Origin of the sequence: Acinetobacter qingfengensis (assembly GCF_008693185.1) — a bacterium.
Taxonomy (GTDB): domain Bacteria; phylum Pseudomonadota; class Gammaproteobacteria; order Pseudomonadales; family Moraxellaceae; genus Acinetobacter; species Acinetobacter qingfengensis.
Map to the genome: position 1 here is coordinate 57,672 of NZ_VXKN01000004.1, position 115,343 is coordinate 173,014.

General features: G+C 38.7%; 102 protein-coding genes and 3 tRNA genes (1 of these 105 only partly in view). 57 read left to right on the forward strand and 48 right to left on the reverse strand.

What is annotated here, in order from left to right:
- Positions 1-12 precede the first annotated feature (12 nt).
- The 4 genes from F4V57_RS06605 (at position 13) to F4V57_RS06620 (ending at position 3,580) form a co-directional block, all read left to right on the forward strand.
- Entirely contained in the window at positions 13-678 is a 666-nt protein-coding gene (locus F4V57_RS06605) for a CDP-alcohol phosphatidyltransferase family protein (protein ID WP_070069050.1), read from the forward strand.
- Positions 679-712: 34 nt separating this feature from the next.
- The gene (locus tag F4V57_RS06610) at positions 713-1,369 is read left to right on the forward strand and encodes a lysophospholipid acyltransferase family protein (RefSeq protein ID WP_070069049.1); all 657 of its coding nucleotides are present in this window, start codon (positions 713-715) and stop codon (positions 1,367-1,369) included.
- A complete protein-coding gene (locus tag F4V57_RS06615) occupies positions 1,366-2,307 on the forward strand; it encodes a phosphatidate cytidylyltransferase (protein ID WP_070069048.1) in 942 nt (313 codons plus the stop codon). Before F4V57_RS06610 ends, F4V57_RS06615 begins: the two co-directional genes overlap by 4 nt.
- Before the next feature lie 280 nt (positions 2,308-2,587).
- Complete coding sequence (locus tag F4V57_RS06620) at positions 2,588-3,580, forward strand: aliphatic sulfonate ABC transporter substrate-binding protein (protein ID WP_070069047.1); 993 nt, start codon at positions 2,588-2,590, stop codon at positions 3,578-3,580.
- Between the two features lie 131 nt (positions 3,581-3,711).
- On the opposite strand, the gene F4V57_RS06625 is transcribed toward F4V57_RS06620, so the two are convergent.
- From F4V57_RS06625 to F4V57_RS06645, 5 genes are all read right to left on the reverse strand, one after another.
- Positions 3,712-4,800 carry a patatin-like phospholipase family protein gene (locus F4V57_RS06625; RefSeq protein ID WP_070069046.1) on the reverse strand — a complete coding sequence of 363 codons (1,089 nt, stop codon included), beginning with the start codon at positions 4,798-4,800 and terminating at the stop codon, positions 3,712-3,714.
- Between the two features lie 206 nt (positions 4,801-5,006).
- On the reverse strand, positions 5,007-6,632 hold the full coding sequence (locus F4V57_RS06630) for an ABC1 kinase family protein (RefSeq protein ID WP_070069045.1): 1,626 nt from the start codon (positions 6,630-6,632) through the stop codon (positions 5,007-5,009).
- Positions 6,633-6,644: 12 nt separating this feature from the next.
- Complete coding sequence (locus F4V57_RS06635) at positions 6,645-7,316, reverse strand: ubiquinone biosynthesis accessory factor UbiJ (protein ID WP_070069102.1); 672 nt, start codon at positions 7,314-7,316, stop codon at positions 6,645-6,647.
- A gap of 27 nt (positions 7,317-7,343) precedes the next feature.
- Positions 7,344-8,279: a bifunctional demethylmenaquinone methyltransferase/2-methoxy-6-polyprenyl-1,4-benzoquinol methylase UbiE gene (ubiE, locus tag F4V57_RS06640; RefSeq protein WP_070069044.1), complete on the reverse strand. Its 936-nt coding sequence runs from the start codon at positions 8,277-8,279 to the stop codon at positions 7,344-7,346.
- Positions 8,280-8,398: 119 nt separating this feature from the next.
- A complete protein-coding gene (locus tag F4V57_RS06645) occupies positions 8,399-9,106 on the reverse strand; it encodes an FFLEELY motif protein (RefSeq protein ID WP_070069043.1) in 708 nt (235 codons plus the stop codon).
- 387 nt (positions 9,107-9,493) lie between these two features.
- On the opposite strand from F4V57_RS06645, the gene pap reads away from it, so the two are divergent.
- Entirely contained in the window at positions 9,494-10,924 is a 1,431-nt protein-coding gene (gene pap, locus F4V57_RS06650; protein ID WP_070069042.1) for a polyphosphate:AMP phosphotransferase, read from the forward strand.
- 115 nt (positions 10,925-11,039) lie between these two features.
- Here pap and F4V57_RS06655 read toward each other — a convergent pair whose 3' ends face one another.
- Positions 11,040-12,053: an ABC transporter substrate-binding protein gene (locus F4V57_RS06655; RefSeq protein ID WP_081409157.1), complete on the reverse strand. Its 1,014-nt coding sequence runs from the start codon at positions 12,051-12,053 to the stop codon at positions 11,040-11,042.
- Between the two features lie 411 nt (positions 12,054-12,464).
- Between F4V57_RS06655 and F4V57_RS06660 the strand changes: the two genes are divergently transcribed.
- Complete coding sequence (locus tag F4V57_RS06660; RefSeq protein WP_070070318.1) at positions 12,465-15,026, forward strand: TonB-dependent receptor plug domain-containing protein; 2,562 nt, start codon at positions 12,465-12,467, stop codon at positions 15,024-15,026.
- Positions 15,027-15,111: 85 nt separating this feature from the next.
- On the opposite strand, the gene F4V57_RS06665 is transcribed toward F4V57_RS06660, so the two are convergent.
- The 10 genes from F4V57_RS06665 to F4V57_RS06710 all read right to left on the reverse strand — a co-directional run bounded on the left by F4V57_RS06665 (position 15,112) and on the right by F4V57_RS06710 (position 24,625).
- On the reverse strand, positions 15,112-16,161 hold the full coding sequence (locus F4V57_RS06665) for an LLM class flavin-dependent oxidoreductase (RefSeq protein ID WP_070070317.1): 1,050 nt from the start codon (positions 16,159-16,161) through the stop codon (positions 15,112-15,114).
- Positions 16,162-16,202: 41 nt separating this feature from the next.
- Positions 16,203-17,384, reverse strand: coding sequence for an aminotransferase class V-fold PLP-dependent enzyme (locus F4V57_RS06670; RefSeq protein WP_070070316.1), 1,182 nt, complete (start codon positions 17,382-17,384; stop codon positions 16,203-16,205).
- Positions 17,385-17,650: 266 nt separating this feature from the next.
- Entirely contained in the window at positions 17,651-18,439 is a 789-nt protein-coding gene (locus F4V57_RS06675; RefSeq protein WP_070070315.1) for an amino acid ABC transporter ATP-binding protein, read from the reverse strand.
- The gene (locus tag F4V57_RS06680) at positions 18,429-19,346 is read right to left on the reverse strand and encodes an amino acid ABC transporter permease (RefSeq protein ID WP_070070314.1); all 918 of its coding nucleotides are present in this window, start codon (positions 19,344-19,346) and stop codon (positions 18,429-18,431) included. Before F4V57_RS06680 ends, F4V57_RS06675 begins: the two co-directional genes overlap by 11 nt.
- Entirely contained in the window at positions 19,343-19,891 is a 549-nt protein-coding gene (locus F4V57_RS06685; protein WP_070070313.1) for a GNAT family N-acetyltransferase, read from the reverse strand. Before F4V57_RS06685 ends, F4V57_RS06680 begins: the two co-directional genes overlap by 4 nt.
- Positions 19,892-19,893: 2 nt before the next feature.
- Positions 19,894-20,130, reverse strand: a complete 237-nt coding sequence (locus F4V57_RS06690; RefSeq protein ID WP_070070312.1) for a hypothetical protein — start codon at positions 20,128-20,130, stop codon at positions 19,894-19,896.
- Entirely contained in the window at positions 20,123-21,124 is a 1,002-nt protein-coding gene (locus F4V57_RS06695) for an ABC transporter substrate-binding protein (protein ID WP_081409237.1), read from the reverse strand. Before F4V57_RS06695 ends, F4V57_RS06690 begins: the two co-directional genes overlap by 8 nt.
- Positions 21,111-22,454, reverse strand: coding sequence for an LLM class flavin-dependent oxidoreductase (locus tag F4V57_RS06700; RefSeq protein WP_070070311.1), 1,344 nt, complete (start codon positions 22,452-22,454; stop codon positions 21,111-21,113). The genes F4V57_RS06695 and F4V57_RS06700 overlap by 14 nt, the downstream gene beginning before the upstream one ends.
- A gap of 16 nt (positions 22,455-22,470) precedes the next feature.
- Positions 22,471-23,607, reverse strand: a complete 1,137-nt coding sequence (locus F4V57_RS06705) for an amidohydrolase (protein ID WP_070070310.1) — start codon at positions 23,605-23,607, stop codon at positions 22,471-22,473.
- A 13-nt stretch (positions 23,608-23,620) separates the two neighbouring features.
- A complete protein-coding gene (locus tag F4V57_RS06710; RefSeq protein WP_070070319.1) occupies positions 23,621-24,625 on the reverse strand; it encodes an MsnO8 family LLM class oxidoreductase in 1,005 nt (334 codons plus the stop codon).
- Between the two features lie 763 nt (positions 24,626-25,388).
- Between F4V57_RS06710 and F4V57_RS06715 the strand changes: the two genes are divergently transcribed.
- Entirely contained in the window at positions 25,389-27,926 is a 2,538-nt protein-coding gene (locus tag F4V57_RS06715; protein ID WP_070070309.1) for a TonB-dependent receptor plug domain-containing protein, read from the forward strand.
- A 155-nt stretch (positions 27,927-28,081) separates the two neighbouring features.
- On the forward strand, positions 28,082-28,702 hold the full coding sequence (locus F4V57_RS06720) for a glutathione S-transferase family protein (protein WP_070070308.1): 621 nt from the start codon (positions 28,082-28,084) through the stop codon (positions 28,700-28,702).
- 94 nt (positions 28,703-28,796) lie between these two features.
- On the opposite strand, the gene F4V57_RS06725 is transcribed toward F4V57_RS06720, so the two are convergent.
- The gene (locus F4V57_RS06725; RefSeq protein WP_070070307.1) at positions 28,797-29,003 is read right to left on the reverse strand and encodes a hypothetical protein; all 207 of its coding nucleotides are present in this window, start codon (positions 29,001-29,003) and stop codon (positions 28,797-28,799) included.
- A gap of 230 nt (positions 29,004-29,233) precedes the next feature.
- Positions 29,234-29,929, reverse strand: coding sequence for a GntR family transcriptional regulator (locus F4V57_RS06730; protein WP_070070554.1), 696 nt, complete (start codon positions 29,927-29,929; stop codon positions 29,234-29,236).
- A gap of 183 nt (positions 29,930-30,112) precedes the next feature.
- On the opposite strand from F4V57_RS06730, the gene F4V57_RS06735 reads away from it, so the two are divergent.
- The 6 genes from F4V57_RS06735 to F4V57_RS06760 are packed head-to-tail and all read left to right on the forward strand — an operon-like array spanning position 30,113 to position 36,690.
- Positions 30,113-31,042, forward strand: a complete 930-nt coding sequence (locus tag F4V57_RS06735) for an ABC transporter substrate-binding protein (protein WP_070070553.1) — start codon at positions 30,113-30,115, stop codon at positions 31,040-31,042.
- Positions 31,029-32,186, forward strand: coding sequence for a phosphotransferase enzyme family protein (locus F4V57_RS06740; protein ID WP_070070552.1), 1,158 nt, complete (start codon positions 31,029-31,031; stop codon positions 32,184-32,186). The genes F4V57_RS06735 and F4V57_RS06740 overlap by 14 nt, the downstream gene beginning before the upstream one ends.
- Positions 32,179-33,060 (forward strand): sulfurtransferase, encoded by an 882-nt coding sequence (locus F4V57_RS06745; protein WP_081409253.1) that lies wholly within the window; start codon positions 32,179-32,181, stop codon positions 33,058-33,060. The genes F4V57_RS06740 and F4V57_RS06745 overlap by 8 nt, the downstream gene beginning before the upstream one ends.
- Before the next feature lie 5 nt (positions 33,061-33,065).
- On the forward strand, positions 33,066-35,252 hold the full coding sequence (locus F4V57_RS06750) for a TonB-dependent siderophore receptor (RefSeq protein WP_227515706.1): 2,187 nt from the start codon (positions 33,066-33,068) through the stop codon (positions 35,250-35,252).
- A 14-nt stretch (positions 35,253-35,266) separates the two neighbouring features.
- Positions 35,267-35,848 (forward strand): nicotinamide riboside transporter PnuC, encoded by a 582-nt coding sequence (gene pnuC / locus F4V57_RS06755; protein ID WP_070070551.1) that lies wholly within the window; start codon positions 35,267-35,269, stop codon positions 35,846-35,848.
- Positions 35,849-35,865: 17 nt separating this feature from the next.
- Positions 35,866-36,690: a 5'-nucleotidase, lipoprotein e(P4) family gene (locus F4V57_RS06760; RefSeq protein ID WP_070070550.1), complete on the forward strand. Its 825-nt coding sequence runs from the start codon at positions 35,866-35,868 to the stop codon at positions 36,688-36,690.
- A gap of 67 nt (positions 36,691-36,757) precedes the next feature.
- Here F4V57_RS06760 and F4V57_RS06765 read toward each other — a convergent pair whose 3' ends face one another.
- A complete protein-coding gene (locus F4V57_RS06765; protein ID WP_070070549.1) occupies positions 36,758-37,252 on the reverse strand; it encodes a hypothetical protein in 495 nt (164 codons plus the stop codon).
- A 223-nt stretch (positions 37,253-37,475) separates the two neighbouring features.
- Between F4V57_RS06765 and F4V57_RS06770 the strand changes: the two genes are divergently transcribed.
- The 5 genes from F4V57_RS06770 (at position 37,476) to pnp (ending at position 49,633) form a co-directional block, all read left to right on the forward strand.
- Positions 37,476-41,054: an exodeoxyribonuclease V subunit gamma gene (locus F4V57_RS06770; protein ID WP_070070548.1), complete on the forward strand. Its 3,579-nt coding sequence runs from the start codon at positions 37,476-37,478 to the stop codon at positions 41,052-41,054.
- The gene (locus tag F4V57_RS06775) at positions 41,051-44,779 is read left to right on the forward strand and encodes a UvrD-helicase domain-containing protein (RefSeq protein ID WP_070070547.1); all 3,729 of its coding nucleotides are present in this window, start codon (positions 41,051-41,053) and stop codon (positions 44,777-44,779) included. Before F4V57_RS06770 ends, F4V57_RS06775 begins: the two co-directional genes overlap by 4 nt.
- Positions 44,780-44,851: 72 nt before the next feature.
- Complete coding sequence (recD, locus tag F4V57_RS06780) at positions 44,852-46,597, forward strand: exodeoxyribonuclease V subunit alpha (RefSeq protein WP_205634535.1); 1,746 nt, start codon at positions 44,852-44,854, stop codon at positions 46,595-46,597.
- Positions 46,598-47,011: 414 nt separating this feature from the next.
- Positions 47,012-47,281: a 30S ribosomal protein S15 gene (rpsO, locus tag F4V57_RS06785; RefSeq protein ID WP_070070545.1), complete on the forward strand. Its 270-nt coding sequence runs from the start codon at positions 47,012-47,014 to the stop codon at positions 47,279-47,281.
- A gap of 258 nt (positions 47,282-47,539) precedes the next feature.
- The gene (gene pnp, locus F4V57_RS06790) at positions 47,540-49,633 is read left to right on the forward strand and encodes a polyribonucleotide nucleotidyltransferase (protein ID WP_171257562.1); all 2,094 of its coding nucleotides are present in this window, start codon (positions 47,540-47,542) and stop codon (positions 49,631-49,633) included.
- Between the two features lie 137 nt (positions 49,634-49,770).
- Here pnp and F4V57_RS06795 read toward each other — a convergent pair whose 3' ends face one another.
- The gene (locus tag F4V57_RS06795) at positions 49,771-50,010 is read right to left on the reverse strand and encodes a hypothetical protein (RefSeq protein WP_070070543.1); all 240 of its coding nucleotides are present in this window, start codon (positions 50,008-50,010) and stop codon (positions 49,771-49,773) included.
- A 572-nt stretch (positions 50,011-50,582) separates the two neighbouring features.
- Here F4V57_RS06795 and F4V57_RS06800 point away from each other — a divergent pair.
- A complete protein-coding gene (locus F4V57_RS06800) occupies positions 50,583-51,890 on the forward strand; it encodes a dicarboxylate/amino acid:cation symporter (RefSeq protein WP_070070542.1) in 1,308 nt (435 codons plus the stop codon).
- 68 nt (positions 51,891-51,958) lie between these two features.
- On the opposite strand, the gene F4V57_RS06805 is transcribed toward F4V57_RS06800, so the two are convergent.
- On the reverse strand, positions 51,959-52,174 hold the full coding sequence (locus F4V57_RS06805) for a YdcH family protein (RefSeq protein ID WP_070070541.1): 216 nt from the start codon (positions 52,172-52,174) through the stop codon (positions 51,959-51,961).
- Positions 52,175-52,359: 185 nt separating this feature from the next.
- Here F4V57_RS06805 and F4V57_RS06810 point away from each other — a divergent pair, with 185 nt between their 5' ends.
- The gene (locus F4V57_RS06810) at positions 52,360-53,526 is read left to right on the forward strand and encodes a magnesium transporter CorA family protein (RefSeq protein WP_070070540.1); all 1,167 of its coding nucleotides are present in this window, start codon (positions 52,360-52,362) and stop codon (positions 53,524-53,526) included.
- Between the two features lie 93 nt (positions 53,527-53,619).
- Here the strand turns inward: F4V57_RS06810 and F4V57_RS06815 are convergent, their stop codons facing one another.
- From F4V57_RS06815 to F4V57_RS06840, 6 genes are all read right to left on the reverse strand, one after another.
- Positions 53,620-53,940: a chaperone modulator CbpM gene (locus F4V57_RS06815; protein WP_070070539.1), complete on the reverse strand. Its 321-nt coding sequence runs from the start codon at positions 53,938-53,940 to the stop codon at positions 53,620-53,622.
- Between the two features lie 15 nt (positions 53,941-53,955).
- Positions 53,956-54,909 (reverse strand): DnaJ C-terminal domain-containing protein, encoded by a 954-nt coding sequence (locus F4V57_RS06820; RefSeq protein ID WP_070070538.1) that lies wholly within the window; start codon positions 54,907-54,909, stop codon positions 53,956-53,958.
- A gap of 181 nt (positions 54,910-55,090) precedes the next feature.
- Entirely contained in the window at positions 55,091-55,345 is a 255-nt protein-coding gene (locus F4V57_RS06825; protein ID WP_070070537.1) for a type B 50S ribosomal protein L31, read from the reverse strand.
- Positions 55,346-55,448: 103 nt separating this feature from the next.
- A complete protein-coding gene (locus F4V57_RS06830; protein WP_070070536.1) occupies positions 55,449-56,750 on the reverse strand; it encodes an ABC1 kinase family protein in 1,302 nt (433 codons plus the stop codon).
- Positions 56,751-56,843: 93 nt separating this feature from the next.
- Complete coding sequence (locus F4V57_RS06835) at positions 56,844-58,223, reverse strand: MATE family efflux transporter (RefSeq protein ID WP_070070535.1); 1,380 nt, start codon at positions 58,221-58,223, stop codon at positions 56,844-56,846.
- 20 nt (positions 58,224-58,243) lie between these two features.
- Entirely contained in the window at positions 58,244-58,699 is a 456-nt protein-coding gene (locus F4V57_RS06840; RefSeq protein ID WP_070070534.1) for a DMT family transporter, read from the reverse strand.
- A 290-nt stretch (positions 58,700-58,989) separates the two neighbouring features.
- Here F4V57_RS06840 and hemW point away from each other — a divergent pair, with 290 nt between their 5' ends.
- A complete protein-coding gene (gene hemW / locus F4V57_RS06845) occupies positions 58,990-60,141 on the forward strand; it encodes a radical SAM family heme chaperone HemW (protein ID WP_070070533.1) in 1,152 nt (383 codons plus the stop codon).
- 237 nt (positions 60,142-60,378) lie between these two features.
- Here the strand turns inward: hemW and F4V57_RS06850 are convergent, their stop codons facing one another.
- Positions 60,379-62,889 carry a TonB-dependent siderophore receptor gene (locus tag F4V57_RS06850; RefSeq protein WP_081409250.1) on the reverse strand — a complete coding sequence of 837 codons (2,511 nt, stop codon included), beginning with the start codon at positions 62,887-62,889 and terminating at the stop codon, positions 60,379-60,381.
- A gap of 348 nt (positions 62,890-63,237) precedes the next feature.
- Between F4V57_RS06850 and F4V57_RS06855 the strand changes: the two genes are divergently transcribed.
- Positions 63,238-63,759 carry a sigma-70 family RNA polymerase sigma factor gene (locus F4V57_RS06855; protein WP_070070532.1) on the forward strand — a complete coding sequence of 174 codons (522 nt, stop codon included), beginning with the start codon at positions 63,238-63,240 and terminating at the stop codon, positions 63,757-63,759.
- A 19-nt stretch (positions 63,760-63,778) separates the two neighbouring features.
- Positions 63,779-64,756, forward strand: a complete 978-nt coding sequence (locus F4V57_RS06860; RefSeq protein ID WP_070070531.1) for a FecR family protein — start codon at positions 63,779-63,781, stop codon at positions 64,754-64,756.
- Positions 64,757-64,833: 77 nt separating this feature from the next.
- On the opposite strand, the gene F4V57_RS06865 is transcribed toward F4V57_RS06860, so the two are convergent.
- The 4 genes from F4V57_RS06865 to F4V57_RS06880 all read right to left on the reverse strand — a co-directional run bounded on the left by F4V57_RS06865 (position 64,834) and on the right by F4V57_RS06880 (position 70,537).
- Positions 64,834-64,909, reverse strand: a tRNA-Lys gene (locus F4V57_RS06865).
- A gap of 44 nt (positions 64,910-64,953) precedes the next feature.
- A tRNA-Lys gene (locus F4V57_RS06870) sits at positions 64,954-65,029 on the reverse strand.
- A gap of 137 nt (positions 65,030-65,166) precedes the next feature.
- Positions 65,167-67,008, reverse strand: coding sequence for a long-chain-acyl-CoA synthetase (locus F4V57_RS06875; RefSeq protein WP_070070530.1), 1,842 nt, complete (start codon positions 67,006-67,008; stop codon positions 65,167-65,169).
- Between the two features lie 163 nt (positions 67,009-67,171).
- Positions 67,172-70,537, reverse strand: coding sequence for an Rne/Rng family ribonuclease (locus tag F4V57_RS06880; RefSeq protein WP_070070529.1), 3,366 nt, complete (start codon positions 70,535-70,537; stop codon positions 67,172-67,174).
- 758 nt (positions 70,538-71,295) lie between these two features.
- Between F4V57_RS06880 and F4V57_RS06885 the strand changes: the two genes are divergently transcribed.
- The 4 genes from F4V57_RS06885 to F4V57_RS06900 all read left to right on the forward strand — a co-directional run bounded on the left by F4V57_RS06885 (position 71,296) and on the right by F4V57_RS06900 (position 75,326).
- Positions 71,296-72,234, forward strand: coding sequence for an RluA family pseudouridine synthase (locus F4V57_RS06885; RefSeq protein ID WP_070070528.1), 939 nt, complete (start codon positions 71,296-71,298; stop codon positions 72,232-72,234).
- Entirely contained in the window at positions 72,231-72,890 is a 660-nt protein-coding gene (locus tag F4V57_RS06890) for an HAD family hydrolase (RefSeq protein WP_070070527.1), read from the forward strand. The genes F4V57_RS06885 and F4V57_RS06890 overlap by 4 nt, the downstream gene beginning before the upstream one ends.
- A 123-nt stretch (positions 72,891-73,013) precedes the next feature.
- On the forward strand, positions 73,014-74,183 hold the full coding sequence (locus F4V57_RS06895; protein WP_070070526.1) for a benzoate/H(+) symporter BenE family transporter: 1,170 nt from the start codon (positions 73,014-73,016) through the stop codon (positions 74,181-74,183).
- A gap of 144 nt (positions 74,184-74,327) precedes the next feature.
- Positions 74,328-75,326 (forward strand): cation diffusion facilitator family transporter, encoded by a 999-nt coding sequence (locus F4V57_RS06900; protein WP_070070525.1) that lies wholly within the window; start codon positions 74,328-74,330, stop codon positions 75,324-75,326.
- A 26-nt stretch (positions 75,327-75,352) separates the two neighbouring features.
- On the opposite strand, the gene F4V57_RS06905 is transcribed toward F4V57_RS06900, so the two are convergent.
- From F4V57_RS06905 to F4V57_RS06915, 3 genes are read right to left on the reverse strand one after another with little or no spacing between them, the layout of a single operon-like run.
- Entirely contained in the window at positions 75,353-75,727 is a 375-nt protein-coding gene (locus tag F4V57_RS06905; protein ID WP_081409249.1) for a DUF4870 family protein, read from the reverse strand.
- 26 nt (positions 75,728-75,753) lie between these two features.
- On the reverse strand, positions 75,754-76,380 hold the full coding sequence (locus F4V57_RS06910; RefSeq protein WP_070070523.1) for a DUF1294 domain-containing protein: 627 nt from the start codon (positions 76,378-76,380) through the stop codon (positions 75,754-75,756).
- 1 nt (position 76,381) lies between these two features.
- A complete protein-coding gene (locus F4V57_RS06915) occupies positions 76,382-77,335 on the reverse strand; it encodes a homoserine kinase (RefSeq protein ID WP_070070522.1) in 954 nt (317 codons plus the stop codon).
- Between the two features lie 115 nt (positions 77,336-77,450).
- Here F4V57_RS06915 and hisF point away from each other — a divergent pair, with 115 nt between their 5' ends.
- From hisF to F4V57_RS06950, 7 genes are all read left to right on the forward strand, one after another.
- On the forward strand, positions 77,451-78,209 hold the full coding sequence (gene hisF, locus F4V57_RS06920) for an imidazole glycerol phosphate synthase subunit HisF (protein WP_070070521.1): 759 nt from the start codon (positions 77,451-77,453) through the stop codon (positions 78,207-78,209).
- Positions 78,210-78,813: 604 nt separating this feature from the next.
- Positions 78,814-79,239: a type IV pilin protein gene (locus F4V57_RS06925; protein ID WP_070070520.1), complete on the forward strand. Its 426-nt coding sequence runs from the start codon at positions 78,814-78,816 to the stop codon at positions 79,237-79,239.
- Positions 79,233-79,721, forward strand: a complete 489-nt coding sequence (locus F4V57_RS06930) for a prepilin-type N-terminal cleavage/methylation domain-containing protein (RefSeq protein ID WP_070070519.1) — start codon at positions 79,233-79,235, stop codon at positions 79,719-79,721. The genes F4V57_RS06925 and F4V57_RS06930 overlap by 7 nt, the downstream gene beginning before the upstream one ends.
- Positions 79,711-80,058, forward strand: a complete 348-nt coding sequence (locus F4V57_RS06935) for a type IV pilus modification PilV family protein (protein WP_070070518.1) — start codon at positions 79,711-79,713, stop codon at positions 80,056-80,058. Before F4V57_RS06930 ends, F4V57_RS06935 begins: the two co-directional genes overlap by 11 nt.
- Positions 80,058-80,741, forward strand: a complete 684-nt coding sequence (locus F4V57_RS06940) for a hypothetical protein (RefSeq protein ID WP_070070517.1) — start codon at positions 80,058-80,060, stop codon at positions 80,739-80,741. The genes F4V57_RS06935 and F4V57_RS06940 overlap by 1 nt, the downstream gene beginning before the upstream one ends.
- 8 nt (positions 80,742-80,749) lie before the next feature.
- Positions 80,750-82,867 (forward strand): hypothetical protein, encoded by a 2,118-nt coding sequence (locus F4V57_RS06945; RefSeq protein WP_070070516.1) that lies wholly within the window; start codon positions 80,750-80,752, stop codon positions 82,865-82,867.
- Positions 82,868-83,147: 280 nt separating this feature from the next.
- Entirely contained in the window at positions 83,148-84,923 is a 1,776-nt protein-coding gene (locus F4V57_RS06950) for an autotransporter outer membrane beta-barrel domain-containing protein (protein WP_227515705.1), read from the forward strand.
- An 88-nt stretch (positions 84,924-85,011) separates the two neighbouring features.
- Here the strand turns inward: F4V57_RS06950 and F4V57_RS06955 are convergent, their stop codons facing one another.
- From F4V57_RS06955 to F4V57_RS06965, 3 genes are all read right to left on the reverse strand, one after another.
- Positions 85,012-85,278, reverse strand: a complete 267-nt coding sequence (locus tag F4V57_RS06955) for a hypothetical protein (RefSeq protein WP_070070514.1) — start codon at positions 85,276-85,278, stop codon at positions 85,012-85,014.
- Positions 85,268-86,308: a DNA/RNA non-specific endonuclease gene (locus F4V57_RS06960; protein ID WP_070070513.1), complete on the reverse strand. Its 1,041-nt coding sequence runs from the start codon at positions 86,306-86,308 to the stop codon at positions 85,268-85,270. Before F4V57_RS06960 ends, F4V57_RS06955 begins: the two co-directional genes overlap by 11 nt.
- Before the next feature lie 219 nt (positions 86,309-86,527).
- Entirely contained in the window at positions 86,528-88,399 is a 1,872-nt protein-coding gene (locus F4V57_RS06965; RefSeq protein WP_070070512.1) for a potassium transporter Kup, read from the reverse strand.
- A gap of 108 nt (positions 88,400-88,507) precedes the next feature.
- Here F4V57_RS06965 and F4V57_RS06970 point away from each other — a divergent pair.
- The 3 genes from F4V57_RS06970 (at position 88,508) to F4V57_RS06980 (ending at position 92,340) form a co-directional block, all read left to right on the forward strand.
- Positions 88,508-88,597, forward strand: a tRNA-Ser gene (locus tag F4V57_RS06970).
- Positions 88,598-88,783: 186 nt separating this feature from the next.
- Positions 88,784-89,980 carry a tyrosine-type recombinase/integrase gene (locus F4V57_RS06975; RefSeq protein ID WP_070070511.1) on the forward strand — a complete coding sequence of 399 codons (1,197 nt, stop codon included), beginning with the start codon at positions 88,784-88,786 and terminating at the stop codon, positions 89,978-89,980.
- A 260-nt stretch (positions 89,981-90,240) separates the two neighbouring features.
- Positions 90,241-92,340 carry a hypothetical protein gene (locus F4V57_RS06980; protein ID WP_070070510.1) on the forward strand — a complete coding sequence of 700 codons (2,100 nt, stop codon included), beginning with the start codon at positions 90,241-90,243 and terminating at the stop codon, positions 92,338-92,340.
- Between the two features lie 112 nt (positions 92,341-92,452).
- Here F4V57_RS06980 and F4V57_RS06985 read toward each other — a convergent pair whose 3' ends face one another.
- Genes F4V57_RS06985 through F4V57_RS14925 form a run of 3 tightly spaced genes read right to left on the reverse strand, consistent with a single transcriptional unit; the run spans position 92,453 to position 97,368 of the window.
- On the reverse strand, positions 92,453-93,646 hold the full coding sequence (locus F4V57_RS06985; protein WP_070070509.1) for a GIY-YIG nuclease family protein: 1,194 nt from the start codon (positions 93,644-93,646) through the stop codon (positions 92,453-92,455).
- 14 nt (positions 93,647-93,660) lie between these two features.
- Entirely contained in the window at positions 93,661-93,933 is a 273-nt protein-coding gene (locus F4V57_RS06990; RefSeq protein WP_070070508.1) for a hypothetical protein, read from the reverse strand.
- A gap of 15 nt (positions 93,934-93,948) precedes the next feature.
- A complete protein-coding gene (locus tag F4V57_RS14925) occupies positions 93,949-97,368 on the reverse strand; it encodes a DEAD/DEAH box helicase (protein WP_228268226.1) in 3,420 nt (1,139 codons plus the stop codon).
- 959 nt (positions 97,369-98,327) lie between these two features.
- Here F4V57_RS14925 and F4V57_RS07000 point away from each other — a divergent pair.
- Positions 98,328-98,690 (forward strand): DUF4431 domain-containing protein, encoded by a 363-nt coding sequence (locus F4V57_RS07000; RefSeq protein WP_171257561.1) that lies wholly within the window; start codon positions 98,328-98,330, stop codon positions 98,688-98,690.
- A gap of 66 nt (positions 98,691-98,756) precedes the next feature.
- On the opposite strand, the gene F4V57_RS07005 is transcribed toward F4V57_RS07000, so the two are convergent.
- The 5 genes from F4V57_RS07005 to F4V57_RS07025 all read right to left on the reverse strand — a co-directional run bounded on the left by F4V57_RS07005 (position 98,757) and on the right by F4V57_RS07025 (position 103,405).
- Positions 98,757-99,176, reverse strand: coding sequence for a GFA family protein (locus F4V57_RS07005; RefSeq protein ID WP_070070506.1), 420 nt, complete (start codon positions 99,174-99,176; stop codon positions 98,757-98,759).
- Between the two features lie 325 nt (positions 99,177-99,501).
- Complete coding sequence (locus tag F4V57_RS07010; protein ID WP_081409247.1) at positions 99,502-100,008, reverse strand: flavin reductase; 507 nt, start codon at positions 100,006-100,008, stop codon at positions 99,502-99,504.
- 83 nt (positions 100,009-100,091) lie between these two features.
- Positions 100,092-101,123: a methionine synthase gene (locus F4V57_RS07015; RefSeq protein ID WP_070070504.1), complete on the reverse strand. Its 1,032-nt coding sequence runs from the start codon at positions 101,121-101,123 to the stop codon at positions 100,092-100,094.
- Positions 101,124-101,172: 49 nt separating this feature from the next.
- Positions 101,173-102,150 (reverse strand): DUF1852 domain-containing protein, encoded by a 978-nt coding sequence (locus F4V57_RS07020; RefSeq protein ID WP_070070503.1) that lies wholly within the window; start codon positions 102,148-102,150, stop codon positions 101,173-101,175.
- Between the two features lie 340 nt (positions 102,151-102,490).
- Positions 102,491-103,405 (reverse strand): alpha/beta hydrolase, encoded by a 915-nt coding sequence (locus tag F4V57_RS07025; protein ID WP_070070502.1) that lies wholly within the window; start codon positions 103,403-103,405, stop codon positions 102,491-102,493.
- Between the two features lie 322 nt (positions 103,406-103,727).
- Here F4V57_RS07025 and F4V57_RS07030 point away from each other — a divergent pair, with 322 nt between their 5' ends.
- Positions 103,728-104,321 carry a LysE family translocator gene (locus F4V57_RS07030; protein ID WP_070070501.1) on the forward strand — a complete coding sequence of 198 codons (594 nt, stop codon included), beginning with the start codon at positions 103,728-103,730 and terminating at the stop codon, positions 104,319-104,321.
- A gap of 121 nt (positions 104,322-104,442) precedes the next feature.
- On the opposite strand, the gene F4V57_RS07035 is transcribed toward F4V57_RS07030, so the two are convergent.
- Positions 104,443-105,993, reverse strand: coding sequence for a helicase HerA-like domain-containing protein (locus F4V57_RS07035; protein WP_070070500.1), 1,551 nt, complete (start codon positions 105,991-105,993; stop codon positions 104,443-104,445).
- Between the two features lie 54 nt (positions 105,994-106,047).
- Positions 106,048-107,241 (reverse strand): PLP-dependent transferase, encoded by a 1,194-nt coding sequence (locus F4V57_RS07040; RefSeq protein ID WP_070070499.1) that lies wholly within the window; start codon positions 107,239-107,241, stop codon positions 106,048-106,050.
- Positions 107,242-107,369: 128 nt separating this feature from the next.
- Between F4V57_RS07040 and F4V57_RS07045 the strand changes: the two genes are divergently transcribed.
- From F4V57_RS07045 to rpsH, 17 genes are all read left to right on the forward strand, one after another.
- Positions 107,370-108,161, forward strand: coding sequence for a type 1 glutamine amidotransferase (locus F4V57_RS07045; RefSeq protein WP_070070498.1), 792 nt, complete (start codon positions 107,370-107,372; stop codon positions 108,159-108,161).
- 218 nt (positions 108,162-108,379) lie between these two features.
- A complete protein-coding gene (rpsJ, locus tag F4V57_RS07050; protein ID WP_000070912.1) occupies positions 108,380-108,691 on the forward strand; it encodes a 30S ribosomal protein S10 in 312 nt (103 codons plus the stop codon).
- A 66-nt stretch (positions 108,692-108,757) separates the two neighbouring features.
- Positions 108,758-109,396: a 50S ribosomal protein L3 gene (gene rplC, locus F4V57_RS07055; protein WP_070070497.1), complete on the forward strand. Its 639-nt coding sequence runs from the start codon at positions 108,758-108,760 to the stop codon at positions 109,394-109,396.
- Between the two features lie 11 nt (positions 109,397-109,407).
- Positions 109,408-110,010, forward strand: coding sequence for a 50S ribosomal protein L4 (gene rplD / locus F4V57_RS07060; RefSeq protein ID WP_070070496.1), 603 nt, complete (start codon positions 109,408-109,410; stop codon positions 110,008-110,010).
- On the forward strand, positions 110,007-110,327 hold the full coding sequence (gene rplW, locus F4V57_RS07065) for a 50S ribosomal protein L23 (RefSeq protein ID WP_070070495.1): 321 nt from the start codon (positions 110,007-110,009) through the stop codon (positions 110,325-110,327). Before rplD ends, rplW begins: the two co-directional genes overlap by 4 nt.
- A gap of 11 nt (positions 110,328-110,338) precedes the next feature.
- Entirely contained in the window at positions 110,339-111,163 is an 825-nt protein-coding gene (gene rplB, locus F4V57_RS07070) for a 50S ribosomal protein L2 (RefSeq protein ID WP_070070494.1), read from the forward strand.
- Positions 111,164-111,183: 20 nt separating this feature from the next.
- Positions 111,184-111,459: a 30S ribosomal protein S19 gene (rpsS, locus tag F4V57_RS07075; RefSeq protein WP_070070493.1), complete on the forward strand. Its 276-nt coding sequence runs from the start codon at positions 111,184-111,186 to the stop codon at positions 111,457-111,459.
- Positions 111,460-111,470: 11 nt separating this feature from the next.
- Entirely contained in the window at positions 111,471-111,800 is a 330-nt protein-coding gene (gene rplV / locus F4V57_RS07080; protein ID WP_070070492.1) for a 50S ribosomal protein L22, read from the forward strand.
- 1 nt (position 111,801) lies between these two features.
- Entirely contained in the window at positions 111,802-112,554 is a 753-nt protein-coding gene (rpsC, locus tag F4V57_RS07085; RefSeq protein ID WP_070070491.1) for a 30S ribosomal protein S3, read from the forward strand.
- A 3-nt stretch (positions 112,555-112,557) separates the two neighbouring features.
- A complete protein-coding gene (gene rplP / locus F4V57_RS07090) occupies positions 112,558-112,971 on the forward strand; it encodes a 50S ribosomal protein L16 (protein ID WP_070070490.1) in 414 nt (137 codons plus the stop codon).
- A complete protein-coding gene (gene rpmC, locus F4V57_RS07095; protein WP_070070489.1) occupies positions 112,971-113,168 on the forward strand; it encodes a 50S ribosomal protein L29 in 198 nt (65 codons plus the stop codon). Before rplP ends, rpmC begins: the two co-directional genes overlap by 1 nt.
- Positions 113,165-113,422 carry a 30S ribosomal protein S17 gene (gene rpsQ, locus F4V57_RS07100; protein WP_070070488.1) on the forward strand — a complete coding sequence of 86 codons (258 nt, stop codon included), beginning with the start codon at positions 113,165-113,167 and terminating at the stop codon, positions 113,420-113,422. The genes rpmC and rpsQ overlap by 4 nt, the downstream gene beginning before the upstream one ends.
- Before the next feature lie 89 nt (positions 113,423-113,511).
- Positions 113,512-113,880 (forward strand): 50S ribosomal protein L14, encoded by a 369-nt coding sequence (gene rplN / locus F4V57_RS07105; RefSeq protein WP_005018345.1) that lies wholly within the window; start codon positions 113,512-113,514, stop codon positions 113,878-113,880.
- Positions 113,881-113,889: 9 nt separating this feature from the next.
- Complete coding sequence (gene rplX, locus F4V57_RS07110; RefSeq protein WP_070070487.1) at positions 113,890-114,207, forward strand: 50S ribosomal protein L24; 318 nt, start codon at positions 113,890-113,892, stop codon at positions 114,205-114,207.
- Positions 114,208-114,223: 16 nt separating this feature from the next.
- On the forward strand, positions 114,224-114,760 hold the full coding sequence (gene rplE / locus F4V57_RS07115) for a 50S ribosomal protein L5 (RefSeq protein WP_070070486.1): 537 nt from the start codon (positions 114,224-114,226) through the stop codon (positions 114,758-114,760).
- Between the two features lie 9 nt (positions 114,761-114,769).
- A complete protein-coding gene (gene rpsN / locus F4V57_RS07120) occupies positions 114,770-115,075 on the forward strand; it encodes a 30S ribosomal protein S14 (RefSeq protein ID WP_070070485.1) in 306 nt (101 codons plus the stop codon).
- Positions 115,076-115,086: 11 nt separating this feature from the next.
- Positions 115,087-115,343 carry the 5' portion of a 30S ribosomal protein S8 gene (rpsH, locus tag F4V57_RS07125; protein ID WP_070070484.1) on the forward strand. 139 nt of this gene lie beyond the right edge of the window, so the window shows 257 of its 396 coding nt (coding positions 1-257); the start codon lies at positions 115,087-115,089; its stop codon lies off the right edge, out of view.

A 115,343-nucleotide genomic window follows, 5' to 3' on the forward strand; every position in this document is an offset into this window, starting at 1 on the left:
ATTAGGTGACTTATGCAGCAAGACCAACATTCAGAATTAGAAAATCGCCGCCCTTTAAAGGTACGGCAATCAACTTTGGTGCATCGTATTGCACGATGGCTAGCTCAAAAATCGATTACACCCAATCAAATTTCTATTCTTAGTATTTTTTGTGCGGCACTGGCTGCAATATGTTTCTTATTTGTGCCTGAATTTAATGGCCTTCAGCAGGTAATTCTATATCTGTTTGCCGCATTATTTATTCAGGCTAGATTGTTGTGTAATTTATTTGATGGTTTAGTGGCGGTTGAAGGACAAAAATCAACGGCTTCGGGAGAGTTATTTAACGATATTCCTGATCGTGTTTCAGACCCACTGATTATTATTGCCGCAGGATATTCAGTGATATGTGTGGGCTATGCAGATATTCTGGGCTGGTGCGGTGCTTTACTAGCGGTATTTACGGCATATATTCGTACACTTGCGGTTTCTATTCATGCCCCTGCCAATTTTAGTGGTCCAATGGCAAAACAACATCGTATGGCCTTACTTACTCTGGCATGTGTTATTAGTGCCATTGAACAATATGGTTTTTCGCATGATTATGCCATGTTGTTGGCATTAATCATTTTAAATGTGGGTTGTGTGCTGACCATTTGGCGTAGAACACAGGCAGCTTACCGACATCTGGAAAAATAATTTAAAAGAACCGCGGGTATTGGGGGAAATGTCCATGCAAAAAAATAGTTCGCTTTTTATGCGTTATCTTGGCCGAATGATTGCCTTTGTGATTAGGCGACTGGTGCGTTTACTGACCGGAGCCAGAAGTTTGTGGATCGGTTGTCAACCTGAATTAAAGCAGCGTATTTATTATGCCAATCATAATAGTCATATAGATTTTATTTTATTGTGGTCATCCTTGCCTGCGGTACTTCGCCGTACCACACGTCCTGTTGCGGCCTCTGATTACTGGAATAAAACTGCTTTAAGACGCTTTATTATTCAGGATGTATTTAACGGAATTACCATTAGTCGCCATCGTGCAATAGATGAAGACCCTTTGGCCACAGTAAAACAGGCGTTGCTGGATGGAGATTCCATTATATTTTTCCCTGAAGGAACACGTAATCTGGATGAAGATCAATTGGTTTTACCGTTTAAAGCAGGCTTGTATTATTTACATCAGCAGTTTGGAAGTCTTGAAATCATTCCAGTTTGGATTGCCAATTTAAATCGTGTCATGCCAAAAGGTGCGTTTATTCCTTTACCATTATTGGCAACGGTGACATTTGGCAGGCCATTGAATACGGTAGCCATACAAGAAAAATCAGAATTTCTGACATCCGCCAGACAGCAATTGCTGGCATTGAATGAAGGTGAATATCAATGAATTATACCAATGCTCAAACAACCTTTATCATTTTTATTGCTGTCACACTGGTTTTAACCTTTGCTTCCTGCATTGGTTATGCGTTGAAGCAACGCATTGGTCATCAGCCTCATGCAGTTATTGATAATCTCAATGCCAGAATTAATGCGTGGTGGGTGATGCTGGTGATTTTATTTGGGGCTATTTTACTGGGAAAAATCGGATTAGTCATTTTATTCAGTATCATTTCTTTTTTTGCTTTACGTGAATTTATCACGTTATTACCGACCCGCCGTGGCGATTATTTTGCTTTATTAATCGCATTTTATTTTGTTTTGCCTTATCAATATTATTTAATTTATGTCGATTGGTATGGGCTTTATTCCATTTTTATTCCCTTATACGCATTTTTGTTGATTCCGATTGGAATTTTAAAGCAGGAAGATACGACTTGCTTTTTAGAGCGAACGGCAAAAATTCAATGGGGCTTAATGATTGCTGTATTTTGTATTTCGCATGTCCCCGCTTTACTGAATTTAAATATCAATCACTTTACCGGTGACAATATCTGGTTGGTGATCTGGTTGATTCTGGTGGTGCAAGCATCAGATGTGTTGCAATATGTGTGTGGAAAGTTATTTGGTAAAACCAAGGTTGCACCCAATTTGAGTCCGTCAAAAACACTGGAAGGATTAGTGGGTGGTGTCGTTTTGGCTACAATCGTGGGTGTACTGACACATGGATTAACGCCTTTTAATCTATGGCAGGCGGCACTTATCGGCTTGATTGTCTGTATGTTTGGCTTTTTTGGTGGATTGGTCATGTCCGCGATTAAACGTGATCGTGGTGTTAAAGATTGGGGACATTTAATTCAGGGACATGGTGGTATGCTGGATCGAATGGATTCCATTTGTTTTGCTGCGCCAATCTACTTTCATATTTTACGTTATTGGTGGTAGGGAAAAACAAGAGAGCATTGTTTTTAATTGCAAAATTGACTAAATGTATGGTCAATTCTATTGTTAATGTGCATAAATATGGCATTTAAAAAGCATGTGCGTGAAGAATGAAAAATCCTTTTTCACTTATATCTAAAGTAAAAAAGCATACAATAAATGATTGTAATAAATCAATATTTAATCGTTTACAATAATTTCTTGGATCAAATACCGAGGGTCTATACAATTTATGCATGGAATAAATTGTTAATAGGCCAGAATATTGCTTTAGGATAAATACATGCGTTTAATTCCAAAAAATATTACATTTCTTGGCATCACAATATTTGCAGTTTTGCTTAGTGCATGCTCTCCGAAAGAAAAAAAAGAAGCATCTGCTGCGTCTAGTGCCAGCCCTCAGGATAAATTGTCCAATATTGCCATTGGTTATCAAAAATCATCTTTAAATCAAGTGGTCGCAAAGGATCAAAAAATTTTTGAGAAAGAATTTCCCAATGTCAAAATTGAATGGAAAGAATTTCCTGCTGGTCCTCAATTGCTAGAAGCACTGGCAGTTGGTTCGGTTGATTTTGGTGCTGTAGGTAATACACCTGCTATTTTTGCACAGTCTGCTGGAAAGGACGTTCTTTATGTGTCTTATCAGGATGTCAAACCCTCCTGGCAATCTCTGGTAGTTCCAGCAGATAGTAAAATAAACACAATTGCCGATTTGAAAGGAAAACGAATTGCGATCCAAAAAGGCTCAAGTTCACATGATTTTGTGAGTCGTATTTTAAAAAAAGGGCATTTGACCTGGCAGGATATTCAACCTGTCTGGCTAGCTCCGGCAGATGCACGTGCTGCATTAAATAAAAAAGCAGTCGATGCGTGGGCAAATTGGGAACCTTTTGTAACACCTGTTGAACTTGATGGTACAGCCCGTTCAGTACTGGATGCCACAGGATTAGGAGAAACCTATAATTTCTTAATTGCAAATCCAAAATTTGTACATGCACATTCTCAGGAAACTCAAAAAGTAATTGCAACGTTTAACATCGCAGCACAATGGATCGTCGATCATCCTCATGAAGCGAATCTACTTTATCAAAAAGCGACTGGATTGGAGGAAGCACAGGCACAACGCGTACTGGATAAGCGTTATCAACCTTCAATTGATAAACCCATGACAGACAAAGTCATTGCTGTACAACAGGAAGTTGCTGATCGTTTTTATGCTGAAAAACTCATTCCAAAACCAATCGACGTTCGACAAGTGGTTTGGGTAAATCAGTAATCAATTTTGAAAGTTTTATTGGAAAAATGACAATGAAATCGAAACTGTTTCAAAAGACAGTTTTTAACGCCGCCTATGCGTAACATATCTCATAAAAGGGCTTGATCGTTTTGAAACAGCTTCGATTTTGTTTATTTTAATGCCTGAACTCTTGGCAGAAAATCTTGTTTTTCTACCATTTCCAGAAATTCATCACCCAGACGTTGGCTTTCGGCAATACATTGTTTCCAGATTTTGATTCGTTTTTGTGGGTCATTAAGTAAAATTTCAAAATCTTTACGATCAGGTAAACGTCCCATTGGTAAAGATTCTAAGTATTCACGAGATGGAGAAATCAGCAGGGTTCTGGCTTGATGCTGTGGATTTGCCTTTCGCCAAAATAAACCTTTATCAAACCAGCTTGGAATAATTTTATCTCCAAAATGTGGATATAATACAATACCTTGGCTTGGATAAGGCAGGTCCAGATGATAGTCAATGATGCCACCATCACGATAAACACCTTTAGGTGCATTGGGAATATTACGGATTCCGGCCATCACGCCGGGAATCGATCCTGATGCCATTAACCAGTAATATAAATTCTCGGCATCAAGATTTTGATACAGGGTTTTAAAATCTTTTTCGGTATTTAACTTTAAGCGCATTTGATCATTGGGCTGCGCAACCACTCGTTGCATAAAAACGCCACTATAACGCCGAGCAACAGTATTGGTGGCAATAATGCCCGCAGCAGAAGCCAATAAGGGCAAAGCATGGTCACTGCTAAAAATATGCTGTGCTTTAACTGCTAGAACAGTCAGGTGATAGTCCGGATGAGCAACAATATCCTGTTCACGTCCGTGAATTAATGCCTTGAGCATGTGATCACATACGGCACTAATTTCAGCAGATTTCATCCCTTTGTAAAATTCCAGATGAGTATACAAATCAGCAAGTTTTTCTGTACCTTGATCAACGCCCCAAGCCAAAATACTGGCAAAGCGCCATGCCCCAATTGAAGAACCAATCAGTGCTCTGCGGCGTTTTGCCTGAGGTAAAAATTGTCCAAAAATTGCCTGATCCAGACCTTTTAATCCCAATCCTTTGGGGCCGCCTGCTGCACCGGGTAACATATCGATATGTTTGGCTTGCAAACCTTGCTGTTCTATCAATTGTTTGGCCAGATGTCCTGCATGAAGATGAAGTGCTGGAGATTTTTTATGTAAAATGTAGGTCATAGTCAGTCGTGTAATTGTTGTAGAGTAAATCTTGCGCTTATTGTAGGCAGTCGCCCTGTCGAGAACAAGGTTTTCTTATGATCTCATTGTGCGTAAATGGATGTTGTTTGCTGAATTTATCTTCAAAATTGTGGATAAGTTTAACCTTATCCACTTATCATAAGATGCGCTAAATGATTTGGCTATGTTGTAAAAATTTTCAATATCTAAACCGGTTTGCTCAGACGCCAGATTGCAACCAGACCTGCCAGAATGAAAAAAATAATCGAGAAAATCAGTGGTGTAATAATACCTAAACTTAGGAAAAATAAAAATAAAGTACCAAAAATCCAATTGCGCTGTTGTTGTGCATGGTTTTGTAAACGTAGCTGCTGTATTTCTCTTAATTGTTTTTCCTGCCATGCCGACTGATTTTTTAAACCATTGATACTATCAATTAAAACGGTTGGTAAATCCTGTGCACCAAGTAGTAAGTCAGGAATTTGTTGGCCAAGCTCCTTGATATTTTTCACAGGATTCATTTGTTGTTTGACCCATTCCGTTAAAATCGGTTTAGCCAATTTCCAGATATCCAGTTCAGGATACAGATCAGTTCCCAGCCCTTCGACATGAACCAGTGTTTTGAGTAATAGCATTAATTGTGGTGGAATTTCCAGTCGGAAACGGCGAGCAATATCCATGACTTGCAGTAGGATTCCGGCAAAGTCCAACTCATGCATAGGTTTGGATACCATTGGCCCCACTGTACGGCGCATTTCCCGTGCCAATGCATCCTGATCGGTTCCCGGTGGGATCCAGCCAGCCTGATGTACGATTTGGATCAACTGCATAAAATCACTGTTCATGACGGCCAGTAACATGCGTGCCACAGTCATTTGATCCTGTCTGGATAATTCACCCATAATGGCGCAATCCAGCGCAATATAGCGTGGATTCTGTGGATTTAGTGTTTCAACAAAAACATTGCCGGGATGCATATCGGCATGAAAAAAGTTATCCCGAAAGACTTGGGTGAAGAAGATGGTGAGGCCTTTTTCTGCCAGATCAGCGCGATCCATCCCCAGACGATCAAAGGTTTCGATATCAGAAATAGGTACACCGGTAATACGTTCTGCGACCATGACATCTTTACTGTCCATATAGACTTCTGGCACATACATCATGCTGGAGCCAGTAAAGTAATGGCGCATTCGACGCGTATTGTCTGCCTCGATGGTCAGGTCCAGCTCATTTAAAATGACGCTACGGTAATCCTGAATAATTTCTGATACATGTAACGCACGGGCAGCTTCCAGTTTTTGTTCAAGGCGATGTCCTAACCATTCCAGAATTTCAAAATCCTTGATAATTTGGCTGCGAATGTCTGGGCGAGTGACTTTAACCACCACTTCACACCCATCATGCAAGGCAGCGGTATGGACTTGTGCAATGGATGCTGCGGCCAGAGGTTTCTCATCAAAACGGGCGAAAAGTGTCGGTAAATCTGCTTTAAGTGATTCACTGATTCGACTTTTTAATATTTCAACATCAAAAGGTTTGACCTGATCCTGAAGTAAAATCAGTTGTTTTAATATTTCTGGTGGAATCAAATCCCGGCGGGTGGAGAGCAACTGTCCGAGTTTAATGGCCAATGGCCCCATTTCTTCAAGTGCTTCTTTGAGTTTTAGTGGATTACGTTTTTCCCGTGATGACCATGATGCCGGATGCGCTCGAATGACTTTTAAAATTGGTCTGGCTTTGACAGGAATATCCTGTGCAGGAATTAATAAATCCAGACGGTAATGGGCGGCGATACGCCATAATTCTAAAAGACGAAAAAGATGCGGCACCATAGAAATAAAATCCTAGTCTTGCTTTGATGTAACGATATGCTGCTGAAGTTGTTGAATTCTTGCGTCAACCCGATCAATGTCTTGGTTTAGTTGACGGGTATGTTGCTGTAAATCTTCCATTTGCCAACGTGCAGCAAATAGCTGACTGTCTTCTTTTAAACTATCAATTAACATGAATTCGGCACTCTTGGCTGCTTTCATAAATTGTTTAGGTAAATATTGTAATTTACCAATTTCATGTGCAGATGTTGCGCCAATCCATGGACTTAAATGTGCAGCCAGATCGACATCAATTTGGGAGAAAATTTGTTTTAATGAAAATAATAAATGGTAATCGCCTTGTAGTGGAATATTACCAAGCTCATCTTGTGGATTAAGCAGCAATTTTAATAATTGCACCAGATCATCAACCTGTAAGGTCGCCTGAACTGTATTGACTACAAATTGTGGGTCAAAGGGACGTTGCTCAAAAATACTGGTTTGGGTACTGTGTCCCAGTGCAGTGGGTTCAAGGCGAATTTTATCCTGATCAAGGAAAACATCAATGGATACATTTGGCGTTTGAATAACAATACGCAGGCTTTGTCCTTGTAATTGGTTAAGTTTGATACGGGTAATTTGATCCAGATCAACGATACGATTCAGTATTGATTCTGTTGCACCAAGTGCCAGTACTGACCACATTGCCATATCAAACTCCGTCTTATTGGATTAAAGTTTAAAACCACGATGTACAGCGACAATGCCACCAGTTAAATTGTGATAATCACAATTCTGGAAACCTGCATTTTGCATCATGCTTTTCAAGGTACCTTGATCCGGATGCATACGGATGGATTCAGCAAGATAACGGTAACTTTCTGAATCATTGGCAATAATTTTGCCCATAATTGGTAATGCGGTAAAGGAGTATAAATCGTACAATTTGGAAAATGGTTCAAATACAGGCTTTGAAAATTCCAGAATCAGTAAACGACCACCTGGTTTGAGGACACGGAACATGGATTGCAGGGCTGCATCCTTGTCAGTGACATTACGTAAACCAAAACTAATGGTAACGAGATCAAAACTGTTATCTGCAAAAGGCTCTAATGTTTCGGCATTGGCAAGTACAAAATCAACATTGCTACAGCCCGCATCCAGCAAACGATCACGTCCCACATTGAGCATCGATTCATTGATATCCGACAATACCACGTGCCCGGTTTCACCAACTTCACGGCTGAATACTTTGGCTAAATCGCCTGTACCACCAGCAATATCCAGTACCTGTTGGCCACGGCGTACGCCAGATAAATTAATGGCATAACGTTTCCATAAACGATGAATACCAAAAGACATTAAATCATTCATCAAGTCGTATTTACTGGCTACAGAGTGGAAAACTTCGGCAACTTTCTGGGCTTTTTCTTCAGTATTGATGGTTTTGTAGCCAAAGTGTGTAGTTTCACCTAGATTGTTGGTTTTTGCACCACGAGGTAAATTATATTTTGGAATACTACCTGCTGCTTCATTTGCAGTTTGGCCAAGTGTTTGTTGTTGTCCTTGTGCAATGCCTTCAGGCAATGATTCGGTTAAGAACGGACTTGTTTTTTTCTCAGTTGTGGTTGATGTCGTTGTTGTTGGGTTTTGATTGTCGTTAGACATGTCGCACTCCTAAGACGGGATTTCTTGATGTGGAAAGAAGATAACATATTCATGCTCACTAGGCATGTGAAAATTTGAGTCGTAAATGAAATCATTAGTGAATGGCAAGATTGCCTTGATTAAAGCTCAAATGGACGAGGATGTCCGTTATGTACTGCCTCGATAATTTGTCGTTCTTTTTGGGTAAATCCCTGAATAAATATTTTGGCGGATTGTAAAGGTTCCATTGCCTGAAAGCCTTCGTTAATAAACTCATAAATCGGATCAACTTTGTAGCGATAGGCCATCCCTTTGGATAACTTAAAAGCAGTCTTGACAATGCGTGAACGCAGATACAAATCCAGTTTTTCTCCCAGTGTATCCAGTAAAGCCATTTGTTGACAACGCAGAGAATATTGATCACATTGTAGATAAGCCTGACGCATAATTTCATCGTTTAATTCATAGTCGGCAGGAAAATGCTTTAATAAATATTGTGCAATATCTTCGTCCAGCCGTAATGATAAATACGCCAGTTCAATGGCGGCATCACCGGTTTTCAAAGCATTGGCAGGAATGATTTTTTCAACCAGGTGCGCATGATTGGCAATACGGCGTAGCTGAAATGCCAATTGATCAAAGTCTGATGCACCATATAGGCGATTTAAAAAATAATGACTGATCAAGCGATGTTGCTTTGTGTTAAATAAGGCTTGATGCGTGTACTGAACACGTTGTTTTTGCCAATTCTGTACTTGTATAAAGCGTTTTGCCAAAATGGGATCTTGATGCTGAGCCATAGCATCATATGCATCTAATTGTTTTAATAAAAAAGCAAATTTTGACATGAGTGCCTCATGGTAAATAAAGTATCAACGAAATGCCATTAGGTATCAGAAAATAAAGGGTCAATTAAAATGATCTAAGACGATTATCCCTAAAATGATCAATCAAATCATCCATGAAACATGACGATGAAGTTCAGATTTCAATCAGACTTATTATAAGCCATAACTTTAAATATTGATCATTGCTGATTTAGAGCGTATTAAGAATTAATCACATATTAAATTTAAGCCTCAAATACAGAATTTTTCTCATTTTTCATTGCAAAGATTAAATTTCAACACGCGCTGGTTGTCATTCACCGATTCAATAAAAAGTATTTACAAAGCATAAATATATAGCGCAGTATAACTGTAACATACAAAATAACCAGCAATACGGATGAATACATGCACAATAATGAAACCGATGATTTTGTTTTAAGAGATGAAAATCAACTTTCTGTCGATTTAATTGAGGCACAGTATCAACTCAGGGCAAATCGTGGCGGTATAGAAGGTAAAAGTCTGTTAATCCTACTTAGTGGTATTGAGCTTGCTGGTAAAGGGGAAGCAGTACAACAGCTTAGAGAATGGGTTGATCCACGATACTTGATTGTGAAGGCAGATGTACCCCATTTATTAACTGCAGAACAACCATCATGGCAACCTTATGCAAACTTTATTCCCAAACAGGGACAAATGACTTTGCTATTCGGCAATTGGTATAGTGATGCGCTCACTACGGCATTACATATTTCAGCTCCAATTTCTGAAGCACAATTTCAAAGTTATGTAGATGGTATGCGCGCTTTTGAACAGGATTTGTGTGCCAATCATGTTCATGTAATCAAAATCTGGATTGATTTATCATGGAAAGCACTACAGAAACGTTTGGATAAACTGGATCCAAGTGAACAGAAATGGCAACAACTGCATGGATTGGACTGGCGCAGCAAAGCACAATATGACAATTTACAAAAAATCAGACAACACTTTACCGATGACTGGATTGTGATTGACGGTGAAAACGGTACCATGCGTGACCAGCGTTTTGCTCAACATATTTTACAGGCGTTAAAAACACCATTGGCAGAGATTATGCCAGCACCAATCACAGGTCACTGGCAAAAAGCCAAGATTCCCGAAGTATTATTAAAGGTTCCGGATGATGCACTGGATAAGACAGATTATAAGGCACAACTTCAGGAATTAACCAAAAAAGTTGCACGTGCCATGCGGAAGGATAATCGTAATATCGTCATTGTCTTTGAAGGAATGGATGCCGCAGGTAAAGGTGGTGCCATTAAGCGTATTGTCAAAAAACTTGATCCCAGAGAATATGAAATTCATACCATTGCCGCACCAGAACCTCATGAGTTAAGTCGCCCTTATCTCTGGCGATTCTGGACTAAAATTCCGACACATGGGGGCATTACCATATTTGACCGTTCATGGTATGGACGTGTACTGGTGGAACGACTGGAAGGTTTTGCCAAACCACATGAATGGAAACGTGCCTATGGAGAAATTAACCGTTTTGAGCAAAATCTGACTCGGCATAATACTGTGTTGATTAAATTTTGGTTGGCGATAGATAAAGATGAACAGGAAAAACGCTTTATTGCCCGTGAAAATACTCCACATAAACGTTTTAAAATTACCGATGAAGACTGGCGTAATCGACAGAAATGGGAGCAATATCTTCAGGCTGCTGCAGATATGTTTGCCCATACTGACACACATGCCGCACCGTGGCATATTGTTGCGACCAACGATAAATATATTGCCAGATTAACAATTTTGCAGAAAATACTCGATCAATTAAAAGCAGCACAATAATAAATCAAGCGACCTGATCGATATACTTGGGTCGCTTTATCCATCAAAAATCAATGGAAAAATATCAATTTATCCGCTGTATTTTCATTAAATATGCATGAAACTGTTGGAAGACTTATTGATTTTCAACAGGTGGATTAATACTGGATGTTGATAGAGCATCATCCTGTAATCCCCAGCGAGAAAATACCTGTTTATATTCTCCTGATGTGATGACTCCATTTAGCGAACTTTGCACTGCATTCGCAAAACCAGTGCCTTTTTTTAGCGCTACAGCCACGGTCCAGATGCCATTAAGACGTCCGACTTGTTTGATTTTGACACCGTTTAATTGTTGCCAGCGACCAGCGACATTTGGAATGACCAGAGCATCTACACGTCCAGATTGTAAGGCTAAAGATGCTGCTGCACTATCTTCAAGATAGATAGGCTGTGCTGGTACTAAGCCTTTTTTCTTGTTATCAGCAATCCATGCCAGTAATAATTTTTCTTGATTGGTGCCAGAACCTACAACAATTTTTAAACCAGAAATATCATCAGGTCCTGTGATAGCCTCAATTTTACTATTTTGTTTAACATAGAATGCCAAAGTATCCTTTCTATAGCTGACCAGATCATATTTTTGTAAGCGTTCTTCTCTTACAGCAATATTACTGAGTACCGCATCAAATTTACCGGAAACCAGTCCCAGAGGCCAGTTTTCCCAAGTGGTTGGGACAATTTTTAATTGTAAACCCAGACTGTCTGCAATCAATCGGGCAATGTCAATTTCTGCACCAATATAGGTTTTATTATCCGCAGCCAAAACCAGTAGTGGTGGAGCAGAAATGGATGGAACGGCAACGGTTAAATAACCTGCCTCAACCAGTTTAAAATGATCTGGGATCAGTTGAATGGCTTTAGGATTAGGTTGTGTGTGAATCGCTGGAGTATTCTGATCCAGAATAGATTGTTCTTTTGCAAGAGAATCTGATGTTGCCGTGTCGAGAGTGGTTGAAGATTGACTGGTTTGAATCGTAGCTTTCTGATCAGTTGTTGTTGAATTTGATTTTTCTTGATTACACCCATTTAAATTTATATCTATAACAAGTATTAACCCGACCAGTAGATTTTTTTTATTGCACCACATAGATAAATTTTCCTGATTTAATTTTTAAGATTGATTTAACTCTATACAGTATGACTAATCATGTTTTGCATTAAATTGTATGCCATGATCTTTCTGAATACGTGTTTTCATCTTCTTAATTATTTCGTATTAAACAGATTTTTATTGTAGAAATGAAATATTAAAAAAATCTTTGAATATTCAAAAATAGTAAATAAAAATATGATTAACTTATATTAAAAATTGCTTTATGTGCTTAAGATTTTATATTTGTATCTAAATTTATTTATAAGAATTTTTATCATAAGGAATTAATTTTTTCATATTTAATTATGTCATAAAAGTCTTATATATTCCATTTCCTCGGGGTTACCCAGTTAATTAATTTTTAAATTCAATTTCCGTATTATAACATCACTGAGGAAGCGATTAATGTTACAGGAAAAATTAACACAACCAGATTCTAAATTATGGCATTTCAAAATATCACAATTACATCAGGCCATTATTCTGGTATTGAGTTGTGGGGTTGCAAGCGTATTATATGCTGCTGAGGATACAAGTAATACATCAGTACCTACTGAAGATAAGGATGTCAAGCAACTGGAAAGTGTTGTTGTTGTTGGAAATCGTGGTGGGATTCGTACTGTAACAGAAAGTCCCGCACCCGTAGATATCATTAGTGGTGAGCAGTTGCTTAAACAGGGCAATAGTGTGGCATTACAGGATATTTTGGCCAAGCTGATTCCATCTTTTAAAGTGGATACCATTAAAAGCTGGACCAATTCGTATAGTGCTGTTGCTCGTTCGGCAGGGTTACGTAGTTTTGGTGGTGGTCATACTTTGGTTTTGGTCAATGGTAAGCGGCGGCATGTCGGTGCGCAATATGTAACCAATGGCTCAATCATTGAAGGTTATCAAGCGGCTGATTTGAATTTGATTCCGATCAGTGCCATTGCCAGAATCGAAGTATTACGGGATGGGGCTGCGGCTCAATATGGTTCTGATGCAATTTCAGGGGTTATAAACATTGTATTAAAATCGACTGATCATGGCGGGAGTTTAACCAGCACCTATGGTGGGCGTGCGCATTATTCCGATCATGAAAAGCAAAATGGTGAAACTTATCAAACCAATGGCGATTTTGGCTTACCTTTGGGACAAGAGGGTTTTATTCATTTCGCTTATGATTACAAAAATCAAGATGCAGTAACTCGTGCTGCGGCAGCTTCAGGTCAATTCTATTCAACAATTAATGGTCAGCCTGACCCTCGTGAAACAACAATTGATAGATGGAACTATCGTGCAGGTATTCCTTCTGTTGAGGCACTTAACCTTGCGTATAATGCTGAACTTCCTTTAACTGACCAAGCAATCTTGTATTCAAATAGCACCGCAGGGTGGCGCAAGGCTGTGACTGGACTGGGGTTTAGGCGTGCAAACTCCATTTATATTGTTGATGAGATTTATCCTGATGGTGTAGCACCAATAATGAAGTTGGATGAATCTGATTTCCAAACTGTTTGGGGCATAAAAGGTGATCAACTGTGGGGCTGGAGTTGGGATATCAGTACATCTTATGGAAAAAATATTTTAGATACAACAACCACGGATAACATCAATGCATCATTGGGAACAAATAGCCCAACCAATTTCGGTTTACAAAAATATGAGGCATATCAATGGGTCAATAATCTTGATTTTAAAAAATCCTTTGATATTGGCTTAGGCGTTAATCCATTAAGTGTGGCTTGGGGTTTGGACTACCGCAAGGAGGGCTGGTCGATTAAAGCAACAGATGCTTTGGCTTATGCAGATGGTGGCTATGTATTTAATTCAGGTGATAATGCTGGTACTAAGGCTAACGTTGGTTTAATTGGAGTTGCACTGGTTCAACCAGATGATGAGGCCGATATTGATCGTAGCAATACTGCGGCGTATCTCGATCTTGGTCTGGATGCTACACAAAATTGGTTTGTGGGATTGGCAGGTCGTTTTGAACATTATGACGATAGCTCTGGCAATACTTTTAATGGAAAATTAACCAGTCGTTATGCTATTACGCCTAATTTGGCTGTAAGAGGAACAGTAAGTAGTGGTTTTGTTGCTCCGTCCTTGGTACAGCAGGGTTATGGTACTACAACAGTTGGATATGGGCCGGATGTGAATGGGATTTATGCTAACCGAAAAAGTAAACTGGTTCGACCTGATGCTACTTTGGCGCAAGCACTTGGAGCAGAAGAGCTTAAGCCCACAAAATCAAAGAATTATTCATTAGGGCTAACCTTCAGTCCATTCGATAAATTTAATATTGCAATAGATGCTTATCGTATTGATTTAAAAGATCGTATTGCACAAACATCTGCATTATCTGGTAGCGGTGTCAGTGCCATTCTGGCTGCCAATGGATTCTCAGATATACAAACGGTACAGTATTTTGCTAATTTGTTTGATACTCAAACTACAGGTGTGGATGTAGTAATTGATTATACGCAGCAATTACAAAACTATGGAAGGCTGCGCTGGAATCTTGGCTTTAATTATAATGAAACCAAAATTACAGGTATTGCTGATAATCCAGAAGAATTACAAGGTATTAACGTTAATCGTGTGGGACGTGCTGCAATTGGGGCTGTAACTGTAGCAAATCCAAAAACCAAGCTTACTTTGGGTACAAATTGGCAATATCAAAAATTTGATATTAATACTCGATTATCACGCTATGGTAGTGTTATTTCCAGAGGTGCAACAGCTGCAACAGATTCTTATTATGGTGCAAAATGGATTGTTGATGTGGATGCAACTTATCATCTCACAGATAATTTGTCGGTTACGTTGGGTGCAGATAATTTATTCAATACCTATCCTGATGAAACGACATCGGCAGTGATTCTTGCAAGTGGAGACATTAGTGGTGGGTCGAAATATCCAAATATTTCACCGTTTGGAAGTTATGGTGGATATTACTATGGTCGTATAAGTTATCGGTTTTAAATTGTATAATTGTCAAAATGAAATAACTCATCTTTTGATTAAGATGAGTTATTAGGGAATAAACAGAAAATAAAATTTTTTAAATTCAAGCTGTTTTTTTATCGCCCTGATAAATTGTCGGTTTCCAGCCTAATTGAGGTGCAATCAGAGTAATAAAATCCGTAATAATTTGAGCATACTGTATTACGTTAAATTCATAGGGTAATTCCAGACGTAGTTCTTCAACTTGTTGTAATACTGGATCATTGAATAATTTTTCCAGAATTTGATCTGCATGACCAATAATATCTTCAGAAAATAAAGTACGACGCTCTCCTTGAGGAGATAAGGTACGTTGATAGCGACTTGCAGCAAAATCTTGATAATAGCGTTGGGTTGATTGATCGGCATGATCAAATGGGATAATAACCCGCCCAGCAGCTATTCTGGATTTATGAGTATGATGTTGATTTAAATTTTGCCGATAAAGTGCAAGCTGGCGTAATTGTGCTGTGTAATAATCGTCCGTATCTTCACCTGAGGTTAAATTTCCAATCAGTAAATTTAACTGATTTTCTCCTGCCCAACGTGCAGAACGTAATGATCCACCGCCATACCAGAGCCGTTCGGTCAAACCTTTGGCATACGGTTGTAACCGTGGACGTTGCCGATTACCCGGAGATTCAATCCATGTGTCGGGATCTCCTAAATAGCGACCGCTCAAATTATCAATCAATCGTTGTACACGCTGGTAAGAAAAATCCTGTTGTTGCCAGTGCTGATCAAATACATGTTCTGCAATTAATTCTGCATGTAGAGGTTTACCGGTACTTAGTCCAACATTAAGTCGCCCATGAGAGAGAACATCAACTGTTGATAAATCTTCAGCCAGACGAAAAGGACTTTCATACCCTAGTTGGATAACTGCTGTCCCTAGTTCTATTTTATGAGTACGTTGTGTTGCCGCAGCCAAAAAAGTCGCAGAAGAAGAAATGCCATGTTCCAGATGTCGTTGTCTGACCCATGCACCGTTATAACCCAATTGTTCTCCTAATTCAAAAAGCTGGAGTGTTTGTTCCAAACCCTTCACTGGATGATCATCGGGATAATTACCTGGAATAAGAAAAGAAATATGTTTAATATTAAGTTTTGACATGTTTAGAATTTATCCTGCTTTATTTTAAGTTGCTTGGTGTGCTAAACCGAAACAGTAGCGTGCTGAATAGCTTTTACATGGGGTTGTAAAAGGGCAGACAGCGTTGTTAATATCTGTTCAATATCTTGCTCGGTGGTATAGGCACCAAAGCTAAAACGTACTGTATGCCCAGCTAGATGCTCTGAAACTCCCAAGGCATTTAATACATGTGAAGGTGCTGCTTGGTGTGAATTACATGCTGAGCCACTGGAAACAGCAGCAATTTTTTTGATGCTATGAATAATGGAAACAGCACGTTCACTGGAAAAACTAACATTTAAATAATTGGCAACATGTTGTTCAGGATGCCCATTTAATTTAATCGGTGTTAATGTCTGTAAATCATTAAGCAGTTTTTTTCTCAGTTTGCTGATGCGTTGTTGTTCTTCTGCCCATTTAAGATTTGCCAATCGACAGGCTTCACCCATTCCTACAATTTGATGCGTGGCCAGTGTACCTGAGCGTAAACCTTGTTCATGACCGCCACCATGAATTTGTGTTTTTAAATTTTTTTGTATGTCATGACGAACATACAATGCGCCAATCCCTTTAGGTCCATAGATTTTATGGGCGGATAAACTCATTAAATCGACATGTAATGCCTGAACATCAATGGCAGTTTTACCGACTGCCTGTGCTGCATCAACATGGAAGAGGATATGATGCTGATGCGCTAAATTTCCTATAGATTGAATATCGGTTAAGGTGCCAATTTCATTATTGACCATCATCAATGAAATTAGAATGGTATTGGGCTGAATGGCATTTTTTACCTGTTGTGGGTGAATGATTCCAGTTTGTGGCTCAGGCTGTAAATACGTCACTTGAAACCCCTGGCTTTCCAGCTCTGCACAGGTGTCTAAAATGGCTTTATGTTCTATTTTGCTGGTAATAATATGTTTATTCTGATTTTTATAACGATCTACAATGCCTTTTAATGCCAAATTGTTTGATTCCGTGGCACCGGATGTCCAGATAATTTCTTTAGGTTGAGCATGAATTAAATTTGCAACGTGTTTTCTGGCTGCTTTTACAAGTTTTCCAGCATCCAAACCATAATGGTGTGATAATGAAGCAGGATTACCAAAATCGCCGTCTATGGACAAACATCGAATAATTGCCTCGGAAATTTCAGGTAATATGGGGGTGGTTGCTGCATAATCTAGGTAAATTAATCTTGTCATTGTTCGTACTATAATAAAAATAAGGTGGTATGATTATAATGGAGCCAACGTATTTTATTTATATGGATTTAATCATAGGTTATGAATAATTTTTTTCAGATTAATTTATTAAAAATATATCAATAATTTAAAATAAGTAATAATGTCAAATATAGATATTATTTTTATTGATATTGAAATAAAAAATGCAAGAGTATTTATTGGTAATGATTTTCTTGATGATTAACAATATAAAACTCTCACAAAAATTTAATTCCATTAAAGGATTATAAAACACGAGATAAGAAATTCTTCGTCCGTTCCTCTTTAGGGTTTTCCAGCATTTGCTGAACATTGCCTTGTTCAATAATTTTACCTTGATCCATAAACACAACATGATCAGCAACTTCACGGGCAAAACCAATTTCGTGGGTAACAATAACCATGGTCGTTCCCAGTTTTGCCAGATTTTTGATCACACTCAGCACTTCACCCACCAATTCAGGATCAAGTGCAGATGTTGGTTCATCAAATAAAATGACTTTGGGATCCAGTGCCAAAGCTCTGGCAATCGCAACACGTTGTTGTTGTCCTCCAGAAAGTTGTTTGGGCCATGCTTCGGCTTTTTCTCTGAGCCCAACCAGTCCTAGTAGTTGATTGGCTTTTAAAATCGCTTGATCTTTATTGAGCTTTTTATGTGCCAATGGTGCTTCAATAATATTCTGTAAAACATTTAAATGAGGAAATAAATTAAAATTCTGGAAAACATAACCTACCGATTTACGCTGTTTCAGAATGTCTCGTTCTTTCAATTCATAAAGTTTGTTGCCTTCTTTCCGATAACCAATGAATTCATCGTCAATCTGAATAAAACCGCCATCGACACGTTCCAGATGATTAATAGTACGTAATAATGTGGATTTTCCCGATCCTGATGGACCAATAATTACCGTTACTGAACCGGCAGGAATATCAAGAGAGATATCCTGCAATGCAGTGTGTGCACCATAATTTTTGAAAACGTGATTAATTTGAATATGTCCGATCGCATGTTGTGCTGTTTGATTAACTGTCATAACCTGCTCCTACACGCTGTTGCGGCGAAAGATTTTTGGTTTTACGAAAGAAAGAAAAATGATTGATTGCAGAGCGGCGTTCGCCTTTTGCCAGAATTTTTTCGATATACCATTGCACAATCGAAAATACACTGGTCACAATGATGTACCAGACCGCAGCGACCATGAGAAGCGGAATAACTTCCTGATTACGGTTATAAATCATTTGTACGGTATAAAATAATTCAGGCATGGCTAGAACGTAGACAATAGATGTTCCTTTGGATAAACCCACACATTCATTGATAATGGCTGGAATAATGCTACGAATAGATTGTGGCAAGATAATTCGTGTGGTTCTACGCCACCATGAAAGCCCCAGTGCTGCTGCGGCTTCAAATTGACCATGATCAACAGATAGAATTCCACCTCGTATTACTTCAGCCGTATAAGCGCTTTGTACAATTACCAGTCCAACCAGCGCAGTGGAGAATTGATCCAGTGCATTGATGGTTTTGAACTGGGCGAAGTTTTGATTGGTGAAAGGAATGCCAACCGAAATATATTCATACAAATAGGAAAAATTATACAAAATAATTAGAACTAGCAATAACGGTAGTGATCTAAACATCCAGATATAGACCCATGCCAATGATCTGACCAACCATGAAGAAGATAATCGCATCATGGCAACAATTGTGCCGAGGATCAGGCTAAAAATAATTGACCAAAACGTGAGTTTTAATGTCATGAGTAAGCCGTTAAGGATTGCTGGGTCAAGAAACCATTGTCTAAAGACCGGCCAACCCCAATTTTTATTTGAAAAAATAGATTCCGCAACGACAGCTATAATTAATAGTGAGAGCGCTACACCGATATATCGCCATGGATGACGTGCCGGAATAATTTTATATTGGTCTGAACTCATGCGATTTCCTCTTGTTTTAATATTTTCCTAAAAGGAAGTCCACCATGAAGTGGTGCGCCGATATATTTTTCAAAGTTAAAATCTGGTGTTAATTCAAATTGGGGTTCATAACCCAGACTAAGATATAATTTAACTGCCGGAATTTGTTTAAAGCCTGTGGTCAGAAAGATTTTGTTATATCCAGCCTGCAAAGCTTGTTTTTCAAGTTCTTTGACAACTTTTGCAGCCAGACCCTGCTTGCGCAAATTACGATGTGACCAGATCCGTTTTAATTCTGCGGTTTCATCGTCATAACGTTTATATGCACCCATGGCAATGACTTCATCATCCCGTTTCAATACGATAAACAGTCCCGTTGGCGGCAAATATTTTTCAGCCGCTTCATATCGTTCACGATCATGATGTTCTTTACGTTCGGCAGCAGCCTCAGCTCCTTTACTTGCAAAAAAATCACCATAAATTTCTTCATATTCAGCAAATAGGTGGTCAAGTAAAGGTTGTGCTTCTGGTGCATCAACAGACATCTGGATAAATTTTTCCTTCATAATTACCTCTTATTTCCCTGAACCGATGGATTGAAGCTTGGTTTTGGCATTGCCTGTTTGTGTAAATGACAGTAGTGCAATGTCTGGTGGGAATTTTTTAAAATAATGACGTCATCAATCGCACGTGTAACTTCATTAACCAGACAGGTTGCTTGCTCTGTATTTAGAGTGATGGCATCTGATGCGATCAATGTCAGACTGTTGACATAGCCTATCTGAATTTTTTTGATGTTAATCACCAAGACCCGGAGGATTGATCTGCGACTCCGTCACGGCTTCGGCCTGCGTTCCCCAACGCTGTAAAACTTTTTGGTATTCACCGTTTTTAATGACACCATTTAATGCAACCTGTACAGCGTCAACCAGCCCATTTCCTTTTTTAATGGTTACACCGAGTTCAGCCGGACGGTTTCCACCTCCCAAGGCGGTACCTGCCAATCGAATTTTTACACCGTTAGCAGCTTGCCATGCATAAGCGACGTTGGGGCCAAACAGGGCATCTACACGTCCAGATTGCAGTGCCAGACTTGCAGAGGCACTATCGTCATAATAAAGTGCTTGTCCCGGCGTCAGACCTTTTCTTTTATTGTCTTCAATCCAGTCCAGTAGTACTTTTTCCTGATTGGTGCCGGAGCCAACAATGATTTTAAGTCCAGAGATATCATCAGGACCTTTGATTTCCTTAATTTTGCTATTGCTTGCAACATAAAATGCCAATACATCACGGCGATAGGTGGCGAAGTCAAATTTTTTCTTACGATCTTTGGTCACCGTGACATTGGTAATGGCTGCATCGTATTTACCGCTACTAACACCCAAAGGCCAGTCCTCCCATGATGTTTGAACGATTTTGAGTTTTAAGCCCAGACTATCGGCAATCAGACGGGCAATATCGATCTCTGTACCCACATAGGTTTTATTATCTGGCCCAAGAACGCTTAATGGCGGCGCACCAGCGATGGCTGCTACAGTAAAATAGCCCGGATTGACAAATTTAAAATCTTTCGGAATTTTACGAATTGCTTCAGGGTTTTGTGGAGCATTAATGGGCGTAAGATTGGCTTGTAGTTTGGCCAGCTCTTTACTATAAAAATCACTTTTTGCTGCATCACTGGCAGCAGCAGTTGTACCGCTGGCTGCCTGTGCTGAAGTATTTTCTTTACCACATCCGCCCAGACTGATGCCAAGAGCAATGATCAGGCTGATTGTTAAGAGTTTTTTATCCAACTGCATGAACGGTATCCTTTTTAGACTGTTCAAATTGATTTGTCGGATGTTTTAATCCAAAACTAGAACGTAAGGTTGTACCCGGATATTCAGTTCGATAAAGTCCTCGCTGTTGTAATAACGGAACAACTTTTTCAATAAAGGTATCCAGTGTCGTAGGTGTGGCACCGGCGATAATAAAACCGTCTGCGGCTTCTTCTTTTATCCATAGTTCCAGTTTATCTGCGACTTGTTCAACCGTACCTGCAAAGGGTGGACGTGGTGTTGCAGATTCAAGAGCAACCTGACGTAAAGTTAAATGTTGTTCTTTGGCTTTGCGTTTAATTTCATCCGTACCGCTTTTGAAGCTATTTTCGCCCAAAGTACCTAATTCCGGAAAAGGTGCATCCAGATCATATTGAGAAAAATCATGGTGTTCGAAGAAACGTCCCAGATAATTTAAAGCATCTTCAATGGTAACCAATGCGGCAGTTTCTTGATATTGGCGTTCTACATCTTCCGCAGATTCACCAATTAATACACCAATTCCCTGAAAAATCAGTAAATCATTTGTATGCCGGCCATTTTTAATGACTTGTTGTTTTACATCCTGATAAAAGGATTGTGCTTCTTCAAGGGTGTTTTGATGCGTGAAAATCGCATCGGCATGTTTGGCTGCCAATGCTCGACCTGCACCAGATGCACCTGCCTGAAACAGGATCGGACGCTCTTGTGGTGTACGACCAACATTTAATGGGCCTGCAACTTCAAAGTGTTTGCCTTTATGATTCAAAGTATGAAGCTTATTACGATCAAAAAATTGTCCGGTTTGCTTATTGCGCACAAAGGCATCTTTTTCCCATGAATCCCACAGTCCTTTGGCGACGTCCAAATATTCATCGGCGATTTCATAGCGCAGACTATGTTCCGGATGTTGTTTACGAGTGTGATTCTTTGCAGTGCCTTCAAGGGGGGTTGTGACCACATTCCAACCAGCACGACCTCCACTTAAGTGATCTAGGCTGGCAAATTGCCGAGCAATGGTAAAAGGTTCGCTATAAGAGGTCGAAACGGTTCCCACCAATCCAATATTATTGGTGACACTAGCCAATGCCGAAAGCAAAGTAAGTGGTTCAAACCGATTGAGAAAATGCGGAATAGACTTTTCGTTGATATATAGACCATCGGCAACAAACACAAAGTCAAATTTTGCCTGTTCTGCCTTGATAGCGACATCCTTGGCAAATTCAAAATTAATGCTGGCATCGACCACAGCTTCGGGATGACGCCATGCTGACATATTGCCGTTAGCACCGTGTAAGATTGTGCCGAGTCGAATTTGTTTATTATTACTCATTGTTGACCTCTGTATTTTATGCAATAGACTCCAGTGCCTGTATTGCCAAAGTGGCAAAATACTGGGCAGCCGGAAAGATTAAAGATTCGTTAGGTTGATATTTTGGATGGTGTAACCCAAAGGGACTACCGCTACCAATACTGACAAATGCACCAGGAATTTTTTCCAGATAAGCACCAAAATCCTCACCAATCAGATAGAGTGGAACGTCTTCAATGCGATAGCCTTGATCTGCAGCAACTTTTTTGCTGAATGTCGCCCATTGAGGTGTGTTGATTAATGCGGCTGGTCCATTTTCCCAATCCACTAAAATTTCAACAGAATGAGATAGTGCAATACCTTGTACAATTTGACGTAGTTGTTGTTCTACTGCTATGCGAATTTCTGGAGCATGGGTTCGGACAGTACCTTCAAGTTCTACGGTTTCAGGAATAACATTCCATGTTGTACCACCATGAATTTGAGTAATACTCACCACGCAGGTTTCAAGATTGTTAATGCTTCGGCTGCTAATGGTTTGTACGGCTTGAATTAATTGTGACGCAACAATTACGGGATCTCGTGTTTCATGTGGTCGACCAGCATGTCCACCTTTGCCATTGATGGTGATTTTGAAGCGATCAACATTGGCATAAAAAGCACCTGCACGGGTTGCAAATGTTCCCAAAGGTAATTCCGGAACATTATGGAAGCCAAAAATAGCAGAAACATCGTCCAGTATCCCAGCATTTAGAACCTCGTAAGCCCCCCGATAAGTTTCTTCGGCTGGCTGGAAAATAATACGTACAGTACCTTTGAGTTCTGATTCACGAGATTTAAGTAAAATTGCAGCGCCTAGAATTGTGGAAGTATGTAGATCATGACCGCAGGCATGCATTACACCATTTTGGCTAGAAGTAAATGCCTGATCAATTTGTTCATGAATCGGCAGTGCATCTATATCAGCACGTAATGCAATAATTGGCTGTCCTGCCCCGATATCTGCAACCAAACCGGTTGTTAAGCCCCACGATGATGATTCGATATTATATTCAGCCAGCCAGGTCTTTAATCTGGATGTGGTTTGCACCTCTTGCCCTGATAATTCCGGATAGCGATGTAATTCACGACGCCAGTTGCGTAATTGTGCTTCGAGTAACCCTGTAGCTCCCATGAAATTCTCCAGCCTAAGCAGCAAGTACTTTATGCTTTGCCAATAAAGTCAATGCTTTCAGTCGTGTTTCATGATCAAGCACAGGAGATTCTACGATAAATTCGTCAATGCCATATTGCTGATGTAATGCCTGTAATTGCTGATGTACATCGCCAACCGTGCCTTTTAAAACATTGAGTTGTTCCTGTTTTAAACTCTTAATCGCTGATCCGGCTTGTCGGGAGAATTCATAGCCACTTTGCTCGTTTAGAATTTTGACACGTTGGCCATTTTCAAGTTCCAGTGTCCAGACAGATAACCCTTGTGTAAGTGTTTCAGCTTGTTCCTGGCTATCTGCCACAATGATTTGCACGGCAACCAAGGCTTTTTTGCCACCACTTGCTTCAAAAAAAGTATGCAATGCCTGTTTTAATAAATCAGTATCACCATTTAAATGTGCGGCAAAGACAAAATTCCAGCCTAACTCGGCAGCGAGTTGAGCACTTTCAATACTTGCTCCAAGTAAAAAACGTTCTGCACCATAATGTGGAACAGGTGTAGCTATAAGTTGAGTGCTATCTTCAGGATGAGTTTGAGTATTTAAATAATGATCCAGTGCAGCCAATTGAGTTTTAAAATCACCTTTTTGTGCTTGATCAAGACCAATTTGTAATGCTTTGGTCGAAACAGGAAAACCACCCGGTGCTTTTCCGATACCCAGATCAATACGATCATTTGCCAGACTGGCAAGGACATTAAAATTTTCCGCAACTTTGTAAGGACTGTAATGTTGTAGCATTACACCACCTGATCCAATTCGGATACGTTTGGTTTGCGCCAGTAGCCATGCAATTAAAATTTCAGGAGATGGGCTTGCTAACGCTGCTGATGCATGATGCTCAGCAATCCAGTAGCGATGAAAACCTAGATTTTCGGCAGTTTGAACGATTTCTCGAGCATTATGAAATGCCTGCTCTGCGCTAATGCCTTCTGCTCTTGGGCATTTATCAAGAATACTTAATTTGTAACCTAACCCCATTTTTTCCATATTCCAGAAACGTGAAAGATGAAGAGTATTAAAGCGGGTTGTATATAAAAAATTAAATAAAAAATATATTGATGGTTATATTAAAAAGTGAAAAACCAAAGATATGCTGGTATTTTTAGCATTATCATTAATATTAATTATGATATTAAAAATGATGATAATGTGTATAAATACTACTTAATACTGGGAAGTAAGATTTGTTTCAATAAAAAATGATATAAAAATGATTTAATAATATTTAGTAAATTTGAAATCAGTCTATATATTCTCAAATCACAGAAGTAAATGCATGACAAAATTGTCATTGAATGTACAAAATTGATGGATAATTGCTTAGGAAAAATGATGCATGTTTATGAAATATTCTTATTAAAACAATCGCTTGTATTGATGTGTTGATAGATTCTTGATTAGAGCTTTATGTTAAAGACAAGCCTTGTATCTTGTAGTGATCAGATCTAACAATTTTATGCTAATGAAAAGGAAATATGAAAATGATTGATTTAAATAACAAGTAAATTAAAAATTTATTGGTTTTTATTTAAACTTTATATTTAAATAAAAGACTTTTTAAATTTTATATTTAAATAAAGTGAATCTGATAGACATTTAAATCAATGGTTTTGATTTAGATGAGTAGGTGATCATTTTTTAAAAACCTTCAATGGCAAAATGTTTAAGAGAAAATTTAATACCATACAGCTTTATGTGTATTGAGAAAATTTATTACTAACCACATGAGAGGGTAAGCAGAATGTTGCAAACCAAAATTATACAACCCAAATCGCAACAATTAGAGTTTAAAATATCGAGATTATATCAGTCGATTTTTTTTGCATTAACTTGTGGTGTGACAGGGTCATTATATGCCGTTGAAAATCCCGGTGATACTCAGATTTCTGTTGAGGAAAAGGATGTTCAACAACTTGAGAGTGTGGTGGTGGTGGGAAATCGTGCCGGTATTCGCACAGTAACCGAAAGCCCATCTCCTGTAGATGTAATCAGTGCTGAACAATTAACTAAACAAGGGACAACCACCTTACGGGAAACACTGGCAAAAATTATACCGTCCTTTAGTGTTGCGACTGTACCTAGCCAGCCAGATGGTTATGGTGCAGTCGCACGATCGGCAGGTCTGCGAGGATTGGGAGGCGGATATACGCTGGTTTTGGTTAATGGTAAACGTCGACACGTTGGCGCACTTGCCATTAATAAATATGGATACGGTGAAGGTTATCAGGCTGCAGATCTGGATTTAATTCCTGTCAGTGCTGTTTCGCGGGTTGAAGTATTACGTGATGGTGCTGCGGCACAATATGGTTCAGATGCAATTGCTGGTGTAATTAATATCGTATTGAAATCAGCCGATCATGGCGGTAGTTTAAACGCAACTTACGGTGGGCGGGCACATTATTCCGATGCGGAAAAACGTAATGGTGAAACCTATCAGGCCTACGGTAATTTTGGTGTTGCTTTGGGGCAGGATGGTTTTATTCATTTTGCCTATGATTATAAAAATCAGGATGCAACCACACGTGCCGGTACAGTGAGTGGAAATATTTATTCGCAGGTTAATGGTGCCGATGATCCTCGTGAAGCCACTGTTAATCGCCATGTCAATAAGCTGGGTTTACCTTCGGTAGAGCAATTAACACTTTCATATAACGCAGAATTGCCATTGAGTGAGCAGATTACGGCTTATTCATTTACGACTGCCGGATGGCGTGATGCTGCAACTGGTGCATCCTATCGCCGACCAAATTCGACATCCAGTGTAACTGAAATTTATCCAGATGGAACGACACCAGAAGTCTTGCTGGATGAATTTGATTTACAAAGTGTCTGGGGAATCAAAGGAGATGATTTTTATGGCTGGTCGTGGGATGTCAGCAGTTCGTATGGTAAAGATAAACAAGATCATTCGACCAAAGATAATCTTAATCCTTCACTCGGAACAGCAAGCCCAACGACTTTTGGTTTGCAACGTTATGAAGCTTATCAGTGGGTTAATAATATAGATTTTAAAAAGGCCTTTGATATTGGCTTTGGAGTAAATCCCTTAAACGTTGCATGGGGAGTGGATTACCGTAAGGAAGGCTGGTCTTCAAAAGCTACAGATGCATTGGCTTATACCAATGGTGGATATATCTATAGTACAGGAGATCAGGCGGGATCTTCTGCCACAGTGGGTACATTTGGTGCAAGAGTTCTATTGCCAGAAGATGAAGCTGATATTAGCCGAAGTAATACAGCAGCTTATCTTGATTTAGGGCTGGATCTGACTCAAAACTGGTTTGTGGGCATTGCCGGACGTTTTGAGCATTATGATGATAGTTCTGGTAATACATGGAATGGAAAATTAACCAGTCGTTACGAATTTACACCTCAGTTGGCCTTACGAGGTACAGTGAGTACCGGATTTATCGCACCATCACTTTATCAACAAGGCTTTGCATCTACCGGAATCGTCAGTACCGTCACTAATGGTGTGCGTTCAGATGTATATAGTAAAAGTGTCAGAACGGATTCAGCATTGGGGCAGGCATTGGGTGCAGAAGCTTTAAAACCAACGAAATCAACTAACTATTCTCTTGGTTTGACCTATAGCCCAATTAAAAATTTAAATATTGCATTGGATGCCTATCGTATTGATTTAAAAGATCGTATTACATCAACAGACGGTTTAACGGGTACAGGGATTAATGCCATTTTAGCTGCAAATGGTTTCTCTAATGTAAACTACGTAACGTATTATGCTAATTTATTTGATACACAAACCGATGGTATTGATTTAATTGCAGATTATACCCAAGAGTTTGAAAAATATGGTCGTGTACGTTGGAGCCTAGGATTTAACTACAATAAAACCAAAATTACCGGTATCGCTGATAATCCAAGTCAACTGGATGGAATTAGTGTTGAACGGATTACCCGTCGTACTAGAGGTATGATTACAGATGCTGATCCAAAAACTAAATTTACCTTGGGTGCAAATTGGCAATATAAAAAATTTGATCTGAATACTCGATTATCACGTTATGGCAGTTATATTGCCAGAGGTGAAACTGAATCACTGGATCAAACCTTTGATGCAAAATGGATTGTTGATTTAGATGCTACATATAACTTAACAGATAATCTGGCTTTTACTGTGGGTGCAGACAATCTACTAAATACTTATCCGGATAAATCTAACATTGTCGATAGTTTAGGAGAGAATAAATATGCTCAGCTTTCGCCATTCGGTTTATATGGTGGATATTATTATGGGCGGATCAGTTATCGTTTTTAATCATATTTAAATGTCTGTGTTTTGAATTTTATTGAAGAATATTTAAATCATAGATTTCTTACAATATATTCATGCTATCTAGTCTTTTGATTAGATCAAGGGCATATAAAATATTGTCAAACATTTAATTGAAATAAATCTTTTTGGAAAATTATATGAGTATTACCATCTGGGGCAGACCCAATTCTTTAAATGTACATAAAGTATTATGGCTTGCTGCTGAGCTAGAACTTGAGTTTAAACATATTCCGGCAGGACAACATTATGGACTACTTGATACGGAAGAGTTTTATCAAGTGAATCCCAATCGATTGGTTCCAGTATTACAAGATGGTGATACGGTGATTTGGGAATCTAATACCATTTTGCGTTATTTGGCGGAAGTCTATGGCAAAGACACATTATGGATTACTGATCCTAAAGCTCGTTTTGCTGCGGAAAAATGGATTGATTGGTACACGACAACTGTTCTACCATCTTTTGGTGTGGTGTTTTTTAACCTTATACGACAGCCAGAAGATAAACGGGATTTAGATGCTGTTAAAAATGCAGCGGAAAAACTGGAAAAAATTCTTGATGTTGCCGAGCTTGAATTGTCTAAGCAACCATATCTTTCAGGTCAGGATTTTAGCATAGGAGACATCCCATTGGCTCTTGCACTTAACCATTGGTTTAATCTGGATATTGAGCGCCATCATCAGCACACATATTTACAGGCGTGGATAGAACGCATTCGCCAACGTCCACATTTTCTAAAGATTGCTAACGTATTGTGATTGATTTCATCATATCGGTAAATTTTTTATATTCTTATCTTTTATTCTAATATGGAATAAGAGATAAGAAAGTTTTACATTCATTGATATAAAATTATGGATTATCTTTTTTATTAAAAAGAGATAATCTAAAATGACTTTTGATGAGTAATCCACAAATACCAAATAATGCAGCAATAATGAGCCAAAAAAATTCTAAATCAATAAAAAATAAAACAATTGCGATAATTGCACAAATAAAAAGTATCCAAAAAATTACAAATGCAATTTTTTCTGGTAATTCGTTTTCATAATTATGCATATACAACCTGAGAGATGAGAGAAAATAAAAAATTTCTTATAATTTAAAGAAAAAATTAAGGATTTAATATAAGTTTTAGTATTTATTTTCATGAAATTAGTAAATTTTTATTGCAAAACGTAAATCTTAAATTCTATATTGAGTTATACATCACGTATTTTATTTGTTTTGCATTATTTTTCACATATATTATTTCTATATAATAAGAATTATATCAATTCTTGTGCTATTTAACTAGAGTTAATATCAAGTTGTAATTCCACTTTATCATCTCGCCAAATTTCAATATCAAATTCAATCACTTGATCTTTACTTTTATTAATACGCTCAATTTTAATGGCAGATTGATGTGGTGGGATACGTAACAGATCTTTCGCCAGTTCGGAAATATTGGAATTTTTGATCCATAACTGGCTGGTATCGTATTTTAGTGCAAAATGTGTTTCGATAATTTCGACCAGTGATTGGTTTAAATCAAAATTCAATACTTCTGCAAAGTTAGGGTAGGGCAAGTAATTATATTCAAGCACGACCGGAATATCATTGATAAAGCGTAAGCGAATAATTTCGATAAAGCGTAAATCATTTGTTGAGGAATTAAATTGTTGTGCAATTGCTGTATCGACATAAGTGATCTGGCTAGAAATAATTTGCGTAGAGGGTATAAATCCTTGTTCAGTGACATAGGCATTAAAACTTTGTGTGGTTTGCAGGTTGTAATTGATTTTTTTTCGGTTAACTAGCCAACCAATATTCTTATTTTTAAAAATTTTCCCTTCATTACGTAAGTTTTCCAATGCTTTGCGTAGAGTTTCTCTTGAACAATGAAATTTTAGGGCCAGCATGCGTTCTGAAGCCAACAATTGATGGTCACTATAATCACTAATTTCTGATTCCAGTTGTTTCTGTACATCTAAATAGCGCATGAATGCTTAATTCCATTAATGATTCAGTCGATATGTATTCTATCTGATTTCAGCATTTCATGTCTGGCGAAAAATTGTGAGTGTATTTTGTTATCTCTGAAACTGATATATAAATCTGTTTTTATTGGTGGTATGTACCATTAATTTTTTATACTTTTTTCCTATTGAGATGAAGGTTCAAATATGTCTGTAATTAAAATTGCGTTGGAATATTTTCACCCGTGGCCAAACTCTGCTGGTTTTTATTATGCTAGGCAACAAGGTTGGTTTGCGCAATATGGCCTGGACGTTGAGTTTGTAGTGGTTGATCCATTAAAAGGCGATGCGCTGGAGTACTTGAATCAGCAAAGGGTTGATTTTGCAATTTTTCCGACCAATCGTCTTTGGGTGCGCCGTGAACTGGGGCAGCCTTTGTTGGGTATTGCAGCAATTAATCATACTGGTCTAGAAGCAATCCAGACTTTAAAAAGTTTGGGAATTGATCGTCCCAAAGCACTAGAAAACAAACGTTTGGCTTTAAATCCGACGGCACGTGGTCTGGCGATGGTTCGTCATTTGGTTGAACGGGATGGTGGTGATTTTGATCAGGTTATTCTGGTGGATGCTGGTTATCGTGAATATACGCCAGATGAGTTACAGGCCGGATTGGCTGATGCCAGTTTTGGTGGATATTGGGTTTGGGAGGCATTGATGGAAAGTCATATTGCTGCTGAAGAGCGTATCGTATGGCCGGTCAGTCAAATTGGTGCACCAACTTATCACAGTTATTTGCTGGGAATTAATGAAGAACAACAGCATCTTTCTGCTTTGCAGATCAGACAATTCTTGCAGGTTGCTAGGCAAGGTTATCAGGCAGTGGCACAGCAACCGGATGTGGCTGTGGAAATTTATGAACAAGTGATTCCATATTTTCCACAAACATTAATCCGTAAATCCTTACATGCTGTGGCAACGACATGGCATGCGGCACAAGGTTGGGGCATACAGAATCATGATTTTCATCGGCAATATAGTGCATGGTTAGCCCAATATGGCATTTTAAAAGATGTGGAAATTTGGCAAAGTGCAACCAGTAATGATTATCTTGTGGAGCAAACGCATGTCGCTGTCTGAGGATGTGACCGGACATGGTATGGGAATGGCATTGGAAGTGAAGGATTGGTGTCCATTAACTTTGTCCGATGTGACAGTTTTACAGCGCTATTATCCTGTACTATCTGGTGAGTTAAATATTGTTTGGCATAGTCCACGACCATTTTCTTCGGCCTGTATTGTGCATCTTGTGCAGCAAGATGTGTTAATTAAACGCAGTCATCTCTCTTTTCGTTCAGTACAGGATATTGAGCAGGAACATCATTTTATTGCACATTTGGCCAGTCAGAGAATAGCCGTACCTCATCTTTATACGCATTCACAACAAGGAACGGCAATTCTGTTGGATGATTGGGTATATGAGGTGCATCAAAAAGTACCGGGTGTGGATATATATGCTGAGCAACAGTCATGGCGGCCATTTTTTTATACTCAGCACGCATATACTGTTGGTAGATATATGGCAAGATTACATCATGCTGCTAAAAATTATGCTGTCAAACATCCACGTGATACGCAATATCTGATTGCTAATCAACGGATTATCGAAAAATCGGATGTCGTTAAAGCGATTAATTTACGTATTGCCAATCGCTCAGGGTTATCTGCTTTTTTTGCAATTCATCCATTACCTGCACAGTTTTGGCAGGATGTGCAATATTTTCATCAACGTGTGCAATCAGACTTGGTACAACTACCTAAACTCTGGACGCATAATGATTTACATAGTTCCAATTTTATCTGGCAAGATACGACTGCTGAGGCTGAAATTGCAGCAGTCATTGATTTTGGTTTGAGTGATCTTACTACTGCTGCATACGACATTGCCACGGCAATTGAGCGTAATGTACTGGATTGGCTGGCTTTAGCACAATCTGATGATATTCATGTAGATATTGCCAGTTTACGAGGTTTGTTAGAAGGCTATATCAGTCAACCACATCAAGTCGAATCGTTGCTGATTTTGCCAAAATTGTTGCCATTGGTACATATTGATTTCGCTTTGTATGAGTTGGAATATTTTTTGGACATTACTCAAAATGCTGCACATGCTGATGCAGCCTATGCTTATTTACTGGAGCATTTACGCTGGTTCCGTACAAAACAGGGACAAGTCTTCTTGGCGCAATTGCACGACTTAATTGAGGAATTGGTAAGTGTATAGTAAGCGACAACAAATGTTAATTGAATGTGATGCACTCAGTGATTTACTGATCCAGCAACAGACGAATGTGGTTGTGATTGATGCTACAGTGCAATTGGCGTCACCACAATTTGATGGAGATTATCGAGTTGAAAGTGGGTACATGCTCTGGAAGGCTGAACATATTCCCACGGCCATTCACGTTGATCAATATCAGGACTTTGCCGATACGAATAAAGCATATAGTTTTGCTCCACCTGATGTGGCAACTGCACAAAATTTTTTACGACACCTTGGCATTCGACAAGATAGTCAGGTGGTTATTTATGATTGCCGTGATGGTATTTGGGCTGCTCGTTTATGGTGGGTATTGGCATCATTTGGTGTGTACAGTCGTATACTAAATGGTGGCTTAAGTGCATGGAAGAGAGCGACTTATCCTGTAATACAAGGTGAGCCTGCTTACAATCCATCTATAACGATAGGTGACATTATTCTCACATCTCAATCAGGCTATTGGGCCGATATTAATGATGTTGAGCAGGCGTTACAGTCTGATGACAGCACACTGGTTTGTGCGCTGGGACAGGCCCAATTCTTGGGGACGGCTGTTAGCCGTTATGCACGTCGTGGCTCAATTCCTGATAGCATCAATATCCCGGCGCGGAATTTTATCGGGACAGATAATAAATATATTGCTGAGCAGGACATACTTAAAATTTTGGCAGATTATGATTTGCCGCAACAGCATACCATTCTGTATTGTGGAGGCGGAATTTCGGCTTGTGTATTGGCAGTTGCCATTCGGCTGGTTTCTGATACCGCTTTTTCGATTTATGACGGCTCACTACAACAGTGGGCACAACAGCCACAACGTCCACTTTTTGTAGGTTAAGCGCAATGAATATTACAATTATGCAGCAGCACCCTTTATATCAAGCGATATCCACCATTCTATTTTCTGCTGTGACACTTTATTCTGGCGCCTTGGCTGCGCAAGAACAAGATGTCAAACAACTGGATGCAATCACTGTCTATGCTGAGAATACTCAAGTCAATTATGGCAGTAAGCAAGTCGCTGTAGCAGGCTTTGGTACACAGGACCTTCGTAAGGTTCCAGCAGCGATTTCTACGATTACATCAGATTTAATTGCTGATCAACATGCAAAAGTATTAACCGAAGTCATCAAAAATGATGCTTCAGTAGGTGATGGCTATGCTGCTATTGGCTATTATCCGAATGTGGTGTCCAGAGGTTTTGCACTGGATCTGGCTTCCAGTTATCTTATCAATGGCTTGGCAATACGAGGGGAGCAAAATATTCCACTGGAGAATAAGGAGCGTGTGGAAATACTAAAAGGTATTTCGGCATTGCAAAGTGGTATGTCCACACCTGGTGGAGTGGTGAATTATGTCACCAAAAGACCGAAAGAAATTAAACAATTAAATGTCAGTGCCGATAGTTATGGCGGTACAGGATTTGCTGTAGATCTTGGTGGTTTTTGGGGACAAGGGCAGCAGTTTGGTTATCGTTTAAATGCAGGTGCCGAAGACATTCATAGCTATGTTGATCATGCGAATGGCAAACGCTATTTTGGTGCGTTGGCATTGGACTGGAATATTGACGAGCGTTCGGGTTTGCAATTTGATATCGAGTCCCAGTATCAGAAACAACGTTCTGTGCCAGGATATCAATTGCTAGATGGTCAGGTGCCAGAGCATGTGAATCGGGAACGTTTGCTTGGTTATCAAAGCTGGAGTGATCCGGTGAGTGTTAAGGCATTGACCACACAATTAAAATATCATTATAACGTGAATAATGACTGGACGGCTGAACTGGCGGCCTCGCACAGTCGGGTAGTCATGGATGACAACACTGCTTTTCCATGGGGTTGTTATATTGGTGGCGTATGTCAATATGCGGGTATGGGTAATACATTCGATGCTAATGGTAATTATGATATTTATGACTATCGTATACCTGATGATACCCGCCAGACAACGCAATATCAGGCCAGTTTAAATGGTTTACTACAAACAGGAACCATTAAACATCAACTGTATTTTGCTTTAAGCCAAACCGATAAACAGCGAAAGCGTTATCAAGGGATTAATGAGTATGTTGGTACAGGAAATATTTATAACAATACCATTGATTATTCACCTTCCGGGGTAACTGACATGGGGAATCGCTATAAACCAATCGACAGTAAACAGACAGCATTGGCTTTTTCTGATCGTGTGACCTTTAATCCACAATGGTCAGCATTGCTGGGCGCAAAATGGATTGATCTCGACGAAAAAGCGTATAATTCTGATGGTGAACAGATCAGACATAGTAGTATTCATAAATTTTTGCCCCAACTGGCATTGATATACTCACCATGGCAGGATACCAATGTTTATGCATCTTTTGCCAAAGGTTTATCTGATGGTGGTGAGGCACCGTGGTATGCAGAAAATGCTGACGAAGTTCTAGCGCCTGTCAATTCCAGACAATATGAACTGGGTTTAAAACAACAGGTGGGGAATTACTTGTTGACGGCGGCAATTTTTGATCTAAAACAGGATAATCAATATACTCGGGTCAACACGGATGGTTCATTACAATTTGTAGCAGAAGGAAAACAGCATAATCAGGGCATTGAACTTGGTACACAAGGACAACTGACTGATGCACTGAAATTAAATATCACACTGGCATATATTCGCTCGCGACTGGTAGATATTGACACGGTAGCCTATAAGAATCATCAGACGCAAAATGTACCAAAACTACGGTTTGCCACACATTTATCCTATGATGTTGCTGCAATTGAAGGGTTGCGTTTATTAGGCAGTATGCAGGCCAGTAGTGGTAAAAATGCTAACAAGGAAGGTACAGCAAAGGTTGCAGGATATACCACATTTGATATCGGAGCAGCCTACCAATTCAAACCTTATGGGCATGACACCACATTAAGCCTGAAAGTTGAAAACCTATTTAACAAAACTTACTGGCGTGATGTGGGGGGCTTTATGGGGGATGATTATCTATTTTTGGGCGCACCACGTAGTGCAAAATTTGCAGTGAACTTTAATTTCTAGTGCAGGATAAATAGATGTCAAAATTAGAGATTGCTGCCTTTATATTGAATGTACTGGGTGTATGGCTAACTGCCAAACAATATCGTATTTGTTGGTTGGTCAATATTATGGCAGTTTCTCTGTATATTGTGATTTTTTATGAGGTTAAATTATATTCGGATGCCTTGTTGCAATGTATTTTTGTGGTCTTGCAAATTTATGGCTGGTATAGCTGGTCCAGTCAAAAACTATCTACATCTTCCAGTGTGTCACGTGTTCCCAAAAAAATCATGGCTATCAGTGTGTTGGCTGGTGCAGGCGTAGGTGGATTATTGGGTTTTATCACACATAATTATACCGATGCTGCATTGCCATGGCTGGATGCTGCATTGACTGCTTTTAGTATTGTTGCCAGCCTTTGGGCAGCCAGAAAATATATTGAAAGCTGGATGTTGTGGTGTGTATTGGATGCCATTTATGTGATGATGTTTATCAATAAAAATTTGTATTTGACTGCTTTTTTATATTTCATTTTTATTTTATTGGCACTTAATGGCTGGCGGATGTGGAACAAGCAATTGTCACCACATCAGGCGTTCTCTTCAGAAAAAATATGAACCATAAGGAACAGTACATGATGCGATCATTTTTTAATTTAAAATATCGAACAGCATGTGTTACGGCGATGGTCGCATTGGCGACCGGCTATAGTGCACAGAGTTTCGCAGAAATTTCATTACAGGGATCTACAGTTTGTGCTGCAAAACAGTACGCCATGAGCTTGAAATACCAGCAACAATCTGCGGAAATTCAAGCATTACAGTGGCAAGCATATCATTTGGCAACTGATCGCTTGCAACAAATATTGGCGCAATCTCCTCAGCATAAGAATTTGGCCATTGTCACGGATTTAGACGAAACAGTTTTAGATAATAGTGATTTCTTAGTACAAGATCTGCAAAATTGCCGTGATTACACCGAATGGAAAAGCTGGAGTGATTGGGAAAAATATGGTCGTCCAAAACTTATTCCAGGCAGTTTGGACTTTTTAAATTTTGCTGCACAGCAGAATGTCAAAATTTTTTATATTTCCGATCGCTCCCAGCAATATCGTGCACAGACGCTCGCTCATTTACAACGTTTGGGATTGCCACAAGCTGAAGATGCACATCTTTTGTTGTATGGAACATCTAAGGAACAGCGTCGGCAACAGGTGGCGAAAAATTATCAGATCGTTATGTTGCTTGGTGATACGTTGCATGATTTTTCAGATCAATTCAACAATCAACAAGACAAGCTGACACGTCAGCAACGTGTTGAACAAAATCATCGACACTTTGGATATGACTGGATCATGTTGCCTAATGTCAGTTATGGAGCATGGAGTAAAGATGTTTATACACCATTATCATCCGAAGACTTTCCTGTACATATCGGTACAGAAACTGCGATACCATAATTTGCTTAATGTACGCTGAAAAACACTGTTACCGATATCGAATAATTTGCAATGACAAGAACAGCTTTTAAGGTGTTTGCTGGGCTCTTAACCGTTGCGCAGTTTCGTAGCAATCTTCAACATGTGTTTCTGCAATCTTTTTCATCAGGACATAACCAAGTGTTCCTGCAACAATTGACCCGCCTAAAGGAATAAATTTCGTCACCTGTTTGGTTAAAAATTTGCTGACAATTCCATTTACAGACTGTTTGGCAATGGTCCTTGCTGCGACAAAGCTGGATAATTCAAAACCACGTTTACGCAATTCAGTCCAGTTCACTTTTTTGGTCGCTGGATTGTAGACTTGCATGTGTTTTTCAGATAGACCAAATTTGGCATTGATTTCCGGAAGTAGAGTACTGAGTACACCTAAATCGACAAATAAATCAAAAAAAGGAATAGGTACAATCGCTGCGCCTGCGGAAATGTAAGCACGTTTTTTTACAAGTTCCAGACTTTGTTGACGGGCGTGTTCAAGATTAATGGTTGGATCAATATGATCAGGAATTTCTTTTAATTTCATCAGGATTTTCCTCTAATTTAAATGATTAATATTGTGAGCATGCGTGTTTTAATTGCATCACCTTGCCATATTTTTTTTGTGATGTATAGCATAAATATGCTGTGTTTATTTATAGTTTAAACGACATAAAATGTCGTAAAGTTGCTGGAACTACTGGCATTGCGGTTAGGGTTTCCGCTAGCATAGCAACACAAAAAGCAACAATTACCGGGATATGTACAAGATGGGCATTGATGTTTTACAAAGCCAGCGACTGGAAATTTTACTCAAGGTATTGATTCAGGAAATTGCACAGCCACAAACTGATGCAATGGCGGTATTACAGCCACAATGGTTAATTGTGCCTAATCACGGTATTGGGCAATGGGTGAAGCAGCATATTGCTCAACAGTTGGGAATGAGTGGAAATCTGCAATTTTCGGCATTACGTACTGCACAATGGCAGCTTTATCAAAATATTGTCGGGGCTGATGTGGTGGCAAAAGCACCACAGATGTTGAATATGAAATGGCGAATTTTCTTGTTTTTAATGCCATTTTTACAAAAAAATCTTTCAGCAGATCATGCACTATACGGCATATTTCAGCGAATCTTTCAGCATAGTGAATTTATTGTAGATCCTGTGCAACGTCAGATTAAACAACAACGGATGTTGTATTGGGTGGCGGATCATTGTTCCCGATTGTTTTCTAACTACATGATTTATCGAGGTGAATGTGTCGGTGGTTGTGTAGGACAATGCCATTGTCGACAAAACTGGTTGGGGCGTTGGGGGGAGAATCAACCACTTAATATTGAACACTGGATTCGTCAACCTGAAAAAAATATGCAGCAAGTCCACCCGCACATGCTGGAATATACCATCCGGCAGGCAGAAATTCTGGAGGTTTGGCAGCGTTATATCTGGAAACAGGCCTTTGCAGAAGATTATGCCAAAATGCAGGATATAGATCGACAATTCTGGCAAAAGCTATCAGGAGAAAATGCGACTTTTTTTCAAGAAAAATTACCTAAAACTTTATATGTGTTTACTTTATTGGAATTACCGCCATCACAGCTTTTATTCCTTAGACGTTTGGGGCAATATGTTTCGGTAAAAGTTCTGCATTACACACCATCGCAGGAATATTGGGCAGATAGTGTCGATCCAAAGTGGAAAGCACAATATGCACTTAAATATCCGGATGCCGCAGTATATTATGAAAGCCGACACCCGCTGCTGACGCGTTTGGGAAAACAGGCACGTGATATTAGTGCTTTACTGAGTCAACTGGCGGGCGGGGAAGAAGGGTTGTGGCAGGATATTTTTCCAGAATATATCCCGCAAAGCTTATTACAACAATTACAATCCGACATTCTGTATTTAAAAGAACCTGAACCTCAGCAATATACGCTGGATGCACAGGATCAATCTTTACAAATTCATGTGTGCCATTCCAGTTACCGGCAATTGGAAGTTTTAAAAACCCAATTGCTGTATTGGCTAAGTCAGGAGGATACAAAGCCACGACAGCCTGATGATATTTTAATTTTAGTGCCTAATTTGCAGGAGATTGAAGCACAGATTCGTACAGTTTTTGCCGTCAATTATGCCAGTAAACAGGTTAATCTGCCGATCAAGATTGCAGGTGTCCCACCACTTGATGCAGTACAGCTTTGGCAGGCACTTAGTTTAAGATTACATTTGCTACAGCAACGTTTCAGCTTTGAGCAATTTATGGACTGGCTCAGTTTACCAGCCATTCAGCGCTTATATGGACTACAATTTGAACATATTGAGCGTCTGACTGAACTATTACAAACTGCTGGATTTAAGCGTGGATTTGATGAACAACATTTAAAATTAAGTCTAACCGAACAAGATCAAGACTATCGTTTTAGTTTGCGTTACGCTTTAAATCGTTTGGCTTTGGGTATTGCCATGCCAGAGCAGACGATCTTTGAAAATGTTTTGGGTATGCCACAGGTTCAGCGTAGGGATTTTGAGTTGATCGGGTGTCTGATTCGGATTTATCAGGATTTGGCGCAGCGCAGGGATTGGCTTAATCCACAAAGTATTGAAGATCAACCTACATTGCAGCAAAGCCTACAACGTCTTGATCTGGAAATTACAGCATTTGAGCATATTGCTGGCGTTGAGCAGGTAAAACAAGCATTAGATAAATTACGCAGAATCATTCGGGTGACCAATACAGAACAGTTACGCTTACCTTTACAATACTTACTTAATGAAATTGCCAACAGTATTGAACATCAGGTTGGACAAACAGAACCCACAGGACAAATTACATTTGCACAAATGGGACAGTTACGGCCTTTGCCATATCGCTTGATTGTCTGTCTGAATATGGATACCGGTACTTTCCCTAATCGAGATAGCCATATTCCATTTGATTTAATGGAATTATTACGGGCAGAGCTGGGTGATCGATCACGTCTTGAAGATGATCAAGGTACATTTCTGGATGCCATGCTGCAAGCACAGGATGCTTTCTGGATGTTTTATAATGGTTTTGATGTGAATGATCAACAAGCCCGTGACCCTTCCAGTATTGTGCAAGAGTTGACGCAGCATCTGGCTTATATCTTAAAGACTCAACATTACGAAACGTCAGATCAGCGAGACGATCAAGGGTTGGACATTCCCGAAGCCTTAAGGCCACTTTATCATATTCATCCATTACAACCGTTTGAACCACAAAGTTTTTCCGAGCAACGCAGCGTCCAGCATTATCCAAGATTTCAGGATCAGTGGTATGCTGTGGCGCAGCACATCGTACAGCCATTGCTGCAAGATTGGCACTGGCTAAATCAACTTTATCCGGACATTACAGCAAATGGAGAATCTCAGCGATTAGATGCCGTACAATGGATCAGAGATTTACGTCATCCTGCACAGCATTTTTTACGGCGTGTTGGCATTCAAAATGTCCAACCATTAGACCAATTGGAAAGCTATGAGCCTTTGCTGCTGGACGGCTTGCAAAAATATAGCATTAGGGATTATTTACAAACACAGTTAAAACAATCAAATACTGTTGAGTTAATGCCTTCGTTTAATCCGGATTTATTACAACATCAATTGCCCGTAGGGCAGATGCAGCATGCCACATGGCAAAAGACACAAAGTGAATTACAATTGGTAATTCAGCGTCTAGCTAGATTTGGTGGAAAAATCACAGAATTAACCCGAAAAACATGGCAGTTAGATGTACAACATCAGTTTTCAATGACGGTTCCAGAGGATATAGATGCTTTGCAATGGATTAGTTTAACGGCTTCTGGTTGCCGTAATGATCGACCATTGCAAATCTGGCTGGAATACCTGTTGTGGCAAGCTGCTGCTTCAACTGACAATGCGCCATTACAGCGAATTGCTATTTTCAATAATAAAACATTGCAGGCTTCTGGGTTAAATCGGCAACAGGCACAGCAACAGATTAAACAATGGTTACAGGTTTGGTATTCTGCTTGCCGGCAACCTTTTTGCCTGCCACCAGCTTTATTTGCCAGTATGGATGATTCAGAGCAACCCAAATGGGAATTTGATGATCAAGGACAACAATATTGCAGCAATCTGGATGTATTAAGAAAACGTTGGCTGGGGAAAAAATATTACCATCATGTTGCCTTTAATGCAGATAATGATCCAGGGTGTTATTTATCTGCGGACTGGCAACTTTTATTTGCAACAGAACAACAGGCCGAACAACAATTTAATCAATATGCAGAAAAATATGCTGCACCATTGTATAGCCTAATGACGCAACACCTTCAGATCCTCAAGGAGGAAAGCGCATGAAAGCACAGGTGCATTATCAGGATCAGCCTTTACAGCATCTGAAACTGCAAGGTTTACATTTAATAGAGGCTTCAGCCGGTACAGGAAAAACCTGGACATTATCAAGTTTAATGGTTCGTATTCTTACAGAGAAATATATGCCTCGACAGGTGATCGCCACAACATTTACCCGAGCGGCAGCGGCGGAATTAAAAACTCGTATTCGCCTGCGTTTACTGGATATTTTTAAGCAAGCTCAACACTGGGAAAAGTTATCTGTTTCTGAATATGCACAATATTTGCAACAATTAAGTGATCCACTGGAAAAATGGGTATTTCAACTTTTTTCTGATGCTGAAAATGAACAACGCAACTTTCATTATCTTAATAATCGGTTGAAACTGATTATTGATAGTCTGGATGAACTTTTTGTCGGAACAATTGATAGTTTTACACAGAAATTATTAAGAGAATTTTCGTTTGAAAGTGGTGAAATTGAACCTCGTCAGATGACAGAAAATGAAAACCAGTATCCCTATCAAATTGTACATGATGCATTAAGAGCATGGTTACAGCAACAACAGCAATCGGTTGTGGATCTTTTACTGTTCAGTCAGTCGCTTAAAACAGTCGATGAATATATTAAAACCGTAAAAAATACCCTGAATTTTAGTCAAGCAAAATTATTAACAGTTACAGAACCTGTGTTAGATATTGTGTCATTACAACAATGTATTGCTGAATTTATTCAGCATAATACGCAGCAATCGGAACAACTCAAAGAATATTATTTAATCAACGGACAATACGCCAAAGCATTTGATGGACGAAGTTGGAAAAAAGGCGTTTTACAACAATTATTTGAACAAGATATTCCGAAATTTTCGGAACAATTACAACAACTTGGTTTTTTTGTCTTATTTGATGCTAGCAGTAAATCCATATTGTTAAAATTGACTAAACTGGCACAACATAAAGGTATAAAGGCACCTGACTCCACAGAAATACAGGCATTTTTACAGCATCCAAGTGTCAAGTCAGCATGTCATTTAGCCGAAATTTCTGATCAGCTTAATGGCCAGTTAAAACAATTGGATGCCTATTTACGTTACTATTTAAGCTGTACAGTAAAACAGCAATTACCACAACTGTTATTACAGGCCAGTGAAACCACGTTTAATCAGCAAATTCAGACACTGGCACACGCCTTAACCCATGAAAAAGGACAGCAAATGGCGCAGGCCATTCAGCATCGTTATCCGATTATTCTGGTTGATGAATTTCAGGATACCAATCAGGAGCAAGATAATGTCCTTAATGCAATATGGCGTCATCACGATAGAATTGATGCGGGGTGTTTTATTGCAGTAGGTGATCCCAAACAGGCCATTTATGGCTTTCGTGGAGGTGATATTTTAACCTATCTGAATGCCTTTAATGACCTCGCCCAAAAAAAAGGTCACTTTTATCGTCTGCAACAGAATTTTCGTTCCACACCAGCTTTGGTGACAGCAGTAGATGCCCTGTTTAGGCGACAAATCAATTTTGGTGAAGATATTGAGTATTATCCGGCAATTGCCGGTAAGTCTACTGATAATGTATTGATCGAGAAACAACAGACAGATACAGCACCTTTGCGGTTATTGTCTTTGCCTGAAGGGAGTCATGAAGGATTTGTCATTGCACAGAAAATTCGACATTTATTGGTACAGGCTCAAGACAGACAACTTTTTATACAGGATCAGCAACAAAAATACACCATTGTTGAAGATGATATTGCTGTACTGGCATATAGTAATTATGAACTGGATCAGGTTCAGCATGAACTAGAAAAACTCAATATTCGTGTTAATCGTGTTGCGATGCGCAGCGTATTCTCCAGTGTGATTGCACAGGAAATTGCTGCAATATTGCAGGCAATTCTTCAGCCGGATCGGGAAGAAATCTTGCGTCGTGCGCTCATGACCAGACTGATTGGCATGCATCTATCGGAATTTATCGCATTTGAACAACATGCCGATGCCTTTAGTACACATATGACGCAATTTCGACAAGCTCGGCAAACATGGTTGCAAAAAGGTTTTTTAATTGCATGGCAGGATTTGGCAGAACATTATCAATTTTGGGGTAATCTGGCAAAACATACAGGACAACAGGCAGAGCGATCAATTGTTAATGCACGGCATATTATTGAATTACTCAGCCAGAAAAGCCAGTATTATCAAGGTTTACAACATCTACAACAATGGTATCTATTGCAATTGGGTTCACCTGCCCAACGTGATTGGGAAATGGAACGTAAATTATCCAGTGAATCTGGTGTGCAATTGATGACCATTCACAAATCCAAAGGGTTAGAGTTTAAAATTGTATTTTTAATGGGTGCCAATAAAGAAGTTAGTAATAAATCCGATTTAATTTTTTATGAAGAACAACAAACCGATCAGTCCAGTCGCGTCATTGCTATCGCTTCACAGGAAGTAGAAAAAAATGTACAGGCATTACAAGCCAATGATCATAAAATACAGGCGGAAAATCATCGTCTCTGGTATGTGGCATTAACACGTGCCAGTTATAGACTATACTTAAGTTTACCACAGCAAAATAAAAAAATTGCTGTTTCAGGTGCGGCAGCATTCTGGCTTGAGGCACAGGAACAAGCCTTTTGTCATCCTGCAGTGGCAGAAGAATGTATTGAAAGTCCAGACACCGCATATCAGCGTTCACAACAGCAAATATTACAACTCACAGCATTAAATTATCCTGTACGGCAATTTTATCCCAAAACACGCACCAGTTTTAGTTATCTTGCTGCGCACGTCAAACATCAGACTCATATTGATGTTTTGGCCGAATGGGTAGAACAGGATCAGGCGGCACAAGATGAATACGACATACAGCAACAAACTGAAGAAAATATTTTTCAGGATTCGCAGCCAGAAAAATATCATCAAACTGAACTGCAATGGATTAGACTAAATTTTCCACGTGGAACATTGGCAGGAAACTGTCTGCACGAATTATTAGAACATTTGGATTTTCAGCAGCAGCAAGACTGGCAGCAAGAGATTAATCGACAGCTTTATCAATATGGTTTATGGACAGATTTATTACAGCATTATCAACAGGATTTTGATGAACTGAATGATACTCTTGCTAAACAACAATTACTGACATGGGTACAGCAATGGTTAGAATCGATTGTAAAAACACCTATTCAGGCGACTCAATCAAATCTAACGCTGCAACAACTCAAGCCGGAACATCGCTTGTCTGAATTTCCATTTTTTCTGGCATTGGCCCAGCAACGATTTGATAGTCAAAAAATTCATACATTTTTTGTCCAGTATGGCTGGAATATGCCTGAATTTGAAGCTGCAAATACTGCGCGATTCTTAAATGGTGCCATCGATTTGGTGTATTTCGATGGTCAGCGATATCATATTGCGGATTATAAAAGTAACACACTGGGGCAATATCTGGAAAATTATCAAATTGAAAATATTCGGGATAATATGACCCATTCCAGTTATTGGCTACAGGCCAGTTTATATCTGGTGGCATTACATCGTTATTTAGGACAACGTTTGAATAATTATGACCCTGAACAGCATTTAGGTGGAGCCAGTTATTTATATTTACGTGGAATGACAACAGATTGCAATTATGGTGTCTGTTTCTGGCAGCCTGATATTGAATTTATTTTACAACTGGATTCATTACTTGGAGGATATTTGGTTCAATAACCTGTGGATAACTTTGTGTAAAAGATTATGGATAACTCTGTAGATAACTTTGAGGATAACTCTGTGAATAACATGTTGAAAAGCCATGAGGGACTTGAATGGTTTGATTTCTGGGCAGATTTCCTTTCACAATCACCATTCTATACTGGGCCGTATAAAGAAGAATTAATTAATTTAATCAAAACCTTGGGGCAATCTTTGCTGGAAGGAGATAGCTGCATTGAGTTATCTGCACCTGTTTTAAATTTAAATGAAATCATTGCATCAGTAGATACACAGCAAGCCGTGGATAAACCATTAGTGTGGGATGCACCTTATTTATATTTACAGCGTTATTGGCAATTGGAGCGGCAACTGGCACAGCGAATTGCCATACTTATTCAGCATCGGATGCAGCCTATAGCAGTGCAACCTTATTTGGCATTATTTAATGATCCTTATCAACAACAGGCGTTAACCATTGGCGTAAATTCGAGTTTTGCCATGATTACAGGCGGACCGGGTACAGGGAAAACGTATATTCTCACGCGTATTGTCGCAGTATTAAAACATTTCCAGCCTGAGCTTAGAATTGCCATGGCTGCACCCACCGGAAAAGCTGCACAGCGCATGCAGGAAGCATTACAACTTGCATTTAATGATCCTGCTTTGCAGCAAGCAAATCTGTATCATACTGATTTGGCACAGCAGCAAACCCAAACTTTGCATCGTCTATTGGGTATGGGCTATCGACAAATTCCAAAATATAATCAGGAACATCCTTTGCCTTATGACGTTATAGTGGTTGATGAGGCATCCATGCTGGATTTGACCTTGGCACATGCTTTATTGAATGCCTTACATTCTTCAACGCGTCTAATTTTATTGGGAGATGCCAATCAGTTAAGCTCTGTTGATGTGGGCTATGTGTTGGCTGATTTGCAGCAAGTCGAAGTATTGCAAAATTATCGTGTACAGTTACAAACCAGCAGGCGTTTCTCGGATCAAGCACAAATCGGACGTTTTGCACGGTTTATTTATCAAGTAGATCAGCCTCCTTATCTCGAGCAATGGTTGCAACAGGTCAAGCCTGAAATCATCAAATATCATGATTTGTGTGATGTAATTTTACAGGAAAATAATACACAACAGCATTTGCCTATTGATTGGGTTGGCTACTATCCGATTGATGAAAATTCGGCTCCTTCTGAGGATGCATTGATCTACCAAAAACTGGCGCAGGGTTATGATAGTTATATTCAGGCTGTAAAAAAATATCGGCTTGGAACAATGAATAATGATGAATTAGCACAGGCATTTGATGGCTATCGTATTTTGGTAGCCATGCGAACAGGTCATCTGGGGCTAGAGCGGATGAATCAATTGATGACTCACTATATCCGACAGCAACTTCAGATTGTTGAACCAGGTGAATGGTTTGAAGGTCGTGCAGTCATGATGATCTATAATGATGATCAGCTTGGATTATCTAATGGTGACATTGGTATTTGCCTGAAAGACCATCTTCATTCAGAGCAGTATGTTGTATATTTTCCGAGTTTAAAACGAGTCATTGCTGCAGCTCGATTACCACAATCCATGCAAACCGCATTTGCTTTGACCATTCATAAATCACAGGGGTCAGAATTTCGGCATGTAGCGGTCGTGTTGGATAAATTGGCACAGCAATTGTTAAGTAAGGAATTATTGTATACTGCCGTTACTCGTGCAAAAAAAATGGTGAGTATCTATGCTCATGCACAGGCATTAGAACTCAGTTTACAACGCAAAACTAGCCGTTGTAGTGGTTTGGCCAGACAACTAGCGCGGTGCTTATAAGTTTCTAAACAGAAAATAGCGAAATATCAAACAAATGTAAGCAATCACTTACAATAATTAGAGAAATTGTCTAATAGGTTTTTTAAAATTCTTCTGCCATTATAAAGACATACAAAGCTTGATCAGGAAGATCAGGTAATTCGCAATAAAATGATCGAGAGATCTGCGGACTTGCATGGATGTAAGGACAAATATTCTGTAGAGATTGCAGTCACTTAAACCTTATAGTTTTGGGAGAGACTATAAGGTTTTATTTTATCTATAAATAGTTATAAATTTGGAATATTTTGCATTCACCCAAAAATTCATTTAAAATGGCGCACTTGCTGTAGTGATGCACGGCAAAGGTTTATTGAGATTAATAAACTTACTATATATCGCTTTTATTGAATTTTAAGCATCTCGGAGATAACGATGGCTTTAACTAACGAACAACGTGCAGAAATTATTGCGAAATTTGCCCGTGCTGAAAACGACACAGGTTCCCCAGAAGTACAAGTTGCATTATTGACAGCTCAAATCAATGATTTGCAAGGTCACTTCAAGACTCACAAACATGACCATCATAGCCGTCGTGGTTTGATTCGTATGGTTAACCAACGTCGTAAACTTCTTGACTATTTAAATGGTAAAGATCACGGTCGTTACGTTGCATTAATCGGTGCGTTAGGTCTACGCCGTTAATTGTAATAATTATATCATATCATGTTTGATGTCACTATCATCGTATCGTATGGTATAACTGCTATGCCCTTATCAGGCATGCAATCATGAGAAGGGGCGATTACGCCTCTTCTTTTATGTTAAACACTTAAATTTAAAGACTGGTGGGAAGCGGCTTCTAAGCTTTGCCATGGCATCTACTAAAAGTTATTTTGGATGGAATGCCAAACCTTAGGGGCCTTCAGCCAGCAAATAATTAGGAAACAATAATACATGTCAATGTTTAATGTCGTTCGTAAAGAATTCCAATATGGTCAGCATACTGTTGTTTTAGAAACAGGTCGTGTCGCTCGTCAGGCAAATTCAGTCTTGATTACCATGGGTGGCGTATCTGTGTTGGTTGCGATTGTTGCGCAACCAACTGCAAAAGCTGGTCAGGATTTCTTTCCGCTTACTGTAAATTATCAGGAAAAACAATATGCGGCTGGCCGTATCCCTGGTGGTTATGGTAAACGTGAAGGCCGTGCTTCTGAATCAGAAACTCTGATTTCACGTTTAATTGACCGTCCAATTCGTCCGTTATTTCCGGAAGGTTATTATAACGAGATACAAGTAACTGCAACAGTTGTATCATCAGATAAAACGATGGATGCAGATATTGCAGCCATGTTAGGTACATCAGCAGCGCTTAGCATTGCTGGAACACCATTTCGTGGCCCAATTGGTGCAGCACGTGTTGGTTTGATCAATGGCGAATATGTGCTTAACCCAAATCATGAGCAAATGGCACAATCTGATCTGGATCTTGTGGTTGCAGGTACAGAATCCGCTGTATTAATGGTTGAATCTGAAGCAAAAGAATTATCAGAAGATCAAATGCTGGGTGCAGTGTTATTTGGTCATGATGAGCAACAAATTGCTATTCAAGCGATTAAAGAATTTGCTGCGGCAGTAGGTGCTGCTGCATCAAACTGGGAAGCGCCTGCTCATAATGAAGAATTACGTGCACAATTAAAAACAGCATTTGAAGCTAAAATTTCTGAAGCCTATACCATTGCAGTGAAGCAAGACCGCTATGCTGCACTGGATGCGTTATATGAAGAAGCAAAAGCACAATTTGTTCCACAAGAAGATGTTGATGGTATTGCAGATGAAGTGGCTTATCTGTTTGAAGACCTTAAATATCGTACAGTACGTGACAACATTTTAAGCGGTAAGGCACGTATCGATGGTCGTGATACCAAAACAGTTCGTGCGCTAGATGTACAAGTGGGTGTGTTACCACGTACACATGGTTCGGCATTGTTTACTCGTGGTGAAACACAGGCTTTGGTGACTGCAACATTAGGTAATACTCGTGATGCCTTAATGGTTGACACTTTAGCTGGGACTAAAACTGACAACTTTATGTTGCATTATAACTTCCCTGCCTATTCAGTGGGTGAAACAGGTCGTGAATCTGGTCCAAAACGCCGTGAAATTGGTCATGGTCGTTTGGCTCGCCGTGGTGTACAGGCTGTATTGCCTCCGGTTGACCGCTTTCCTTATGTACTACGTGTCGTATCTGATATTACTGAATCTAATGGTTCATCTTCAATGGCATCCGTCTGTGGTGCATCTCTGGCATTAATGGATGCTGGTGTACCACTTAAAGCACCAGTTGCCGGTATTGCTATGGGTCTGGTAAAAGAAGGCGAACGTTTTGCTGTACTTTCAGATATTCTTGGCGATGAAGATCATCTTGGTGATATGGACTTTAAAGTTGCTGGTTCTGCCAATGGTATTACCGCATTACAAATGGACATCAAGATTGAAGGAATTACCGAAGAGATCATGGAAGTTGCATTAAATCAGGCGTATACAGGTCGTATGCATATTCTGAATGAAATGAACAAAGTGATTTCCCGTGCTCGTCCTGAAATCAATATGTTTGCACCGACGTTCCAAGTGATTAATATTAATCCTGAAAAAATCCGTGATGTTATTGGTAAAGGTGGTGCAACCATCCGTTCAATTACTGAAGAAACTGGTGCGGCAATTGATATCGAAGATAACGGTACAGTACGTGTCTTTGGTGAATCTAAAGCATCTGCCAGTGCAGCGGTTGCAAAAATTCAGGCCTTAACTGCTGAAATTGAGCCAGGTAAAATTTATACAGGTAAAGTTATTCGTATTGTTGAATTTGGTGCATTTGTCAATATCTTACCAGGTACTGATGGTTTATTGCATATTTCGCAAATTTCCAATGAGCGTGTTGCGAATGTGACAGATGTATTGGCTGAAGGTCAGCTGGTTCAGGTACAGGTTGCTGATGTAGATAATCGTGGTCGTATTAAGTTGACTATGAAAGACATTGAGCAAATACAAGCATAATCTTGTGTGAATCAGAAAACCTCATGATCAGCAATGTTCATGAGGTTTTTTTATGGATATTCAGAGATGTTAGCAATTGATCAAATGGAAAATAATAAGTAATCTCTATCTTCCTAATAATAAAATCAAATTACAGTTTAATTTTGCTTAATCAATGTTTGTCCTTCAATGATAATCTTAGTTTGACCATGATCATTGAAAGACATCTTATCAATCTTAAGCTGCTGTAACCCATTGCTTAGTATAATTGCATGGTCATTAACACTGGTAATTGGTGCATAAATACTCGCACTACTACTTACATTCTCTTCACTAAGGCTGGTTTTATGCCGTAGCTGTTGGTAATAATGATAACTGAGTTGCCCATTATTTTTCACTTCTAATGCTGCTTCATTATTTTTCCATTAGCCGACAAGATATTGATAAGGTGAATTAACTTCGGTTTTATTAGTATGGCAAGCTGTGAAAGATAGCATGCTGATCAATGCAGCAAGTGTTAAACGTAGAGTCATTAGAATTTCTCCTGCAAGACAGATCATAAATTATTATGAAATAAACATAAAAATAGATCTTAGTCCTCTGGTAAAATTCTGTAGTAAAATAACAAATAAAAATATTTTTTAGAATAAATGCATAATAAAAGTATGTCATTTCAAAATAAAATAATTCAACAAAATATTTGTTAATTTCGCTAGAGAAAAATTAAATGCTGAATTATTCACCGATTTTTATTGGGCATAAAGTGTAAAAAATTGTATAATTTTATAGGTAACTCTATAAAAAAATACAACTTAAGTTGCACAGATTAGACATTAGTCTAATTTTGTTTCTTTTCTTTTTTTTTGCCTTAAAATTCATGAAATTTATATTGGTCTAAAGGATTTTTAGACTGTTTTTTGCGTTGGTTGCACACAGGGACGCATTTCCAAAGGTGAATTTAGGTACACGTATGCAAATAGATCATTCGGCCGTAGATCATGGACTACCTCCTCAAAAGCCAAAAAAATTCTACCAACATTTATATGTGCAAGTATTATTTGCCATTACTGTAGGTGTGTTATTAGGTCATTTTTCTCCTGAATTAGGGACTAAGCTGGAACCTTTGGGGCAGGCATTTATTAATCTGGTAAAAATGATTATTGCACCGGTGATCTTTCTTACCGTGGTTACAGGGATTGCAGGAAGTAAAAATATAGGTAGTGTTGGCCGTATTACCGGTAAAGCAATGCTATATTTTGTTACTTTCTCTACACTTGCCTTAATTATTGGTTTGATTGTTGCCAATATTACTCAGCCTGGCCATGGTTTAAATATTGATCCATCTACTTTGCATAGTGCCAAGGTCGATGAATATCAGGAAAAAGCTCACGAAACTTCCATTGTTGGCTTTTTGATGAATATTATTCCAAAAACATTAGTTAGTCCTTTTGTATCGGGTGATATTCTACAGGTTCTTTTTGTGGCAATTCTCTTTGGTATTGCATTGTCTAAATCAGGTGATATTGGTCGTCCAATCACAGAGTTTTTGCAAAATCTAACTGCTCCTGTATTTACTTTGGTTGGTATTTTGATGCAGTTTGCACCAATTGGTGCATTTGGTGCCATGGCATTTACCATTGGTAAATATGGTATTGGTGCAATTGGTAATTTGTTGGAACTGATCTTAACCTTCTATATCACGGCACTATTATTTGTTCTGGTCATACTTGGCGCAGTCGCTCGTTATAATGGTTTCTCGATTATTGCTTTGATTCGCTATATCAAAGAAGAATTATGGCTAGTTCTGGGAACAAGTTCATCAGAAGCAGCATTACCTTCATTGATGGCAAAAATGGAAAAAGCAGGTTGTGAGAAATCAGTGGTTGGTCTGGTTATTCCAACAGGATATTCATTTAATTTGGATGGTACCAATATTTATATGACAATGGCTGCACTATTTATTGCGCAGGCGTGTAATATTGATCTGACATTAACAGAACAGGTTACTATTTTATTGGTTGCAATGATCAGTTCCAAAGGTGCTGCTGGTATTACCGGTGCAGGTTTTATTACGCTTGCGGCAACCTTATCTGTGGTGCCTGCAATTCCAGTAGCAGGTATGGCATTAATTCTTGGTATTGATCGCTTTATGTCAGAATGTCGAGCATTAACCAACCTTGTAGGGAATGCATGCGCAACGATTGTTGTTGCAAAATGGGATGGTGCGTTAGATAAGGCACAATTGGATGCGACATTAAATAAACGTGATGCATCATAATTAGTAAAGAATTTTTCGTACACTAAAGCTGTCTGATTGATTTGATCAATCGGCAGCTTTTTTATTTTTTAAGATTGTTGAGAACGTTGTAAGAGATGATAGATTTCATCCTTAAGTCTTAATTTTTGTTTTTTTAAGCTTTCCAGTTGTTCTAGGTTACAGGTGATGGGGTCTTTTGCCAACCGATTGATTTGCTGATCAAGCTGTTGATGCTCAGCATACAGCAGGGCAAAATGTGGATCGTGCTGACGTAGTTGTTGAATAAGTGCCTTATGTTCTTCCAAGCTAAGTACTCCTTGAAATTTTATCGATATGAACTTTATTGTTAAAAAAACTTTGCTGAAAAAGCCATGAAAAAATTAAAAAAATTGTTGCGAAATAGTACGTAAAATCCGTATTTGTGGGGATTTCCAAATAAATTTCGCTTATGATTCAATGAGTGATTTATACAAAAATATTGGTTGTTTGCATGCAAAAATATTATTTCTATATGCAAGAAGAATCTGCACAGCTTATTGTAAGTCAGCAACAACGAGATGATTTACAGATGGTTTTTGTGTGGATTGAAAGTGTCTTAGAAGATTTGAAAACTCCTGAGCAATGGCAACAGCAGGTACATACAGATACGCGGCTATGGGTGAATGAATATCACATTGAGGATATTTCCAATATTGATCATCCATCGAATTTTGATACCACACAAGAATATGATCTTCTGATTTTTCGTAAGCTTGTGACACCTGATGACGGGTTTATGCTTAAGAAAGATCGTTTTACTTCAGAAAAAATTTTAATGTTCAATCCTTCTGAATTTTTGACAACACCGATTAGTTTTTGTATCTCACCACAAGCATTGATTACTATTCGGGATGAGCGTAACTTGGCTGCCAATCAATTTGTTGAGCGGATACGAATGTTGATTCACCACCATCCGCAACCGCAGAATAAAAATATCCGCGTGCCAAATTCACCACTGGATTTAACATTGAAATTATTGAATGTAGTAATTGATCGTTATTTGGATATTCGTCTACCGCTGACACAGCGGGTGACTTTCTGGCAGAATGAATTACTACAGAGTTCAGCAAGATTTACCCGCTGGCAGGATCTATTTCAGGAAAACATGGCCTTGCAGCAAATTGAGTACTTGTGTGAAGAGCAAATAGATGTGTTACAGGAACTACGTGATGATATTATGGAAAATCAAAGCCAACTTGGAGGGGAGTTTGCGATTGAGCGGCAGGATATCACTCTGGTCCGTGTGCATGACTTATTGAGTCATGTGGAGCGTGTTCAGAAACATGTGACGCGCCTTGAAAGTATGATTAAAACTGCAATAGATTTACATTTTTCTGCCATTTCTAATCAAACCAATGAAAATATGCGTATTCTGGCAATTATTACTGCAATTTTTTCACCATTAACTTTATTAACTGGGATTTATGGAATGAATTTTGAGGCCATTCCTGGATTAAGAAATCCTTACGGGTTTTGGTTTATGATGGTGGTGATGATTGTTACTACATTGATTTTAATGTATATTTTTAGAAGGAAGCGCCTAATGGGGAGTAGTCAGAGTAAAATTTCGGATCTGCTTGCTCAAGGACAAAGTCTGGATTTAAAAAAGATTAAATAAACAGCAGGCGAGATATAAAATATATGTAATTATAAAATAAACTTATTGTTGATATGCCTGATGTACAGGCATATCTGTTTGATGTAAAAAATTTTAACCTATACGTTTACGTAAATGCTGTACTTCATCAATTAAATCCAGCATCACTGCAACAGCAGCAAAGCTGGCATCGAAATCCCGTTGTAAGCGATAGGCTCGACGGGCACGTGCCAGATCTTCACTGACAAAGCGATATTGCTGTGGTGAGTTTTGTGTTGAAGATAAAATATCATATTCAAACAATTGCAGAACCCAGTCATCATCTACACCAACAGCTTGAACAAATTGTACAAAGTTTAATCCTTGATGCTGTTCAATGATTTCACTATGACAGGGATCATGAATGGTTATTTCATGAATGGTAAATTTTTTCATTGTTAACATCTCCCTTTAACCACGTGGATTAAAATCATTAAATTGTTTTGCCAAATCCTGAAAAGCCTGTTTTTGTGTATCAGTCTGCACAGTTGGCAAGCAAATATTCATGGTTAAATACAGATGACCTGCACCGCTAGTATTAGGGATTCCTTTGTCTTTCAAGCGCAATTGTTGACCATTTTTGGCATTGGTTGGTAAATTAACCTGTAAACGCCCCGCAGGTGTATTAATGTCTACTTTACCACCCAATGCAGCTTCCCATGGAGAGATATTCAGTTGCTGATAAACATCGGCACCTTCAACATATAATTGTGGCGTTTCCTGATAGTTAATTTCGATATATAAATCACCATTTTTTCCACCATTTATTCCAGACTGCCCCTGACCGGATAAACGAATTTGCTGACCTTCTTTCATGCCTTTAGGGATTTTGATTTGCAAGGTCTTGCGCTGGATCTCTGCTTCACCGTGAGCATTATAACTTGGAATTTGTAAGGTAATTTGCTGTGTTGTGCCGCTATAGGCCACAGCTAATGGTACTTCAATTTTGGCATGCTGATCCTCTCCCGGAAATTGAACATTTTGTGATTGGCGTTGTCGTCGTGTACCGCCACCAAAGCCTGCACCAAAACGGCCAAATAAATCCTCAAAGTCATGAAAATCCCCAGCATTGCCCTGATAGTTATTGTAGAACTGTGAACCATCTGATTGTTGTCCGTTAAAACCTTGTTGGCCAAAACCGGCAAAGCCCTGCGGATGATCTAACATTTGATCATACTCTGCTTTTTTTTCGGGGTGACTGAGTGTGTCATAAGCTACGTTAATTGCCTGCATTTTAGATTCGGCATCAGCTTCTTTACTGATGTCCGGATGATATTTTCGGGCTAATTTGCGATAACTTTTTTTTATCTGTTCTGGAGTGGCATTGCGATCAATGCCGAGTGTTTCATAGTAATTTTCGGCCATGTGTTATTCTCGATAGAAGATGAGGTTTACTTTAAAACTTAAATAAGGGCAAATGCGTAAAAATAAAGCAATTTATACAAAAAAACGAAGTAGCTGGGATGACTACTTCGCAGGAGGATGATTCTGTAGCGATTTAAAAAAATATTAAATCAAAATTAAGGATGATGGAAAGCGTAGGGGATTAATGACTACGTTTAAAACGAGAAAAACGTTTATTAAAGCTGGCGACACGTCCTTCATTACTGGCTTGGCGCTGTTCACCGGTATAAAAAGGATGAGAAGCACTTGAAATATCCAGACTGACATAAGGATAAGTCTTTCCTTCATATTCGCGAGTTTGTTTAGACTGTAAGGTTGATCCGATCACAAAATATATATCAGCATTGGTGTCATGAAATAACACATCCTGATATTGGGGATGAATATTTTTTTGCATGAGCATTGTCCTCTTGAATAACGATAGCATACTGCAATTTAACGATATGTTATATTATAACATTGTTAAAAAGCAAGTCAGTGCTGTAACAGAATGTGATCCTTTATTCTTCTACAGGTACAATGGATTCAAATAGGTCATTGAGATGATCATGAACTTTTAGATGAATTAAATTCCAGTAATGTCCCGAAACGGTTCGATTGATCATTAGGGTATCTGGTGAAGGCTGGAAGTAGTCCCAGTATTTTAAGGATTTCTTTATAAGAATGACACCATCGTGATGTGCAGAATTTTCCGCAAAATCATATTTTGTGATGAGTGGGCGCATTAATATTTCTAACCATTGTACATACCATTCATGAGGAATTAGGCCTTTATCATTGCGTACATTAAGGACACGTAGCTGGTGTTCCAGTACAGAAATATTGTGCTGTCTGGCAGCATTGATTAGCTGTTTATAATGATCGACTACAGGCGGTGCCAAAGTCTTGACACTACCATAATCGTAAATAATCACATCGCCATTTTCCCTAAAAGCAAAATTGCCAGGATGTGGGTCACAATGAAAGCGATGAAGATAAAAAATTTCCTGACCGATGGCTTGAAATAAACGGCGGCCCAGTTGATTTCGAATTGGCTGAGACCATGTGCTGGCAGTTTCAATATTTTCACCGACTTCTTTGCTTAACGTGAGAACACGGCGCGTTGAATATTCGGGAAATACCTCAGGGATAATAATTTGATGATCGAGTTTGCTGTGAAAGGCTCGCGCAATATGTAGATTTTGTGCTTCGATTTCGTAGTTTAATTCGGTATATAAACTGTTTTGAATTTCACTGAAAATTTCATCTTGTAGTTTTTTATCAATTTTGAGCATACCCATCAGGCGTAAGGCTAATCTAACTTGTTTTAAATCACTTTCACACGCTTCATCAACACCGGGATATTGTACTTTAACCACAACAGCCTGACCATTTTTTAAGGTTGCACTATGTACCTGTCCAATTGATGCTGCTGCAAAAGGTGTTTCTGAAAAATCAGTAAAGATGTCATGTAATGGTTTTTTGAGTTCGCTTTCTAATTGTGCCTGAATTTGTGTAAATGGCATTGCTGGTGCTTCACGCTGTAATTTACAGATGGCATCCTGGACTTCAGCCGGGAAAAGGTCTTTGTATTGCGAAGCTATTTGCCCAACTTTCATTACGGCGCCTTTCATTTCTCCTAATGTTTCTGCAATTTTGACACCGATGTCTTGATAGAGTTGAGAGCGGATTTGCAATTTCTTGTCTTCATCAGCATTCAAGTTTTTAATTGAACTAGAAACGGCCTTGCCTGCAATACTGGCGGTCATGCCTGCAAGTTTTAAAAAACGGCGTCCTGCTGATGTATTCTGTTGTGCGGCCATGATTACCTCGTACAAACCGGGTCATCAAAATGATGTGTAGTTGACTGTACAACTGCAACTACACACTGGCAAGCATAGTTCTGTGAGGATTGGTTAAAAGGGATTGGTCACTTTTTTTGAATAAAAACCGCTTTGGTTCAAGCGGTTATTGGTTGTACGTAATCGAATAAACAATAAAATACAAGCAATAAACAAGCCGGTAATTAACCCAATCCAGACGCCAGCTGCCGAGAAAAGAGCATAGCGAGTGAGATAAATACCTAATGGAAAAGCAATAATCCAGTAAGCAAATAAGGTAATCCACATGGGGCCTTTGGTGTCCTGCATACCGCGTAAACAGCCTGCAGCAGTGACTTGCCATGCATCGATTAATTGGTAAGCAATTGCAAAAATAACCAGACCATAGGCAACATCAAAAACCGCAGTATCCTTATTATACAAATGAATCAGCCAACCGCGAAATAACCATAGTAACAGCATGGTGAAACTGGCAAAAACAGTTGCGACTACAAAACCAATATGCTGAACCTGTCGCATGACTTGCCAATTTTTTGCTCCATAATATTGCCCAACCCGAATGGTAAGTGCCATTGCCAGAGATAATGGGATCATGAACAGTTGAGAGGTGATAGAAATGGCAATTTGATGTGCAGCAATGACTGTATCACCTAAAGGGCTAATCACTAGTGCAGCGGTACTAAAAATACTGACTTCAAAAAAAATCGCCATACCAATCGGTACGCCAAGTTTTAAGATACGTTTTGCCCAGACAGGATCGAGAGAATCAAATTGTTGGAAAAGTTTAACCTGAGTAAACGCTTTGGCATACCTTAAATAAGCAATCAGGATAAATAACATGACCCATTGTAAAATTGCATTGGCAACCCCGGCACCAGCACTACCCATGGCCGGAATAAATGCAAAGCCATGCATAAAAATCAGATTCAGAGGAATTAAAACAGGTAAGGCCAAAAGGCTAATAATGGTGACGACATGCGGATGGCCTAAAGCTTCACAATAACAACGTAAAACACTGTATAAAGCGACGGCAGGAATACCAAAAGCGATGCTATGTAAGAAAAGTCCGGCTTTGGCATGTAAATTTTCAGGAACTTTAAGTAAATGAAAAAATTGTGGCATAAGCTGTAAAATCAGCATTCCAATCAATCCCAGAAAAATTGCGATCCACAAAGCCTGATGCGTAATCACAGGGATGTTCTGTTGTCGTTTAGCACCAATTGCTTCGGCAATCAACGGAGATGTTGCCATTAAAATTCCACTACACAATAGCATGACTGGTAACCAGATACCTACAGCAATTGCAATGGCTGCCAGATCTGCCGCAGATAATTGTCCTGCCATAATGGTATCAATTAAACCAAAACCTGCTTGTGCAACTTGCGTGGCAAGGATAGGGAGCATTAGACGTAATAATTGTTTTAGTTCAAAACCCCAGTTATACATCGCAGACATAAATTTTCTCATCTAAAAAATTAGCGGTGTAAAGTAAAAACAATACCCACCGCAATTAGAATAGCCCCAACGATTCTTTGCCAGTGAATGGTATTTCTCTCGACTCCAAGTAACCCAAAATGATCAAGAAGTGCAGACATGATCACTTGCCCAAAGAGTACCAGACCAGTAAAGCTTAAAAAGCCCAGTTTAGGTGCGGTATAAATACTGATACTGATGCAGTAGGCACCCAGAAATCCACCTAACCATAACCAGATTGGGGTTTGAGTGATTTGATGTAGTGAAGGGCGTGTCGCAGATTCTAATAGCATCAGCACAGCCAAGCAAATCGTTCCAATAAAAAAAGAGAAAAAAGCAGCTTGAATCGGACTATTTAATTGTGCACGTAACTGGCTATTAATTGCTGTTTGTGTGGCAAGTGCAAAGCCGATTAATCCTGTAAGAAAAATAGGCAAGATCATGTCTGTTATGCGCATATTATCCTATCATCATGACTGGTTTATTGATTTATTTAAGATCTGCTCCATTGTCCCATATCAAAAAAACTTGTAAACCGATGATTGGATAGACTTGTATCCTGTTGTGAATGCCGCTTAAAGGGATTTATTCGGAGATAAGCGTAAGCGGTTTTTGGGATCAATTCATGTAGCACAAGAGATTTTAAAAATAATATAAAATAATAAGAGAAGGGTGCTGTATGCATGAAACTGCTTGATCAACAGGCGAACATGCTACAATACAGTAATTCCTGTCAACTGTTGCCAGTATGTCCTATCAACCGCAAAATATCCCATTATCCCTGTATATCCACATGCCGTGGTGTGTGCGTAAATGTCCATATTGTGATTTCAATTCTCATGAATTGGCAGAAGGCCAACTTACTCAGGATTTGGAGCAACATTATTTGCATGCATTGGTGGCAGATTTACAATCACAACAAAAGTTTGTGCAGGATCGATTGATCGAAAGTGTATTTATTGGTGGAGGTACGCCGTCACTAATTTCGGCACAGGGCTATCAATGGCTATTCTCCCAATTACAACAGCTTGTACCGTTTCGTCAGAATTGTGAAATTACCATGGAAGCCAATCCTGGTACATTAGAACATGCACCTTTTGCGGATTATCTACAAGCTGGAATCAATCGCTTATCTATTGGTGTGCAAAGTTTTAATGCCGAACATTTACAGATACTGGGCAGAATTCATGATACTGAGAATGCCCGACAGGCCATTTATAACGCAGCACAAGCAGGCTTTAAGCGGATTAATGTGGATTTAATGCATGGTTTGCCACAGCAACGTGTGGAACAGGCATTATATGATTTAAATACCGCAATTGATCTAGGCGCAACACATATTTCATGGTATCAACTGACCATTGAACCGAATACCGTATTTTATCGTTCACAACCTACCTTACCTGATGAGGATGTACTGGAACAGATTCAACAGCAGGGCGAGCAGCGATTAAAACAGCATGGTTTTTTTAATTATGAAATATCGGCATGGGCCAAAGAATTACCTAGCCAGCACAATTTGAATTATTGGCAATTTGGTGATTATCTTGCAATTGGCGCCGGGGCACATGGTAAAGTTTCATTAGCCGATGGGGTCTATCGTTTTCAAAAAACCCGCCTGCCCAAGGATTATCTGGCTAAACTTCCGGCTGAGCATGTGCAGTTTAAAAAAATTACTGATGATGAAATGCCCTTTGAATTCATGATGAATGTATTGCGGCTAACAGAGGGGGCACCAAAGGATTATTACACCCAAAGAACTCATCTATCGCTACAATCGTTATCTGGTATTGTACAATCTTTACAGCATAAAAATCTGATGCAAAATGATTCACAACATTTTGCTTGTACAAAACTAGGGCGACAGTATTTAAATACTGTATTGGAAAATTTTTTATAATTATAAAATGAGTGCAAACAGTTTTTTATTGAATTTAATCAAAATCTGATTTCAATAGAAGCAGGACGAAATTTATATGCCTGTTTAAGGATTTTGCTCGAATGAAAAATTTTCTTTCTAGCTAAAGATAAATATATGAATAATAAAGCATAATTGTGTTTAGGGCTGAAATTCTGGTTATTTATCTTCCCCAGGCTTGTGATCAAGCTCCAAGTTTGGGGAAGATACTTTTAAAAATTAAAATTTATATCTTAACGTTGCCAGAACATTACGTGGAGCACCGTAGATTTCGCTATAGCCTGCCCATGAATACCCTAGTTCGCTATAATATTTTTTATCAAACAGGTTATTAAGATTCAATTGCAGACTTAAATGCTCATTAAACTTATAACCACCACTAAGATCAACCGTTGCATATTTATCCTGAGCAGTATAATAGCCAGATTCCGAACGGTACATTTTACTTTGCCCATACAATGATGCGCCTAGACTTAGTTTGTCATAAGGTGCAGGCAATTGATAATTGGTATAAATTTTAAAAAGATGCTGAGGTTCATCTGTATTTATACGTTGTCCGATATTGGATGCAACACTATCTTTTTTGTATTCAGCTTTAACATACGTATAGCTTAGTGCGATTTGCCAGTTCGGAGTAAGAGCGCCTGTCAGTTGCAAATCAACACCATCACTTTGTACTTCACCAGCAGCGCGTGAGCAAGAAATACTACCACTTGAAGGACAATTTGCTTCGTCTGTCACAGCACGGTTGCGCTGTTTAATTCTAAAAATTGCCAAACTGCTATTGAGTGCCCCATCAAAATATTCACCTTTGATGCCTAATTCATAATTGGTACCGGTCAACGGGTCAAGTGTATTGCCATTTACATCAATACTACTTTGCGGCTCAAATATTTCAGTCACACTGCCATAAACAGAATGGTTCTGATTGATATCGTAGACCAGACCGAAATAAGGAGTAAACTCAGCACTTTCATCCAGACTTCTTTTCCATGTTGGCGTACCTGTATACCAGCCTGTAGTATCTTGCTGATACCAACTGAAACGGCCACCGACTACAGCATGTAAGCTATCTAATAATTGTAAATTGGCAGCAGCAAACAGCCCGTATTCTTTGGTATTTCTGCCCCATAATAATGGTACCGTTGCAGATTCGCCGATTAGACGATAGGCATAAGGATTGTAGTTGTTAATGTCAATAATACGACCACCACCACCCCATGTTTGTCGACTGGTAGAATTATCCTTGCGATAATTCGCACCGATCAAAAACTCATGTTGCCTGTTGAATAGATCAAAATCACCGTTTAGGCGAAGATCAAAAATAGTTTGTTCAGTACCATATTTCCAGCCTGATTCACTTTGATTAAATGTAGTTTCACTATCAGTGATACGTTCATTGAGTGTATATTTTGCATCGTTATCACCCTTGATATGCGTGACGGAAGCCTTAATTTTCCAGTTATTATTTAATCTATGTTGAATATCAGCAAAAACAGTATCATTATCACGATCCTGATAACTATCCGGCGTATCAAAATAACTGGAGCGGGAAAGATTCATATGGCGACCATCTGCAAAGGTTGGTAAGCCACGAAAAACGCCATTAGTCCTAGTACGCTGGATAGAACCACCTAAGCCGATTTTAGTCTGATCCGACAAATCTGCTTCCACGATTCCATAAAAAGTACCATTTTTAGTATTGGTCACATCAACAAAGCTATCGCTATCCTGCCACGCCCCAACAACTCGTCCTCTTGTATTGCCTTGCGCATTGAGTGCCTGACTGGCATCAATGGTAAATTGTTGATTATTCCAGCTACCATAACTAGCCGTTAGATCTAATAATGGTCGGGATGTCGGACGTTTACGCACCAGATTGATGGTGCCGGAGGGTGTACCAGCACCTTCTAACAAACCTGTAGCACCACGCACCACATCAACTTGCTCATACATGACGGTATCGACAGCGACATTTCTTTGATTAAAACCGGTAATATCCAGTGGGATACCATCGACATTGATATGACCAAAACTAAACCCTCTGGCATAAGGGGTGACTTCTATACTGGAAATTCCTCCGTTTTTACCGTATAGGCCCGGTGTTACTTTAATGATATCAGCCAGATTTTGAACATTAAAATCATCCATTTGCTTGCGTGTGATGACACTAACGGATTGTGGTGTTTCTTTAACAGATAGATTTAATCCTGTAGCAGTGGCCGTATTTTTCGTGGTATATGCATAACTATCTTCTGCATTCACTGTGATGGCTGGGAGTTGAGCAACTCCACTACGATTTGAAATTTGATCAGAATCTGCTTTTACATCTAATGTTTTAAGTTGACCGGCATAATAGACTTGATTTTCAGTTGTAGTAATTGTCCAGATGCCATCTGCACGTTTTATGAGTTTAAATGGCGTGTCTTGTAATAAAATAGTCATACCTTGTTCAAAGGTATATGTTCCTTTCAGACCTCTGGATTTTCTATTTTCCAGTAATTTTGGATCATAAGAAATTTCTGTACGACATAAACCGGCAAATTGTGCAATTGCCTGATCCAGAGATATGGCGGCAATGTTTACCTCTACAGCGGTGGATTGTAAGGTAGGCGATTGTGCCAGTACGTGCGGACTCCCTATAGTTAGTGTGCCTAAGATGATTGAAATTATGGCAATCTTTAATGGATGCTTGTGTTGAACAGATATACTGCATTTTTTTTGTTGCATGAGATATTCCCCTGAATAGTGTGAATAAAAATCGCTTTAATCACTTATCACTTGAGAATGATAATTAGCTCAAAAAATTAAATATTTTTTTCATTTTTAGAAAATCGTAATCTTCACAATTAAATTATCAGACTTCTAATTTTCCATAAACATGCCATTTCATGATGTACATCTAGGAAAAAATTTTTAATCTAATTTATAAAAGTATCATTCTATGACCGTACATATCCAGATACGATGATTTATGAATATTAAAATGGACTTTATTACAGATGCTTTCGGGCACAGTATTTACAAATATAGACTTTATATTGATAATAATTATTATTTTCTAATTTAGTATTTGTCATGTTTTCAGATAAATCTCTGAATAAACACCAGATAACCCAGCATGTCGATCATCTCTATAGAGATCATCAACCTTGGTTATACGGTTGGTTTTGTAGAAAGCTTGGCAACCGAAGTGATGCTGCCGATTTAACGCATGATACGTTTGTTAAAATTATAAGCCGTTATACTGATTATTATTACTATGAACCTCGTGCTTTACTCACTACTGTCGCAAAAAGTCTATTATTTAATCTTTACCGCCGTAGACGGGTAGAGCAAGCCTATTTAGCAGTTTTGGCAGAAGATCAGCGCAATGAAACCGGCATTAATCTCGAAGATCATATCTTGTTGATTGAAACACTGTGCGAACTCAGTGAAATTATTGAAAGCATGCCAGATCGACCTAAACAAGTGTTTATTCTGGCACAATTACAAGGTGTTGGTTATGCGGGTATTTCAGAGCAATTAGGGATTTCTATTGCCACAGTCAAGCGGGATCTAGCCAAAGCAATGGCACTATGTTTTATGGCGATGGAATAAAATTTGAGAAATTTTTTCAATGACGCAGCAATCTGATCAACAAGTAAGGCAACAGGCATATGAGCAGGCTGCGCACTGGTATATGCAGCTAAAAGAACAGGGGTTTAGCGAGGAACAACAACAGGCATTTGATCAGTGGCTAAATGCCAATAGCTTGCATCAGCATATCTGGCAAAATGTCACCATGTTTGATGAGAAGTTTAATCGCTTATCCAGACCAGTTTTAGCAAAAACCATGGCACATATACAGCATAAAAAGAAAGTATCTGGCGGTAAATGGTGTTTAGGATTGCTTGCAGTGATGACCGCTTTTTACGCTTATCAGAGTATTCGTCAGCAGGATTATTTACCGGATTTATTAAGTTTTGATGCCGTGGATGTTTATACAACGCGTATGGGAGAAACGCAATATTTAACGTTACAGGATGGTAGTCAAATCTGGATAAATAGTGCATCTAAAATTCGGGTTAAATATACAGATTTTCAACGCCAGATTGAGCTTGCCCAAGGTGAAATTTTTATTGAAACGCATCATGATGTACAAAAACGGCAGTTTTATGTCAGTACATCGCATGGGAAATTGCAGGCTCTGGGGACAGTATTTAATGTGCATTATCTGCCTGATCAAACCGAACTCAGTGTAAAAGAGGGTATTGTCAGAATTCAGACGGTACATGGTCAATATCATCAGGATATCACAGCGGAGCATGCTGCTGTATTTGATCAAAATCAAATTCATCAAGATAATTATCAAGCTACACAATTTCTTTGGCGTGAACATTTGTTGGTGGTACATAGCATGCCACTTAAACAAGTTGTTGCAGAGCTATCCAGATATTATCCAGGCGAAATCGAACTTGATCCTTCTTTGGAACAAGTCTTGATATCAGGTTCTTATTCGACACAAAATATTGAAAAGACCCTAAAAATTTTAGCCACAACCTATCAATTCAATATGAGAGTTATCTCTGAACAAAAGCTGAGAGTTCAACAGTAAGTTATTTAAGTTAAGACAAACTGAAAAATTTAGACAATAAAAAACCTCTCATTTTTATAGAGAGGCTTTTTGAATATTGGTGGGTCGTCCGCGACTCGAACGCGGGACCAATGGATTAAAAGTCCACTGCTCTACCAACTGAGCTAACGACCCTTACAGGTATTTGCAAAAATAATTTTTACAAAGCAAAACATTAATGGTGGGTCGTCCGCGACTCGAACGCGGGACCAATGGATTAAAAGTCCACTGCTCTACCAACTGAGCTAACGACCCATTCGTTTTGATGCTGCGTATTGTAGCAATTTATTTATAGAACACAAGGGGAAATTATCGATAAGTCCAATATTTGCCTATAAAAAAACCATATCGATTGGTGTCTGGTTTTTTTATAGGCGACTTTTCGTGTCATTTTAAAAATGATAATCTGCTTGAATAATCCCTTGATAGATGTCATCGCGCATTAATATATATTGTTGCTGTTGTGGCAATAATACATATACGGGATCTTTACAATTTTCTGGATCAAAGGCTTGTTCCTTTAACCGTGCTTTGGGATATTTAAATGTAGTGGTGGTTTCCATTTGTTGCTGGATACGAATAAATACAGGAATGGCATAGGCTGGTAATTGTTGTTTGAATAAATCAACCATATCCGCTAAATCCTGAGCATTCAGAGAACAATTATCTTTTAGACAAATTGCTGCCATCCCTGCACGGCCATTAGTTTGGGGAATTTCAACACCATAAACTGCAACTTCAGCAATTTTCGGGTGTGTTCCAATGATGTTTTCAACTTCTGTTGTAGATACATTTTCACCTTTCCAGCGAAAAGTATCACCAAGTCGATCCACAAACTGAGCATGTCTAAAACCGAGGCTACGTACCAGATCTCCGGTAATAAAATAATGATCACCTTCTTTAAACACATTTTGCATCAGCACTGCTTTATTTTTTTCCGGGTCGGTATAACCATCAAAAGGGGTACGTGCGGTGATTTTCCCAATCAATAACCCTGTTTCTCCTGCTTTTACTTTTTGGCAAAAACCATTTTTATCACGGATTGGTTGATTAGTTTCTTTATCAAATGCAACAATTGCATATGGCAGGGGAGAAAAACCGACTGTATTATCAAAGTTAAAGACATTGTTAAAGCCAATATTTCCTTCGCTTGATGCATATAGTTCCAGTACTTCTTTGATACCAAAACGTTTTTTAAAATCCTGCCAGATATTTGGGCGCAAACCATTACCAATCATCTTGGTGACACGGTGATTGTGTTCATCTTCAGAAGGTGGATTATCCATCAAATAGCGACACAGTTCACCAACATAGCCAATTGCTGTTGCATCAAATTTTTTGACATCTTTCCAGAAGTTGGAGCGGGAAAATTTACGGCGTAGCGCCAGCGTAGCCTGACCAGCAATTACACCGCACCAGCATACCACCATACCAGTTGCATGATAAAAAGGCAGAGTTGAATACAATACATCATCATGGTGTAAATCAATAATATGCCCATAGGTGCCATAGGCAAGTGTCCAGCGTCCATTACTAAAAATTGCAGCTTTGGGTAGGCCTGTCGTTCCGGAGGTATAAATATAAAATACACCGTCCTTTCCTACATTTTGTTGTGTGGTCGGTGGATTGAATTGTGCGTATTGTGGCAGGATTTTTGCCAGATTTTGAAAATTCTTTGGGGCTTGTCCAGTATTTTTTAAGGTTTCCTGATCAGCAAACCAGTATTGGCGTTCTGGTGTAATGTCCAGATGCTCACGGATATCCAGAATAGCTTGCTGGCACTCTTCTCCAAGAATGAGGGCAATGGGTTTAACCAGATTGATACTATGGGTTAATACCTTATGTGTTTGAGCAGTATTCACCAATGCAGAAATTACCCCGATTTTTGCTAAACCTAATACTGTTGCAAGAAGTTCGGGACGATTTTCAATCATTACCGCAACTACATCACCTTTTTTTGCATTTATAGACAAAAAATAATGCGAGATCTGATTCGCCCATGCATTAAGTTCTGCATAAGTAAATTTTTGTTCTTCATAGCGCAGGGCAATACCTTGCGGATGTTGATGTACTGCTTTTTCAAAGGCGACTGCGAAGCCAGTTGGCGTATCTTTTTTTCTGAGGTAAGTTTGACTAAGGCCTGTCGCAATATAGGGAAGCTTTTTTACTACGCCAGGAAGATGTTTTAGCATGTCGGTGAAAGAAATCACTTCATTTTTTGCATCTTGGCTCATACTGCATATCCTATTTTGTTTCATTTGTTGGGAAATATTGGGTTAACCAGTAGAAATTATATAAAGTCACATAATTTCAATGAATTAGTAAATAAGTTATATCTGAAATAGAAAAACCTAGTCAGAATTTTGACTAGGTTTTGTTGTATTTCATACTGATACATTATGCATCTGTATCAGGTGTTGCCGGTTTTTTAGGTGGACGGCCACGTGGACGGCGAGGACGAGCAGGTTTCTCTTCTTCTGCGGTTTTGGCTTTACGTGTACGAGGTGCTTTGACTTTCTCTGTAGCAGGTACTGCATCAACGGGTGCCACTTGTTCTTCGCTAACATTGGCTTGAGCAACGGTTTCCACCGGTGTTTCTGCACTAGCTGTTTCGCTAGGGATAATAGCTTCCAAAGTTTTGTCAGATACTACTACAGGCACATTGGCTGTTTCTGGTGCAGTAAGTTCAAAAGTAGGCTGGGCCACAGGATCCGAATGGTTTTCTTCAGTGCCTGTAATGGTTACTTGTCCTGCTTCAGTTGGTTCAGGCGTCGCCTGCTGTTTTTCCAAATCAGCCAGAAGTGCCTGTTTTGCCAGACGGCGACGTTCACGAGGGTCATTTGCCACACGTGTCGCTGGTGTTTCTGGCGGTGTTAATGGCAGTACTTCTACCTGTTCCTGATTGATGCTTGGTGGTAACACAACATCACGGGTAACAGGTTGTTGGGCATTTTGTTCAGCATTATCATCTTCTTCATTGATGGTGTTAACAGCCAAACTTTGTAAGTGTTTTTGTAATGCTCGGTTAAAAGTTGGAATTAAACCAAATTGTTCAATCAAGACATTACAGTCTTCACCATAAATATGGCGAATTAGGCCACCTACATTAAATTGTGCCAGACTTGCCAATGCCTGTGCAGTTAATGCAGGTTTGCTATTCTTTTGTACTGCGGTTTGCGGTTTTTGTTGAGTTTTACGACGGCGGCGTTCGCGAGGGTCATTACTGGCTCGCTTAACTTCGCTTGATGCGGTCGTTTCTGACTGAACTACGGACTGCTTTTCCTGTTTGTCATCAGAAGTGGCATTTTGTTCTACTTCTTCTGCAAGGTGGGCGATTTGTTCCGCAGCAACAGGTGTGATTTCAACTGTTTGCTCAGGATGAATTGTTTGAGTTGCAGCAACTGGCACCGGAGCTGTTGCATGTGCCGGATTGATTGCCAAAATTTCAGTTTGCGCAGTATCCAGGTTAACTAGCATCGCTGTTGGTAATACTTCGGTCGCTGGTTGATCAATGATATGAACTTTTACACTGTCATCTGTCTTGTGTTGAGGTGCAGTATTTTGTTCTAAAACAACCGGATCGCGATGACGTGGTTGCCGCTGTGGACGATTTTGATTGCGGTCACGGCGTGGAACTTGTTGTTCCTGTACTTCATTTTGCGTGTCCTGATGACGTTTGTTGCGACGTTGTTGTTCCTTGTGATGTTGACGTGGCGCAGGTGTTTCTTCTATTACTTGTACAGGAGCCGTTTGTGGCTCTTGACGTGTGTCTTGCGGACGTTGCTGATCACGGGCGTCTTTACGATTGCGTTTGTCCTTACGACGACTTGGACGTTCTTCTTTCTCTAGCGAAGCGTTTTGTGGTTCAGGTGTTGTAGTGCTGGATGCTGCTGTGAGGTAACCATTGACGGTTTCTGCTTGTACTACAGGTGATTTTACAACCTGTTGAGCAATATCTACATGACCATGTTGTCCGCGACTGATCGCACCGCCATTTACCATTTGCTCAATTGCGGCTGCCGCATTGTTGGCAGTACGGCTCTGATCAATCGTTTTGGCTTGTTTTTGCACAAATAGATTTTCTAACCATGCACAAGGGCTTGCTATTGCAGTTATCGGAACACTTGTCTGTTGTGGTGCTGTGGTAACCTGTTTTTTCGGTGCAGGCGTTGTCGGCACTGAAGTGCTACTGATCGAATGTTCAATTGCATCTTCGATGTGCCATGCAGAAGATTCATAACCCAGATCTTTTTCGCTGGAGCGGGTGGCTTCTGTGCGCTCATAGCTTGATGGTGCAAAGCCAGACGGATTGTATTGAATTTCGTAATGTGGTGTTTCTAAGTGTGGATGCGGTAAAACTGTTACACGTACATTTGAGGTTTGCTCTAAATAAACCAGACTATGGCGTTTCTCATTAAGCAAGAATGCTGCAATTTCAACCGGAACCTGAACCTGAATTTCGCCTTGACGTTCCTGTAATGCCATTTCTTCGACTTTACGCATAATGGATAAGGAAAGGGAGCGTAAATCACGTACAATACCTGTACCATGACAGCGAGGGCATAAGGAACCCGTTGACTCTTCCAATGATGGGCGCAAGCGTTGACGGCTCATTTCCATCAAACCAAAGCGAGAAAGTTGACCGAACTGAATACGTGCCCGATCACTTTGGGTTGCTTCACGGAGTTTGGCTTCAACCATGCGTTGATTGCGTTCTTTACTCATATCGATAAAGTCAATAACAATCAAACCACCCATGTCACGCAGGCGTAATTGGCGGGCAATTTCTTCTGCTGCTTCAAGATTGGTATTTAGCGCAGTTTCTTCAACATCATGACCTCGAGTGGCTTTTGCCGAGTTGATGTCAATTGCAACAAGTGCTTCGGTCTGGTCAATCACGATTGAACCACCGGAAGGTAATTTTACTTCACGTTCATAAGCCGTCTGGATTTGGCTTTCAACCCCAAAGTGTGCAAATAAGGGTTCATTTAACGTATAGGTTTTAAGTTTGTCGAGTTGACGAGGCATGACTGCACGAACAAAGTTGTAAGCTTCATTGTAGGCATTTTCACTGTCAATCAGGATTTCTGAAACATCATCACGTAGGTAGTCACGAATGGCACGAGTAACTACACCTGCTTCCTGATGTACCAGCATCGGTGATGGGCCTGAACTGGCCGTTTTTTTAATCTGTGCCCAAAGATCCAGTAGATGCTGTAAATCCAGTTGTAATTCTTCTTTACTGCGTCCAATACCCGCGGTACGGACAATAATACTCATTCCACGAGGTACATCTAATGCTGCTAAAATTTCCTTGAGTTCTTCACGAGTAGAGCCGGAAATTTGACGGCTAATTCCACCACCTTTCGGGTTGTTTGGCATTAATACCAGATAGCGACCAGCAAGTGAAATATAAGTAGACAGTGCGGCACCTTTATTGCCACGTTCTTCTTTTTCAACTTGTACTAGAAGCTCGGTTCCTTCACTGATTAATTCACGGATATTGTGATTGTCACGTGGATCTGCCTGAAGATAAGAATGTGCAATTTCGCGCATGGACAAAAAGCCCTGACGGCCGGCACCATATTCTACAAATACTGCCTCAAGTGAGGGTTCAACTCGAGTGACATGACCTTTATAAATATTGGCTTTCTTTTGTTCACGGGTACGATTTTCTAAATCAAAGTCGTAAAGACGATTGTCCGTGACAAGTGCAACACGAACTTCTTCTGCATGTGTCGCATTAATCAACATACGTTTCATGGGTGTAATACCTTATCATGATATACACCAGCAAATTGGCAACATTAAGCATTCCTGAAAACTTGATGCATTTTATGGTATCAATCAAGTTCAGGTTTGGGGTACCAGATGGGCTAAAAGCGCTGTTCATCGTGATGCAAAACCCAAGCTGCCTATGATATTCACTGGGCAGACCGCTGCATATAAGGTGATCGACTGGATCTTTCGCAATGCTGTATTCAACATCTGGTTGGGCATGGAATGTGACGTCATGCACCAGAATGTGGAAGCAAAGAACCTTAATACATCAATCGGGCGACCTGAATATCTATTTTAGGGCGCAATTTATCTGATGTTATCAGTTTACAATTTACTAACACTGAGATCTGCTGATCATTCCATTCATAAATGAATTGCGTTTTCAGCTAAGACTGCAACAGATCTGATTGGTTAGCCATAAATATATTTCGTCTGGGTTGTTTTGTGTCAAACAATTTAAAAAACACAAACAAACAGACATTTTGCCGATATAATTTGCCCCTCGGCATAGGCATATTCTTTGGGGACCAAACACGTTATCTTATGTGCATCAAGAGATCAGTGTACAAGAGTTGACCTGATCACGTCATATTTGATGGACGGTAACGTTGGTATCCGTGCGCTGAATATAGCAAATGCATGACCATCTGCCTATGGGGTAGATCCTTTTTTTTAGGCAAAATTTAGGCTTGTTTGTTTAAAAAATACTCAAAACCGTAATCATTAGGGCAATATTGTACATGACACATTCTGATCTGCCGTGGCAAAGCGTAAGCTGGTTTGATGTAACAGAGCATCAGGACGGACAGCGTATCGATAATTTTCTGTTTAGCCGTTTAAAAGGCGTACCTAAAAGCAGGGTTTATCGCCTGATTCGTGAAGGTGAAGTACGTGTCAATAAAAAACGTGTCAAAGCAGAAAGTCGCTTGATTTCAGGAGATCAGGTGAGGGTTGCACCGATTCGTATGCAACAGCATGATGCTGAACAGGTCGTTCCAGTTGGAGATAAGGTTGCACAAGGCTTATTAAAAAGAATTGTCTATGAAGATGAAGGCCTACTTGTGGTGAATAAACCTTCAGGGATTGCAGTACATGGCGGTAGTGGTGTAGCGTATGGTTTGATTGAAGCACTGCGTCAGGCCACTGGTAAAAAATATCTTGAACTTATTCATCGTATTGACCGGGATACTTCGGGTCTGGTAATGATTTCAAAAAAACGCAGTGTGTTAAAACTATTACAGGATGATTTGCGTGCGCATCGGATTAAAAAAACTTATGCAGCGATTGTAAAAGGTGTCGTCACACTGGATGAACAATTGATTGATGCACCTTTATTACGTTATGAGCTTGCCAATGGCGAAAGACGAGTACGTATTTCCAAGGAAGGTAAACCAAGCCAGACCATTTGGAAAGTTGCAGAGCGGTTTAAACACGCCACACTGGTTCATGCTTCTCCATTATCCGGACGTACACACCAAATTCGTGTTCATGGTTTAAGTATTGGACATCCGTTAATTGGTGATGATAAATACGGACATCAAACACCATTTCATGATGTGGATGCTCGCCGATTGTGTTTACATGCCATGCGCTTAGAAATTCCAAATTATCCTGTCATAAATGCACCTTTACCTGAAGATATGCAGGCAATTGTGGCAAAACTTAGGATGATCAAATGACACAGCAATTCGATTTGGTGATTTTTGACTGGGATGGTACTTTGTTTAATTCGGTTGGTCAGATTGTGAAAAGCTTACAATTCGCTGCACAACAGTATCAGCAGAGTCTAAGTGATGATGCAGCAAAAAGTATTATCGGTTTGGGCTTGCCGGAAGTAATGCAAACTTTATTTCCTCATGTGCCTGAGTTACAAGAAAAAATTTTGCAAAGTTATTCTGATCATTATGTGGAACATTCTCTGCATGATTATTGGTTTGATGGCGTGTCAGAGATGTTGGCTGCATTAAAAGCACAACATAAAAAATTGGCGGTGGCAACCGGGAAAAGCCGTAAAGGTCTAGACCGTGTTTTGGCTAAAACAAATAGCCAGCACTTATTTGATATTACCCGTGCGGCCAGCGAAACTCGCTCCAAACCTGATCCATTAATGTTGGAGCAAATTTTGAGCCATACAGGTATTCCTGTTGAACGTGCAGTAATGGTCGGTGATACCAGCTACGATCTGGAAATGGCACAATGTCTGAATATGCCACGTGTTGCGGTTAGTTATGGGGTTCACGATTTGGCCACACTGAAACAATATCAACCGAACTACATTGCACATCATGTAGATGATTTGGCCGAGTATTTATTACAATCTTCATCTTCACATTAATTTTTTGTTTCAGAGGAAATTTAACCCTAAGTAGAAATATGGGGAAAAAAGCTTGCAATGATTTCAGATTTTTTTGAATCCGTGTAAGCTAGATGAGAATTATTGATTTTACAGCACGTTAAAATGTCAATCTCCAAGGATATCTCTTTCTCAGCCATTGTTGCTGGCTTTATTGCTGTGGTTATTGCTTATGCCAGTTCGGCAGTGATTATCTTTCATGCTGCCCAGACAGGTGGTCTGTCTACAGCGCAAACTGCATCATGGTTAGCATCAGCCTCATTAGGATGCGGTTTGGTTACTTTTTTTCTCAGCTTAAAACTAAAAATGCCGATTATAACTGCCTGGTCAACGCCCGGTGCAGCATTATTGGTGACTGCTTTACCACTTTATTCGCTGAGTGAAGCCATTGGTGCATACATTATTTCCGCTATTCTGGTTATTGTTTTTGGCGTGACCGGCTTATTTCAAAAAGTCATGCGCAAAATTCCCATGAGTATTATTGCTGCAATGCTGGCTGGAATTTTACTACAGTTTTGTTTGCAGGCTTTTGCCCAGATCCAATTGCAAGGTGCATTGGTTGGGGTGATGTGTATCGGTTATTTTATAAGCAAGATTTTACTGCCACGTTATGCGATTGTGTGTACGTTATTGATTGGATCGGCCTTGGTATTTTTTCGGCATGACCTAGCGTGGAGTAGTATTGATTGGTCGATGACCATACCTGTATTGACCATGCCAACATGGTCGGTGTCTGCGATTTTTGGCATTGCCTTGCCATTATTTATTGTGGCAATGACATCACAAAATGCCAGTGGGCTGGCAGTAATGCAAACTTCAGGTTATCAAGCTCCGGAATCAAAACTGATTACTCATACTGGAATTATGTCGTTATTAACAGCACCATTTGGTTCTCATGGCGTGACCTTATCTTCGATTACTGCGGCAATTTGTACCAGTTCAGATTGTCATCCTAATGCCGAAAAACGCTATATTGCTGGATTAAGTTGTGCTTTTTTCTATGTATTATTTGCAGTTTTTGCACAAAGTATGGTGGAGCTTTTTGCTTTAGTACCTAAAGCTTTTATTGTTGCAATTGCTGGATTGGCCTTATTTTCTGCTTGTAGCCATGCTTTGAAATCGGCATTGGCAGAAGAAAATAATCTGGATGCAGCCATGCTTACTTTTATGGTGACAGCATCAAATTTAACTTTGTGGGGAGTGGGATCTGCATTTTGGGGGTTGTGTGCAGGCGTTTTACTTTATCTTGCCATGCAGCAGTTACAGAAAAAATAAATTTTAATCAGGGATATGCTTGAGTCATTATTGACAGAAAAATATCCCTGAATTGTCATTCTATTTAAATTCACCAGAAAAATAATAAAGCTTAGAGATGATGCGCTACAATAACAATATTCTTTTGAATCATTCTCATGCGATATGAAGCAGACTCCTCTTGTTGATAAAAAGCTGGGCAAGAAAAAAAATTCCAGTAGAATTGTGGTCTATGCAGCCTTAGCAGGTAATTTTGCGATTGCAATTGTTAAATTTATTGCTGCATTTGTGACCAATAGCTCGGCTATGTTAAGTGAAGCGATTCACTCTTTGGTTGATACATTAAATGAGATTTTACTCTTACATGGTTTAAAGCGTTCGGAGCGTAGTGCGGATATGACGCACCCATTTGGTTATGGTCGTGAATTGTATTTCTGGGCGTTTATTGTATCATTGATGGTCTTTGCATTGGGTTCAATTGTATCGATTTATCAGGGTATTATGCATATCCGACACCCCGAAGTGATGCAAAATTTGTATATTAACTATATTGTACTGGGGTTTGCCATTTTATTTGAAGGTACATCATGGTTGATTGCATTAAGAGAATTTAAAAAAACCAAGGGACGATTGGGATATTTTGAGGCTTTTCGACGTAGTAAGGATCCGACAACATTTACAGTGTTGTTTGAAGACTCGGCAGCATTGCTAGGATTGGTGACAGCACTGATCGGGATTACGGCTAGCCACTATTTTAATCTACCTGAACTTGATGGTGTGGCTTCGGTAATTATTGGTGTAATTCTGGCGATTGCAGCATTTTTATTGGCTCGTGAAACCAAAGGGCTACTATTAGGTGAAGCGGCTGATCCACAGTTACGTAATAATGTGATGGTGATTGCTTCTGAAGATGAAGCTGTTTTATCTGCCAATGGGTTATTGTCAGAGCAAATTGGTGCACATCAGGTATTGATCTTATTAAGTCTTGAATTTAAAGATAATTTAACAAGTGATCAGATTGAACAATGTATTAATCGCATTGAAGCCAAAGCAAAATCCATGCATCCAGAAATTGTAACTTTATTTATCAAGCCGCAGGCGCAGACCGTATGGTTGCAAAAGATGCGTGACCGTATTCAGGCCACACAACAGTTGGATAGCTAATTAAAACGAGCGTTTGAAAATATCGGTCAAGGTTGATACATTGGCCGATCTTCGGTCAAAGTGATCAATCCTCGTACACAACGATAAACATGCCAGATCCATGCAACTACAATGATCATTACCGCAATGAACGGCATGCTGACCCACCATGTAGATTTATACATAAAAACAATCAGGAATGCGCACAGCAGAGCAAACACATTCCAAAATAGATACCACCAGAAGCTACGAATTTGCCATTTGAAATGGCTTTCCAGCATCGTGCCACGCACACTGTCATATTTTACATAGTTAATAATCAGGGCAACAATGGCCAGAATACCGACAGAAAAAATCGCTGCAATATAAAATGAATAAAGAATATAGGTAAGATTTTTTTGATCTTGTTCAGTTGCCATCATATTGTCCTATTTATTGAATACATCCATCAGAAGTACAGACGCTGTACCCAGACTGAAAAGGCAATTAAAACAAAATTGATTACAATAGAAAGTGCAAAATAAGTTTTAAACGGTTGTTTTTGTGTTTTATGCCGAAAATGTTGTGCAGCAAACCATGCTGCTGTCCAACCGCCTAAAGCACTCATCAATAATAAATGTTGTTCGGCAACCCGTGCCTGATTTTGTATGGCAGCTTGCTTATCTTGATAGTAAATCCAGTAAGTATAGGCATTGATAAGCATAATCATCAATAAACTTAGTGGAATGAGTTGGCCAAAGGCAGACATGACCAATAAACCAACCCAATAAATCGCCATAACAATAAAGATTGGATGAAAACTGGTTGATTTTTTCATCTGATTTGAGGTGCTGGATTGTGTTTTTTGTACTTGTTTGGCTTTGACATAACGAACATTAATGGCTTGAGGGCGGGATTTTTGATCCAACCCTAAATCATATTCAATTACGCAACCCTGAATAGGACGTGGCCCATGCTGTGAAAAACTTTTGATATGCAGAAATAATCGATTATGCCGAGGATCGGTAATACCCTGAATAAAGCCATAACCCTGTTCATCATGCCATTCGATCAGGCGTCCCTGATAACGTGCCATATTAAATCATTCCAGCATTTAAACGATCGACAAGCATGGCGCGCATAACAGCCGGATCCTTAACAAAAACATCAGCGCCAGTACGTCCCTCAAGGCGATTAAGTCTGGCGACATTCAAACGTAATAACCAGAAGCGACATGCAGCCATTGCCAGATAAATATTTAAACAGGCCTTTTCATCTGCTGTTAATGGACGAACATCTTGATATGCCTGCAAAAATGCTTGTACATATTGCGTATTTAAGGTTACATCAGGGTATTGGGTACAAAAATCATTGATGGTAATGGCGATATCGAACAGTAATTCATCATGATTAAGTTCAAAAAAGTCTAAAATACCAGTGAGCTGATCACCCTGAAATAATGTGTTATCACGAAATAAATCTGAATGAATCCAGCCTTTTGGGCGATCAGGATGTTGCGTTTGTAAATGTTCAAACTTTGCATACACCTGATCAAACAATTGTTGATCATCTGCATTCATTTCGGCAGTTTTAAGGATTTGGCCAATATTGGTCCAGTAGGCATGTCCACGATCATGGCTTCGGATCATTTTAAAATGCTGTAAGGCAGTATGTAACTTTGCCTGTGCCTTAGCGATTTCGATAACCTGGGCAAGACTGGTCTGCATGGGATGTTCTCCCCAAACCCGTGGTGCAATTTGAGCAGGTTTATTCAGTAAAGTATGAATGGCTTGTTGCTGATAAAGTAATGGTGTAGCAACCGGGACACCGTGTTGTTGTAATTGTTGTAGAACAGGAACCAGCTCGCCCGCACTTTGTGCAGTTTCATTCTCAAATATGGTCAGTACGTATTGTTTCTGATCGGCACAGACTAAAAAATAATTGGTATTTTGAATGCCGCCTTGAATGGGATTTAATGCGATCACTTCCAATCCATAGGCAGTTGCAAATTGTTGTGCCTGAGCCAGAGAAAGCTGTGTATAAACTGACATAATGAAGAAAACCTACGGACAAATAACATATTTTTGCTAGAATAACTGCTTATTGCCCTAAGGTGTAGCCTGAAAGGCAAATTATCTTGCATTTCAATTGCATTTGGACAAATTTATGTTAGCAAAACGAATTATCCCGTGTTTGGACGTAGATAATGGGCGAGTGGTCAAAGGTGTTCAGTTTTTAGATATTCGTGATGCGGGTGATCCGGTAGAGGTGGCGCGCCGTTATAACGAACAAGGCGCAGATGAAATCACCTTTTTGGATATTACAGCGACACATCATGGACGCGATACGACTTACCGTACCGTAGAGCGCATGGCAGAAAGTGTATTTGTACCCTTAACAGTGGGTGGTGGTGTGCGCAAGGTAGAAGATATCCGTCAGTTACTGAATGCCGGTGCAGATAAAGTGAGTATTAATTCTGCTGCAGTATTTCATCCTGAATTTGTACAGGAAGCTTCGAGTCGTTTTGGTGCGCAATGTATTGTGGTTGCGATTGATGCCAAAAAAGTTGCAGACAATAAATGGGAAATTTTTACGCATGGCGGGCGTAAACCAACGGGTATTGATGCATTGGAATGGTCTGTGAAAATGGCTGAATATGGTGCAGGTGAATTATTGGTCACCAGTATGGATGCGGATGGCACCAAACAGGGCTACGATCTGGAATTGATGCGCAAGATTAATGATCTGGTCACTATTCCTACCATTGCATCAGGTGGTGTAGGCAATTTACAACATTTGGCTGACGGTATTCTAAAAGGCGGAGCAGATGCCGTATTAGCTGCCAGTATCTTCCACTTTGGACAGCACACTATTCCGGAAGCAAAACAATATCTTGCTGCACAAGGTATTGAAATGCGCCTGTAATATCAAGTTAATTTTCTACGGAAAGTTTGAGCTTTATAGTCCTCTATACCCAGTATAGGATATTGAATTTATAATTTTTATTGCTTGCGGAATATATTTTTCATGGAAAACTTTACAAATAATTCAATATCTTATGTGATTACTTGTAAAAGAAAAGTATATTTCGTATAGCTTTTCATTGTTCTTAATATGCAATGCCAGGTAAAAAAGAGAATTTTCGGCATTTTCAGGACAAGTGTGAATTTGACAATCCGACATAGTAAATCTCTGCTCTATAACTCCTGATTGCCACTATATAATAATAAATCCTCTCATCAGCATACATTTGAAAAACTTAATCTCACCTTAAATGTTTAAAAAAGAAAAATAAAAGGCTTATTTATACTTTTTAAGAAATCTAATTTGTAAATATTTAAAAAATAAGCAAAAAATATTTATATTTTTTGCTTGACGATCGTTTTTTTTTTTTTTATGATGGGGAAGTTTTAAGGGTGTTTTTTAATCATTTTTAGGGGCAAAAACAATGACATATCTACAAAGGCAGCAACACTGAGCCACTCACCAGATTAAATTTTAAAAAATGAACAGTAAAAAAGGCTGAACAATGAGGATAGTACGCCCTCAGGGCTTCACTTTGGTTGAATTAATGGTTGTGATCGTGATTATTGCGATATTGGCAGCGATTGCATTACCGAGTTACCAAAATTACATCAAAAAATCTCATATTCAGGTGGCAAAATCCGACCTGATGACGCTAAGTCTGGTTTTGGAAAGCTATTATCAACGTAATTTAAGCTATCCGGATCAATCATCTGAATTGGTTGAATCTGCAACAAACAAAAAAATTAGTGAAAAATTCTCAACGTGGAAACCTTCTGAAAATATTTTTGAATATAAATTAGTCAGTAATCAGGCTGAAAGTACTTACACACTTACCGCAACAGGCACAGGAAATTTATCAGGCTGTACTTTGACATTAAAACAGGATTCTACACGTACGATTGTTGGTTGTCTGGGTGTGACATGGTAAGCCAATATTCTAGCCAAAACGGTTATTCCCTGATCGAAATCATGGTGGTGATCGTCATTGTTGCTATTTTGGCCGTATTGGGCACATCACTTTCCAGAGGCTGGATTGATCAGGCTGAGTTAAATAAAGCAAATGCAGCTTTACAAAGTGCAGTGAATTTAGCCAGAGCCGCCGCTCTTCGTAATGGTGGAGGAGTGACAGGCAACACAGCAGCAGCATGTATTAAGTTTTATCAAAAAGAATTAACTGTGCGTGTTGCAAAAGAATCAGAAAAAGCAGTATGTGATGATGATTTATCATCTGATGAAGAAGAAGTTATTCATCAATTTGATATTGCTGAAAAAATTACCATTGAGCCAAGCATTATTCTGTTTAATTCAAAAGCGCAAGTCGTAGATTCAGACAAAAATATCGTGAATCTATCATCGATGCCAACAATTAAATATTCTGGCTCGGTTGCAGGAGAAGATTATGCATTTTAATCGACTGCATCAAACAGGGATTGCCTTACTAGAAGCCTTAATTGCCATGTTACTGGTGGCGATTATTGCATTGGGAACAGCATTTGCTTTGGGCAAAATCATGCAAATTCAGCGTCAATCTTCTGCTCAAGCCATTGCGGTTAATCAATTACGGGAAAAATTACAAACTGGTGATTGTGCCGATAAAGGCTCATTAACTGCGCCTTTAAATGGTGTTTCTGAATGCTCACCTTCGACTACATCTATCACAATGGATGATGATATTAGCGTTCCAATTCCGCAGTTAACTGTTAAGGATGCTGCTTTAGGCGGTGAAATGACCGTAGGGGGAAATTGATGAAAATCAAACAATACGGTATCAGTTTATTAAGTGTGTTGATTGGATTATTGCTTTCCATGTTGTGTTTGCTGGCATTATTGGCGGTCTTTCGTACCGTGATAAAAACCAGTATTGCATCGCAAAAAAGTACGGTTAGAACAGCAAACTTGCAAAATAGTCTGATGGGTTTGCAAAGCATGATCCAGAGTGCAGGATTTGGTTTAGAGAGTGGTAAAAATTTAATTATTTTAGAAAATTCTGTATTTGATGAAAATAATGGAAATATAAAAAATAATCTTACAGAGGAAGCAGAATTTACTTCTTCAGGTCAAACTGTTTTATGGCGTTATATTCCTGCACCAACAATATCTCCTGTGACAGCCATTTGTCAAGGTGTGACTTATTACAATAAACAACTCATTCTATTGACTAGTGCATGTTCATCGGATCCTGTTGTTGGACTAAAAACCTTAACGTGGTCAAAATCAGCAACTTTTTCCGATCTTACAAAAATAAATGTTAGCAGCATTACTTTTGAAAAATCTGGAACATGTATTCCTTACGGTTTTGATGGTTCTAAGGATGCTTCATATCCTAAATTAACTATTACCGCTACTTATCCGTTAGATCCTGCTAATACAAGTACATTAATGACGATTAAATTTCCTATTTGTTTGACTAATCCGGTGACAACATCATGAGGTCTGCTATGTCCAATTATTCCAAATCACAACAGGGCGCAGCCACAATTTTAATGGTATTGCTGGTGGGTTTTGCTTTGATTTCTTCGATCTTGGGAACGGCCTATTATTTGCGTATGCAGCAACAGGTAGCAATGGCTAGTCATGCGCTGACCAATGCACAACAAGGAGCATGGGCAGGCGTGGAAGTGGTACGGCAATATTTGGAGAAAAACATTACTCAGATCGCAAAAGAAACTGCTCCAGTATCTTTATCGATTAATTCTAAAGGGGCAAATCAAATTACTGCAAAGATTACCAATATAACTGGACCTACGAATAATCAATATAAAATTACCGCACAGATTCAAAATAATAATAAGGCAGCAAAATCAACGTCTACGATTGAGGTGGTTTATAATGTGAATGTAGGGAGTTCGGGAGGAGAAAAGATCAGTTGGAATACAGATAATGCTATGGATATTCATAGTAAATTGACAATTGTTGGTGGTGTAAAGTTAATTGGGGAAAGTAATTTAGATAATGATGAAGATAAATATGTTACAGTTAATGTCGATGGGGCCGTTGATGGAACAGCAGGTAATGGTCTAACAGGTATAGATATATTAAATGCAACAGGAGATGTGAGTTTAGGTAGCTCCTCTCAATTTAAAAAAATTTATTCAAATGGTGATATCTATTTAACTGGATCGGCTGCTGCTACAGTTTTAGCATCAGCAGGAAAAACAATACAAATTGATAGTGGTGAAGCAGGTATACAAGGTAAATTATATGCAAATGGGGATATTATTATTAATAATGGCATCACAGATAGTGCATATAGTTTATGTAATATATATGTAAAAGATAAGTCGCCAACAATAAAAACACTATTGCAAGCAGGAGGAGCTACATCAGTAGACTATTGTAATGAAAAAAATAAAAAGTTTATTGATAATGATACTATAGAATCTGGGAAACTTGGAAATGTAAATCTTGAAGCTGTGAAATCAGTATCAGATTCTCCTTTTTCAGTATTATCAACCCACTCGATAATTACAAAGGCTTGGATAACCATTGACAGTCTGAAAACACAAGGTGAATTGATTTGTGGCGGTGGTGGTTTTAATGGATATAAGTCATTAATAGCAAACTCTTGGTCAACTTGCTCTAATTTATCAATTGCTCAATGGGATGGTAGCTCTTTATTTACACCAGAAGGGGCACAAAAAGTAGTATCTATGGTTGCTCCAAAAATTGATGCTAATGACTATAAAACAGAGGCTAATTACATTTTCTCACTAGAAGAAGATAATACTGTTAAAGTTACTCTACAAAATATGAGTAATACAAATTTAAATGGAAAAACTTACTATTCTGGATTATATAATGGTATAGGTGGGTATTTATGCGAAAATAAAGACTGTACTACAACACCAATTGCAAAAATTTCTTCTATTACATGGGGTTATCAAACAATTAAATATGATGGTTCTAAATGGATAGTAAATGCAAACAATAATAGTGGGCATGATATAAAATCAAAAGATACTCCTTCAATACCAGTGTTATCTCCAGGAATTTTATTTTTTGATGGAGATATTGAAATAGGAGCTGGTTCATTTATTAATTCATTTATTGTGACTGGAGATATTACATTTAATAACTCGGGAACTGCTATATATGCACCTAATTATGCAGGTCGATCTCAAATTTGTACTATGACTTATTATCCGACATCGGCTTATCCATATCTAAAACCTTCTGAAAGTCAATTATGTATTCCTTTGAAAAATGATAAAGGTGAAGATCAGGTAGCATATAGCTCTGGAAATATTGCCTTACTTGCGGGATCTTATAAAAGTGATGGAACTTATCAAGGAGGAAATATAACTTTAAGTAATGCATATATTTATGGAAATATTATTGCAGGAAATCATTTTTATACAACTGCCAGTACAAATTATGTGGTTGGTGGAATATTAGCAGCACTATTAAGTGGCGATGGTAGCTCAAATTTTGGTAATGCTTTAACTGTAGATTTATCAAATATTTCTACACATAGTGATTTTATCTCAGGAACGCCAATTATAGTTAATGGCGACCCAACAGTAACCGCCAAAATCAAATGGGCACGTTATTTATAATCTTCTGCTAAGGGATTGGGGCTTCGGTATTTTTTTAAATTCTCCAGACCTTGATCCCTTATTTTTTTAATTTCGCAACGTGCGCTAAAAATCATCTTGCACTCTGCATCTGATTCAGCTACAAAATCATTATACTCTACACAATGATCAGCAAAATTCTATATTATTGCTGTACTGGCTGATGTCAGGGTATTTAAAAATAGGGATTGGGAAAACTGTTCTGGCAGAATTCATGGTCTGAACGAGAGATAACGGGTTGTATCATTAGGGAAAAATGATAATGAAAAAACAATTGATCGGGTTATGCGTTGCTGGGTTAATGGCTGTTCAGGCCAATGCGACAGAATTTAATGATGTGGTGATTTTCGGTGATAGTTTGAGTGATGGTGGCCAATACGGTAGTCGCTTTACCACAAATCCCGGGAAAACCACCGCAGAACTGGTCGCTGAGGGCGTTGGTATTGAAACGATACCCTCGACACAAGGGGGAAGTAATTATGCTTATGGTGGTGCAACTGTTGCTGATTTTTCCAATGGTATTCCTACGTTACAGCAACAACTAGCCATCTATCTAAATGCAAATAATGGTGTCGCCGATGCAAATACCCTGTATCAGGTTTGGGGCGGTGCCAATGATATTTTTGCATACGCAACATCTTATGCTTCCGGAAGCATCAGCGCCACGCAATTACAAACGGGTCTGGTCACATCAGCCTCTACAGAGTTGGCACTCCTAACAACGCTTAAAGATGCTGGAGCAAGCTATGTTGTGGTTTATAATATGCCGGATATTGGATTAACGCCTAGTTATGTCAATACGGCGAGTAGTGCTACGGCAACAGCATTGGCAACTTTATATAACAGCACTTTAAACTCAGGTTTGAATACATTGAGTGATCAGGGATTAAATATTATTCCTGTCAATGTTTATGGGCTATTGCAGGAAATTGCTGCCAATCCGACACAATACGGATTTAGCAATGTCACAGATATGGCTTGCAGTAGTGGCTCATCTTTGGGATGTACAGATGACGGTACAGGCTATTTATTTGCAGATGGTGTCCATCCTACTGCATATACACATCAAATTTTGTCAAAAGTGGTTTTATCCACGTTAAATGCACCCAAGCAAATATCATTACTCACTGAAGCACCTTTGGCCTTAACTCAGGCACATTATCGCGCCATTAAAAATGAAATGCTGAACGATATGAATGGTGCGCAAACCCGTGCTTTTGTAAATCTTGACTATAATCATCAAAAAATTGACAGTAATAAAACATCACCCGGATTGAGTGCTAATCAGGTTAATTTAAGTTTGGGTTTTGATGGTCGATTAAGCGAAAACCTTTCTTTAGGAATGGGATTAAATATTGGCCAGCAACGAGGAGATTTTGCTTCATCACTGGGGGAATATGCATTAAATGATTATGGCGCAATAATTTATGCTTTGTATCATCAATCCAATGCGTATTTGGGCGGTTTTTTCAATGCTGGACGCTTAAGTTATAATGATATTAAACGTAATATTCAGATAGGAGATTATCGTCGTACCGAGAAAGGTGATGTTGAAGGAACTCATGTTGGGGGTGGCCTTGATGGCGGTTGGTGGTTTAATTATCAGGATATAAAAACAGGCCCATTTGCACATCTCGAGTGGCAGTCGATCAAACTCGATCGTTATCAGGAAAATAGCAGTGACAGTACGGCGATGTGGTTTGATGATTTAACGAGAGATTCGTTTGTCACTACATTAGGATGGCGTATTCAAGGGAACTATAAACTGAATGGTATCTCACTTCAGCCTGTTGGTGAAATTGCATGGAATCATGAATCCAAGGATGACGCGACCACTGTAAAAGCAGGTTTAAATAGCATGAATGGTTACTTTAAATTAACAGGCTATCAACCGGACACCAATTGGGGCAGTGCGACATTGGGTGTAAATGCACAATTAAAAGAAAATTTGTCTTCATGGTTGATGTTAAACAGCACTTTTGCTCATGACAGCAAACAGGATTTTGGTGTCAATGCTGGTTTAAAGGTGAAGTTTTAAATATAAATTTTGATTGCAAAATATGCAGGCAGTTGTGTGGAGAGATTCCATATCACTGCCTGTTTTTAAATGATATAAAAACTTTGATTTATAAAAAAGGATTCTCGATCTCTTCTGCATCATTTGGATAAATCAATTTTTCCGGTAAATTTTGTTGCTCTAGATAAGCAATTGCATCCGCTAAAATATGCTGTAATTGTTTGGCGTTGGCTAAACCTTGCTGATCACAGCAAATTTGTAAACTGCCATATAAAGATATTCGTTCACCCTGATTTTCTACTGTCATTTGATCAATCATTGTACTGTGATGGTCATCTGAAAAAGCGGTAAAAGACAAAGTTGTATTATTTTCCATGTTGTTTTAACCATTCCAATAAAGTTTCTATGATCAAGTTTATGTTGGATTGTTGAGATTGACCAGTACTGGTTCCTCGATGTTCCTGATGTGAAGTACCAAGTGATTTCTCCTCAGAAGTATTCATTACAAATAGTTGTTGAGTGTCTTTAATTTGTTGGTCATCCGGTGTGTTGGCACACTGACTTGCCAGATCCGTTTTGACATAATCTGGCTGGCGTTTTATCGTCACTTGTCTGGCTTGTAAGGGCAGGGAGAAAACTTGTCGTTTTCGAGCTTCTTCTAAACGTGGAAAAATGTTGATGCCAGTTTTTTCTTCCAGTGCACAAATACTAATAACCTCAGCAGTTTTACTTTGATCATTGTTTGCAATGTAGGCGCTGGCCATTCCGGTCTGTGGAAAATAAATGGCTTTATATACCTGACTTGGGACTAAAACTGCGTGGCCTTTTTTAATATATTTGACGGTTTTACTGGCATAGATGGGGCCGGTCACCACATAAGCTTCAACTTTATATTTACTGACCATACTGCGAACACTTTCTTCAATTTCACGCCATGTATTCTGATTGTTTTCAGGTGTTTGTGGAATGATATTGGCTAATGAAAAACTATCGTACTGTGATGTTTTATCTGGCATGTCGCCATTGGGCGCCATATGTCCCCGATCATAACCTGAACTGCGATAATCACTTAATAAAGATCGTACATCGGAAGGTAAGCGGTTTTCTTCATGGAAGCTATCTTCACGGGGAATTTTACTGGCAAGGCGTTCAGGCGTTAGATATTCGGCAACCCAAAGTGGTGTTCTGGAAATTCCTGAATAATTTAATGTAAAACTGTTAAAGCACAAAGGATAAGTATTTTGCTTTAATTTTTCATTCATTAATTCAGGCGCAGCATCCTGATAAAATTGGTTAAGACAAAGTTTAGGCTGTAGCGTTAAACCATTTCCACTACTGAAATTGGTGATCATCCATCCCATGATGGTCGCAATAACAGCAGAAACAGAGATTGCTGTTTTTTTCATTTTTTTCCAAGTCGCCAAAGTAAAATCGATTGTGTAGTCAGTATTAAAAGAATCTTAACAATTAAAGGGTTAGATTTACAAAATTATGCGACATTATTTGACGTGTTATTTGAGTTTTATGCAGAATAAACAGGCAAACAAGCATCTGACTGTGGATATGGATCTGCATTGAAATAAAAACAGGAAAAAAGTTTTTCCTGCTTTAAATCATGTAGTAGATTAAATTTCGATTTGACTCCCCATTTCTACCACACGGTTACTCGGAATCTGATAAAAATCACTGACAGCACTGGTGTTGCGTTGCATAGAAATGAACAATTTTTCACGCCATGGCGCCATGCCTTCTTCAGGTGTAGAAATAACACGGTCACGAGAAATAAAGAAACTGATCTGCATCATGTTAAATTCAAGTCCCATTTCAGCATAAGCTTGTGCTAATGCTTTTGGAATGTCTGGTTCATCTTTAAAACCGTAATACACCATGATTTTAATAAAACGTTCACTTAGAGGATCAATATAAATTCGTTCCTGTTCATCTACATAAGGAATATCTTGCGTTACAACGGTAATTAGAAAATTAAGTTCATGTAGGACTTTATTATGTTTCAGATTATGCAGCATGGCATGTGGCACAATTTTGGGATTACTGGTCATAAATACTGCATGACCAGAAATAATCTGTGCAGTATCGCCCAAATGTTTGATAAATGTTTGCAAGGGTAGAGCATCTTTTTCCAGTTTTTCGTGCATTAATTCACGACCACGTTTCCATGTCATGAGTAGGATAAATACTACTGCGCCAATTGCAATCGGCACCCAGCCACCGGCAATAATTTTTAATGAAGTAGAACCGACAAAAATAAAATCAACAATAAAGAATGGTGTAAAAACCAAAATGATTTTTAGAATTGACCAATTCCAGTAACCATAAGCCAAAAGTGAAATTAAAATTGTGCTGCATAGCATAGTCATGGTGACAGCAACACCATAGGCACTGGCTAGATTAGAGCTATTTTCAAAGAGTAAAATCAGAATTACAACCGAAATAAACAATGTCCAGTTTAAAAAAGGTACATAAATTTGACCCTGTTCAGATTCTGAAGTCTGTTGAACCGACAGCCTTGGTAAATAACCTAGTTGTATTGCCTGTTTTGCCATTGAAAATACACCTGTAATCACAGCCTGAGAGGCGATGACTGCTGCCGCAGTTGCCAGTGCGATCATTGGATATAAAGCCCATTTTGGCACCATTAGATAAAATGGATTAGTAATCGATTCAGGGCTGCGTAGCAATAATGCCCCTTGACCGGCATAATTTAATAATAAGCAGGGCATAACAACAAAAAACCAAGCCAGACGAATGGGTTTGGCTCCAAAATGTCCCATATCTGCATATAATGCTTCACCACCTGTTAAGGTAAGAATAACTGCACCCATGGTAAAAAATGCGACCAATGGTTGATGCCAGATGAATTCAATTGCCCAATGTGGACTTAACATACTTAAAACAACAGGTGTTTGAACAATACTCCAGATTCCCAGTACACCGAGTGCCAAAAACCATGTCATGGTAATCGGACCAAAGAATTTACCCATTACGGCAGTGCCATGCCGTTGTACAGCAAACAAACCGGCTAAAATTCCTAATGCAATAGGTTCAATCCAGTCATTAAATACAGGTGTAGCAATACTTAAACCTTCAATTGCAGATAAGATAGAAATTGCAGGGGTAATAATGCCATCACCAAAAAAAAGTGATGCCCCAATAAAGGCGATGGCGATCAAAATAATTTTTGATTTTTCAGGAATGCGTTTGGAACGTAGATTTAAGGCCAGTAAAGACATAATCCCACCTTCGCCATTGTTATCAGCCCGCATGACAATGCTGACATATTTAATACTAATCGCCAGTGTCATACACCAGAAAATCAGGGAAAGAATACCCAGAACACTCTGCTCTGACACATCGATATGTGCAGCGGCAAAGCATTGCTGAATGGCATATAATGGGCTGGTTCCAATATCACCAAACACAACACCAAGTGCTGCGAGCGTCATGGCTGGGAGAGTGGCTTTTTTGATATGACTCATTTTTCTACGAAATTAGTTAAATTAATTTGTTGTGATCTTAACACTTTTCCATAAAATCGCATATTGGACTTGGCAATTGCTTTTTTTTTCGATATTATCGCAGCCCTTGGTGAGGTGTCCGAGTGGCTGAAGGAGCACGCCTGGAAAGTGTGTATACGTTTGCGCGTATCGAGGGTTCGAATCCCTCTCTCACCGCCAAAATTTATTCCAAAGATGTCCGATGGAATATGAAAAGGCTTAAACTATAAGGGTTTAAGCCTTTTTTATTGTCTCATGCTATCGGATGATATCTATTGCAATCCTGCTATAGTTGGGGGTATAACTGGGGGTACATATTGATACCCCATTTTTTATACCCCCAAATCTTCTACAGGATATGTAGTCATGCTCACAGATGCCAAAGTCAGAAAGATCAAACCATCAGAAAAGAAAGCTCGTTATGCTGATGAAAAAGGCATGTATTTAGAGGTTACACCATCAGGTGGTATGTATTGGCGTATGAAATTTCGCCTTAATGGTAAAGAGAATATCTTTAGTATTGGCATATATCCTGAAACCACACTTGCACAGGCAAGAAGGATTCGGGATGAAGCACGGTTACAAATAAAAGATGGAGTTAATCCAAATGAATCGAAAAAACAAAAGAAACAACAAGTAGATGAAAATCTCCTCTTTAAATCTCTTGCAATGGAGTGGATGGAAGATCGTAAAGCAGTAATAAAACAAACGACTTATTTACGTGATTTATCTGTATTTGAAAAAGACCTGTTTCCTTTTATTGGGCAAACTCCGATAGACCAGCTCAAAGGTAAAGATATTCTTGCTTGTGCGAAAAGAATTGAGGACCGTGGTGCTCAAGAAATGGCTAAACGCTCAATACCTCTGGCTGGACGTATCTTTCGCTTTGCGATACGAAAGGGCATCATTGAAAATGATCCGACACCTCATCTTCAGGAAGCTTTAAAGCCACGTAAAGTAAAACATATGGCAAGACTCGATATTTCTGAATTTCCAGCGTTTATTGAGCGTATGGATCGTTATCACGGTAATATCATTATCAAATCTGCATTACAACTGATGACGCTTACTTTTGTCCGAACTGCGGAATTAAGATTGATGGAGTGGGAAGAAATCAATTTTGATGAGAAATTATGGCGTATCCCTGCCGATAAAATGAAAATGGCTTTACCTCATATTGTACCGTTGTCTAATCAAGCCATTGAGATTATTCAGGCATTGAAGCCAATTACAGGGCACAAGCAATATGTATTCTATAATCATAGTACAGCGAAGCCAATGAGCAGTAATGCACTTTTATGTGCAATTCGTACAATGGGGTATAACGGAAAGATGACAGGTCATGGCTTTCGTGGACTCGCTTCAACAACACTTCACGAACAAGGCTATATGCATGATGCAATTGAAATCCAGCTTGCACACAGGGTAGGTAATGCCGTTTCTCAAGCGTATAACCATGCACAGCATTTAGAATATCGTATCAAGATGATGCAAGAGTGGTCTGATTTTATTGATGGTTTGAGGAGTAAAGTGATTTCATTTCCTAAACAAAAAATTGTATAAATTTCTAGTAGAATAATATAAAGAACAACCAGTAGCCATGTCTAAGGGAGCTTAATTAATTAAATTAACATAACTGATTCTGGCTTTGTATATCATGCAATTGTATATGAAGTCTATAATTTAAAGGCTATATCTAATAATTAGTCAAAAGGTATACCAGTAAAAATTCAAATTTGGTATATTCTTAAGCTAACCCTGATCTTTGATCAAAGGATTTACATAGTGATTTAGATGAAAGTTTATTTTAGTAGAAATTTATCATGACTTTAGATATTAAAGGTGGTTTAAAAAATACACCTCCTAGTGTAAATAGATATGTTGTCGTGGAAGAATTACTAGCAAATGCTATTGATTCCTACTTGATCCGCCGAAAAGAAGATTTGAATATCCCGAAATTATCTATCTTTTTTGAAATAGATTTTATTCAAAATTCACTACTTGAAGATGGTGAATATGATTTAAACATTTCTTGCTCAGATAATGGTGCAGGTTTTGGTAATCTACAAGTTAAAGCGTTTGTCACAAAAGATTCGACATTTAAAGATTACTTACAAATAGAAGGGATTGGGAAATGTAAGGGTGCAGGAAGAATTCAGTTCTTTCATTACTTTAAATCGTTAAATATCGATAGTAATTATTTAGATGAAAAAATTTTAAAACGTAGAAAACTATATATAAACTCAGAAACGATAGAAGTTTCAGAAGCACATTTCACTCAATATGATGTTGAATCTAAAGACATAATTACAAAAATCACTGTTAATGGTATCAAAAAAAACGCATTTAAAAATTTTAATGACCTATCTGTTCGTAATGATTTTTCAGCGCTTTCAATTAGAAATTATATTTTAACTACATTTCTTCAGCGCTTTCTTCTTCTAAAAGATATAATTGGAGAGTTTTCTATTATTTTCGGTGAAAAGAATGATAATGAACAATCCTTTAAAATTTCGGCTGTTGATTTACCCATTCCTGTAAATACTACAACCATAAATTTAAAATGCTCACAAAGTAATACTATTAAACCGAAATATAGTCTAAAAATTACAAGATATTCAATTACCTCATCTGAAAGTATTAACTTACAACATGAAATCGCCCTATGTGCAAATTCTGCAATAGTTTATTCTCTAACAAAAAAATTTTTCCGTACACCTTCTGATATCAAAAAACCTATTGATGGTCAATTTGAGTTGATTTTAGTAGAAAGTGAGTTTTTGGAAGGCAAAGTGAATCAACAACGAGATGGATTCAATATTCCAAAAGACTGTGGAAATGGTGAAGATCTCATTGATGAAATTTCCATGCAAGATATTATTGAGTCTCTAGAAGAATATGTGTATTCAATTCTAACCCCTAAAGATTTTGATCGAAATGCTTTAATAGCCTCTACTCAAGAGAAATTTGGCATATCTCGCACAATTCTTGAAGAAACTAATATCAAAATTCACTACAGCGATACTGAAGAAAATATTGCTAAACGTGCTTTAAAAAAACTTCAAGACGAGATTGTCAAAGACACATCAAATTTATTTGATATGAAACAAGAAGTATTAGAATTAGATCCTCGTAGTGAAAATTTTAGAGCAAAAATTAACGATCTTTCTTGGAAATACACAAGTACCCTCAAAAAAATGGATATGGCAAATTTGTCCCAACTTGTGGTTCGTCGATCCTCAATGATTGAGGTGTTAAGCAAAGCTGTGAAACTTATGCTTGCCTGCCAAGAAAAATCCTCTGATGCTCGACGTGAAGATGAAAAAGTAATTCATAATATTTTTTTCCCAACTGGAAAAAATAATACTGAAATCATAGATCATGATATTTGGTTACTAAATGAGGAATACCATTATTTTGAACACATAGCCTCAGATAAGCCACTTTCATCATTTACATGGAAAAATAATACAAAGTTATTTGAACCAGATATTGATGAAAGCTTAGAAAGCTTGTTCAGAAAATATAATAAAGATCACTCTAAAAAACGTCCTGATATTGCCATTTTCAATGATGAAGGTTCTGCTATTATTATTGAATTTAAAGCTCCTAAGGAACCGCTTCAAGAACATATTCCTGATTTAGTCCAGTATTCTAGACTCTTGGCAGCAAAATCTGGTGGAAGAATAAAAAAATTTTATGGTTATTTAATTGGTAATACATTAGATGAATCAAGAATGCCAACAGCCTATGAGAGATTTCCTAGTGGTGATGGTTATTTTAACTCTAGCCCACTTTTTGATCCCACAACAAGAATGCCCTATGGAGAGTTATATTCTGAAATTCTATTTTATGATCAGTTTATAACAAGAGCAGAAAATAGACTTAATATTTACAAGAAAAAACTTAATATTGAATTTTAGCTTATACAATAATTTATAGAATAAATAAGGTTATTTAAATACCAATTGAATATTACATTTTGAGTCCTTAAATAGTCACTTTCAACCTTTGAATTAAATATGAATACACACTCTAATATAATTTAGCGTTTATTGGATCGTAAGTTACTTGTGTAATAGTTCCATCTTTAATCTTTTCAACAATTTCATCAATAATATTTATTGGAACTAAAAACCATTCTTTGGGTTTGACAGGATTTCCAAATCTATCTTCGATGACAATATCAAGTTGTGCTGATTGTAAGGCTTTATGAATAAGCTTTTCTAATTTCTGAGGTACAATATTTTCAGGAAGTGAATAAGTTGCTACAAGTTCCACATTAGCAAGTAAATAAGTTGGGTCTTTTTTTGCTTCTGTAATACGTTTATTCACGCTACCAGTAGTTACCCCAATTTTATGCAGTACATGTTTATTTGCTTTAATAAAATCGTTATCAGATAGACTTCGTAATACGTATATAGAACCACTTTTGACTTCAATATCAGTATCTTGTTCTGATAAATTAGCTGAGCTGAACAGGGGACCTGTATTTTTTGCAACTAAAATACGTCGACCAGCTTCGTCTGTATTCAATGCTTTTTTTAACGATCGCATTAATAAATTACTTTCAGTTCCATTTGAATAGATTGCTCTTAATCGTGCATCATTTTCGCCATTAGGTGCTTTAAAATATTCACCTATTTCTGCAACGTAGACAATTTGTCCATCTACAATAAACCAATCATGTAATTCGATACTTGCATCTTTACCAAATGGCTTTGTGATCCGTAGTCCATCTTCTAGCTCTTTAGAGATTTGATCAAATATCCCTTTGAATACATCAAAGTCTGCACATGCTTTTCGAGTCGCTGTTAGTTCATTTGCTTCACGTTCTTTTTGTGATCTAACATGTTGTAGTACCAGAATATTATCTTCACTTTCAACTTCAATTCCTAATTCAGAAAGTAAGTCATCATCCTCTAATTTAGACATATCAGATGGTTCGGAAGTAGAACTATTTAATAAATTATGTTGATCAAAGTCCTCTAAAAGAGATCTGGCTTCAGGCAATTTCCTAAGCTGGTCAAGTCTAACAGCATAGAGACGTTCAAAAATATCAGCATCATTTGAGTTTGATGGAACTCTTTCATTTTTTTCGTAGAATTGAATAATTTCCTCAAACCCAGAAATTAGGCGCTCTTCTTTGGCTGTATAGGTCACCTGTTTTACTGGTGCTAAATCTATACCTAATTCTGATAGCAAATCATCATCAGAAATATCAGCCATATAATTTACCTTGTTTAACCTAATAGTTCGAATTTATCGAGATGGACTACAACAGAACTCAATACAGAGTTCTGTTTAATTTTTACAAGACGAGAGGCACATAATTTTTCAAAGATATCTGCATCATCATTAAGATTTGGAATTCGTTGATGAGTTTCATAGAAGGCATTAATTTCTTCAAAACCAGAAATCAGACGTTCTTCTAACGGACTTAGAACTTTCGCAGATTTTAACTCAAGTTCGATTTCTAGTTCATCTAAAATTTGTTCATCTGAAAGAGGTTTCATTGCTTATTTCCATTCTCAAATACCAGATTTTGCTTTTTCTTGTGCTTTAAATCTTGCAAAAGCTGCAACACCTTCTGCCATCCTTTTTTCCCAAGCATCTTGAGAATTTATATCTGGCAAACGACCACGTTCTTTTTTAAATTGTACTGCACGAATTGCTAAATCTTTTGCCTCCTCAGGGCTTAGATTGATACGTTTAGCAGAAATATGGGCTTGGACTTGACGCAGTGTAGCCTCATCCATTGCTTTTGAAAGTACAGCATAAGCTGATTCAAATGGATTGATATGATCAATTAAGTCAATATCAAGATCTCTGACATTTATAAATCTCTTTACACCTTGAATAAAGGCTAAATTTGATTCAGGTTTGTTATCAGGATCTGTAAATTGGGGAGTAGTTCCGCCAAGCGTTTCCTGTGCTTGTTCAAGTTCTTTCTTTGCTTGTTGAATTAAGTTGAAAGCTGCAATTGCATGTTGACGAACTGCTTCTTGGTCTTCAGCTTCTAGTTCTGGGTATTTTTCCTGAACAATTTTACCCAATGCCAATTGTGTTAGTTCTTCTGGAACAATATTTTCTTGGTCGAATAAGCCTCGTTCAATTGCTGATTTATTCTGTACAAAAGCTGTGATGATCTCATTCAAATCTTCCTTACAGATTCGATTAGCTTCTTCAGATTCAGGTTTCTTAAGGCCATTGATTTCAACATGGACTTGTCCAGTTTTATCATTAATACCTATATTATTTTTACCTTTCTGGTAACCATCTTCACCATAATCAAAGCCATCTAAAGCACCCTGATCTTTGGGCGTGAACTCAAAACGAGGGGCGAGTACTTGTTCCATCAATAGGCTTGCAGCAATCGCTTTTAGCATGTCATTGACTGCCTCAACCACAAGTTTTTCTGAGGCATCTGGTTCAGCAATTAAATTGGTAAATTTAGCACGATATTTACCTTCGGCATCACGTGTAGCACGACCAATAATTTGCACAATTTCCGTCAAACTACTGCGGTAACCAATAGTGAGAGCATGTTCACACCAAATCCAGTCGAATCCTTCTTTAGCCATACCTAAGGCAATAATGATATCAACATGGTCACGATTAAAACGCTGCGTAGGATTTTTGAGTGCTGTTAATACTTTGGAACGCTTAGCTGCATCACTATCATCTACAAGGTCTGCAACTTTTAGAGTACGTTTATTACCAAATTCGGTCGTAATTTCGATTAGACAAGAAGTCTTATATATTAAATCTGATCTGTTGATATTGTAATGCTGCTTTTGTTCAGGACTCAATGAGCTAAAAAACTTATAGCAAGCACTTTGCCAAGCCTGACTTAATTCATTTTGCAAGTCTTCATATTCCTGTAAAGCATATGACTTAAAGACAAAATAAATATTTGCCGCAAAATCTGTGTGATCTCCATCAACTGTAGACATTCCTTCCCAATAACCTAAATATGCAGTGATCTGAGATAATGGCATGCGCCGTTTGCCAGCATGTAGCATCGTATACAAAGCCTTTGACAAGGCTTGCTGTGGTAAGGCATGCTCTTTTTCTTGTGCTAAATCGTGTTTCTCAACTTCCAGTTCTTTGTTCTGTTCCACACCGACACAGCTAAACTGATAATGAACCACGATTACATCTGACTTCATAGCAGACTTTAAATAGTGTCTCACTGCTTCAAGTCGATTTTTGTGGCGAGGTATATCAATTAACTTTATGGTAACCGAAGATTGAACATTATCTTCTAGAGAGGAAATATCAAGTGGTGGTTTTGCTTTAATGGCTTTCTTTTCAAAAAGCTCATCATGATACAGAAAATCTGCGATCAATCGTTCAAGTTTCTTGCGCCCCTTCGTATGGCTGATATCAAGGCCTAGAATAGCTTCCAGTTCCGCCTTTTGCTCGACAATATTCAACTTTTGTTGATAGACCATCAGAAAATGGTTTAAAAGTTTTGATCTACTATGGGAAGCCAGCTTACGAGTAAGTTGACTGATGGATTGCTGATGTGTCAGTAGTTGAATAAATTGCAGCAAGGGACGGGTTGCCAGCTCTTCGATATGCTTGGGTTGAAACTCGATGAGTTGTTGTCTAAGAGAAGGGGCACTTTCGAAGGCAATATGGGGCGCTTCTTTGAGGGTTAACATGAAATTTTCTATATGAACAACCATGTTTATAAAATCAGGTATTCGATGGCTGCTTAAAACTTCCTGATAAATGACTGCCAAATGCTCAAGATAATTTGCCGAGTAACTAGATAGATGTGTTGTTGACCAGACTAATTCTACCCGAGGCAATTTCTTTAATAGATAAGGATAGTAAATTTCCTCTGGCTCATTGAGCTTTAGGTACTTTAAATCATACTTCTTCCTTGATGAAAGGAGATATTCTTGATGAATGTGATTAAAGAAATCAGGTCTAATTTTTTGATAGCTTTCCCAATAAAATAAGAAATCAAAAATCCACTCCCACACCAATTGATTGTTATGCTGGGAAAAGTCACTCAGGAAAAAATCTCCTTGATTAGCCAATACCTCATGGCTACGCAGCACTGCATTAAAATTGGTGATATAAACCTCAAGATTAGGACTGTATCGACGATACACCCTGAGCAATTCTTGTGTTAAATTCTGGATTAGACTTGCTTCTGAAAATGAGTGATCCGTATCCTGAATTAACAAGATTGCAAAGTATTCCAGAGTATCATCAACACCAATGATGGGCTTGGACACAACCCTTAACACTCTAGTATCAAGAACACCACATATATCCAAAAAGTCTTCAAAAGATGAAAAGAAACTACAAAACTCCTCACCCGATTTCAGTTGATGAACAAGCTGGATTCTTAAACCTAACACATAGAGCATTCCTGCTTTTGATACAAGTGTATTGATATCAGCCTGAATATCCTGCTTGAATTGCTCAAGCTGTTGTGCGCTTTGCTCAGCCTTTCTTAACTTTGCTTCATCTTTCTCTAAAGTATGAATAGGGTAACGTTTTAAGTAATGCCAGTATTTCTCAATAGTCTGTTCTGGCGTTCCAAAAAAAATATTAATGATGGTATTGGCATGTTCGGCATTTATCTCACGTCTAGCTGTACTTATGAATTCAATAAAGTGGACAATCTCGACATGCTGCCTAATATCCATGCTGCCTTCAAATCTACTCATCGCAGTAAATGTCACATGATTCAGTGCTTCCATCAAGCCTTTAATCTGGATTGTGTTTAACTTTCTCTCTATGCTTTGGCTCCACTGTTGTTCCTGAATATCTGCATTCAAAAAATCCACAACAGGTTTAATCCATCTCAAAACTTCAAGCACTTCGGGAAAACAATCCTGACTCCCTCGATTCTGTTTTATGTACAGTTGCTTTAATAACTCGAAGAAAGTATCAGACGTTATATTTTTTACATTATTCTGTGTCATAATTATTTACCCCAATATTTAGAACATATTTCTAGAAAAAAATGAGTGTTTTCTCATACCAGTTGGTGAATATAGATATTTTAACTTACAAGTTTATCACATTAGAAATGTGTTAAAAAATTAATTAATAAACACTACTAAATCCTACAAATAATTTTATAGTATATATGCACTATTTTTAATGATTAAAATTAAGTTTAATTTATAAAAAATCCGCCTTGCTTGGCGGATTGATGTGATTGATTTTCGTCGGTTCAAGCATAGAACATCTATAGATTGCCGTGAAAAATAGAAATATGAATTAGTACTATGACTGTAAAAATAAGGTGGTTAATCTGTGAATGTGTATAGATATTTGTGGGGTAGAATGAAACCTTGTATAATTACGCTTAGAAGAACTTTTGTGTCTTGCCCAATGTTCTTAATTGATTTTGAAAATTTTACTTCAGTGGATTCAGTATAGCATTTAACTTGGTATCACTATCCAGTTGGGGGTACAAATGGGGGTAAATTTAAAAATTTCAATTTATAATATTGTTTATTTTTAATGTCTTACTATTGAAATACGATTCCCTCTCTCGCCAAGATTCATTCCAAAGATGTCCAAAGGAATACGAAAAGGCTTAAACTGCAAAGGTTTAAGCCTTTTTTGTTGTCTCATGCTATCGGATGATATCTATTGTAATTCTGCTATAGTTGGGGGTATAAGCGCGTGTACATATTGATACCTCATTTTTTATACCCCCAAATTTTCTACAGGATATATCGTCATGCATCACAGATGCCGAAGTCAAAAAATTAAATCATTAGAAAAGAAAAAGCGTTATGCAGATAAAAAAAGATTATATTGATAGGCTGCATCATCAGTTGGAAAACTTGAGCGTTTAAAAGGTCATTTTAATGGCTGAGAAGGTACTTGGCTGATTTAAGAGATTTTAAAAATGTTAGTGAAATATGTGATGACTTTAACGACATGGTTTTTGTTGTCTAACAATGCCTTTGCAACAACATATCCGTTTGAGAGCTCTGTTGTTTTACATGGTAAGATCATGATGATCAAAAGTCTTCATCCCAGTGCCCAATTTTCTGGTGGAAAGCAACCTGCAATTGTTTTAAATCAAAGGATTATAGTTGAGGATAGTAATGGTCAGATTAAGACAAAATTAATTCAATTAATTAGTAGTAATCATATTCTTTATTCAAAGCTGTTTAAAAATAACGGAAAAAATATTACCGTAACCTGCAATAAATTATTTAGAGCAGAAACAGCACACCACACCACGAAAGTAATATGTAATGTTAATCGTGTGCAATATCAATAAAATTTGTATTTTACTGATTTATTTTGACATAGAAAAACAGCATGATTTTTAATGGCAGGCGTTAATCTAATCTTCAGATTGTGCATTAAACAGTTTAATAACATCCTCTTCAGTCAATTTTTTAGTTGAATTATTAAATGAATAAAAATTTGGTTTATTGTCAATAAAAATTTCCATATTGAAATTTAAATCTTTAATTGTTTGGTCTAATGAAAATACATTGATATTACAATAACTTTGGTCTTTAGTTCGCCAAAATAAATTAGTACCACATACATTACAGAAGCTGCGTTCACCCCAAGAAGATGAGTTATAAATTGACAAATGATCTTGTTTGATAAACTTTAAGCTGCCTTGCTTTATATTGATGGTCATAATTACACCACTTGTTTGTCTACGACAAATCGAACAATGACAAGCATTGACGTTATGGTCTATTAGATCAAATTCAAGAATAGTTTCACCACAGACACATTGCGCTTTCATAGTTAAGTGAATTCCTTTTAATTAAATTCTAAATAATAGAAATTATTAGTTGTCTAAAACATATAATGATTTGAATTTTTTAGATTTATATTGATAAAAATAACATTTTTCTGGGTTAATTCTTTGATCAATATGGATAAATTCTATTTAAAAAAATCTTTGATTGATATTTTGTATATATTTAGCTGATGTGTAATATACTATTTTTACGATTTTAGTCGATTTAATATGCCTCATTCATTAATATATATTAAAAAATACACATTGATAAAGCTATTAGTAATGTAAAATGATCTTGGGGTCGAATAGGAATTTAAAATAAACGTTATTCAGTAATTTCCACTTGCTCAACATGAAGCCCCACATGATGATAGCCTCGATTAAAATACACTAAACCTTGGCCATGTTGACTTTGTTGAATTGCAACAATATTACAGATAAAAATCGTATGTGTCCCAACCTCCTGAATTTGCTCAATCTGACAATCAAAACTGACCAAAGCATCAGTCAGAACTGGTGCGCCAGTGACTAATGATGCCCAGTCGCCATGTTCAAAGCGCTGTTCTGAAGCGAGTTTTGAGGAAAAAACATTGGAAATATGTTGGTGATGTGAGCCTAGGACATTTACTGTTAAAATTTTATTTTCGATAAAATAAGCATGTGATCGAGATGATCGATTCATACAAACCAATAATGTCGGAGGTGTATCGCTGACACTACATACTGCAGATGCTGTAAATCCATGACGACCAGATACGCCTGTCGTAGTTACGACATTTACTGCCCCTGTTAAGAAAGACATTGCATTTCTAAAATCTATTACATCAACCATCATGTTATTCCTGATAAGGATTTCCCATTTAATCATGAATATAGATTAAGTGGAAAATCCTTTTTACATCACTATCTCAATTACTATTTCGCTAAAAGTTCTTTACGCACGATTTCTGCGCCGGCACTTAGAGCATTGAGTTTGCCTCTGGCAACTTGGCGAGATAAAGGTGCCATACCGCAATTGGTACAAGGATAGAGTTTGTCTGCATCAACAAATTGTAGTGCTTTACGTAAGGTATCGGCAACTTCTTCTGGTGTTTCAATGCTATTCGTTGCCACATCAATGGCACCAACCATCACTTTCTTACCTCGAATAAGCTCAAGGAGATCGATTGGAACACGAGAATTATGACATTCGAGTGAGATCAAATCGATATTGGATTGCTGTAATTTTGGAAAGGCTTCTTCGTATTGTCTCCACTCTGAGCCCAATGTTTTCTTCCAGTCTGTGTTGGCTTTGATGCCATAACCATAGCAAATATGAACAGCTGTTTCACATTTCAAACCTTCAATGGCTTTTTCCAGAGTAGCAATGCCCCAATCATTGACCTCATCAAAAAACACATTAAATGCAGGTTCATCAAACTGGATAATATCGACTCCGGCAGCTTCTAATTCACGGGCTTCCTGATTGAGAATTTTGGCAAATTCCCAAGCCAGTTTTTCACGGCTTTTGTAGTGACCATCATAAAGCGTATCAATCATGGTCATCGGGCCAGGTAAAGCCCATTTAATAGATTGATCCGTCAATGAACGTAAAAATCTGGCATCTTCAACAAAAACTGGTTTTTGTCGAGATACTGCACCCACAACGGAGGGAACGCTTGCTTCATAACGATCACGGATTTTGACGATTTCACGTTTTTCAAAATCAACACCGTTTAAATGTTCAATAAATGTAGTGACAAAATGCTGGCGAGTTTGCTCACCATCGCTAACAATATCAATGCCTGCAAGTTGCTGTTCCTGCAATGCCAGACGCAATGCATCCTGTTTGCCTTCAATCAGTTGTTCACCTTCCAGTTTCCACGGTGACCAAAGTTTTTCAGGCTCTGCCAGCCAAGATGGTTTCGGCAAGCTACCAGCAGTTGAAGTTGGTAATAATTTTTTCATAATCAATCAGCTTATCTATCTTAAAAATAAAGTTAAAGTGGATAAAAAATTAAAGCACGCAATTTGCAGCCCATTGCTCAAGAATGTTTCTATATGGCTTAATGAATTTTTCCTCAGTCCACTTACCTTGCTTCACGGCCAACTGACTACGTTCTTCACGATCATAAACAATGCGAGTCAGTGAATAATCCTGATATTTCAAACTTGGTTGATACACTTGTCCTGCCGCAGCATTGGCATTATAAATTTCAGGGCGATAAATCTTTTGGAAGCTCTCCATCGTACTGATGGTACTGATTAACTCAAGATCGGTGTAATCACTGAGCAAATCACCAGAAAAATAAAATGCCAAAGGTGCAACACTATTTTTCGGCATAAAATAGCGAACCTGTAAACCCATTTTTGCAAAATACTCATCCGTTAAAGAATATGCATCTTGCCGATACTCAACCCCAAGTATCGGGTGCTGATTTGTGGTCTGATGATAGGTTTTGGTCGTTGAAACACTTAGACAAATCACAGGCGGCTTTTTAAAATGATTCTGATAAATTTCTGAATTTAAAAGGGACTTAAAAATTTTCCCATGAAGATCACCATAATTTTCCGGTATGCTAAATTGAGTTTGATCTTTATTATGCGCTGGTAATAATACGCTAAAATCATAATCCCGCACATAAGAAGAAAAACTGTTTCCGACAATACCTTCAATGCGTTGATTTTTCTGATGATCAACAATATAAGTTTGTAAAATCTCAATGGTTGGAAAGGTTTCACCATTGCCTTCAATATCGATATCAACAGAAATAATTTCAAGTTCAATCGAATAACGATCTGCTTTTGGATTATCCCAATGTGCGAGATCATTGAAACGATTATTCATCATGTTTAAGGTATTACGTAAGTTCTCCTGACGGCTTGCGCCTCTGGCCAAATTTGCAAAGTTGGTTGTAAGACGGGTTTTGTCTGAAGGATGATAGTTTTCATCGAAACTAACACGCTTAATCGTAAATTTAAACTCGTTACTCATGATGATCTGATACCTTAATTTTTGAAATAAAATCTGAATATGATGTGATTTATATCAAAAAATATTTCATGAATAAAACGATCTTTTTTCACGGCAACATGAGAAAAATTCAGTATAAAGATTTTATTGTATGATACTTGCTGATACGAGAAGCTTTTTTTTATCTTTATTCGTGAATTTTACACCTTTTGATCATTAAGCATAGACTTCGTATTTTACCAAAATTTTGCAAAGGATATGTTTTTCTAGACCTATTTTTTGCATGTGCATCATATAAAAGTAATATCTCCTATATTGGGTTTATTTGGATATTAATTCAAATAGGTTTTAAATTGCATCATTAAATTTTTGCTAATTTTTGGATGTAACTCATTCTTATCAAATGTTGATTAATTGCATCACTAGCATCAAATATACAATTCAGATGTGTGGTGTCATTGATCATCTGGCAGAAAGTATTTTGGTTAGCGAATTCTTCGCAGAATGCCATCATTGCTTCTGTGTTGAATAATTCATCTTTTTCGGCAAAAAGCAGGGTGGTCGTTATAGGAAGCATTCCAAGCTGTTGTTTAGGGTTGCGGGGTGTAAGAGCATTGGCCATATTGACACTATATTGTTTTACAAAATCAGGTTTTAACTTAACGATATCATCAGGAAAATTTAATTTAATCGCCAAATGATGACCAAAAAATAATCCCTTGCTCAGCGCATTTAAGATAAACGGCCATTGCTTCACCGATGCAAAATCAATAGATAGACTTTTACGTATTTTTTTGGGTGCAAAAGGCCCGAATTCTGGTGCAAGTAAAATTAAAGAATTTACCTTTTCTTTAGAAATATAACGAGTAAAATAATTTATGAGCATTCCTCCACCGCTCGAATGCCCAAGTAAATGAATATGAGATTTTGGAAAATCGGTACGCATTTTTTTTATCAAAACATCTACATCCTGCCAGATTTTCTCGGGGTATGGAGCATCGCCTCGATCACCGATTGATTGTCCATGACCACGAATATCAACCAAACAAACCGCAGCAGTATGATTACAGACGATTTGGTGGGCGAGGATATTATAGCCTGCGTCCGAGTTAACACCTCCGCCATGATAAATAATGAAGAGATTATTTACGCTGGTTTGAGGTTGGTATAGTTTGAAATATAAACCTTCAATCTTTTGTTCAGTCACTTTCCCATTTATTTGAAATAATTTTTCAAGCTGTTTATTACGTTCATTAAAATAGAGGAAATTCATCATTCGAGGTATTCCATAAAATGGAGAAGGGAGAGATTGGTTAATATATTGTTGAAAAAAAGATTAAAAAATAAGCTTTTCTGCTCTTTCATAACATTTTGAAAGACATCATTTTACAGAATTTAGGCTTTTTTGAGGATAAAAATCGTTAAAACAATGATTCTTTAATCTAAAAATTTTTGTATTTCTCTAAAATATGAAAATTTATCTTAATGAAATTAAAAGATAAAATATCAAAACAATGTTTTGTTACAACCATTTTGTCGACAAATCTCCATGCTTTCGCCATATTCTCTCTACCTAGATTTAAGCGAGGGATTGGCCTATGGTAAGTTTACTATTTATTGGTCTTGTGGTGACAATTTTGATAACACCGGGTCCAACGAATACATTATTGGCTTCTTCAGGCATTCAAATGGGTGTTAAACGTTCACTCAAGCTTATTCCATCAGAAGTTCTTGGTTATTTTATTGCAATCTCATTATGGGGACTTTTGATTGAATCAGTTTCGGGAAATTTACCGTGGTTGCCTGCAATTTTAAAATTGGTTAGTGCAAGCTATATTGTTTTTCTGGCACTGAAGTTGTGGAAGACATCTACTCAGCAACTGGATATTCATCAACCTACAATTACAGCTAAAACCTTGTTTTTTGCAACTTTATTGAATCCAAAAGGTTTGCTATTTGCTTCTGCGATCTTTCCAAAAATTGCGTGGTCTGAGTTCCATCAATATGCCATACACATGGGTACATTTTTAGTGTTAATCACACCGATTGCTTTTTTATGGGTGGTGTTTGGTGCAGCACTGATTTCAAATAAAATTTCATGGTTAAACCAACGTAATATGCAGCGTACAGCATCTTTAGTATTAATTACTTTTTCTATTCCATTAAGTTATTCGGCGATTACTGCCTTGTAATTAAAATCAAAAAGCCTTCTTTATCGTAAAAGAAGGCTTTTTGATTGTCTAACGCAGTTATTTGAGGGCAATTGGTTCAAATAGTCAGAAACGCACTTGTTAAGTTTTAGAAAAAACCTATTTAACGCTTGCCAAATAAGGAACCTAAAATACCACGTAAAAGCGTTTGTCCGGTTTTTCCACCTAAGCTACGTGCTGCACTTTTTGCAAAGTTTCCAACAATATCTTGTGTTAATTTTTCTCGTTCACGTTGTGCTTTTTCAGTTGCCTTTTGTTGTTCTTTTTCCAGACGTTCCTGTTCTTTGGCTTGCTGTTTTTCTAAGATTTGTTGTTGTTTTTGTTGTTCGGCAGCAGCAACTTCTGATTGTTTTTGTTGCTCGCTTTCAGCAATTTTACGTTGCAGTATTTCATAAGCACTGTCACGATCTATAGCCTGTTCATAGATACCGGCAATGATGCTTTGTTGCATGAGTTGTTTGCGTTGTTCAGGACTTAATGGGCTAAAAGAGGAGTGTGGTGGCATAATAAAGCCTTGCTGTACAATCTGAGGAATACCTTGTTCATCAAGACAACTAATTAGTGCTTCACCAACAGCTAATTGGGTAATTACTTCACCAACATTCAGATCGGGATTACTACGGAAAGTATCTGCTGCGGTTTTCACGGCTTTCTGATCTTTTGGTGTAAATGCTCTTAAAGCATGTTGTATTCGATTTCCTAATTGTCCTAATACGCTTTCTGGTAAATCAAGTGGGCTTTGCGTAATGAAATAAATCCCAACACCTTTGGATCGAATTAAACGCACAACCTGCTCGATTTTTTGTTGCAAATCATCTGAGCTGTTGTCAAATAATAAATGTGCCTCATCAAAGAAAAACACCAGTTTTGGTTTATCCAGATCACCAACTTCAGGTAATTTTTCAAATAGTTCAGAAAGCATCCACAATAGGAATGTGGCATACAGTTTTGGCGTACGCATTAATTTATCCGCAGCCAAAAGATTGATATAACCATGACCATTACTGTCTGTTTGTAAAAAATCCAGAATGTCCAGACTTGGTTCACCGAAAAATTGCTCGCCACCTTGATCAGCTAAAGCCAATAAATTACGTTGAATGGCACCCAGACTGGCTGGTGAAAGATTGCCATATTCACTTTTTAAATGACCGGCATTTTCACTTACATAACTCAACATGGCTTTTAAGTCTTTAAAATCAATCAGTAATAAACCCTGATCATCTGCAATACGAAAAACAGCAGATAAAACACCTTCCTGTGTATCGTTTAGATTGAGAATTTTTGCAAGCAGCAGAGGGCCAATTTCTGACACAGTTGTACGAATGGGGTGTCCTTGTTCACCAAATAAATCCCAAAATATTACCGGAGATGCCTCAAAGTTAATTTGTTCAATTCCAAGAGAGAGTAGGCGTTGTTCAAATTTTGGATTGGTTGAACCAGCTTGTGCAATGCTACTGACATCACCCTTTGCATCAGCAAGAAATACAGGTACACCCAAACGGGAAAAATTTTCTGCCAAAACTTTTAATGTTACGGTTTTTCCTGTACCTGTTGCTCCAGCAATCAGGCCATGACAATTGGCAAATTGTGAGTGCAAAATAATATTCTGGTGGACATCCTGAGTTTTTTTAGCAATAGTAATTAGTGTGGCCATAATAAATCTCTCTTATGATCTTTGTATTGAACTGATATCAACTCATAAATGTTTTTAAGAGTGTTGTAAAGTATCAAGTGCTTGTTCCAGATCTGCGATTAAATCTTCTGCCTGTTCAAGCCCGATACAAAAACGTACCAACCAGCCTGATGATAAATGTGGTGTACGATAGTGTCGCATCTTTGAAAGATCGTAATACATAATTAAACTGGTTGGTCCTCCCCAGCTAAAACCCAGATGAAAATACTGTAATTGATCGCAAAATTTCTGAATGGCTTGTAGGTCAAAGTTTGTGTGAAAAATAGCACTGACTAAACCAGCGCCTAATCCCGAACTACAAATATTTTTCCAATATTGATGACCTGTATGTACTGGTAAACTTGGATGTAAAATTTGTGCAAATTCGGTGCGGGTTTTCAAAAAATCAATAATTTTAAGCGTATTGTTTTGGTGCTGTTGATAGCGAATCACCATGCTGGGTAAGCTGCGATTAATCTGTGCTGCATCATCTCCTGAAATGGCAATTCCTTGTAATGCATGGGTGCGTAATAGATTTAAATGTAATGCCCTGTTTTTGGTGCAAATACTGCCCATTAATATATCACCACCACCGCTTGGATATTTGGTTAAGGCATGTACACTGATATCTACAGCATAATGTTCGGTACCAAAATCAAATGCACAAAATGCGAGGCCTGCACCCCACGTATTGTCCAAAGCAGTTAGAACCTGATGCTGTTGTGCTTTTTGCATAATTGCAATTAAATCAGGAAATTCCAATGTGACTGAACCAGCAGCTTCAATCCAGATTAATTTGGCTTGTTCTCCAAATTGAATCGTTTCAACTTGTGTTGGATCATAAACTTTGACATTAATTGCATATTTTTTTTGTAGTTCCATGACATCATCATGGGTTGGACCATAAACATTATCCGGAATCCAAACTTCGTCACCCGTATTTAAAAGTGCACTATTAATCAAATGAATTGCGGATAGACCACTTGGTGCCAGCAAACAGTGATCAGCACCTTCAATCGTTGCGATCTGATCAGCCAAACTATATGTTGTCGGTGTGCCATGTGTACCATAACTGTAATCATAGGCATCACTCCAATGACGATCCGTAAAAGATTTGCAATTAGGAAAAATAATTGTTGATGCACGATAAAGAGGTGCCTGGACTGTTGAGATATACTGCGGCGCCTGACGTTCAGGTTGACTAAGTTGAGTCTGTTTGTGTTTTTGCATAAAAACCAACTTTTGTAACTGTTTTGTGTGATGCTGTAATTAAACTATATTCAGGGATTTTAAACAGTGAAGTTGGCTTTAATTTTGCAAATCATTTGTAAACAACAGCAATAAATGGAAAACTAACAATGATATCGTCACTTAAAGTGCATTATTTTCAGCACATTGCAGAAGAGGGCTTGGGAAGCTGTGAATCTTATCTCAAGCAACTTGGTGCACACATTACCACAACTGAATTTTTTGCCTTACCTCCAGAACAAAAATTGGAAATAGAAGCCTTACCTAATGTTGAAGATGTGGATCTATTAATCATTATGGGTGGCAGGATGAGTGTGAATGATGAAGCACTATACCCTTGGTTGATTACCGAAAAACGCTGGATTAGACGGTTTATTGCATTGGGTAAGCCTGTAATCGGATTGTGTCTTGGTGGACAAATGATTGCAAATGCATTGGGTGCCAGTGTCACACAAAATTTGAACCAAGAGATTGGCTGGACAGAAATTTTTGCGATTCCTCATTATCCAGAAGATTGTTTTATCGTCCCAGAAAAAGTGGAAGTGATGGAGTGGCATCGTGAAACTTTTAGCTTACCAAGAGGTGCTAAATTACTTGCCAGCAGTCATGTTTGTGAGAATCAAATATTTCAAATTGGCGATAATATTTTAGGATTTCAGTTTCATCCGGAAATTACACCTGCCGCATTGAGAGTTTTTTTGGAAAATGATGAAGATTTGGAAAAATCTATAGAGCATCAACATATTAAATCTCAAATACAACACACATTTCATCCTACTGAATATATCAAATTTAGAGCAGGAAATGAGTTACTTAACCGAGCGATAGATTATGTGCTGCAACGCACCCAAATTCTTCACTACAATATACAATCCAACTATTTCAGACTGGCAAATAGTTAAAGGAAAAATTCGTAGAATAAGGTTGCTTTGTATACAATTGATCGCTATAATAGGCGACCTTCTGATTTTGAAGGTCATCGCTGCGAATTATGCAGGATGAATCGTGACAGTCGTGGCATCGATCACGACCCTAGTGATTTTCACTGCCCTTGACACTTGCCAGTAGGTGAGATGCGTCTTGGGTGATTCTTTACATTTTGGCTTGGAGTTTTACTGGTATGTCTAACCAGAGAATCCGTATCCGTTTGAAGTCTTTTGATCACCGTTTAATTGATCAATCAGCTCAAGAGATCGTAGAAACTGCTAAGCGTACAGGTGCTCAGGTGTGTGGTCCAATCCCTATGCCTACACGTATCGAACGCTTTAACGTTTTGACTTCACCGCACGTGAATAAAGATGCACGTGATCAGTATGAAATTCGCACTTACAAACGTTTGATCGATATCGTTCAACCAACAGACAAAACTGTTGATGCATTGATGAAATTGGATCTTGCGGCTGGTGTTGATGTTCAGATCGCATTGGGATAGGCTTGTCGGATGATTAAATCCCTAAAATAAAGATTTAATCAGCTGTATTTTAAGAGGTTTACACACATGGCTATTGGTCTAGTCGGTCGCAAGTGCGGTATGACCCGCATTTTCACGGAAGCCGGCGTCTCTGTGCCAGTCACAGTGATCGAAGTCGATCCAAACCGTATTACACAAATCAAAACACTTGATACTGATGGTTACCAGGCAATTCAAGTGACTACTGGCGAACGTCGCGAATCTCGTGTGACAAATGCTCAGAAAGGTCATTTTGCTAAAGCTGGTGTTGCTGCTGGTCGTTTGGTGAAAGAATTTCGTGTAACTGAAGCGGAACTTGAAGGTCGTGAAGTTGGCGGCACTATTGGTGTTGATTTATTTGCAGTAGGTCAAGTTGTTGACGTAACTGGTCAATCAAAAGGTAAGGGTTTTCAGGGCGGTGTTAAGCGCTGGAATTTTCGTACCCAAGATGCTACTCACGGTAACTCTGTATCTCACCGTGTGCTTGGTTCTACAGGTCAAAACCAAACTCCTGGTCGCGTATTCAAAGGCAAAAAAATGGCTGGTCACTTAGGTGATGAACGCGTAACAGTACAAGGTCTTGAAATTGTATCTATTGATGCTGAACGTTCAGTTCTAGTCGTTAAAGGTGCTATTCCTGGTGCAACTGGTGGCGACGTTATCGTTCGTCCTACGATCAAGGCCTGAGGGGAAATAACGTGAATTTAAAAACTGTTTCCGGCTCTGCGGTTGAATTATCAGAAGTAGCTTTCGGTCGTGAGTTTAACGAAGCGCTTGTACACCAGGTTGTTACTGCTTATCTTGCAGGTGGCCGTCAAGGTTCTCGTGCACAAAAATCACGTGCTGACGTTTCTGGTGGCGGTAAAAAACCTTTCCGTCAAAAAGGTACTGGTCGTGCCCGTGCTGGTTCTATCCGTAGCCCAATCTGGGTTGGTGGTGGTAAAACATTTGCTGCTCGCCCACAAGACTGGTCTCAAAAAGTTAACCGCAAAATGTACCGTGGTGCAATGCAATGTATCTTGGCTGAGCTTGTTCGTCAGGATCGTTTGGTGTTGGTTGAGGAAATTCAAGTTTCTGCACCAAAAACTAAAGAATTGCTTGCAAAACTAACTGACCTGAATGCTACTCGTGCATTGATTGTTACTGATGCTGTAGATGAGAATCTATACCTTGCAGCACGTAACCTTCCACATGTTGATGTGGTTGATGCAACTGCAATTGATCCTGTTAGCTTGATCGCATTCGATAAAGTTGTAATGTCTGTTGCTGCTGCTAAGAAAATTGAGGTAGAACTCGGATGAACAACGAACGTATCTATCAAGTCCTAAAAGGACCTGTATTCTCTGAGAAAGCACAGGTTTTAGGCGAAGCTGCTGGTGTTCAGGTGTTTAAAGTTGACATCAACGCAACTAAACTTGAAATTAAAAAAGCGGTTGAACAACTATTTGGTGTTGAAGTTGTTAAAGTAAATACAACAATCACTAAAGGTAAAACTAAACGCTTTGGTCGTACATTAGGACGTCGTTCTGATGTGAAAAAAGCATACGTCACCCTGAAAGCTGGCCAAGATGTAGAAATGGCTGACTTGGGCGATACCGCTGAAACGACAGCGGAATAAGGACGAAGATTATGCCAATTCAAAAATGTAAGCCAACGTCTCCAGGACGTCGCTTTGTAGAGAAAGTGGTACATCACCACCTTCACAAAGGCGAACCGTATGCACCGTTGGTAGAAGCAAAAAAACGTACTGGTGGTCGTAACAACAACGGTCATATTACGACTCGTCACGTTGGTGGTGGTCATAAGCAAAAGTACCGTATTATTGACTTCAAACGCAATAAAGATGGTATTCCAGCGGTTGTTGAACGTATCGAATACGATCCAAACCGTACTGCGCACATTGCATTAGTGAAATATGCTGATGGTGAGCGCCGTTATATCATTGCACCTAAAGGCTTAAAAGCTGGTGATTCAGTTCAATCAGGTAACGATGCACCAATTCGTACTGGTAACTGTTTGCCACTTCGTAACATGCCATTAGGTTCTACGTTACACAACCTTGAACTTAAAATCGGTAAGGGTGCACAACTTGCTCGCTCTGCTGGTACTTCTGTTCAATTGTTGGGTCGTGATGGTTCATACGCAATTATTCGTCTACGTTCTGGCGAAATGCGTAAAGTACACGTTGAATGTCGTGCTGTTATTGGTGAAGTTTCTAACCAGGAAAGCAATCTTCGTTCATTAGGTAAAGCTGGTGCTTCTCGCTGGCGTGGTGTACGTCCTACCGTTCGTGGTATGGCAATGAACCCAATTGATCACCCACACGGTGGTGGTGAAGGTCGTAATAAGGGTATTCAACCAGTGAGCCCATGGGGTCAAAAAGCGAAAGGGTACAAAACACGTACCAATAAGCGTACGACTAAGATGATTATTCGCGACCGTCGCGTCAAGTAACAAGTAAAGGAATCTGACTAATGCCTCGTTCATTGAAAAAAGGCCCATTCGTCGATGCGCACTTGTTCGCTAAGATTGAAGCGGCTGTTGCTAGTAATTCTCGCAAGCCGATCAAAACTTGGTCTCGTCGTTCGATGATCCTCCCAGACTTTGTTGGTTTAACAATTTCTGTTCATAATGGCCGTAACCACGTTCCTGTAATTGTTACAGAACACATGGTTGGTCATAAACTCGGTGAATTCGCGCCAACCCGTACCTATCGTGGTCACGGTGTTGATAAGAAATCTAAACGCTAATAGGTGCTATGATGGAAGTAACTGCTAAATTACGCGGTGCCGCTATCTCGGCACAAAAAGCACGTTTAGTTGCTGATCTTATCCGTGGTAAATCAGTAGCGCGCGCACTAGACATTTTAAACTTCAGCAATAAGAAAGCGGCTGTGCTTGTGAAAAAAGCATTAGAATCTGCGATCGCCAATGCTGAACACAATAACAGCTTAGATGTTGATGACCTTAAAGTAACTACAATCTTTGTAGACGAAGGTATGAGCTTAAAACGTATCATGCCACGTGCCAAGGGTCGTGCGGATCGTATTACTAAGCGTACTTGTCACATCACTGTTAAGGTAGGGGTTTGATATGGGTCAGAAGGTTCATCCAATCGGTATCCGCCTAGGTGTTGTGAAACGTCATAACGCTAACTGGTATGCTAATCCGAAACAATACGCTGATTATTTGCTAAAAGACCTTCAAGTTCGTGAGTTTTTGACTAAAAAACTTAAGAATGCAATGGTAAGCAATATTCTTATCGAACGTCCTACAGGCGCTGCTAAAGTAACAATTAGCACAGCTCGTCCAGGTATCGTGATCGGTAAAAAAGGCGAAGACATTGAAAAATTACAGCGTGAACTTACTCAGATTATGGGTGTGCCAGCGCAAGTAAGCATCAACGAAATTGATCGCCCTGACTTAGACGCACGTTTGGTTGCAGAAGCAATTGCTTCACAACTGGAAAAACGCGTAATGTTCCGCCGTGCAATGAAGCGTGCGGTACAAAACACAATGCGTGCTGGTGCGAAAGGTATCAAAGTTGAAGTTTCTGGTCGTTTAGGTGGTGCAGAGATTGCTCGTACAGAATGGTATCGTGAAGGTCGTGTACCTTTGCATACACTTCGTGCAGACATCGACTATGCAACAATGCGTGCAGAAACAACTTACGGTACGATCGGTGTGAAAGTATGGATTTTCCGTGGTGAGATTTTAGGTGGCATGAAACAAATCATGAACCCTGCTCCTGCTGAAGAACGTCCAGCTAAACGTGGTCGTGGTCGTGGTGAAGGTCAGGAACGTCGTGGACGTCGTAATGACCGTGCTGCAGACAAGGGAGAATAATCCATGTTGCAACCTAAACGTACCAAATTCCGTAAAATGCACAAAGGCCGTAACACTGGTCTAGCGCATCGTGGTAGTACAGTATCATTTGGTTCGATTGCGATTAAAGCGACTGAACGTGGTCGTATGACTGCTCGTCAGATCGAAGCTTGCCGTCGTACCATTAGCCGTCGTATTAAGCGTGGTGGTAAAATCTTCATCCGTGTATTCCCAGACAAACCAATTACTGAAAAACCATTAGAAGTTCGTATGGGTAACGGTAAGGGTAATGTGGAATACTGGGTTTGTGAGATCAAACCAGGTAAGATCCTGTACGAAATTGAAGGTGTGAACGATGAGTTGGCACGTGAAGCCTTTACGCTTGCGGCTGCTAAACTTCCGTTTAAAACCACTATCGTGACTCGGACGGTAATGTAATGAAAACTAAAGATCTACGTGAAAAATCGGTAGAAGAGTTGAAGGCGTTGCTTGATGAGCAACAGCTTAACCAATTCCGTCTTCGTATGGCGCAGGCAACAGGTCAATTGGGTAAATCGCACGAAGTGCAAGTTGCTCGTAAAACTGTTGCTCGCATCAAGACACTCCTTACCGAAAAACAGGGGAACGGACAATGAGTGAAAAAGTAGTCCGCACATTAACGGGTAAAGTTGTAAGCGATAAAATGGACAAATCTATTGTTGTCCTGATTGAACGTCGTGTTCAACACCCGTTGTATGGCAAATCGATTCGCCGTTCAACTAAATTACATGCTCATGATGAGAACAATGTTGCTAAAATTGGCGACTTGGTAACCATCAAAGAAAGCCGCCCAATTTCTAAAACTAAAGCTTGGACTTTAGTGGAAGTAGTTGAAGCAGCTGCTGAGTAATTAAACGTTTTTGTTGCATCATTGGTCTTTTTCGAGTAGGATTTACGCCTTTCGAATGGGCCGATGATGCTCGGTTTTGGAGTAGGGCAATGATTCAGACCGAAACGATGCTCGACGTAGCAGACAACAGTGGTGCACGCCGCGTACAATGTATTAAAGTACTAGGTGGTTCCCATCGTCGTTATGCTTCTGTTGGCGACATTATTAAAGTGACTGTAAAAGAAGCAATTCCGCGTGGCCGTGTTAAAAAAGGTGACGTGATGAATGCAGTTGTTGTTCGTACCAAATTCGGTATTCGTCGTCCAGATGGTTCTTTGATCCGTTTTGATGACAATGCTGCGGTATTGTTAAACAATAACAAAGCTCCGATTGCAACTCGTATTTTCGGACCAGTGACTCGTGAACTTCGTACAGAACAGTTCATGAAAATCATTTCATTGGCTCCAGAAGTTCTATAAGAGGCAATCATGGCTAAGATTAAAAAAGGCGATCAAATAATTGTGATCGCAGGTAAAGAAAAAGGCAAACAGGGGACTGTACTGTCTGTTTCTGAAGACCGTGTTAAGGTTGAAGGCCTTAACTTAGTGAAGAAGCACCAAAAGCCAAACCGTGTAACTGGCGCTGAAGGCGGTATTGTTACTCAGGAAGCTTCGCTTCATATCTCAAACGTGGCAATTTTTAATGCTACAACCCAAAAGGCTGACCGTATTGGTTACCAAACGATTGATGGCGTGAAAACTCGCGTATATAAATCTAATGGTGAATCAGTGGCGGTAGCGAAGTAATAGGTTGAAAAAGGCAATGGCCAGACTTAAAACACGTTACAACGAAGAGCTTAAGGCGAAGTTACAACAAGAACTTGGTCTTAAAAATGTAATGGAAATTCCTCGCATTTCAAAAATCACTCTAAATATGGGTGTTGGTGCAGCTGCAACTGATAAGAAATTGTTAGATGGTGCTGTTGCTGATATGACGTTAATTGCTGGTCAAAAACCAGTAGTAACGCTAGCGCGTAAATCAATCGCTGGTTTTAAAATTCGTGATGGTTGGCCGATTGGTTGCAAAGTAACCCTTCGTGGCGAACAAATGTATGAATTTCTAGACCGTTTGATCTCTATTGCAATCCCTCGTATCCGTGACTTCCGTGGTTTCTCAGCGAAATCATTTGATGGTCGTGGTAACTACTCAATGGGTTTAAAAGAGCAAATCGTATTCCCAGAGATTGACTTTGATAAGATCGATCGTATTCGTGGTATGGATATTACCATTACTACGACTGCTCGCAATGATGACGAAGGCCGTGCGCTTATGCGTGCATTCGGCTTCCCGTTCAAATAAGAGGTCGATATGGCTAAGAAAGGTATGATTAATCGCGAATTAAAACGCGAAAAAACAGTTGCGAAATACGCTGCAAAACGTGCTGAATTAAAAGCTGTAATTGCAAACGTAAATGCATCTGAAGAAGAGCGTTTTGAAGCGATGCTAAAATTACAAGCATTGCCTCGTAATGCATCTCCTGTACGTTTGCGTAACCGTTGTGGTCTGACTGGTCGTCCACATGGTTATTTTCGCAAGTTCGGTTTAAGCCGTAACATGTTACGTTTAACAGTAATGCAAGGTGATGTACCTGGCGTTGTTAAGGCATCTTGGTAAGGAGCGACTAAATGAGTATGCAAGATACCGTTGCCGACATGCTTACCCGTGTTCGTAACGCACAAATGGCTAAAAAAGCAACTGTTGCTATGCCAAGCTCTAAATTAAAAGTTGCAATTGCCAACGTATTAGAGCAAGAAGGTTATATCTCTGGTGTTGAAGTTTCTCAAGAAGAAACGAAAGCAACATTGACATTAACTTTAAAATATTTTGAAGGCAAACCAGTTATCGAAACAGTAAAACGCATAAGCCGTCCAGGTTTACGCCA

Coding starts and splice junctions, on each gene's coding strand:
- F4V57_RS06630 (WP_070069045.1), bottom strand. CDS start 6,632: ATGGTGCCGCATCTTTTTCGTCTTTTAGAATTATGGCGTATCGCCGCC.
- F4V57_RS06700 (WP_070070311.1), bottom strand. CDS start 22,454: ATGAGTAATAATAAACAAATTCGACTCGGCACAATCTTACACGGTGCT.
- F4V57_RS06830 (WP_070070536.1), bottom strand. CDS start 56,750: ATGGCCGCACAACAGAATACATCAGCAGGACGCCGTTTTTTAAAACTT.
- F4V57_RS06680 (WP_070070314.1), bottom strand. CDS start 19,346: ATGAGTTCAGACCAATATAAAATTATTCCGGCACGTCATCCATGGCGA.
- F4V57_RS06940 (WP_070070517.1), top strand. CDS start 80,058: ATGAAAATCAAACAATACGGTATCAGTTTATTAAGTGTGTTGATTGGA.
- F4V57_RS06935 (WP_070070518.1), top strand. CDS start 79,711: ATGCATTTTAATCGACTGCATCAAACAGGGATTGCCTTACTAGAAGCC.
- F4V57_RS06685 (WP_070070313.1), bottom strand. CDS start 19,891: ATGAAGGAAAAATTTATCCAGATGTCTGTTGATGCACCAGAAGCACAA.
- F4V57_RS06885 (WP_070070528.1), top strand. CDS start 71,296: ATGACACATTCTGATCTGCCGTGGCAAAGCGTAAGCTGGTTTGATGTA.
- F4V57_RS07020 (WP_070070503.1), bottom strand. CDS start 102,150: ATGAGTAACGAGTTTAAATTTACGATTAAGCGTGTTAGTTTCGATGAA.
- F4V57_RS06720 (WP_070070308.1), top strand. CDS start 28,082: ATGAGTATTACCATCTGGGGCAGACCCAATTCTTTAAATGTACATAAA.
- hemW (WP_070070533.1), top strand. CDS start 58,990: ATGTCCTATCAACCGCAAAATATCCCATTATCCCTGTATATCCACATG.
- F4V57_RS06945 (WP_070070516.1), top strand. CDS start 80,750: ATGTCCAATTATTCCAAATCACAACAGGGCGCAGCCACAATTTTAATG.
- F4V57_RS06910 (WP_070070523.1), bottom strand. CDS start 76,380: ATGGCACGTTATCAGGGACGCCTGATCGAATGGCATGATGAACAGGGT.
- F4V57_RS06620 (WP_070069047.1), top strand. CDS start 2,588: ATGCGTTTAATTCCAAAAAATATTACATTTCTTGGCATCACAATATTT.
- rpsC (WP_070070491.1), top strand. CDS start 111,802: ATGGGTCAGAAGGTTCATCCAATCGGTATCCGCCTAGGTGTTGTGAAA.
- F4V57_RS06955 (WP_070070514.1), bottom strand. CDS start 85,278: ATGGAAAATAATACAACTTTGTCTTTTACCGCTTTTTCAGATGACCAT.
- F4V57_RS06605 (WP_070069050.1), top strand. CDS start 13: ATGCAGCAAGACCAACATTCAGAATTAGAAAATCGCCGCCCTTTAAAG.
- F4V57_RS06730 (WP_070070554.1), bottom strand. CDS start 29,929: ATGCGCTATTTAGATGTACAGAAACAACTGGAATCAGAAATTAGTGAT.
- ubiE (WP_070069044.1), bottom strand. CDS start 8,279: ATGTCTAACGACAATCAAAACCCAACAACAACGACATCAACCACAACT.
- F4V57_RS06625 (WP_070069046.1), bottom strand. CDS start 4,800: ATGACCTACATTTTACATAAAAAATCTCCAGCACTTCATCTTCATGCA.
- F4V57_RS06930 (WP_070070519.1), top strand. CDS start 79,233: ATGGTAAGCCAATATTCTAGCCAAAACGGTTATTCCCTGATCGAAATC.
- F4V57_RS06950 (WP_227515705.1), top strand. CDS start 83,148: ATGAAAAAACAATTGATCGGGTTATGCGTTGCTGGGTTAATGGCTGTT.
- F4V57_RS06735 (WP_070070553.1), top strand. CDS start 30,113: ATGTCTGTAATTAAAATTGCGTTGGAATATTTTCACCCGTGGCCAAAC.
- pnuC (WP_070070551.1), top strand. CDS start 35,267: ATGTCAAAATTAGAGATTGCTGCCTTTATATTGAATGTACTGGGTGTA.
- F4V57_RS06965 (WP_070070512.1), bottom strand. CDS start 88,399: ATGAGTCATATCAAAAAAGCCACTCTCCCAGCCATGACGCTCGCAGCA.
- F4V57_RS06665 (WP_070070317.1), bottom strand. CDS start 16,161: ATGTCAAAACTTAATATTAAACATATTTCTTTTCTTATTCCAGGTAAT.
- F4V57_RS06645 (WP_070069043.1), bottom strand. CDS start 9,106: ATGTCAAAATTTGCTTTTTTATTAAAACAATTAGATGCATATGATGCT.
- F4V57_RS06770 (WP_070070548.1), top strand. CDS start 37,476: ATGGGCATTGATGTTTTACAAAGCCAGCGACTGGAAATTTTACTCAAG.
- F4V57_RS07045 (WP_070070498.1), top strand. CDS start 107,370: ATGATATCGTCACTTAAAGTGCATTATTTTCAGCACATTGCAGAAGAG.
- F4V57_RS06635 (WP_070069102.1), bottom strand. CDS start 7,316: ATGTGGTCAGTACTGGCACTTGGTGCAACAGAATCAATACTGAATCGT.
- recD (WP_205634535.1), top strand. CDS start 44,852: ATGTTGAAAAGCCATGAGGGACTTGAATGGTTTGATTTCTGGGCAGAT.
- F4V57_RS06980 (WP_070070510.1), top strand. CDS start 90,241: ATGACTTTAGATATTAAAGGTGGTTTAAAAAATACACCTCCTAGTGTA.
- F4V57_RS06860 (WP_070070531.1), top strand. CDS start 63,779: ATGACGCAGCAATCTGATCAACAAGTAAGGCAACAGGCATATGAGCAG.
- F4V57_RS06960 (WP_070070513.1), bottom strand. CDS start 86,308: ATGAAAAAAACAGCAATCTCTGTTTCTGCTGTTATTGCGACCATCATG.
- pap (WP_070069042.1), top strand. CDS start 9,494: ATGCACAATAATGAAACCGATGATTTTGTTTTAAGAGATGAAAATCAA.
- F4V57_RS06850 (WP_081409250.1), bottom strand. CDS start 62,889: ATGCAACAAAAAAAATGCAGTATATCTGTTCAACACAAGCATCCATTA.
- rplV (WP_070070492.1), top strand. CDS start 111,471: ATGGAAGTAACTGCTAAATTACGCGGTGCCGCTATCTCGGCACAAAAA.
- F4V57_RS06765 (WP_070070549.1), bottom strand. CDS start 37,252: ATGAAATTAAAAGAAATTCCTGATCATATTGATCCAACCATTAATCTT.
- rplX (WP_070070487.1), top strand. CDS start 113,890: ATGGCTAAGATTAAAAAAGGCGATCAAATAATTGTGATCGCAGGTAAA.
- F4V57_RS06825 (WP_070070537.1), bottom strand. CDS start 55,345: ATGCAAAAAAATATTCATCCCCAATATCAGGATGTGTTATTTCATGAC.
- rpsJ (WP_000070912.1), top strand. CDS start 108,380: ATGTCTAACCAGAGAATCCGTATCCGTTTGAAGTCTTTTGATCACCGT.
- F4V57_RS06875 (WP_070070530.1), bottom strand. CDS start 67,008: ATGAGCCAAGATGCAAAAAATGAAGTGATTTCTTTCACCGACATGCTA.
- F4V57_RS06660 (WP_070070318.1), top strand. CDS start 12,465: ATGTTACAGGAAAAATTAACACAACCAGATTCTAAATTATGGCATTTC.
- F4V57_RS06725 (WP_070070307.1), bottom strand. CDS start 29,003: ATGCATAATTATGAAAACGAATTACCAGAAAAAATTGCATTTGTAATT.
- F4V57_RS06835 (WP_070070535.1), bottom strand. CDS start 58,223: ATGTCTGCGATGTATAACTGGGGTTTTGAACTAAAACAATTATTACGT.
- F4V57_RS06985 (WP_070070509.1), bottom strand. CDS start 93,646: ATGGCTGATATTTCTGATGATGATTTGCTATCAGAATTAGGTATAGAT.
- F4V57_RS06895 (WP_070070526.1), top strand. CDS start 73,014: ATGTCAATCTCCAAGGATATCTCTTTCTCAGCCATTGTTGCTGGCTTT.
- rpsN (WP_070070485.1), top strand. CDS start 114,770: ATGGCTAAGAAAGGTATGATTAATCGCGAATTAAAACGCGAAAAAACA.
- F4V57_RS06615 (WP_070069048.1), top strand. CDS start 1,366: ATGAATTATACCAATGCTCAAACAACCTTTATCATTTTTATTGCTGTC.
- F4V57_RS07040 (WP_070070499.1), bottom strand. CDS start 107,241: ATGCAAAAACACAAACAGACTCAACTTAGTCAACCTGAACGTCAGGCG.
- rplP (WP_070070490.1), top strand. CDS start 112,558: ATGTTGCAACCTAAACGTACCAAATTCCGTAAAATGCACAAAGGCCGT.
- rplN (WP_005018345.1), top strand. CDS start 113,512: ATGATTCAGACCGAAACGATGCTCGACGTAGCAGACAACAGTGGTGCA.
- rpsO (WP_070070545.1), top strand. CDS start 47,012: ATGGCTTTAACTAACGAACAACGTGCAGAAATTATTGCGAAATTTGCC.
- F4V57_RS06800 (WP_070070542.1), top strand. CDS start 50,583: ATGCAAATAGATCATTCGGCCGTAGATCATGGACTACCTCCTCAAAAG.
- F4V57_RS06740 (WP_070070552.1), top strand. CDS start 31,029: ATGTCGCTGTCTGAGGATGTGACCGGACATGGTATGGGAATGGCATTG.
- F4V57_RS06675 (WP_070070315.1), bottom strand. CDS start 18,439: ATGACAGTTAATCAAACAGCACAACATGCGATCGGACATATTCAAATT.
- F4V57_RS06990 (WP_070070508.1), bottom strand. CDS start 93,933: ATGAAACCTCTTTCAGATGAACAAATTTTAGATGAACTAGAAATCGAA.
- rplW (WP_070070495.1), top strand. CDS start 110,007: ATGAACAACGAACGTATCTATCAAGTCCTAAAAGGACCTGTATTCTCT.
- F4V57_RS06610 (WP_070069049.1), top strand. CDS start 713: ATGCAAAAAAATAGTTCGCTTTTTATGCGTTATCTTGGCCGAATGATT.
- rpsS (WP_070070493.1), top strand. CDS start 111,184: ATGCCTCGTTCATTGAAAAAAGGCCCATTCGTCGATGCGCACTTGTTC.
- F4V57_RS14925 (WP_228268226.1), bottom strand. CDS start 97,368: ATGACACAGAATAATGTAAAAAATATAACGTCTGATACTTTCTTCGAG.
- F4V57_RS07025 (WP_070070502.1), bottom strand. CDS start 103,405: ATGATGAATTTCCTCTATTTTAATGAACGTAATAAACAGCTTGAAAAA.
- rplC (WP_070070497.1), top strand. CDS start 108,758: ATGGCTATTGGTCTAGTCGGTCGCAAGTGCGGTATGACCCGCATTTTC.
- F4V57_RS07000 (WP_171257561.1), top strand. CDS start 98,328: ATGACTTTAACGACATGGTTTTTGTTGTCTAACAATGCCTTTGCAACA.
- rpsQ (WP_070070488.1), top strand. CDS start 113,165: ATGAGTGAAAAAGTAGTCCGCACATTAACGGGTAAAGTTGTAAGCGAT.
- F4V57_RS06820 (WP_070070538.1), bottom strand. CDS start 54,909: ATGGCCGAAAATTACTATGAAACACTCGGCATTGATCGCAATGCCACT.
- F4V57_RS06925 (WP_070070520.1), top strand. CDS start 78,814: ATGAGGATAGTACGCCCTCAGGGCTTCACTTTGGTTGAATTAATGGTT.
- F4V57_RS06670 (WP_070070316.1), bottom strand. CDS start 17,384: ATGACAAGATTAATTTACCTAGATTATGCAGCAACCACCCCCATATTA.
- rplB (WP_070070494.1), top strand. CDS start 110,339: ATGCCAATTCAAAAATGTAAGCCAACGTCTCCAGGACGTCGCTTTGTA.
- F4V57_RS06890 (WP_070070527.1), top strand. CDS start 72,231: ATGACACAGCAATTCGATTTGGTGATTTTTGACTGGGATGGTACTTTG.
- hisF (WP_070070521.1), top strand. CDS start 77,451: ATGTTAGCAAAACGAATTATCCCGTGTTTGGACGTAGATAATGGGCGA.
- F4V57_RS06655 (WP_081409157.1), bottom strand. CDS start 12,053: ATGTGGTGCAATAAAAAAAATCTACTGGTCGGGTTAATACTTGTTATA.
- F4V57_RS06900 (WP_070070525.1), top strand. CDS start 74,328: ATGAAGCAGACTCCTCTTGTTGATAAAAAGCTGGGCAAGAAAAAAAAT.
- F4V57_RS06715 (WP_070070309.1), top strand. CDS start 25,389: ATGTTGCAAACCAAAATTATACAACCCAAATCGCAACAATTAGAGTTT.
- pnp (WP_171257562.1), top strand. CDS start 47,540: ATGTTTAATGTCGTTCGTAAAGAATTCCAATATGGTCAGCATACTGTT.
- F4V57_RS06880 (WP_070070529.1), bottom strand. CDS start 70,537: ATGAAACGTATGTTGATTAATGCGACACATGCAGAAGAAGTTCGTGTT.
- F4V57_RS06810 (WP_070070540.1), top strand. CDS start 52,360: ATGCAAAAATATTATTTCTATATGCAAGAAGAATCTGCACAGCTTATT.
- F4V57_RS06750 (WP_227515706.1), top strand. CDS start 33,066: ATGAATATTACAATTATGCAGCAGCACCCTTTATATCAAGCGATATCC.
- F4V57_RS07005 (WP_070070506.1), bottom strand. CDS start 99,176: ATGAAAGCGCAATGTGTCTGTGGTGAAACTATTCTTGAATTTGATCTA.
- F4V57_RS06855 (WP_070070532.1), top strand. CDS start 63,238: ATGTTTTCAGATAAATCTCTGAATAAACACCAGATAACCCAGCATGTC.
- F4V57_RS07010 (WP_081409247.1), bottom strand. CDS start 100,008: ATGGTTGATGTAATAGATTTTAGAAATGCAATGTCTTTCTTAACAGGG.
- F4V57_RS06775 (WP_070070547.1), top strand. CDS start 41,051: ATGAAAGCACAGGTGCATTATCAGGATCAGCCTTTACAGCATCTGAAA.
- F4V57_RS06915 (WP_070070522.1), bottom strand. CDS start 77,335: ATGTCAGTTTATACACAGCTTTCTCTGGCTCAGGCACAACAATTTGCA.
- F4V57_RS06840 (WP_070070534.1), bottom strand. CDS start 58,699: ATGCGCATAACAGACATGATCTTGCCTATTTTTCTTACAGGATTAATC.
- F4V57_RS06905 (WP_081409249.1), bottom strand. CDS start 75,727: ATGATGGCAACTGAACAAGATCAAAAAAATCTTACCTATATTCTTTAT.
- F4V57_RS06975 (WP_070070511.1), top strand. CDS start 88,784: ATGCTCACAGATGCCAAAGTCAGAAAGATCAAACCATCAGAAAAGAAA.
- F4V57_RS06705 (WP_070070310.1), bottom strand. CDS start 23,607: ATGGGAGCTACAGGGTTACTCGAAGCACAATTACGCAACTGGCGTCGT.
- F4V57_RS06815 (WP_070070539.1), bottom strand. CDS start 53,940: ATGAAAAAATTTACCATTCATGAAATAACCATTCATGATCCCTGTCAT.
- F4V57_RS07035 (WP_070070500.1), bottom strand. CDS start 105,993: ATGGCCACACTAATTACTATTGCTAAAAAAACTCAGGATGTCCACCAG.
- F4V57_RS07030 (WP_070070501.1), top strand. CDS start 103,728: ATGGTAAGTTTACTATTTATTGGTCTTGTGGTGACAATTTTGATAACA.
- rpmC (WP_070070489.1), top strand. CDS start 112,971: ATGAAAACTAAAGATCTACGTGAAAAATCGGTAGAAGAGTTGAAGGCG.
- F4V57_RS07015 (WP_070070504.1), bottom strand. CDS start 101,123: ATGAAAAAATTATTACCAACTTCAACTGCTGGTAGCTTGCCGAAACCA.
- F4V57_RS06760 (WP_070070550.1), top strand. CDS start 35,866: ATGATGCGATCATTTTTTAATTTAAAATATCGAACAGCATGTGTTACG.
- rplE (WP_070070486.1), top strand. CDS start 114,224: ATGGCCAGACTTAAAACACGTTACAACGAAGAGCTTAAGGCGAAGTTA.
- F4V57_RS06695 (WP_081409237.1), bottom strand. CDS start 21,124: ATGCAGTTGGATAAAAAACTCTTAACAATCAGCCTGATCATTGCTCTT.
- F4V57_RS06710 (WP_070070319.1), bottom strand. CDS start 24,625: ATGGGGTTAGGTTACAAATTAAGTATTCTTGATAAATGCCCAAGAGCA.